This is a genomic window from Kitasatospora sp. NPDC096147 (assembly GCF_044763225.1).
Lineage (GTDB): Bacteria > Actinomycetota > Actinomycetes > Streptomycetales > Streptomycetaceae > Kitasatospora.
This window is the reverse complement of sequence record NZ_JBIWFX010000002.1, coordinates 976,999-1,082,841: the sequence shown is the minus strand read 5'-3', so window position 1 is coordinate 1,082,841 and position 105,843 is coordinate 976,999. Positions and strand designations below refer to the sequence as shown.

110 protein-coding genes, 4 tRNA genes and 1 pseudogene (1 of these 115 only partly in view) are annotated in these 105,843 nt (G+C 71.2%); 21 read left to right on the top strand and 94 right to left on the bottom strand.

What is annotated here, in order from left to right:
- A pseudogene (locus tag ACIRBX_RS10530) lies at positions 1–354 on the bottom strand (glutamine--fructose-6-phosphate aminotransferase); the annotation flags it as partial.
- Between the two features lie 88 nt (positions 355–442).
- Here ACIRBX_RS10530 and coaA point away from each other — a divergent pair.
- Positions 443–1,435, top strand: a complete 993-nt coding sequence (gene coaA / locus ACIRBX_RS10525) for a type I pantothenate kinase (RefSeq protein WP_402295244.1) — start codon at positions 443–445, stop codon at positions 1,433–1,435.
- A gap of 57 nt (positions 1,436–1,492) precedes the next feature.
- On the opposite strand, the gene glmM is transcribed toward coaA, so the two are convergent.
- The 37 genes from glmM to ACIRBX_RS10340 form a co-directional block, all read right to left on the bottom strand.
- Complete coding sequence (gene glmM / locus ACIRBX_RS10520) at positions 1,493–2,860, bottom strand: phosphoglucosamine mutase (RefSeq protein WP_402295242.1); 1,368 nt, start codon at positions 2,858–2,860, stop codon at positions 1,493–1,495.
- Positions 2,861–3,046: 186 nt separating this feature from the next.
- The gene (gene rpsI / locus ACIRBX_RS10515) at positions 3,047–3,553 is read right to left on the bottom strand and encodes a 30S ribosomal protein S9 (protein WP_402295240.1); all 507 of its coding nucleotides are present in this window, start codon (positions 3,551–3,553) and stop codon (positions 3,047–3,049) included.
- A 43-nt stretch (positions 3,554–3,596) separates the two neighbouring features.
- Positions 3,597–4,040 carry a 50S ribosomal protein L13 gene (gene rplM / locus ACIRBX_RS10510; RefSeq protein ID WP_396296768.1) on the bottom strand — a complete coding sequence of 148 codons (444 nt, stop codon included), beginning with the start codon at positions 4,038–4,040 and terminating at the stop codon, positions 3,597–3,599.
- A 211-nt stretch (positions 4,041–4,251) separates the two neighbouring features.
- The gene (locus tag ACIRBX_RS10505) at positions 4,252–5,916 is read right to left on the bottom strand and encodes an ABC-F family ATP-binding cassette domain-containing protein (protein WP_402295238.1); all 1,665 of its coding nucleotides are present in this window, start codon (positions 5,914–5,916) and stop codon (positions 4,252–4,254) included.
- Between the two features lie 199 nt (positions 5,917–6,115).
- Positions 6,116–7,012, bottom strand: a complete 897-nt coding sequence (gene truA, locus ACIRBX_RS10500) for a tRNA pseudouridine(38-40) synthase TruA (RefSeq protein WP_402295236.1) — start codon at positions 7,010–7,012, stop codon at positions 6,116–6,118.
- Between the two features lie 76 nt (positions 7,013–7,088).
- Complete coding sequence (rplQ, locus tag ACIRBX_RS10495) at positions 7,089–7,577, bottom strand: 50S ribosomal protein L17 (RefSeq protein WP_402295234.1); 489 nt, start codon at positions 7,575–7,577, stop codon at positions 7,089–7,091.
- Between the two features lie 123 nt (positions 7,578–7,700).
- Positions 7,701–8,723: a DNA-directed RNA polymerase subunit alpha gene (locus ACIRBX_RS10490; protein ID WP_030232516.1), complete on the bottom strand. Its 1,023-nt coding sequence runs from the start codon at positions 8,721–8,723 to the stop codon at positions 7,701–7,703.
- 127 nt (positions 8,724–8,850) lie between these two features.
- Positions 8,851–9,258 carry a 30S ribosomal protein S11 gene (rpsK, locus tag ACIRBX_RS10485; RefSeq protein WP_345697565.1) on the bottom strand — a complete coding sequence of 136 codons (408 nt, stop codon included), beginning with the start codon at positions 9,256–9,258 and terminating at the stop codon, positions 8,851–8,853.
- A 73-nt stretch (positions 9,259–9,331) separates the two neighbouring features.
- Complete coding sequence (gene rpsM, locus ACIRBX_RS10480; RefSeq protein WP_345286202.1) at positions 9,332–9,712, bottom strand: 30S ribosomal protein S13; 381 nt, start codon at positions 9,710–9,712, stop codon at positions 9,332–9,334.
- Between the two features lie 195 nt (positions 9,713–9,907).
- Complete coding sequence (rpmJ, locus tag ACIRBX_RS10475; RefSeq protein WP_003956441.1) at positions 9,908–10,021, bottom strand: 50S ribosomal protein L36; 114 nt, start codon at positions 10,019–10,021, stop codon at positions 9,908–9,910.
- A gap of 38 nt (positions 10,022–10,059) precedes the next feature.
- Positions 10,060–10,281: a translation initiation factor IF-1 gene (gene infA / locus ACIRBX_RS10470; protein WP_003956442.1), complete on the bottom strand. Its 222-nt coding sequence runs from the start codon at positions 10,279–10,281 to the stop codon at positions 10,060–10,062.
- Between the two features lie 173 nt (positions 10,282–10,454).
- Positions 10,455–10,877, bottom strand: a complete 423-nt coding sequence (gene mscL / locus ACIRBX_RS10465; RefSeq protein WP_402295232.1) for a large conductance mechanosensitive channel protein MscL — start codon at positions 10,875–10,877, stop codon at positions 10,455–10,457.
- Between the two features lie 124 nt (positions 10,878–11,001).
- Positions 11,002–11,838 (bottom strand): type I methionyl aminopeptidase, encoded by an 837-nt coding sequence (gene map, locus ACIRBX_RS10460; RefSeq protein WP_402295230.1) that lies wholly within the window; start codon positions 11,836–11,838, stop codon positions 11,002–11,004.
- Between the two features lie 105 nt (positions 11,839–11,943).
- Complete coding sequence (locus ACIRBX_RS10455) at positions 11,944–12,597, bottom strand: adenylate kinase (protein WP_402295228.1); 654 nt, start codon at positions 12,595–12,597, stop codon at positions 11,944–11,946.
- A complete protein-coding gene (gene secY, locus ACIRBX_RS10450) occupies positions 12,597–13,907 on the bottom strand; it encodes a preprotein translocase subunit SecY (protein WP_402295226.1) in 1,311 nt (436 codons plus the stop codon). Before secY ends, ACIRBX_RS10455 begins: the two co-directional genes overlap by 1 nt.
- Before the next feature lie 308 nt (positions 13,908–14,215).
- A complete protein-coding gene (gene rplO / locus ACIRBX_RS10445; RefSeq protein ID WP_402295224.1) occupies positions 14,216–14,671 on the bottom strand; it encodes a 50S ribosomal protein L15 in 456 nt (151 codons plus the stop codon).
- A 1-nt stretch (position 14,672) separates the two neighbouring features.
- Positions 14,673–14,855 (bottom strand): 50S ribosomal protein L30, encoded by a 183-nt coding sequence (gene rpmD / locus ACIRBX_RS10440; protein ID WP_014136270.1) that lies wholly within the window; start codon positions 14,853–14,855, stop codon positions 14,673–14,675.
- Positions 14,855–15,487 (bottom strand): 30S ribosomal protein S5, encoded by a 633-nt coding sequence (gene rpsE, locus ACIRBX_RS10435; RefSeq protein ID WP_402295222.1) that lies wholly within the window; start codon positions 15,485–15,487, stop codon positions 14,855–14,857. The genes rpmD and rpsE overlap by 1 nt, the downstream gene beginning before the upstream one ends.
- 48 nt (positions 15,488–15,535) lie before the next feature.
- Positions 15,536–15,919: a 50S ribosomal protein L18 gene (rplR, locus tag ACIRBX_RS10430; RefSeq protein WP_345286219.1), complete on the bottom strand. Its 384-nt coding sequence runs from the start codon at positions 15,917–15,919 to the stop codon at positions 15,536–15,538.
- A gap of 3 nt (positions 15,920–15,922) precedes the next feature.
- On the bottom strand, positions 15,923–16,462 hold the full coding sequence (gene rplF, locus ACIRBX_RS10425) for a 50S ribosomal protein L6 (RefSeq protein WP_402295220.1): 540 nt from the start codon (positions 16,460–16,462) through the stop codon (positions 15,923–15,925).
- Positions 16,463–16,484: 22 nt separating this feature from the next.
- A complete protein-coding gene (rpsH, locus tag ACIRBX_RS10420; RefSeq protein ID WP_402295218.1) occupies positions 16,485–16,892 on the bottom strand; it encodes a 30S ribosomal protein S8 in 408 nt (135 codons plus the stop codon).
- 268 nt (positions 16,893–17,160) lie between these two features.
- Complete coding sequence (locus tag ACIRBX_RS10415) at positions 17,161–17,346, bottom strand: type Z 30S ribosomal protein S14 (RefSeq protein WP_030055830.1); 186 nt, start codon at positions 17,344–17,346, stop codon at positions 17,161–17,163.
- A 4-nt stretch (positions 17,347–17,350) separates the two neighbouring features.
- Complete coding sequence (gene rplE, locus ACIRBX_RS10410; protein ID WP_396296779.1) at positions 17,351–17,920, bottom strand: 50S ribosomal protein L5; 570 nt, start codon at positions 17,918–17,920, stop codon at positions 17,351–17,353.
- Positions 17,920–18,231, bottom strand: coding sequence for a 50S ribosomal protein L24 (gene rplX / locus ACIRBX_RS10405; RefSeq protein ID WP_345286354.1), 312 nt, complete (start codon positions 18,229–18,231; stop codon positions 17,920–17,922). Before rplX ends, rplE begins: the two co-directional genes overlap by 1 nt.
- A 15-nt stretch (positions 18,232–18,246) precedes the next feature.
- Entirely contained in the window at positions 18,247–18,618 is a 372-nt protein-coding gene (gene rplN, locus ACIRBX_RS10400) for a 50S ribosomal protein L14 (RefSeq protein ID WP_030300391.1), read from the bottom strand.
- A 99-nt stretch (positions 18,619–18,717) separates the two neighbouring features.
- The gene (rpsQ, locus tag ACIRBX_RS10395) at positions 18,718–18,990 is read right to left on the bottom strand and encodes a 30S ribosomal protein S17 (protein WP_037605711.1); all 273 of its coding nucleotides are present in this window, start codon (positions 18,988–18,990) and stop codon (positions 18,718–18,720) included.
- Positions 18,990–19,214 (bottom strand): 50S ribosomal protein L29, encoded by a 225-nt coding sequence (rpmC, locus tag ACIRBX_RS10390; RefSeq protein ID WP_345286356.1) that lies wholly within the window; start codon positions 19,212–19,214, stop codon positions 18,990–18,992. The genes rpsQ and rpmC overlap by 1 nt, the downstream gene beginning before the upstream one ends.
- Positions 19,211–19,630 (bottom strand): 50S ribosomal protein L16, encoded by a 420-nt coding sequence (gene rplP / locus ACIRBX_RS10385; protein WP_030232476.1) that lies wholly within the window; start codon positions 19,628–19,630, stop codon positions 19,211–19,213. The genes rpmC and rplP overlap by 4 nt, the downstream gene beginning before the upstream one ends.
- A gap of 5 nt (positions 19,631–19,635) precedes the next feature.
- Positions 19,636–20,469, bottom strand: a complete 834-nt coding sequence (gene rpsC / locus ACIRBX_RS10380) for a 30S ribosomal protein S3 (protein WP_402295216.1) — start codon at positions 20,467–20,469, stop codon at positions 19,636–19,638.
- Positions 20,469–20,816, bottom strand: a complete 348-nt coding sequence (gene rplV, locus ACIRBX_RS10375) for a 50S ribosomal protein L22 (protein ID WP_057231334.1) — start codon at positions 20,814–20,816, stop codon at positions 20,469–20,471. The genes rpsC and rplV overlap by 1 nt, the downstream gene beginning before the upstream one ends.
- A gap of 61 nt (positions 20,817–20,877) precedes the next feature.
- Positions 20,878–21,159: a 30S ribosomal protein S19 gene (gene rpsS, locus ACIRBX_RS10370; protein WP_345286236.1), complete on the bottom strand. Its 282-nt coding sequence runs from the start codon at positions 21,157–21,159 to the stop codon at positions 20,878–20,880.
- An 11-nt stretch (positions 21,160–21,170) separates the two neighbouring features.
- Positions 21,171–22,007 (bottom strand): 50S ribosomal protein L2, encoded by an 837-nt coding sequence (rplB, locus tag ACIRBX_RS10365; protein ID WP_402295214.1) that lies wholly within the window; start codon positions 22,005–22,007, stop codon positions 21,171–21,173.
- 37 nt (positions 22,008–22,044) lie between these two features.
- Entirely contained in the window at positions 22,045–22,365 is a 321-nt protein-coding gene (rplW, locus tag ACIRBX_RS10360) for a 50S ribosomal protein L23 (protein WP_380149358.1), read from the bottom strand.
- Positions 22,365–23,042: a 50S ribosomal protein L4 gene (gene rplD / locus ACIRBX_RS10355; protein WP_402295212.1), complete on the bottom strand. Its 678-nt coding sequence runs from the start codon at positions 23,040–23,042 to the stop codon at positions 22,365–22,367. The genes rplW and rplD overlap by 1 nt, the downstream gene beginning before the upstream one ends.
- 1 nt (position 23,043) lies before the next feature.
- Positions 23,044–23,688 (bottom strand): 50S ribosomal protein L3, encoded by a 645-nt coding sequence (rplC, locus tag ACIRBX_RS10350; protein ID WP_345286242.1) that lies wholly within the window; start codon positions 23,686–23,688, stop codon positions 23,044–23,046.
- 14 nt (positions 23,689–23,702) lie between these two features.
- Positions 23,703–24,011: a 30S ribosomal protein S10 gene (rpsJ, locus tag ACIRBX_RS10345; protein WP_012785157.1), complete on the bottom strand. Its 309-nt coding sequence runs from the start codon at positions 24,009–24,011 to the stop codon at positions 23,703–23,705.
- A 494-nt stretch (positions 24,012–24,505) separates the two neighbouring features.
- Positions 24,506–26,215, bottom strand: a complete 1,710-nt coding sequence (locus ACIRBX_RS10340) for a hypothetical protein (protein WP_402295210.1) — start codon at positions 26,213–26,215, stop codon at positions 24,506–24,508.
- 268 nt (positions 26,216–26,483) lie between these two features.
- Here ACIRBX_RS10340 and ACIRBX_RS10335 point away from each other — a divergent pair, with 268 nt between their 5' ends.
- Positions 26,484–27,815 carry an acyltransferase family protein gene (locus ACIRBX_RS10335; protein WP_402295208.1) on the top strand — a complete coding sequence of 444 codons (1,332 nt, stop codon included), beginning with the start codon at positions 26,484–26,486 and terminating at the stop codon, positions 27,813–27,815.
- 48 nt (positions 27,816–27,863) lie between these two features.
- On the opposite strand, the gene ACIRBX_RS10330 is transcribed toward ACIRBX_RS10335, so the two are convergent.
- The 6 genes from ACIRBX_RS10330 to rfbB all read right to left on the bottom strand — a co-directional run bounded on the left by ACIRBX_RS10330 (position 27,864) and on the right by rfbB (position 33,330).
- Positions 27,864–29,168, bottom strand: a complete 1,305-nt coding sequence (locus ACIRBX_RS10330) for a lipopolysaccharide biosynthesis protein (RefSeq protein ID WP_402295206.1) — start codon at positions 29,166–29,168, stop codon at positions 27,864–27,866.
- A 25-nt stretch (positions 29,169–29,193) separates the two neighbouring features.
- Positions 29,194–30,078 (bottom strand): glycosyltransferase family 2 protein, encoded by an 885-nt coding sequence (locus tag ACIRBX_RS10325; protein WP_402295204.1) that lies wholly within the window; start codon positions 30,076–30,078, stop codon positions 29,194–29,196.
- A 14-nt stretch (positions 30,079–30,092) separates the two neighbouring features.
- Entirely contained in the window at positions 30,093–30,899 is an 807-nt protein-coding gene (locus ACIRBX_RS10320) for a glycosyltransferase family 2 protein (protein ID WP_402295202.1), read from the bottom strand.
- Positions 30,896–31,300 carry a DUF2304 domain-containing protein gene (locus ACIRBX_RS10315; RefSeq protein ID WP_402295200.1) on the bottom strand — a complete coding sequence of 135 codons (405 nt, stop codon included), beginning with the start codon at positions 31,298–31,300 and terminating at the stop codon, positions 30,896–30,898. Before ACIRBX_RS10315 ends, ACIRBX_RS10320 begins: the two co-directional genes overlap by 4 nt.
- 159 nt (positions 31,301–31,459) lie before the next feature.
- Positions 31,460–32,356, bottom strand: coding sequence for a dTDP-4-dehydrorhamnose reductase (rfbD, locus tag ACIRBX_RS10310; protein ID WP_402295198.1), 897 nt, complete (start codon positions 32,354–32,356; stop codon positions 31,460–31,462).
- Positions 32,353–33,330 (bottom strand): dTDP-glucose 4,6-dehydratase, encoded by a 978-nt coding sequence (gene rfbB / locus ACIRBX_RS10305; protein WP_402295197.1) that lies wholly within the window; start codon positions 33,328–33,330, stop codon positions 32,353–32,355. The genes rfbD and rfbB overlap by 4 nt, the downstream gene beginning before the upstream one ends.
- A gap of 84 nt (positions 33,331–33,414) precedes the next feature.
- Here rfbB and rfbA point away from each other — a divergent pair, with 84 nt between their 5' ends.
- Both rfbA and rfbC read left to right on the top strand, forming a co-directional pair.
- The gene (rfbA, locus tag ACIRBX_RS10300; protein WP_402295196.1) at positions 33,415–34,290 is read left to right on the top strand and encodes a glucose-1-phosphate thymidylyltransferase RfbA; all 876 of its coding nucleotides are present in this window, start codon (positions 33,415–33,417) and stop codon (positions 34,288–34,290) included.
- Positions 34,287–34,889 carry a dTDP-4-dehydrorhamnose 3,5-epimerase gene (rfbC, locus tag ACIRBX_RS10295; protein ID WP_402295195.1) on the top strand — a complete coding sequence of 201 codons (603 nt, stop codon included), beginning with the start codon at positions 34,287–34,289 and terminating at the stop codon, positions 34,887–34,889. The genes rfbA and rfbC overlap by 4 nt, the downstream gene beginning before the upstream one ends.
- Positions 34,890–35,044: 155 nt before the next feature.
- Here the strand turns inward: rfbC and tuf are convergent, their stop codons facing one another.
- The 5 genes from tuf to ACIRBX_RS10270 form a co-directional block, all read right to left on the bottom strand.
- Positions 35,045–36,238 carry an elongation factor Tu gene (tuf, locus tag ACIRBX_RS10290; RefSeq protein ID WP_402295193.1) on the bottom strand — a complete coding sequence of 398 codons (1,194 nt, stop codon included), beginning with the start codon at positions 36,236–36,238 and terminating at the stop codon, positions 35,045–35,047.
- A gap of 185 nt (positions 36,239–36,423) precedes the next feature.
- Positions 36,424–38,529, bottom strand: coding sequence for an elongation factor G (gene fusA, locus ACIRBX_RS10285; RefSeq protein WP_402295192.1), 2,106 nt, complete (start codon positions 38,527–38,529; stop codon positions 36,424–36,426).
- Positions 38,530–38,568: 39 nt separating this feature from the next.
- Positions 38,569–39,039: a 30S ribosomal protein S7 gene (rpsG, locus tag ACIRBX_RS10280; RefSeq protein WP_030457432.1), complete on the bottom strand. Its 471-nt coding sequence runs from the start codon at positions 39,037–39,039 to the stop codon at positions 38,569–38,571.
- 2 nt (positions 39,040–39,041) lie between these two features.
- Complete coding sequence (gene rpsL / locus ACIRBX_RS10275) at positions 39,042–39,413, bottom strand: 30S ribosomal protein S12 (RefSeq protein WP_014144289.1); 372 nt, start codon at positions 39,411–39,413, stop codon at positions 39,042–39,044.
- A gap of 312 nt (positions 39,414–39,725) precedes the next feature.
- Positions 39,726–40,259, bottom strand: coding sequence for a DUF1707 and DUF4190 domain-containing protein (locus ACIRBX_RS10270; RefSeq protein ID WP_402295190.1), 534 nt, complete (start codon positions 40,257–40,259; stop codon positions 39,726–39,728).
- A 162-nt stretch (positions 40,260–40,421) separates the two neighbouring features.
- On the opposite strand from ACIRBX_RS10270, the gene ACIRBX_RS10265 reads away from it, so the two are divergent.
- The 4 genes from ACIRBX_RS10265 to ACIRBX_RS10250 all read left to right on the top strand — a co-directional run bounded on the left by ACIRBX_RS10265 (position 40,422) and on the right by ACIRBX_RS10250 (position 45,190).
- Positions 40,422–41,183 (top strand): ABC transporter ATP-binding protein, encoded by a 762-nt coding sequence (locus tag ACIRBX_RS10265; RefSeq protein WP_402295188.1) that lies wholly within the window; start codon positions 40,422–40,424, stop codon positions 41,181–41,183.
- Positions 41,180–42,769: a transporter gene (locus tag ACIRBX_RS10260; RefSeq protein ID WP_402295186.1), complete on the top strand. Its 1,590-nt coding sequence runs from the start codon at positions 41,180–41,182 to the stop codon at positions 42,767–42,769. Before ACIRBX_RS10265 ends, ACIRBX_RS10260 begins: the two co-directional genes overlap by 4 nt.
- A gap of 217 nt (positions 42,770–42,986) precedes the next feature.
- Complete coding sequence (locus ACIRBX_RS10255; protein WP_402295296.1) at positions 42,987–44,231, top strand: DUF2786 domain-containing protein; 1,245 nt, start codon at positions 42,987–42,989, stop codon at positions 44,229–44,231.
- 536 nt (positions 44,232–44,767) lie between these two features.
- Positions 44,768–45,190: a DUF1801 domain-containing protein gene (locus ACIRBX_RS10250; protein ID WP_402295184.1), complete on the top strand. Its 423-nt coding sequence runs from the start codon at positions 44,768–44,770 to the stop codon at positions 45,188–45,190.
- Position 45,191: 1 nt separating this feature from the next.
- On the opposite strand, the gene ACIRBX_RS10245 is transcribed toward ACIRBX_RS10250, so the two are convergent.
- From ACIRBX_RS10245 to ACIRBX_RS10230, 4 genes are all read right to left on the bottom strand, one after another.
- Positions 45,192–46,079: a prohibitin family protein gene (locus ACIRBX_RS10245; protein WP_402295182.1), complete on the bottom strand. Its 888-nt coding sequence runs from the start codon at positions 46,077–46,079 to the stop codon at positions 45,192–45,194.
- Between the two features lie 73 nt (positions 46,080–46,152).
- Positions 46,153–47,133, bottom strand: coding sequence for an ADP-ribosylglycohydrolase family protein (locus tag ACIRBX_RS10240; protein WP_402295294.1), 981 nt, complete (start codon positions 47,131–47,133; stop codon positions 46,153–46,155).
- Between the two features lie 34 nt (positions 47,134–47,167).
- On the bottom strand, positions 47,168–48,391 hold the full coding sequence (locus tag ACIRBX_RS10235) for a cytochrome P450 (RefSeq protein ID WP_402295180.1): 1,224 nt from the start codon (positions 48,389–48,391) through the stop codon (positions 47,168–47,170).
- A 60-nt stretch (positions 48,392–48,451) separates the two neighbouring features.
- The gene (locus tag ACIRBX_RS10230) at positions 48,452–49,186 is read right to left on the bottom strand and encodes an SIR2 family NAD-dependent protein deacylase (protein WP_402295178.1); all 735 of its coding nucleotides are present in this window, start codon (positions 49,184–49,186) and stop codon (positions 48,452–48,454) included.
- A gap of 66 nt (positions 49,187–49,252) precedes the next feature.
- Between ACIRBX_RS10230 and ACIRBX_RS10225 the strand changes: the two genes are divergently transcribed.
- The gene (locus tag ACIRBX_RS10225) at positions 49,253–51,787 is read left to right on the top strand and encodes a helicase-associated domain-containing protein (RefSeq protein ID WP_402295175.1); all 2,535 of its coding nucleotides are present in this window, start codon (positions 49,253–49,255) and stop codon (positions 51,785–51,787) included.
- Here ACIRBX_RS10225 and ACIRBX_RS10220 read toward each other — a convergent pair.
- The 16 genes from ACIRBX_RS10220 to ACIRBX_RS10145 all read right to left on the bottom strand — a co-directional run bounded on the left by ACIRBX_RS10220 (position 51,771) and on the right by ACIRBX_RS10145 (position 71,350).
- Entirely contained in the window at positions 51,771–53,207 is a 1,437-nt protein-coding gene (locus ACIRBX_RS10220; protein ID WP_402295173.1) for a WGR domain-containing protein, read from the bottom strand. The genes ACIRBX_RS10225 and ACIRBX_RS10220 overlap by 17 nt on opposite strands.
- Before the next feature lie 48 nt (positions 53,208–53,255).
- Positions 53,256–53,807, bottom strand: a complete 552-nt coding sequence (locus tag ACIRBX_RS10215; protein WP_402295171.1) for a hypothetical protein — start codon at positions 53,805–53,807, stop codon at positions 53,256–53,258.
- Between the two features lie 230 nt (positions 53,808–54,037).
- On the bottom strand, positions 54,038–54,712 hold the full coding sequence (locus tag ACIRBX_RS10210; protein WP_402295169.1) for a response regulator: 675 nt from the start codon (positions 54,710–54,712) through the stop codon (positions 54,038–54,040).
- A gap of 10 nt (positions 54,713–54,722) precedes the next feature.
- A complete protein-coding gene (locus ACIRBX_RS10205; RefSeq protein ID WP_402295168.1) occupies positions 54,723–55,913 on the bottom strand; it encodes a sensor histidine kinase in 1,191 nt (396 codons plus the stop codon).
- A 46-nt stretch (positions 55,914–55,959) separates the two neighbouring features.
- Positions 55,960–56,631 (bottom strand): DUF4097 family beta strand repeat-containing protein, encoded by a 672-nt coding sequence (locus ACIRBX_RS10200; RefSeq protein WP_402295166.1) that lies wholly within the window; start codon positions 56,629–56,631, stop codon positions 55,960–55,962.
- A gap of 172 nt (positions 56,632–56,803) precedes the next feature.
- Positions 56,804–60,694, bottom strand: coding sequence for a DNA-directed RNA polymerase subunit beta' (locus ACIRBX_RS10195; protein WP_402295164.1), 3,891 nt, complete (start codon positions 60,692–60,694; stop codon positions 56,804–56,806).
- Positions 60,695–60,795: 101 nt separating this feature from the next.
- Positions 60,796–64,272, bottom strand: a complete 3,477-nt coding sequence (rpoB, locus tag ACIRBX_RS10190; RefSeq protein WP_402295162.1) for a DNA-directed RNA polymerase subunit beta — start codon at positions 64,270–64,272, stop codon at positions 60,796–60,798.
- A gap of 601 nt (positions 64,273–64,873) precedes the next feature.
- Entirely contained in the window at positions 64,874–65,257 is a 384-nt protein-coding gene (gene rplL, locus ACIRBX_RS10185; RefSeq protein WP_402295161.1) for a 50S ribosomal protein L7/L12, read from the bottom strand.
- A gap of 91 nt (positions 65,258–65,348) precedes the next feature.
- Positions 65,349–65,912 carry a 50S ribosomal protein L10 gene (gene rplJ, locus ACIRBX_RS10180; RefSeq protein WP_396296802.1) on the bottom strand — a complete coding sequence of 188 codons (564 nt, stop codon included), beginning with the start codon at positions 65,910–65,912 and terminating at the stop codon, positions 65,349–65,351.
- Between the two features lie 291 nt (positions 65,913–66,203).
- Positions 66,204–67,028 carry a hypothetical protein gene (locus tag ACIRBX_RS10175; RefSeq protein ID WP_402295160.1) on the bottom strand — a complete coding sequence of 275 codons (825 nt, stop codon included), beginning with the start codon at positions 67,026–67,028 and terminating at the stop codon, positions 66,204–66,206.
- A 52-nt stretch (positions 67,029–67,080) separates the two neighbouring features.
- Entirely contained in the window at positions 67,081–68,106 is a 1,026-nt protein-coding gene (locus ACIRBX_RS10170) for a hypothetical protein (RefSeq protein ID WP_402295159.1), read from the bottom strand.
- Between the two features lie 130 nt (positions 68,107–68,236).
- Complete coding sequence (gene rplA / locus ACIRBX_RS10165; protein WP_402295157.1) at positions 68,237–68,959, bottom strand: 50S ribosomal protein L1; 723 nt, start codon at positions 68,957–68,959, stop codon at positions 68,237–68,239.
- Between the two features lie 76 nt (positions 68,960–69,035).
- Positions 69,036–69,470 (bottom strand): 50S ribosomal protein L11, encoded by a 435-nt coding sequence (gene rplK, locus ACIRBX_RS10160; protein ID WP_402295156.1) that lies wholly within the window; start codon positions 69,468–69,470, stop codon positions 69,036–69,038.
- Between the two features lie 162 nt (positions 69,471–69,632).
- Complete coding sequence (nusG, locus tag ACIRBX_RS10155) at positions 69,633–70,589, bottom strand: transcription termination/antitermination protein NusG (RefSeq protein ID WP_402295154.1); 957 nt, start codon at positions 70,587–70,589, stop codon at positions 69,633–69,635.
- 198 nt (positions 70,590–70,787) lie between these two features.
- Complete coding sequence (gene secE / locus ACIRBX_RS10150; RefSeq protein ID WP_402295152.1) at positions 70,788–71,135, bottom strand: preprotein translocase subunit SecE; 348 nt, start codon at positions 71,133–71,135, stop codon at positions 70,788–70,790.
- A 142-nt stretch (positions 71,136–71,277) separates the two neighbouring features.
- A tRNA-Trp gene (locus ACIRBX_RS10145) sits at positions 71,278–71,350 on the bottom strand.
- A 239-nt stretch (positions 71,351–71,589) separates the two neighbouring features.
- On the opposite strand from ACIRBX_RS10145, the gene ACIRBX_RS10140 reads away from it, so the two are divergent.
- Positions 71,590–72,825, top strand: coding sequence for a pyridoxal phosphate-dependent aminotransferase (locus ACIRBX_RS10140; RefSeq protein WP_402295151.1), 1,236 nt, complete (start codon positions 71,590–71,592; stop codon positions 72,823–72,825).
- A 98-nt stretch (positions 72,826–72,923) separates the two neighbouring features.
- Positions 72,924–73,955 (top strand): adenosine deaminase, encoded by a 1,032-nt coding sequence (locus ACIRBX_RS10135; protein ID WP_402295150.1) that lies wholly within the window; start codon positions 72,924–72,926, stop codon positions 73,953–73,955.
- On the opposite strand, the gene ACIRBX_RS10130 is transcribed toward ACIRBX_RS10135, so the two are convergent.
- From ACIRBX_RS10130 to ACIRBX_RS10105, 6 genes are all read right to left on the bottom strand, one after another.
- The gene (locus ACIRBX_RS10130) at positions 73,945–74,985 is read right to left on the bottom strand and encodes a UDP-N-acetylmuramate dehydrogenase (protein WP_402295148.1); all 1,041 of its coding nucleotides are present in this window, start codon (positions 74,983–74,985) and stop codon (positions 73,945–73,947) included. The two genes, ACIRBX_RS10135 and ACIRBX_RS10130, sit on opposite strands and share 11 nt — an antisense overlap.
- 99 nt (positions 74,986–75,084) lie before the next feature.
- The gene (locus ACIRBX_RS10125; RefSeq protein ID WP_402295146.1) at positions 75,085–75,507 is read right to left on the bottom strand and encodes a MaoC family dehydratase; all 423 of its coding nucleotides are present in this window, start codon (positions 75,505–75,507) and stop codon (positions 75,085–75,087) included.
- Between the two features lie 5 nt (positions 75,508–75,512).
- Positions 75,513–76,013 (bottom strand): MaoC family dehydratase N-terminal domain-containing protein, encoded by a 501-nt coding sequence (locus ACIRBX_RS10120; protein WP_402295144.1) that lies wholly within the window; start codon positions 76,011–76,013, stop codon positions 75,513–75,515.
- Positions 76,014–76,152: 139 nt separating this feature from the next.
- Entirely contained in the window at positions 76,153–76,317 is a 165-nt protein-coding gene (gene rpmG, locus ACIRBX_RS10115; RefSeq protein ID WP_006604855.1) for a 50S ribosomal protein L33, read from the bottom strand.
- An 82-nt stretch (positions 76,318–76,399) separates the two neighbouring features.
- Positions 76,400–76,472 (bottom strand) — tRNA-Met (locus ACIRBX_RS10110).
- 46 nt (positions 76,473–76,518) lie between these two features.
- Positions 76,519–76,591 (bottom strand) — tRNA-Thr (locus tag ACIRBX_RS10105).
- A 288-nt stretch (positions 76,592–76,879) separates the two neighbouring features.
- Here ACIRBX_RS10105 and ACIRBX_RS10100 point away from each other — a divergent pair.
- Positions 76,880–78,154: a hydrolase gene (locus ACIRBX_RS10100; RefSeq protein WP_402295142.1), complete on the top strand. Its 1,275-nt coding sequence runs from the start codon at positions 76,880–76,882 to the stop codon at positions 78,152–78,154.
- 23 nt (positions 78,155–78,177) lie between these two features.
- Here ACIRBX_RS10100 and ACIRBX_RS10095 read toward each other — a convergent pair whose 3' ends face one another.
- A complete protein-coding gene (locus ACIRBX_RS10095) occupies positions 78,178–80,136 on the bottom strand; it encodes an APC family permease (protein WP_402295292.1) in 1,959 nt (652 codons plus the stop codon).
- A 373-nt stretch (positions 80,137–80,509) separates the two neighbouring features.
- Between ACIRBX_RS10095 and ACIRBX_RS10090 the strand changes: the two genes are divergently transcribed.
- Positions 80,510–81,112 carry a superoxide dismutase gene (locus ACIRBX_RS10090; RefSeq protein WP_402295141.1) on the top strand — a complete coding sequence of 201 codons (603 nt, stop codon included), beginning with the start codon at positions 80,510–80,512 and terminating at the stop codon, positions 81,110–81,112.
- Positions 81,113–81,402: 290 nt separating this feature from the next.
- Here the strand turns inward: ACIRBX_RS10090 and ACIRBX_RS10085 are convergent.
- A tRNA-Tyr gene (locus tag ACIRBX_RS10085) sits at positions 81,403–81,483 on the bottom strand.
- A gap of 218 nt (positions 81,484–81,701) precedes the next feature.
- Here ACIRBX_RS10085 and ACIRBX_RS10080 point away from each other — a divergent pair.
- Positions 81,702–82,190 carry a YajQ family cyclic di-GMP-binding protein gene (locus tag ACIRBX_RS10080; protein WP_402295139.1) on the top strand — a complete coding sequence of 163 codons (489 nt, stop codon included), beginning with the start codon at positions 81,702–81,704 and terminating at the stop codon, positions 82,188–82,190.
- Between the two features lie 400 nt (positions 82,191–82,590).
- On the opposite strand, the gene ACIRBX_RS10075 is transcribed toward ACIRBX_RS10080, so the two are convergent.
- The gene (locus ACIRBX_RS10075; protein ID WP_402295137.1) at positions 82,591–83,448 is read right to left on the bottom strand and encodes a hypothetical protein; all 858 of its coding nucleotides are present in this window, start codon (positions 83,446–83,448) and stop codon (positions 82,591–82,593) included.
- Positions 83,449–83,818: 370 nt separating this feature from the next.
- On the bottom strand, positions 83,819–84,292 hold the full coding sequence (locus ACIRBX_RS10070) for a hypothetical protein (RefSeq protein ID WP_402295135.1): 474 nt from the start codon (positions 84,290–84,292) through the stop codon (positions 83,819–83,821).
- A gap of 118 nt (positions 84,293–84,410) precedes the next feature.
- Here ACIRBX_RS10070 and mug point away from each other — a divergent pair, with 118 nt between their 5' ends.
- Positions 84,411–84,974: a G/U mismatch-specific DNA glycosylase gene (gene mug / locus ACIRBX_RS10065; protein WP_402295134.1), complete on the top strand. Its 564-nt coding sequence runs from the start codon at positions 84,411–84,413 to the stop codon at positions 84,972–84,974.
- Positions 84,975–84,981: 7 nt separating this feature from the next.
- On the opposite strand, the gene ACIRBX_RS10060 is transcribed toward mug, so the two are convergent.
- A complete protein-coding gene (locus ACIRBX_RS10060) occupies positions 84,982–85,941 on the bottom strand; it encodes a LysR family transcriptional regulator (RefSeq protein ID WP_402295132.1) in 960 nt (319 codons plus the stop codon).
- Positions 85,942–86,074: 133 nt separating this feature from the next.
- On the opposite strand from ACIRBX_RS10060, the gene ACIRBX_RS10055 reads away from it, so the two are divergent.
- A complete protein-coding gene (locus ACIRBX_RS10055) occupies positions 86,075–87,157 on the top strand; it encodes an NADP-dependent oxidoreductase (RefSeq protein ID WP_402295131.1) in 1,083 nt (360 codons plus the stop codon).
- A 69-nt stretch (positions 87,158–87,226) separates the two neighbouring features.
- Here ACIRBX_RS10055 and ACIRBX_RS10050 read toward each other — a convergent pair whose 3' ends face one another.
- Both ACIRBX_RS10050 and ACIRBX_RS10045 read right to left on the bottom strand, forming a co-directional pair.
- Positions 87,227–87,868, bottom strand: coding sequence for a response regulator (locus ACIRBX_RS10050; RefSeq protein WP_402295290.1), 642 nt, complete (start codon positions 87,866–87,868; stop codon positions 87,227–87,229).
- A gap of 128 nt (positions 87,869–87,996) precedes the next feature.
- A complete protein-coding gene (locus ACIRBX_RS10045; protein ID WP_402295129.1) occupies positions 87,997–89,400 on the bottom strand; it encodes a sensor histidine kinase in 1,404 nt (467 codons plus the stop codon).
- Positions 89,401–89,521: 121 nt separating this feature from the next.
- Here ACIRBX_RS10045 and ACIRBX_RS10040 point away from each other — a divergent pair, with 121 nt between their 5' ends.
- Together ACIRBX_RS10040 and ACIRBX_RS10035 are read left to right on the top strand one after the other, a co-directional pair.
- Complete coding sequence (locus ACIRBX_RS10040; protein WP_402295128.1) at positions 89,522–91,393, top strand: FtsX-like permease family protein; 1,872 nt, start codon at positions 89,522–89,524, stop codon at positions 91,391–91,393.
- 284 nt (positions 91,394–91,677) lie between these two features.
- On the top strand, positions 91,678–92,334 hold the full coding sequence (locus ACIRBX_RS10035) for a DUF4232 domain-containing protein (protein ID WP_402295127.1): 657 nt from the start codon (positions 91,678–91,680) through the stop codon (positions 92,332–92,334).
- A 44-nt stretch (positions 92,335–92,378) separates the two neighbouring features.
- Here the strand turns inward: ACIRBX_RS10035 and ACIRBX_RS10030 are convergent, their stop codons facing one another.
- From ACIRBX_RS10030 to ACIRBX_RS09990, 9 genes are all read right to left on the bottom strand, one after another.
- Positions 92,379–92,963 carry a GNAT family N-acetyltransferase gene (locus ACIRBX_RS10030; RefSeq protein ID WP_402295125.1) on the bottom strand — a complete coding sequence of 195 codons (585 nt, stop codon included), beginning with the start codon at positions 92,961–92,963 and terminating at the stop codon, positions 92,379–92,381.
- Between the two features lie 43 nt (positions 92,964–93,006).
- Positions 93,007–93,957 (bottom strand): formylglycine-generating enzyme family protein, encoded by a 951-nt coding sequence (locus ACIRBX_RS10025; protein ID WP_402295123.1) that lies wholly within the window; start codon positions 93,955–93,957, stop codon positions 93,007–93,009.
- Between the two features lie 111 nt (positions 93,958–94,068).
- On the bottom strand, positions 94,069–95,472 hold the full coding sequence (locus ACIRBX_RS10020) for a sulfatase (protein WP_402295121.1): 1,404 nt from the start codon (positions 95,470–95,472) through the stop codon (positions 94,069–94,071).
- Between the two features lie 299 nt (positions 95,473–95,771).
- Positions 95,772–96,539: an ABC transporter ATP-binding protein gene (locus ACIRBX_RS10015; protein WP_402295119.1), complete on the bottom strand. Its 768-nt coding sequence runs from the start codon at positions 96,537–96,539 to the stop codon at positions 95,772–95,774.
- 67 nt (positions 96,540–96,606) lie between these two features.
- Positions 96,607–97,395 (bottom strand): ABC transporter ATP-binding protein, encoded by a 789-nt coding sequence (locus tag ACIRBX_RS10010; RefSeq protein WP_402295117.1) that lies wholly within the window; start codon positions 97,393–97,395, stop codon positions 96,607–96,609.
- A complete protein-coding gene (locus tag ACIRBX_RS10005; RefSeq protein ID WP_402295115.1) occupies positions 97,392–98,675 on the bottom strand; it encodes a branched-chain amino acid ABC transporter permease in 1,284 nt (427 codons plus the stop codon). The genes ACIRBX_RS10010 and ACIRBX_RS10005 overlap by 4 nt, the downstream gene beginning before the upstream one ends.
- Positions 98,672–99,592, bottom strand: coding sequence for a branched-chain amino acid ABC transporter permease (locus ACIRBX_RS10000; RefSeq protein WP_402295113.1), 921 nt, complete (start codon positions 99,590–99,592; stop codon positions 98,672–98,674). The genes ACIRBX_RS10005 and ACIRBX_RS10000 overlap by 4 nt, the downstream gene beginning before the upstream one ends.
- 19 nt (positions 99,593–99,611) lie before the next feature.
- Positions 99,612–100,781 carry a branched-chain amino acid ABC transporter substrate-binding protein gene (locus ACIRBX_RS09995; RefSeq protein ID WP_402295112.1) on the bottom strand — a complete coding sequence of 390 codons (1,170 nt, stop codon included), beginning with the start codon at positions 100,779–100,781 and terminating at the stop codon, positions 99,612–99,614.
- 111 nt (positions 100,782–100,892) lie between these two features.
- The gene (locus ACIRBX_RS09990) at positions 100,893–101,897 is read right to left on the bottom strand and encodes an NAD(P)-dependent alcohol dehydrogenase (protein WP_402295110.1); all 1,005 of its coding nucleotides are present in this window, start codon (positions 101,895–101,897) and stop codon (positions 100,893–100,895) included.
- A 128-nt stretch (positions 101,898–102,025) separates the two neighbouring features.
- Between ACIRBX_RS09990 and ACIRBX_RS09985 the strand changes: the two genes are divergently transcribed.
- A complete protein-coding gene (locus ACIRBX_RS09985) occupies positions 102,026–102,832 on the top strand; it encodes a helix-turn-helix domain-containing protein (protein WP_402295288.1) in 807 nt (268 codons plus the stop codon).
- Between the two features lie 52 nt (positions 102,833–102,884).
- Here ACIRBX_RS09985 and ACIRBX_RS09980 read toward each other — a convergent pair whose 3' ends face one another.
- Entirely contained in the window at positions 102,885–103,286 is a 402-nt protein-coding gene (locus ACIRBX_RS09980) for a YccF domain-containing protein (protein ID WP_402295109.1), read from the bottom strand.
- 112 nt (positions 103,287–103,398) lie between these two features.
- Here ACIRBX_RS09980 and ACIRBX_RS09975 point away from each other — a divergent pair, with 112 nt between their 5' ends.
- Entirely contained in the window at positions 103,399–103,941 is a 543-nt protein-coding gene (locus ACIRBX_RS09975) for a hypothetical protein (protein WP_402295108.1), read from the top strand.
- Between the two features lie 7 nt (positions 103,942–103,948).
- On the opposite strand, the gene ACIRBX_RS09970 is transcribed toward ACIRBX_RS09975, so the two are convergent.
- The gene (locus ACIRBX_RS09970) at positions 103,949–104,422 is read right to left on the bottom strand and encodes a carboxymuconolactone decarboxylase family protein (RefSeq protein ID WP_402295106.1); all 474 of its coding nucleotides are present in this window, start codon (positions 104,420–104,422) and stop codon (positions 103,949–103,951) included.
- A 101-nt stretch (positions 104,423–104,523) separates the two neighbouring features.
- On the bottom strand, positions 104,524–105,153 hold the full coding sequence (locus ACIRBX_RS09965; protein ID WP_402295104.1) for a hypothetical protein: 630 nt from the start codon (positions 105,151–105,153) through the stop codon (positions 104,524–104,526).
- A 204-nt stretch (positions 105,154–105,357) separates the two neighbouring features.
- Here ACIRBX_RS09965 and ACIRBX_RS09960 point away from each other — a divergent pair, with 204 nt between their 5' ends.
- A protein-coding gene (locus ACIRBX_RS09960; RefSeq protein WP_402295103.1) for an alkaline phosphatase crosses the window boundary here: on the top strand, positions 105,358–105,843 show its 5' portion. It continues 1,059 nt past the right edge of the window; only the first 486 of its 1,545 coding nucleotides appear in the window; its start codon is at positions 105,358–105,360; its stop codon lies beyond the right edge, outside the window.

Sequence of the window (105,843 nt, the reverse complement as noted above, 5' to 3'; positions counted from 1 at the left end):
CTCCGCCCGCAACACCGCGAAGTTCTCGATGATCCCGTTGTGCACCACCGCCACCCGACCACCGTCATCCAGATGCGGATGCGCATTCGCATCCGTCGGCCCCCCATGCGTCGCCCACCGCGTATGCCCGATCCCGGTGGTGCCGGCCGGCAACGGTTGCTCCGCCAGGGCCTTCTCCAGGTTCACCAGCTTCCCGGCCCGCTTCTCGCTCGCCAGCTCCGACCGTCCGTCAGGTCCGGGTGTCTGAATCGCCACACCGGCCGAGTCGTAACCCCGGTACTCCAGTCGCCGTAGCCCTTCGACGACCACGTCCATGGCTCCCTGAGAGCCCACATAAGCCACAATTCCGCACATAAGGTCAGCATATGCGTGGCCCACGTCACGGGCTCGGTGCACCTCGTGACCGACACCACAGCACCCGCCCGCCCCGGAACGGCCCACAATGGAGCACGTGCTGACCGAACTCTGTACGAGGGGCGCGACCGCGACGCCCACCCCCTCCCCGTACGTGGATCTGGACCGGGCCGAGTGGAGCGCCCTGCGCGAGCGCACCCCGATGCCGCTGACCGCCGACGAGGTCGAGCAGCTGCGAGGCCTGGGCACGGCACTCGACCTGGACGAGGTCCGGGACGTCTACCTGCCGCTCTCCCGGCTGCTGAACCTCTACATCCACGCCACCCACGAGCTGCGCGGCACCCTCGGGACCTTCCTGGACACCCCGGACACCGAGCGCACCCGCACCCCCTTCGTGATCGGGGTGGCCGGCTCCGTCGCGGTCGGCAAGTCCACCACCGCCCGCCTGCTCCAGGCCCTGCTGGCCCGCTGGCCCGAGCACCCCCGGGTCGAGCTGGTCACCACCGACGGCTTCCTGCTCCCCAACGAGGAGCTCCGCCGCCGCGGCCTGATGGCCCGCAAGGGCTTCCCCGAGTCCTACGACCGCCGGGCGCTGACCCGCTTCGTGGCGGACGTGAAGGCCGGCAAGGACCGGGTGACCGCCCCGGTCTACTCGCACCTGGTCTACGACATCGTCCCGGACCAGCGCCTCACCGTGGAGCGCCCCGACATCCTGATCGTCGAGGGGCTGAACGTGCTCCAGCCGGCCCTGCCCGGCACCGACGGCCGCACCCGCCTCGCGGTGGCCGACTACTTCGACTTCTCCATCTACGTGGACGCCCGCACCGACGACATCGAGCGCTGGTACCTGTCCCGCTTCAAGAAGCTCCGGGACACCGCCTTCCAGGACCCGAACTCCTACTTCCGCCGCTTCACCGAGGTGCCGGAGGAGGAGGCGATGGAGTACGGCCGCCAGGTCTGGCGCACCATCAACAAGCCCAACCTGCTGGAGAACGTCCTCCCCACCCGGGGCCGGGCCACCCTGGTGCTCCAGAAGGGCGCCGACCACAAGGTCCGCCGCGCCCTGCTCCGCAAGCTCTGAGACGCACTCAGGCCCCCACCGGAGGTGGGGGCCTGAGTGGCAGTCAGCAGAAAGGCGTCAGCCGAGGTGGGTGCGCACGGCCTCCGCCAGCCGCTCGGCGACGGCCTTGGCCTGCACCTCGTCGGCCGCCTCCACCATCACCCGCACCAGCGGCTCGGTGCCGGAGGGGCGCAGCAGCACCCGCCCGGTGGCCCCCAGCTCGGCCTCGGCGGCCGTGACGGCGGCGGTCAGCTCGACCGAGCTGCCGACCCGGGTCCGGTCCACGCCCTTGACGTTGATCAGGACCTGCGGCAGCCGGGTCATCACGGCGGCCAGGTCGGCCAGCGGCTGCTTGGTGGCGGCCAGCCGGGCGCCGAGCATCAGACCGGTCAGGGTGCCGTCGCCGGTGGTCGCGTGGTCCAGCAGGATCACGTGGCCGGACTGCTCGCCACCGAGCGCGAAGCCGTGCTGCTTCATCTCCTCCAGCACGTAGCGGTCGCCGACGGCGGTCTGCACCAGGTCGACGCCCTCGCGCTCCATGGCCAGCTTGAAGCCGAGGTTGGACATCACGGTGGCCACCGCGGTGTTCCCGCGCAGCGTGCCGGCCTCCTTCATGGCGACCGCGAGGATGGCGATGATCTGGTCGCCGTCCACCTCGTTGCCGTCCGCGTCGGCGGCCAGGCAGCGGTCGGCGTCGCCGTCCAGGGCGATGCCCAGGTCGGCCTTGTGCTCCCGCATCGCGGTGCGCAGCTTGTCCAGGTGGGTGGAGCCGACGCCGTCGTTGATGTTCAGCCCGTCGGGCTCGGCGCCCAGCGTGTAGACCACCTCGGCGCCGGCCCGGGCGAACGCCTCGGGGGCGACCCGGGCGGCCGCGCCGTGCGCGCCGTCGATGACCACCTTCACGCCGTCCAGCCGGTTCGGCAGCACCGCGATCAGGTGGGCGACGTAGCGGTCGAAGCCCTCGGTGTACTGGCGGACCCGGCCGACGGCCGCGCCGGTCGGACGCTGCCAGTTCTCGTCGGTGCCGACGCCGTACCGGTGGTAGTGCGCCTCGATGGCGTCCTCGATGCCGTCGTCCAGCTTGTGGCCGCCCCGGGCCAGGAACTTGATGCCGTTGTCCGGCATCGCGTTGTGGCTGGCCGAGAGCATCACGCCGAAGTCGGCGCCCAGCACACCGGTGAGGTACGCCACGGCCGGGGTCGGCAGCACGCCGACCCGGAGCACGTCCACACCGGCGCTGGCCAGTCCGGCGATCACCGCCGCCTCCAGGAACTCCCCGGACGCCCTCGGGTCACGGCCGACCACCGCCACCGGCCGGTGGCCGGCGAAGGCCCCCGCGTCACCGAGCACGTGCGCGGCGGCCACCGACAGGCCGAGCGCCAGTTCGGCGGTCAGGCCCTCGTTGGCCACGCCGCGCACACCATCCGTACCGAAAAGTCGTCCCACGTCTTCCGTCCTCCGTCACCGTTTCACCAGCATTCTGACAGGCAGAATCCTGCGCGCCGACGAGCCCCCGCACAGGCGCTCGAACGCGAAAAGCACGACGCCCCGGAGCACACGGAGTGCTCCGGGGCGTACAGGCACACCCTGGGGTGCGGACCATCGAAACGGTACGCCCCCCGGCGGGGATGCTTAGCGCTTGCTGTACTGCGGCGCCTTGCGGGCCTTCTTGAGACCGGCCTTCTTGCGCTCGACGGCACGCGCGTCACGCATCAGGAAACCGGCCTTCTTGAGCGCGGCGCGGTTGTTGTCCACGTCCGCCTCGTTCAGCGCACGGGCGACGCCGAGGCGCAGCGCGTAGGCCTGACCGGAGACGCCGCCACCCGAGATGCGGGCCACGACGTCGTAACGGCCGTCCAGCTCGAGGAGCTTGAAGGGCTCGTTCACGGTCTGCTGGTGCACCTTGTTGGGGAAGTAGTTCTCCAGGGTGCGACCGTTGATCTTCCACTTGCCGGTGCCCGGAACGATCCGGACGCGGGCGATGGCCTCCTTGCGACGGCCGAGGCCGGCGCCGGGGACGGCCTCGCCGAAGCGGCCGGCCAGGGACTCGGAGGTGTAGGTCTCCTCCGAGGTGAAGTCGCCCTCGACGTTCTCGTCGAACTCGACCTCAAGGGTGCTCTCGATGGCAGTCTCGGCCACGATGTTCCTCAGCTTTTCAGTGATGGGGGCTTGGTGGCCGGAATTACTGCGCGACCTGGGTGATCTCGAACGGCACCGGCTGCTGGGCAGCGTGCGGGTGCTGGTCGCCCGAGTAGACCTTCAGCTTGGAGAGCATCTGGCGGCCCAGGCTGTTCTTGGGGATCATGCCCTTGATGGCCTTCTCGACGGCCTTCTCCGGGTTGTTCGCCAGGAGGTCGTCGTAGCGGACCGAGCGGAGACCGCCCGGGAAGCCGCTGTGGCGGTACGCCATCTTCTGGGTCTTCTTGTTACCCGACAGGTGCACCTTGTCCGCGTTGATGATGATGACGAAGTCACCGGTGTCAACGTGCGGCGCGTAGATCGCCTTGTGCTTGCCCCGGAGGAGGTTGGCGGCCTGGGAGGCCAGGCGGCCGAGCACGACGTCTTGCGCGTCGATGACGTGCCACTGACGCTGGACGTCGCCGGGCTTGGGGCTGTACGTACGCACGGTCGTAGCCTTCGCTTTTCAGTGAGTGAGTCCTGACAGGAGCACCCGGGCGGGGGATCAGCCTGGCTCCACTTGGACGCAATTCAAGGGGAAGCCGCTGGTCATCGGCCTTGGTGTCTCCGGCGTACCGACCTCTCACGTGAGATGGAGCGAGCCAATACGCACAACAAGGGCCCAGCCTACCGGGCGGGTCCGTACGGGTCAAAAACGCTCAGCGGTCCCGCTGGACCCGGGTCTCGTCCCAGACCGGCTCCTTGGACTCGTAGACCCGGCCGTCCGAGCCGAAGACCAGGAAGCGGTCGAAGGTCTTGGCGAACCAGCGGTCGTGGGTCACGCACAGCACGGTGCCCTCGAACGCCTCCAGGCCCTGCTGCAGCGCCTCCGCGCTCTCCAGGTCCAGGTTGTCCGTCGGCTCGTCCAGCAGCAGCGCGGTGACGCCGTCCAGCTCCAGCTTGAGGATCATCAGCCGGGCCTGCTGACCGCCGGACAGCGACTCGAACTTCTGCTCCTCCTGCCGGTCCAGCTCGTACCGGCGCAGCGCGCCCATCGCCGCACCCCGGCTGAGCGCGTGCTCCTCCTCGATGATCGACCTGACGGTCCGTCCGAGCAGCTCCGGGTGGGCGTGGGTCTGCCGGAAGTGGCCGGGCACCACCCGGGCGCCGAGCCGGAACGAACCGGAGTGCTTCACCGACTCGTCGCCGGCCAGCAGGCGCAGGAAGTGCGACTTGCCCGAGCCGTTGGAGCCCAGCACGCCGACCCGCTCGCCGTAGAAGACCTCCAGGTCGAAGGGCTTCATCAGGCCGGTGAGCTCCAGCTGCTCGATGGTGAGCGAGCGCACACCGGTCCGGCCGCCCTTGAGCCGCATGGTGATGTTCTGCTCGCGCGGCGGCTCCTCCGGCCGGCCGGCCTCCTCGAACTTCTTCAGCCGGGTCTGCGCGGCGGCGTACCGGGTGGCCAGCGCGTGGCTGACGGAGGCGGCCTGACGGAGGTTCACCACCAGCTTCTTGAGCTTGGCGTGCTCCTCGTCCCAGCGCCGGCCCAGCTCCTCGAAGCGCTCGAAGCGCTCCTTACGGGCCTCGTGGAAGGAGTCGAAGCCGCCGCCGTGCACCCAGACCGAGCTGCCGCCGCCACCGAAGCCGGTCTCGACGCTGATGATCTTGTCGGCGGAGCGGGAGAGCAGCTCGCGGTCGTGCGAGATGAAGAGCACGGTCTTCGGGGTGGCCTTGATGGCCTCCTCCAGCCAGCGCTTGCCGGGCACGTCGAGGTAGTTGTCCGGCTCGTCGAGGAGCAGCACCTCCTCGGGGCCGCGCAGCAGCGCCTCCAGCACCAGGCGCTTCTGCTCGCCGCCGGAGAGGGTGTTCAGCCCGCGGAACTGGGCCCGGTCGAACGGCATGCCCAGCGCGGCGGTGGTGCAGACGTCCCAGACCGTCTCGTAGTCGTAGCCGTCGGCGTCGGCCCAGTCCGAGAGCGCCTGGGCGTACGCCATCTGCGACTTCTCGTCGTCCTGCGCCATCATCGCCAGCTCGGCGGCGTCCACCGCCTTGGCCGCGGCGGCGATCCGCGGCGGCGCCACCGAGACCAGCAGGTCACGGACCGAGGCGTCGGCGGGCAGCGCGCCCGGCGTCTCCCGCTGGTCCTCCCGGCCGGTGGTCCCGACGAACTGGCGCATCACACCCAGCCCGCCGCTGACCGTCACGGTGCCGCCGTGCGGCTGGGTGTCCCCCGCGATCATGCGCAGCAGGGTGGTCTTGCCGGCCCCGTTGGCCCCGACCAGCGCGACGGCGGAGCCCTCGCCGACCCGGAAGGACGCGTCGTCGAACAGCACCCGCCCGTCCGGCAGGTAGTACTCCAGGTGCGAAATCTCGACGTGTCCCATGGCAGGGATTGTGCCGCCTTCCGCCCATACGGCCCAAACCGTTTTGGCCTCACCCCGGGGTGCTGAGGAAATCGGTCACGCCGGGGGCGCGGGGAACCGCGCGCAGGGGAAGGGCAGCAGGTGCGACCGGCTCGCCTGCCCCGACCTCACGCCGGTCCGCCTTCCGTACTCGCGCAGGTCCCCGCGCCCCTGCGGGGCGTCAGGTGCCGGGGAGGGTCCGCATCCTGCGGGCCAACCGGTTCCGCTCCGCGAGCTGGTCGTCGGCCGGGTAGCCGACCTCCTCCAGCGTCAGCCCGTACGGCCGGACCACGTTGACCGCCGAGTTCCGCACCCGCCCCGCGAGCACCTCGCCGGGGAACCCCACCGGCCGGTGCCCGTCGCCGACCAGCAGCATCGCCCCGACCAGCGAGCGCACCATGTTGTGGCAGAACGCGTCCGCCCGCACGGTGGCCACCGCCAGCGAGCCCTCCTGCGCGGCGTAGGAGTCCACCGGCACCCGGTCCCAGTGCAGCTCCAGCAGCGTCCGGATGGTGGTGGCGCCCTCCCGCTTCTTGCAGTACGCGGCGAAGTCGTGCTCCCCCAGCAGCAGCCGGGCCGCCTCGTTCATCTTCTCCACGTCCAGCGGCCGGTCGTGCCAGAGCACGTGCCCCCGCAGCAGCGGGTCCACCCCGCCCGGGTGGTCGGCCACCCGGTACGCGTACCGCCGCCAGACCGCGGCGAACCGCGCGTCGAAGCCGCTCGGCGCCTCCGAGACCCGGTAGATCCGGACGTCGGCCGGCAGCCGCCCGGCCAGCCGCCGCAGCAGCTTGTCGCCGTGCTCGGCCCACAGCTCCACCGGCAGGTCGACGTGCGCGACCTGGCCACGGGCGTGCACCCCGGCGTCGGTCCGCCCGGCCACCGTGAGCGGGAAGGGCTCCTGACTGCGCGTCACGATCTGCAGCGCGCTCTCGATCTCCTCCTGCACGGTGCGCCGCCCCCGCTGGCGGGCCCAGCCGGAGAACTCGGCACCCTGGTAGGCGAGGTCCAGCCGGATCCGCACGGACCCGTCCGCCGGGCCGTCCTTGACCGGGGGCTGCTCGGCGCAGTCGTTCACCACGTACGTACTCCTAGGAAAAGGGAACGGGCCCGCTCCCCGGTGAAGGGAGCGGGCCCGGACGTCACCTGAGAAGGTGTCAGGCCTTGTCGGCCTCGACCTCGGTGGCCTCGGTCTCCTCGACCGCGGTCTCCTCGGCCTTGGCGTCGGCCTCCTTGACGGCACGCTTGGTGGCCGCCTCGGCCTCGCCGACGGCGTTCTGCGCGACGGTGAGGGCCTCGACCAGCTCGATCACGGCCATCGGGGCGTTGTCGCCACGACGGGTGCCGATCTTGGTGATGCGGGTGTAACCGCCGGGGCGGTTCTCGTACCGCGGGGCGATCTCGGTGAAGAGGGTGTGCAGCACCGACACGTCGGTGATCGTCTTGCGGACGATGCGACGGTTGTGGATGTCGCCCTTCTTCGCCTTGGTGATCAGCTTCTCCGCCAGCGGGCGCATCCGACGGGCCTTGGCCTCGGTCGTGGTGATGCGGCCGTACTGGAACAGCTCCCGGCACAGACCGGCGAGCAGCAGCGGCTCGTGGTGCGGGCCGCCGCCGAGGCGGGCACCCTTCGTGGGACGCGGCATGCGTGACTCCTTGAATCTCCGACGCCGGCCGTATCAGGTACCGGTGCGGGCGTACGGGCACTGTTGCCCGCACGACTTGCATGAAGCGAGGCGGCCCGAGCGGGCCGCCCCACCACAAATCTCTTAGTACTGCTCGGTCTCCGCGTAACCCGCGTCGTCCAGGTCGTCGGCGCCGAAGGCGTCGGCGGCGGCGGTCGGGTCGAACCCGGGCGGGCTGTCCTTGAGCGCCAGGCCCATGCCGGCCAGCTTCGCCTTGACCTCGTCGATCGACTTCGCACCGAAGTTGCGGATGTCGAGCAGGTCGGCCTCGGAGCGGGCGACGAGCTCACCCACGGTGTGGATGCCCTCGCGCTTGAGGCAGTTGTACGACCGAACGGTGAGCTCCAGCTCCTCGATCGGCAGCGCCAGGTCGGCGGCCAGGGCGGCGTCCGTCGGGGACGGGCCCATGTCGATGCCCTCGGCGTCGATGTTCAGCTCGCGGGCGAGACCGAACAGCTCCACCAGGGTCTTGCCGGCCGAGGCCATGGCGTCACGGGGGCGCATGGCGGGCTTGGTCTCGACGTCGACGATCAGCTTGTCGAAGTCGGTCCGCTGCTCGACACGGGTGGCCTCGACCTTGTAGGTGACCTTCAGCACGGGGCTGTAGATCGAGTCGACCGGGATGCGGCCGATCTCCTGGCCGGAGGCCTTGTTCTGCACGGCGGAGACGTAGCCGCGACCGCGCTCGACGGTCAGCTCCATCTCCAGCTTGCCCTTGCCGTTCAGCGTGGCGAGGACCAGCTCGGGGTTGTGCACCTCGACACCGGCCGGGGGCGCGATGTCGGCGGCGGTGACCACACCCGGACCCTGCTTGCGCAGGTACATCACGACCGGCTCGTCGTGCTCCGAGGAGACGACCAGCTGCTTGATGTTGAGGATGAGGTCGGTGACGTCCTCCTTGACGCCCGGCACGGTGGTGAACTCGTGCAGGACACCGTCGACCCGGATGCTGGTGACGGCGGCACCGGGGATCGAGGAGAGGAGCGTGCGGCGGAGCGAGTTGCCGAGGGTGTAACCGAAGCCCGGCTCCAGCGGCTCGATCACGAACCGCGAGCGGAACTCGTCGACGACCTCTTCGGTCAGCGAGGGACGCTGAGCGATCAGCATGTTTTCAGATCCTCCTGTTGGACTCGGCACCCACTATTTGATGCCGAACAGAACCAGCGTACGGGGTCCGGCACGAAGCCGGACCCCGTACGAGGTTTGAAAACCCAGACTGCCCGAAGGCGCTGCGTCAGACGCGGCGGCGCTTCGGCGGACGGCAGCCGTTGTGCGGGGTGGGGGTGACGTCCTGGATCGAGCCGACCTCGATGCCGGTGGCGGACAGCGAACGGATCGCGGTCTCGCGGCCGGAGCCCGGGCCCTTCACGAAGACGTCGACCTTGCGCATGCCGTGCTCCATCGCGCGACGGGCAGCGGCCTCGGCGGCCATCTGCGCGGCGAACGGGGTGGACTTGCGCGAGCCCTTGAAGCCGACGTGGCCGGCGGAGGCCCAGGAGATCACGTTGCCCTGCGGGTCGGTGATCGAAACGATGGTGTTGTTGAACGTGCTCTTGATGTGCGCGTGGCCGTGAGCGACGTTCTTCTTTTCCTTGCGGCGGATCTTCTTCGCGCCGGCAGCCTGACGACCCTTGGGGGGCATAAGTCTGTATCTCCTACTGAGGTGGTCGGTCCGCTAACCCGCGGGCCGGAGGGATGTCCGGTTGACGGGCGGACTACTTCTTGCCCGGCTTCTTCTTGCCGGCAATCGCGCGACGCGGGCCCTTGCGGGTACGCGCGTTGGTGTGGGTGCGCTGACCGCGGACCGGCAGGCCACGGCGGTGACGCAGACCCTCGTAGCAACCGATCTCGACCTTGCGGCGGATGTCGGCGGCAACGGCGCGGCGGAGGTCACCCTCGACCTCGAAGTTCGCGTCGATGTACTGGCTCAGCTTGACCAGGTCGTCCTCGGTGATGTCGCGAACGCGGACATCCGGGTTGACGCCGGTCTCCGCGAGCGCGAGCTGCGCGCGGGTGCGGCCGATGCCGTAGACGTAGGTCAGAGCGATCTCGATCCGCTTCTCACGGGGGAGATCAACGCCTGCGAGGCGTGCCATTCATGGCTCCTGTGGTTCTTTCAGAGGTCTGACGTGCCACCTACTCCGACACCTCTCGGTGTGGGAGCCCCGGCCTCTGCACCGGGGGCGGCAGTCCCTCCCTCACGGGAAGGATCGGGTGGCCCGTTCGTGACGTTGTTCGCGTCGCGCGAAGCTGTGTCCACGCAAAGACGTACGAGAAATGCGGAGGCTGGATCAGCCCTGGCGCTGCTTGTGGCGCAGGTTGTCGCAGATCACCATGACCCGGCCGTGACGGCGGATCACCTTGCACTTGTCGCAGATCTTCTTGACGCTCGGCTTGACCTTCATGGTTCAGGTTCTCCGGGTCTAGATCTGACAGATGCTTCTTACTTGTACCGGTAGACGATCCGGCCTCGAGTCAGGTCATAAGGGCTGAGCTCCACGACAACCCGGTCGTCCGGGAGGATGCGGATGTAGTGCATCCGCATCTTGCCGCTGATGTGCGCGAGGACCTTGTGACCGTTCTGCAGCTCCACCTTGAACATGGCGTTCGGCAGGGACTCGATCACGGTGCCCTCGATCTCAATGGCGCCTTGCTTCTTTGCCATGAACTACGAGATCCACCTTCCGGGGAACGGCTACCGTATGCGGCACGCTCGTGCGAACCTGGGTTCACCCCCGCCCGAGTGGGTAGAGGGCGTGCAGAAGCACGCTACGAGTGAGCCGACGGTCCATCGTACGCCACGGGCCCAGCCACGCCAAAACCGGCCGGGCCGCGCCCTCAGAGGCTGGTGACCACGACCGGCTCGACGTGCGCGGTGCAGTGCGCGCACCGGCGGGCGGCTTCCGGGATCTCGCTCAGGCACTCCGGGCACGGGCGCTTGGCGGCCTTCGGCTTCTTCGGCAGGTAGCGGGCGGTCGCCTTGGTGACCGGCAGCACCACGCAGAAGTACAGCACCGCGGCGGTCAGCAGGAACGCGATCAGCACGTTCAGGAACTGCCCGTACGGGAAGGTGACGTCGAGCAGCGTGAAGCTGTACTGCCGGAAGTCGCCGGCCGCACCGACCACCACGCCGACCAGCGGGGTGAGGAAGGCGGCCACGAAGCCGGTCACCACCGCGGTGAAGGCCGAGCCGATGACCACACCGACGGCCATGTCGATCACGTTGCCGCGCATCATGAAGTCGCGGAATCCCTTGAGCACTTGCTCGTCCCCTTCTCAGCGGTTGTCAGCTGCTAAAAATAGGACAAACGGCCTGCAGGACGAAACCTGCAGGCCGTGGGTGTGCGGGACGCCTCAGCGCGGGCCGGTCAGCCCAGCGGGTCGGTCAGCCCAGCGGGTCGGGCGCGGCCACCACGCCGAGCTTCGCCAGCTCGGCCTTGCCGCCGTCGAAGGCGGTCAGCACCAGCGGGCCCTGCTCGGTGACGGCCACCGAGTGCTCCCAGTGCGAGGCCCAGGTGCCGTCGGTGGTCACCACGGTCCACTCGTCGTCCAGGATCGCGGTGTGCGGGGTGCCCAGCGAGACCATCGGCTCGATCGCCAGCACGGTGCCCGGGATCAGCTTGGGGCCCTTGCCCCGGCCGGCCACGTAGTTCAGCACGTGCGGCTCCATGTGCATCGCGGTGCCGATGCCGTGGCCGCCGTACCCCTCGGTGATGCCCCACTTGCCCTTGGGCGGCAGCGGCTGGCGGCGGACGAAGCCCTCGATCGCCCGGGACACGTCGACCAGGCGGTTGCCCTTCTTCATCTGGGCGATGCCGGCCCACATCGAGCCCTCGGTCACCCGGGAGAGCAGCTCGTTCTGCGGGGCGGTCTCCCCCACCGCGACGGTGATCGCCGCGTCGCCGTGCCAGCCGTCCACGATCGCGCCGCAGTCGATCGAGATGATGTCGCCCTCCTGGAGCACCCGCTCACCGGGGATGCCGTGCACGACCTCCTCGTTGACGGAGGCGCAGATCACGCCCGGGAACCACAGGCCCCCGTGGTGCGCGCGGAAGTTGGAGGTGGCACCGTGCCCGGTGATCACCTTGTCCGCGATGTCGTTCAGCTCCTGGGTGGTGATCCCCGGGGCCACCGCCTCCCGGCACGCCTTCAGCGCCTCGGCCACGACCAACCCGGCCACCCGCATCTTGGCGATCTGCTCGGGGGTCTTGATCTCCACCATCAGGGTTCCACGCCTTCCGTCCGTCCTGCTGCTTCACGTCTACGGTACGACGCGACGACGGCCGGGAAGCCCACGAGGGGCTTCCCGGCCGTCGTCAGCGAACCGTCAGGCGTCCTTCTTCAGCGCGCCGACGGCGCGCTCGGTGACCTCGTCGACCTTGCCCAGCGCCGAGATGGTGACCAGCAGGCCCTGCTGCTCGTAGTAGGCGATGATCGGCTCGGTCTCCGTGTGGTAGACCTCCAGCCGGGTCCGCACCTTCTCCTCGGTGTCGTCCGAGCGCTGGTACAGCTCGCCGCCGCACTCGTCGCAGACGCCCTCGGTCTTCGGCGGGTTGTAGACCACGTGGTAGACGTGGCCGCCGTCGTTGCGGCACAGCCGGCGGCCGGCGATCCGCTTGACGACCTCGTCCTCGGGGACCTCCAGGTCCAGCACGCCGTCGAGGGCGATGCCGAACTCGACCAGGATCTCGTCCAGGGCCTTGGCCTGGCCGAGGTTCCGGGGGAAGCCGTCCAGCAGGAAGCCGTCGGCCGCGTCGGGCTGCGACATGCGGTCCTTGGCCATCCCGATGGTGACCTCATCCGGCACCAGGCGACCCGCGTCCATGTACGCCTTGGCCTCGAGCCCCAGCGGGGTGCCCTGGCTGATGTTGGCGCGGAACAGGTCTCCGGTGGAGATGTGGGGAATGGACAGGGTCTTGGCCAGGACGTGCGCCTGAGTACCCTTCCCGGCCCCGGGAGGTCCGACGAGGACGATACGCATCAGCGGAGGAACCCTTCGTAATTACGCTGCTGGAGCTGGCTCTCGATCTGCTTCACAGTTTCGAGTCCGACACCGACGACGATGAGCACACTGGTGCCACCGAACGGGAAGTTTTGGTTCGCGTTGAAGGCGACCAGGGCGATCATCGGGATCAACGCGATCAGGCCCAGGTAGAGCGACCCCGGCCACGTGATACGGGTCAGCACGTAGTTAAGGTACTCGGCCGTCGGTCGGCCGGCCCGGATGCCCGGGATGAACCCACCATACTTCTTCATGTTGTCGGCAACTTCTTCGGGGTTGAAGGAGATGGCGACGTAGAAGAACGCGAAGAACACGATCAGCACGAAGTAGGTGGCCATGTAGATCGGGTGGTCACCGCGGACGAAGTTGGTGTTGATCCACTGGGCCCAGCCGGCCTGGCTGTTCGTCAACTGCGCCACCAGCGCCGGGATGTACAGCAGCGAGGAGGCGAAGATGACCGGGATGACACCGGCCTGGTTGACCTTCAGCGGGATGTAGGTCGAGGTGCCGCCGAAGGCGCGGCGGCCGATCATGCGCTTGGCGTACTGGACCGGGATCCGGCGCTGCGCCTGCTCGACGAAGATGACCAGGATCACGACGACGACGCCGATCGCGATCACGCTGAAGAACTCGACCCAGCCGCCGCCGATCTTGCCGGAGAGCTTGATCGCCCACATCGAGCCCGGGAAGCCGGACGCGATCGAGGTGAAGATCAGGATCGACATGCCGTTGCCGATGCCGCGGTCGGTGATCAGCTCACCGAGCCACATGACCACGGTGGTGCCCGCGGTCATGGTGATCACCATGGTGGCGATCCGGAACACCGACTGGTCCGGCACCACCTGGGTGGCGAGCGAGCAGCCCGAGAACAGGGCGCCGCTGGAGGCCGTCGCGACGATGCCGGTGCCCTGGAGCACCGCGAGCGCGATGGTCAGGTAGCGGGTGTACTGGGTGATCTTCGCGGTGCCGGCCTGGCCCTCCTTCTTCAGCGCCTCGAGTCGCGGGATCACGACGGTGAGGAGCTGGAGGATGATGCTGGCAGTGATGTACGGCATGATGCCGAGCGCGAAGATGGTCAGCTGGAGCAGTGCTCCACCGCTGAACAGGTTGACCAGACCGAACAGGCCGCTCTGGGACTGGTCCTTCAAGCACTGGTTCACCGCGACGAAGTCGACGCCCGGTACCGGAACGTGGGCTCCCAGCCGGAACAGCACCATGATGCCCAGCGTGAACAGCAGCTTCTTGCGCAGGTCGGGCGTCTGGAACGCCCGCGCGAACGCACTGAGCACGGTGCCTCCTGCGCCTCCCGCACGTCGTCGGCGGAAGGGTCGGTCCTGATGGGTGTGGGGTATTCGGTCCCCTTCGGGCTCCGGTCCTACCGGGTGGCGCGGGGCAAGCCCGGCCGCAGCCTACAAGGGAACTCCACGGACTCTAACAGTGCGCGGCCACCCGAAAGAAGCGCGTACCACCCCTCCCCCACGCACGGGGGACGGGATGCCCGTTTTGACACACAAAAGTCAGCAGAAAATCAGCCGGGAAAGCGCGGAACCCCGCACCTCCCGGAGGAGGTGCGGGGTTCCGCGTACGTTCAACGGGCTCAGAGGAGCTCGGTGACCGAACCGCCGGCGGCGGTGATCTTCTCGGCGGCGGAGCCGGAGACGGCGTCCACCGTCACCTGCAGCGCGACCGCGATGTCGCCCTGGCCGAGGACCTTGACGAGCTCGTTCTTGCGAACGGCGCCCTTCGCGATCAGGTCGGCCACGGTGACCTCGCCACCGTTCGGGTAGAGCTCGGCCAGCTTCTCCAGGTTCACGACCTGGAACTGCTTGTGCGCCGGGTTCTTGAAGCCCTTCAGCTTCGGCAGGCGCATGTGGAGGGGCATCTGCCCACCCTCGAAGCGCTGCGGAACCTGGTAGCGGGCCTTGGTGCCCTTGGTACCACGACCTGCGGTCTTACCCTTGGAACCCTCACCACGACCGACGCGGATCTTGTCGGTCTTGGCACCGGGGGCCGGGCGCAGGTTGTGGATCTTGATCGGCGAGTTGTCTGCCATTTCAGTCCACCTCCTCGACCGTGACGAGGTGACGAACGGTGTGGACCATGCCGCGGATCTCCGGGCGGTCCTCCTTCACCACGGTGTCGTTCAGCCGCTTGAGGCCGAGCGAACGCAGGGTGTCACGGTGGTTCTGCTTGCTGCCGATGTACGACTTGGTCTGCGTGACCTTCAGGCGAGCCATCAGGCGCTCACCGCCGCAGCGGTACCGGCGGCACGGGCGCGCAGCAGCGCGGCCGGGGCGACGTCCTCGAGCGGCAGGCCACGACGGGCCGCGATCTCCTCGGGGCGCACGAGGCCCTTCAGAGCGGCAACGGTGGCGTGCACGATGTTGATCGCGTTGTCCGAGCCGAGCGACTTCGACAGGATGTCGTGGACGCCGGCGCACTCCAGGACGGCACGCACCGGGCCACCGGCGATGACGCCGGTACCGGGGGACGCCGGCTTCAGGAGCACGACGCCGGCGGCCTTCTCACCCTGGATCGGGTGCGGGATGGTGCCCTGGATACGGGGGACCTTGAAGAAGTTCTTCTTGGCCTCCTCAACACCCTTGGCGATGGCGGCCGGAACCTCCTTCGCCTTCCCGTAACCGACACCCACGGTGCCGTCACCGTCGCCCACCACGACCAGCGCGGTGAAGCTGAAACGACGACCACCCTTGACAACCTTGGCGACACGGTTGATCGCGACCACGCGCTCGACGTAAGCGGTCTTCTCGACAACCGGGGCGCCGCCCCGCTCGTCACGCTTACGGTCGCGCCGCTCGCCACCGGTGCCGCGACCGGCGCCGCCTTCGCGGCGCTGGGGTCCAGCCATTGGTATTACCTCTCTCGTTTACGTCCGTCGACAGAGTCGACGAGCGGCTTAGAAGTCGAGCCCGGCCTCGCGGGCCGCGTCCGCCAGGGCGGCGATGCGGCCGGCGTACCGGTTGCCCGCGCGGTCGAAGACGACCGACTCGATGCCGGCGGCCTTGGCGCGCTCGGCGACCAGGCTCCCGACCTTCTTGGCCAGCTCGGTCTTGTCGCCCTCGTTGCCCTTGATGGACACGTCGAGGGTGGACGCCGACGCCAGGGTGTGACCCTTGGCGTCGTCGATGACCTGGGCGACCATGTGGCGGTTCGAGCGCGTCACAACGAGGCGCGGACGCACCTCGGTGCCGACGACGCGCTTGCGAACGCGGATCGCGCGGCGCTTGCGGGCGGCGTTCTTGTAGCCGTTGCCCTTGCCGATCTTGACAGAGACGGTCATGGCTTACTTACCACTCTTTCCGACCTTGCGGCGGATGACCTCGCCCGCGTACTTGACACCCTTGGCCTTGTACGGGTCGGGCTTCCGCAGCTTGCGGATCTTCGCGGCGACCTCGCCGACCTTCTGCTTGTCGGTGCCGTCCACGTGGAACTTGGTGGGCGACTCGACGACGAAGGAGATGCCCTCCGGCGCCTGGACCAGGATCGGGTGGCTGTAGCCGAGCTGGAACTCCATGTCGGAGCCCTTCGCCGCGACACGGTAACCAACACCGCTGATCTCGAGCGACTTGCGGTAGCCCGCGGTCACGCCGGTGATCATGTTCGCCACCAGCGTGCGGGAAAGGCCGTGGAGGGCCTTCGACTGACGCTCGTCGTTGGGGCGGGTGACGAGCAGCGTGCCGTCCTCGCCCTTGCCGATCTCGATCGGCGCGGCGACGACGTGGGTGAGGGAGCCCTTCGGGCCCTTCACCGAGACCGCCTGGCCATCGATGGTGACGTCCACGCCGGCGGGAACCGGGATGGGCAGCCGTCCAATGCGAGACATTGCTGTACCTCCGTTTCCCGAATTACCAGACGTAGGCGAGAACTTCTCCGCCTACGCCCTTCTTGGCGGCCTGCTTGTCCGTGAGGAGACCCGAGGACGTGGAGATGATCGCCACGCCCAGGCCGCCGAGGACCTTCGGCAGGTTGGTGGACTTTGCGTAAACGCGCAGACCCGGCTTGCTGATGCGCTTGATGCCGGCGATGGAGCGCTCACGGTTGGGGCCGAACTTGAGCTCGATGGTCAGCTTCTTGCCGACCTCGCCCTCAACCGGCTCGTCAACCTTGTAGGAGGAGATGTACCCCTCCTGCTGCAGGATCTCGGCGACGTGCGCCTTGAGCTTGCTGGCCGGCATCGCCACGGTGTCGTGGTACGCCGAGTTCGCGTTACGCAGACGCGTGAGCATGTCTGCGATGGGGTCGGTCATGGTCATGATGGCCTCAGGCCTCTCTCGCCGTGGTTTCTCCGCGCCAGGTCCCCCGGGCGCACTCGAGGAGTGCGCACGGGGCACAGACGCAGGGGACCTGCGACGTTAGTAAGACTGGGTGCGAGCCCTCTCAGATGAGGGTCACGGACAGCACAGAACTGCCGCGACAGGGGGCCCGACCCCACTACCTTACGGGATCCCGTACGGCTCCCCCAAAACGGGGGGACGTGGGGTCGGGCACACCTGCTGATTCGCAGGAAACCTAGAGCCTGGGTTACCAGGAGCTCTTGGTCACGCCCGGCAGCTCGCCGCGGTGCGCCATCTCACGGAGGCACACACGGCACAGGCCGAACTTGCGGTACACCGAGTGCGGACGGCCGCAGCGCTGGCAGCGGGTGTACGCACGCACGCCGAACTTCGGCTTGCGCTCGGACTTCGCGATGAGGGACTTCTTCGCCATTGGCTCACGCCTCCTTGAACGGGAAGCCCAGAGCGCGCAGGAGCGCCCGGCCCTCGTCGTCGTTCTGAGCGGTGGTCACGACGGTGATGTCCATACCGCGCTGACGGTCGACCTTGTCCTGGTCGATCTCGTGGAACATGACCTGCTCGGTCAGACCGAAGGTGTAGTTGCCACGGCCGTCGAACTGCTTGGGCGAGAGGCCGCGGAAGTCACGGATACGCGGCAGCGCCAGCGACACCAGACGGTCCACGAACTCCCACATGCGGTCACCGCGGAGGGTGACGTGGGTGCCGATCGGCTGGCCCTCGCGCAGCTTGAACTGCGCGATGGACTTACGGGCCTTCGTCACCGCCGGCTTCTGGCCGGTGATGGCGGTGAGGTCGCGGATCGCGCCCTCGATCAGCTTGCTGTCACGGGCAGCCTCGCCGACACCCATGTTGACCACGACCTTGACCAGGCCGGGGATCAGCATGACGTTCTCGTACTTGAACTGCTCCTGCAGCTGGCCCTTGATCTCGGAGTTGTAACGCTCCTTGAGGCGGGGGGCCACCTTCTCAACAGTCGTCTCAGACATCAGATGTCCTCACCGGTTCGCTTGGCAACGCGGATCTTGTTGCCCTCGTCGTCGAAGCGGTAACCAACGCGGGTGACGACCTTCTTGCCGTCCTTCTCCACGACCAGCTGGACGTTGGAGACGTGAACGGGAGCCTCGACGGTGACAATGCCACCCTGGGTGCCCGGACCCGGCTTGGTGTGCTTCTTGACCCGGTTCACACCCTCGACCAGGACCTTGTTCTCGGCGGGGATGGCCTGGATGACCTTGCCCTGCTTGCCCTTGTCCTTGCCGGTGATGACCTGAACCAGGTCACCCTTCTTGATCTTCATGCTGTTCGCCATGGGTTAGAGCACCTCCGGCGCCAGCGAGATGATCTTCATGAACTTCTTGTCACGCAGCTCGCGGCCCACCGGGCCGAAGATGCGGGTGCCACGGGGGTCACCATCGGTGTTCTTCAGAACGACCGCGGCGTTCTCGTCGAAGCGGATGTACGAGCCATCCGGACGACGACGCTCCTTGACGGTGCGGACGACGACGCACTTGACGACGTCACCCTTCTTCACCGAACCACCGGGGATCGCGTCCTTGACGGTGGCGACGATGACGTCCCCGATACCGGCGTAGCGGCGACCGGAGCCACCGAGAACACGGATGCAAAGGATCTCCTTGGCACCGGTGTTGTCGGCGACGCGCAGTCGCGACTCCTGCTGGATCACAGCTTTCTCCTGATCGTCAACGAAGGTCGACGGGCCGGCCGCTGCTCACCCGGTCGTCTCGCGACACCGGGCACATACGGCCGTACCACATCGGCTTCGTTACTTGGCCTTCTCGAGGATCTCGACGACGCGCCAGCGCTTCGTCGCGGACAGCGGGCGGGTCTCCATGAGGAGGACCCGGTCGCCGATGCCGCAGGCGTTCGCCTCGTCGTGCGCCTTCAGCTTGTTCGTACGGCGGATGACCTTGCCGTACAGCGCGTGCTTGACACGGTCCTCGACGGCGACGACGACGGTCTTGTCCATCTTGTCGCTGACGACGAGACCCTCACGGGTCTTGCGGAAGCCGCGCGTCTCGTTGGTGTTCTCAGTCATCAGGCGTTCTCCACCGTCTCGATGCCCAGCTCGCGCTCGCGCATCAGGGTGTAGATCCGCGCGATGTCCTTACGGACGAGCTTGAGCCGTCCGTGGTTGTCGAGCTGCCCGGTCGCCGCCTGGAAGCGGAGGTTGAACAGCTCCTCCTTCGCCTCACGGAGCTTGGCGACGAGAGCCTCGTTGTCCAGCTCGCGAAGCTCTGCAGCCTTCGTGGCCGACATCAGCTCTCACCGTCCTCGCGCCGGACGATCCGGCACTTCATCGGCAGCTTGTGCGCGGCGCGGGTGAGCGCCTCGCGAGCCACCTTCTCGTTCGGGTACGACAGCTCGAACATGACCCGACCCGGGTGCACGTTCGCGATCCACCACTCCGGCGAACCCTTACCGGAACCCATGCGGGTCTCGGCCGGCTTCTTGGTCAGCGGACGGTCCGGGTAGATGTTGATCCAGACCTTGCCGCCACGGCGGATGTGACGGGTGATCGCGATACGAGCGGACTCGATCTGACGGTTCGTCACGTAGGCCGGGGTCACGGCCTGGATGCCGAACTGGCCGAACGCCAGCTCGGTGCCACCCTTGGCAGCGCCACGGCGCTTCGGGTGGTGCTGCTTGCGGTGCTTGACCCGACGGGGGATCAGCATGTCGGTCAGGCCTCCGTTCCGGTGCTCTCGACAGCCGGCGCCTCGGCGGTCACCGCGGCCGGAGCCTCGGTGTTCGCGGGACGACGGCCACCACGGGCGCCACCGCGCTCGCCGCCACGGCCACCGCGCTCGCCGCCACGCGCGGGGCGGGCGTCGTTGCGGGCCGGACGGTTGCCCGAGCGGGCAGCAGCGTTCTCAGCGCGGACCTCGGCGATGTTCTTGACGTCGCCCTTGTAGATCCAGACCTTCACGCCGATGCGGCCGAAGGTGGTCTTGGCCTCGAAGAAGCCGTAGTCGACGTTCGCACGCAGGGTGTGCAGCGGCACGCGACCCTCGCGGTAGAACTCCGAACGGCTCATCTCGGCGCCGCCGAGACGACCGGAGCACTGGACCTTGATGCCCTTGGCGCCGGACTTCATGGTGCCCTGCATCGACTTGCGCATGGCACGGCGGAACGACACGCGGGAGGACAGCTGCTCCGCGACGCCCTGAGCCACGAGCTGGGCGTCCAGCTCGGGGTTCTTGACCTCGAGGATGTTCAGCTGGACCTGCTTGCCGGTCAGCTTCTCGAGGTCGCCGCGGATGCGGTCGGCCTCGGTGCCACGGCGGCCGATGACGATGCCGGGGCGAGCGGTGTGGATGTCGACGCGGACGCGGTCGCGGGTGCGCTCGATCTCGACCTTGGAGATGCCGGCGCGCTCCATGCCCTTCGTCATCATGCGACGAATGGCAACGTCTTCCTTGACGTAGTCCTTGTACAGCTTGTCGGCGTACCAGCGGGACTTGAAGTCCGTGCTGATGCCGAGGCGGAACCCGTGCGGGTTAACCTTCTGGCCCATTACCGGGTCCCTTCCTTGCTGCTGACGACCACGGTGATGTGGCTGGTCCGCTTGCGGATCCGGTAGGCACGGCCCTGGGCACGCGGACGGAACCGCTTCAGGGTCGGGCCCTCGTCAACGTACGCCTCGCTGATGACGAGGTCGTCCACGTTGGAGTGGTTGTAGTTGTGCGCGGCGTTGGCGATGGCGCTGTTGAGCACCTTGCCGACCGGCACGGTGGCTGCCTGCGGAGCGAAACGCAGGACGGCCTGGGCCTCCGTGGCACTCATGCCACGGATGAGGTCCACCACGCGGCGGGCCTTCATGGGCGTGACGCGGATGTACCGCGCCTGGGCCCTGGCTTCCATGGTTGTCCCCTTAATGGAGTAAGTCACTTGAGTCGTGCTGGCGCTGAAGCTCGCGGAGCGACTAGCGGCGCTTCGACTTGCGGTCGTCCTTGACGTGGCCCTTGAAGGTGCGCGTCGGGGCGAACTCGCCGAGCTTGTGGCCGACCATCGACTCGGTGACGAACACCGGGACGTGCTTGCGGCCGTCGTGCACCGCGATCGTGTGACCGAGCATGCTCGGGGCGATCACGGAGCGGCGGGACCAGGTCTTGATGACGTTCTGGGTGCCCGCCTCGTTCTGCGCGTCCACCTTCTTGAGAAGGTGGCCGTCGATGAAGGGGCCCTTCTTGAGACTGCGCGGCATCTGACCTGCTCCTAGCGCTTCTTGTTGGTCTTGCGGCGGCGCACGATGAGCTTGTCCGACGCCTTGTTCGGGCGACGGGTACGGCCCTCGGGCTTACCCCACGGCGAGACCGGGTGGCGACCACCGGAGGTCTTACCCTCACCACCACCGTGCGGGTGGTCGATCGGGTTCATGGCGACACCACGCACGGTCGGGCGGACGCCCTTCCAGCGCATACGGCCGGCCTTGCCCCAGTTGATGTTCGACTGCTCGGCGTTGCCGACCTCGCCGACGGTGGCGCGGCAGCGCGCGTCGACCAGGCGGATCTCACCGGAGGGCATGCGCAGGTGCGCCATCTTGCCCTCACGCGCCAGCAGCTGGATGCCGGAGCCGGCCGAGCGGGCCAGCTTGGCACCGCCGCCGGGACGCAGCTCCACCGCGTGGATGGTGGTACCGACCGGGATGTTGCGCAGCGGCAGGTTGTTGCCCGGCTTGATGTCGGCCGTCGGGCCGTTCTCGATCCGGTCACCCTGGGCGATGCCGCGCGGGGCGATGATGTAGCGCTTCTCGCCGTCCGCGTAGTGCAGGAGCGCGATGCGCGCGGTGCGGTTGGGGTCGTACTCGATGTGAGCGACCTTGGCCGGCACGCCGTCCTTGTCGTGACGACGGAAGTCGATCACGCGGTAGGCGCGCTTGTGACCGCCACCCTGGTGGCGAGCGGTGACACGACCGGCGTTGTTACGGCCGCCCTTGCTGTGCAGCGGGCGAACCAGCGACTTCTCCGGCGTGGACCGCGTGATCTCGACGAAGTCGGCCACGCTGGAGCCACGACGGCCCGGCGTAGTCGGCTTGTACTTGCGGATACCCATTTTCGTCCTCGTCCTTAACGACGATCCGAGTCCTCCGTCAGGAGGTCGGACCACCGAAGATGTCGATGCGGTTGCCCTCGGCCAGCGTCACGATGGCGCGCTTGGTGTCCTTGCGCTTGCCGAAACCGGTCTTGGAGCGCTTGCGCTTGCCCTGACGGTTGATCGTGTTGACAGCCTCGACCTTGACCGAGAAGACCGCCTCGACGGCCTGCTTGATCTGGGTCTTGTTGGACCCCGGCGACACGATGAACGTGTACTTGTTCTCGTCGAGGAGCGAGTAGCTCTTCTCCGAGATGACCGGCTTCACCAGGACGTCACGGGGGTCCGTGAACGTCTTGCTCGTGATCTCTGCAGCCATCAGGCGGCGCTCCCTTCGAGCTCGCCCTCAGCAGCCACGGCCTTGGCGGACGCGGCCGGACCGGCCACGAAACGCTCGAAGGCGGCCTGGGTGAAGACCACGTCGTCGGAGACGAGCACGTCGTAGGTGTTCAGCTGACCCGCGTCCAGGATGTGCACGTTCGGCAGGTTGCGAGCGGACTTGATGCCCAGCTCGTCCTCGCGCTCGACGACCAGGAGGACGTTCTTGCGCTCGGAGATCTTGCCGAACAGGCCCTTGGCGGCCTTGGTCGACGGCGCCTCGGCCGCGACCACGTCGGTGATGACGTGGATGCGGTTGTGGCGGGCCCGGTCGGTGAGCGCGCCACGCAGGGCGGCGGCGATCATCTTCTTCGGGGTCCGCTGCGAGTAGTCGCGCGGCACGGGACCGTGCACGACGCCACCGCCGGCGAACTGCGGCGCACGGGTCGAGCCCTGACGGGCGCGGCCGGTGCCCTTCTGGCGGTACGGCTTCTTGCCGCCGCCACGGACCTCGCCGCGGGTCTTGGTCTTGTGGGTGCCCTGACGGGCGGCAGCGAGCTGCGCCACGACGACCTGGTGCATCAGCGGGATGCTGACCTTGGCGTCGAAGATCTCGGCGGGCAGCTCGAGGCTGCCGGCCTTGTCGCCAGCCGGCGACAGGATGTCAATGGTGCTCATTTCACAGCCCCTTCGCCGCGGTGCGGACGAGGACGAGGCCGCCGTTCGGGCCCGGGACCGCACCCTTGATGAGGAGCAGGCCCTTCTCCGCGTCGACCGCGTGCACGGTCAGGTTCTGGGTGGTCACGCGCTCGTGGCCCATCCGACCCGCCATGCGCATGCCCTTGAACACGCGACCCGGGGTGGCGCAGCCACCGATCGAGCCGGGCGAACGGTGCTTGCGCTGGGTGCCGTGACCGGCGCCGAGGCCCTTGAAGTTGTGACGCTTCATGACACCGGCGAAGCCCTTGCCCTTGGAGGTGCCGGTCACGTCGACCTTGACACCCGCCTCGAACAGCTCAGCGGTGATCTCCTGGCCGAGGGTGTACTCGGAAGCATCCGCGGTGCGGAGCTCGACCAGGAAGCGGCGCGGGGTGACACCGGCCTTGGCGAAGTGACCCGCGAGGGGCTTGTTCACCTTGCGGGGGTCGATCTCGCCGAAGCCGATCTGCACGGCGTCGTAGCCGATGCCATCGGCGGTGTGGACCTGGGTCACGACATTGGGCCCGGCCTTGACGACGGTCACCGGAACGATCCGGTTGTTCTCGTCCCAGACCTGGGTCATGCCGAGCTTCTCGCCCAGGATGCCCTTAATCTGCTTTGCCATCTTCGTCGCGCCTCTCAGAGCTTGATCTCGATGTCGACGCCGGCCGGAAGGTCGAGGCGCATCAGCGAGTCAACGGTCTTCGGGGTCGGGTCGAGGATGTCGATCAGACGCTTGTGAGTGCGCATCTCGAAGTGCTCGCGCGAGTCCTTGTACTTGTGCGGCGAGCGGATGACGCAGTAAACGTTCTTCTCAGTGGGCAGCGGCACCGGGCCCGCGACCTGCGCACCAGTGCGAATGACGGTCTCGACGATCTTCTTCGCCGAGGAGTCAATCACCTCGTGGTCGTAGGCCTTGAGCCGGATGCGGATCTTCTGTCCCGCCATGGCTACTCAGTAGTCCTTTGTGTCGTCTGTCGCTTCCACAGCCGGAAACAGTCGGGTGACTGGTCCGGTGGCTCCCCCGGGTGGTTACCCTCTCCGACCCCCGCGCTCGGGCGTGTCGCCCTGTCGCCTACAAGGAACCGGGAAGGACGAACCTTCTCGGCCAGTGCATCGGGTCGGCGAGGTCTTGCACCCGCCGGGTGCCGGATCGAGGCCCTGCACGCGCTTCCCGGAAGATTCCCGTACGTCCGCCCCGCAGCTGCCGCGGTGTCGACTACACACCACTACGCCCACACACAGCACGTGGGAATATGAACGGCCATCACGGGAACGACGAGTACCTGGGACTCGCTTCCGGTCCTCCCGAAGGGAGGCGCGCAGCATCGGCAACTCAACCGAGCAACCTGGACATCCTGTCACAACTCGCAGGCCGAACGCCAATCGGGGCCGGTATGGCGGAAGCCACACCGACCCCGGTCGGTTCCGGTCCGGACCGATCAGCCGCGGCGCCAGATGACGTAGTTGTCCTCGCGCACGTCCCGGTCGATGTACCAGCCGGCCGGCGCGTTCCGCCAGCTGGCCGTGGCCGGCTCCACGGTGTTGTACAGCGCGAGCACCGCGACGTTCGCCTCCGCCGGCGGCACGTCGTCCTGGATCAACTTCCGGACCCAGACCCGGCCGTCGAGCTGCTCGTAGGCCATCGTCGTGCGGGTCTCCCAGCGGACCTCGTTGTCCAGCACGACCCGGTCACCCGGCTTGATCCCGGACGTCTTCAGGAAGCCGGTCGCGTCGTCGTACCGCCCGGAGGTGTTCGGCTTGGTGACGCGGTCGGTGATCTCCACCGTGGAGAAGGCGGCGAAGCCGGCCAGGGCCACCACGGCGGCGCTGACCGAGAGCACCACCCGGCGGCCGCCGACCAGCCGGATCAGCACCACCACGGCGAACGCCACCAGCGCCACCGCGGTGGTCTGCAGCAGGTGGAAGGAGTTCCACCTGTCCGTCACGAGGCTGGACAGGAAGGTGGCGTCCGGCAGGCCCCAGAGGATGAACCAGGACTTCTTCCACTGGCCCTCGGCCATCTGCTGGACCACGAGGGTCAGGGCCAGCACCAGCCCGGCCGCGAGACCGGTCACGAGCAGCAGCTGCTTCCACGAACGGACCCGGTACAGCACCGCGACGCCGACCACGAAGTAGACCGGCACCAGCAGCGAGAGGTAGCGCGCGTACACGATGGTGTCGATCCGGCCGTCGTCCGGCAGGCCGGCCGCCGCCGCGAGGGCGATGCCGCACATCAACGAGACCATCAGGAAGGCGACGGTCCGGTCGGCCCGGGAGAACCGGGAGCGGAGCACCACGAAGGCGCAGACCACGATGACCATCGCGGCCAGGCCCCAGGTCGAGGTGACGAAGTACCAGATGTGCCCGGCCATCCGCATCAGCGTCCGGTCCAGCAGGTCGGGGTTGCTCAGCGAGTCGAAGACCGCGTTGCCCACCTGGCTCGGGTGCGCGCCGTCGATGTGGCTCAGCAGCCAGCTGGTCATCACCTTCTTGCCGAGCACCATCACCGCGAGCGCCGCCAGGCCGACGGCGGTGGCGATCCGCGGTGCCCAGCCGAGGACGAGCGTCACCAGCAGGACCAGTGCGGTCAGCGCGACGATCACGCCGCCGCGGTCATGGGTCAGCAGGCAGTACCCGGCGGACCCGCCGGCCAACAGGCCGAACCAGATCCGGCGCCGGGTGGTCCCGTCCGAGAGCAGGCCGTGGACGCCGATCAGCCAGGCCAGCACCAGCACCGGCAGCGCCGTGTCGGACATCGCGTACTGCGAGTAGAAGACCACCGGGGCCAGCATCACGGTGGCCGTGGCGGCCAGGTAGGAGAGCAGCCGGGGCACGTCCAGGCGGCGCAGCGCCACGTAGGCGAGCGGCAGCACCAGGCAGCTGATCAGGGCGTTGATGCCCATGATCAGGTGGTACGCGAACACCGGGTCCTGGGTGATCCGCAGGGCGGGCGAGATCAGCAGCGAGTACCCGCCGGGGATCACCTCGTTGCCCGGGATCTCGGTGGTCGGCCGGCCCGCCAACGTCCGGGCGATCACCAGGTACATCTGCTCGTCGGGGCTGACCACCGGGTAGTCCTGCTTGCTGACCAACGACAGCCGGAACAGGACCTGGGCGACGTACCCGGCCAGGAGCGCCAGCGGAACCACCCAGCGGGGGTTCCAACGCCCGCTCCCGCCGGAGCCCGAATCTTCCGCAGCGGACCCCGTGGTCTCCGGGTCGTATCCCAACCCGGGGGCCAGTTTTGTCATGACTTGTCGCTTCCGTAAGGGTTTCGACGCTGAACCGTGAGCGGCTCCGGTGCTGGAGCCCACTTCTCAGCACATTAGTCTGCTGATCACATATAAATATGGCTGGCGGGGTCGTACCGACGGCGACCGGCGTCGGTGTTACGACCCCACCCCGGAGGAGCTCCTCATGTCTCGCAGACGAGGCACGCGCCCGTCCATGTTCGCAGCCCCCCGGCTGGAAGACGTTCTCGGACGTGAGAACGGATTCGGAATTCTACGGCTGACCATGGCGCTGGCGGTCATCTGTGCCCATTCCATGCCGCTCGGACTCGGCCTTCCGGATCTCGGGCACGACGAGAGCCGGGGCCAGACCAACGTCGGTGGGATCGCCGTCTGCGGGTTCTTCGTCATCTCCGGCCTACTGATCACCCGCAGTGGAATGCGCCTGACCCCGGCCAGGTACGGCTGGAACCGGGCGATCCGGATCTTCCCCGCCTTCTGGGTCTGCCTGGCCCTCACCGCCTTCGTGATGGCCCCGCTGGTGGCCTACCACCAGGGCCGGCTCGACTCCTTCTGGTCGCACCCGGCCGGCCCGTGGGAGTACCTGGAGGCCAACTGGACGCTCGCCACCAGCCAGCTGGGCATCTCCGGCCTCCTCGACCACAACCCCCACCCGGGAGTCTTCAACGGCGCGCTCTGGTCACTGCCCTACGAGGTCGCCTGCTACATCGCGGTGGCCGTGCTGGCCGGCCTCGGCATCCTGCAGCGGGCACGCTGGCTGGTCTTCCTCGCGATGGTCGCCGCGTACGCCTGGCTGGTCTCGATCGCCGTGGACTTCCCAGGCCTGCGCGCTCCGCAGTACGCCTCGGGCGGCCTGGGCAACTGGAACCTGCCGATGCTCGGCCTGGTCAACGCCGACATGTTCCTGATCCTCGCGTTCATGTTCGGCCTCGGCGCGCTCGCTGAGCTCTACCGCCACCGGGTCCGGATGAACGGCCTGCTCGCGCTGCTCGCCCTGGTGGTCTTCGTCGCCACCTTCCACTACGGCGGCCTGACCGTCTTCGGGCTGCCCGCCTTCGCCTACCTGGTGGTCTACCTCGCCGCGCGCATGCCCTGGCCACTGACCAGGGTCGGCTCCAAGGTCGACCTCTCCTATGGCGTCTACATCTACGGCTTCCCCGCGCAGCAGGGTCTGGCCCTGCTCAAGGTGGGTCAGCACGGCTACGCGGTGTTCACCGCGCTCTCGCTCGCCCTGGCGGTGGTCGCCGCGTTCTTCTCCTGGCACCTGATCGAGAAGCCCGCCCTCAAGCTCAAGAACCTGAGCTACCCCCACCTGCCCTGGCGGACCAAGGCCACCGGGCCGGAGGGCCCGGTGCTCGTCACCAGTCGTCAGGCCCCGCTGCCGGACCCGGGGTTCTCGTTCTGGGTACGGCCGGCCAAGCGCCCGCAGCCGACCTGGCCCGGGGACGACTGGCCGCAGCAGGCCACCGCCGACCAGTGGCAGGACACCCGCCAGTAGGCCGAGCCCCGGGGCCCGGTCCGGAGCCGGGGCCCGGTCCGGGACCGGTCAGCGACGGTGGGCCGTCTGGAGCGGGGGCTCGTCCGGCACCGGGGTGGATGCCGGGACGGCCTTGCGCAGGGTGAAGGCCATCGTCGCCGCCGTCACCAGCGAGCCGACCGCGTAGGCCAGGCCGACCCGGAGGGCGATCCCGCCGGGGAGCAGGGTGACGCCGATCAGGGCCGCGGTGCCGATGGTCCAGCAGAGCAGCTGGGCGCGGTGCCGGTGCAGGACCATCTGGGCCTGGCCGAGGACCATCGCCAGCATGTAGCAGGTGGTGCCCACCGAGTACCAGAGGAAGTCGAGGTGGCCGAGCTGGCCGGGGGTGGCGCCGAACAGGAACTCGATCAGCCAGGGGCCGAGCAGGACGGCCGGGACGCCGCCGGCCACGCCGAGGGCGAGCACCACCAGGCAGGTCTTGCGGAGCATCCGGACGAAGCCCCGGTGGTCCCCGGCGGTGACGGCGGTGGCGAGGCCGGAGAGCAGGGAGGCCTGCAGGGAGCCGAAGACGAAGAGCGGCACCCGGGCCAGCACCAGGGCGCTGAGCAGGGCGGCGATCAGGTCGGTCCGGGTGGGCTCGAGCAGCTGGGTGCTGAGCACGGCGGCGTTGACCACCACCTGGGCGAGCGAGGTGGAGGCGATCAGCATGCCGAGGCCGCCGACGATCTCGCGGTAGCGGATCGGGGTGCCCGGAGTGGCCGCCCGCAGGGTGACCGGGAGGGTGACGACCAGCGCCACCAGCGGCGCCACCGCGAGGATCAGGCTGAACGCGAGGGCGGAGTGCAGCCCGGCGGCGGCGCAGCCGAAGGCCAGCAGGATCCGCAGGCCGCCGTCGATGGCGAGCTGGGTGCCGTAGGCGTTGAAGTGGCCGGTGCCGGCCAGGATGCCGCGGGTGACGTAGCAGAGCGCCATGCCGACGAAGGCCCCGCCGAGCGCGCCTACCAGCTGCAGGTCGCCCTGGAACAGCTGGTCCGCGATCGGGCGGGCGAAGCCGGCCAGCAGGCCGAGCACCACGGCCAGGATGCCCACGGTGAGCACGGCGGCCCGGCGGAGCACCGGCAGCACGCCCTCGCCGCGGACGACCCGCGCCGCGACGATCCGGGTCAACTCCTGCTCGATCGGGAAGAACAGCCCGATGCCGACCGACATCACCAGGGTCCAGAGGACCGACACGCCGGCCATGTCCTCCTTGGACAGGCTGTGCCCGGCCACCGCGAGGTGGATGTAGGAGGCCGCTCCGAGCACCACCGTGCCCCCCGCGACCAGTTGGGTCCCGGGGGGCAGGGCCTTGAGCAGTTTTGCTATCGGGTTCATCCGGGAACTTTCGATGACCGCCGGCTCAGCGAGTGGCGTGGCGGAGCATGGCGCTGACGCCGGTGCTGCCGGCGTGCTTGACCGCACCCGGCAGCAGGGTCAACGCGTGCAGGCGGGAGGAGAGGTGCAGGCGGGAGACCTTGGCGGCGTTCGGCCAGCCGTGCTCGTCGAGGCGGTCGGCGGTCTCCCGGAAGAAGCGCTTGGCCTCTTCGAAGCGCTGGCCGGTGTACGCCTTCGCCGAGGACTCGCTCTCGGCGTGCCGGCGGTAGCTGAAGCAGACCTCCGGCGTGGTGGCCAGGGTCTCCCCCGCCACCAGCAGGTCGATCACCAGGGCCAGGTCCTGGATCACTCCCAGGTCGGCGCGGAAGCCGAAGCGCTTGACGGCCTCGGTGCGCCAGCAGATCGACGGGAAGTACAGCCAGTTGCCGCGCAGCAGGCTGGCCGCCAGCTCCTCCCCGCCGAGCAGGGCCTGGCCCGGCCCCTTGGGCGCGTACAGCTTGCGCTTGGTCCGGTCGACCAAGGTGTCGTACGGCTGCCCGTCGGTGCCGATCACCAGCACGCCGGGCTGGATCATCGCCGCACCGGGCTCCCGGTCGGCGGTGGCCCGGACCACCTGGAGGTAGTTCGGGTGCATCAGGTCGTCGCAGCCCATGAGCACCAGGTACTCGTACTCCGCGAGCTCGACGCACCGGTTGAAGTTCCCGGTGATGCCGAGGTTCTTCTCGTTGCGGAAGTACCGGACCCGGGCGTCGGCCAGCCCCTCGAACCACTCCGGGACGCCGGGCTCGCGCCCGTCGTCCACCACGGTGAGCCGCCAGTCGTCGCCGCCCTGGGCCAGCACGCTGCGGACAGCGGCCTGCATCAGGGCGACGTCGCCGTAGTACGGAAGCAGGATCTCGAAACGCGACATGCTCTCTCTTCCCGCTACGCCTTGGTCAGCTCACGCCGGCGCTGCTCGGCGGCGCGCTGGGTGAAGGCCGCGTAGCTGCGGGAGCCCGGGGCGAACTCCTTGAGCTCCTTCGGCATGCGGCGGATCATCGCGAGCAGCAGCACCAGGCCGGCCCGCGAGAGGTAGACCATCGCGCGGAACGGCGAGGCGCTGGGAGTGCCGGTGGTCCGGGCCCGCATGGAGACCGGGACCTGACGGACCGTGAAGCCGGAGCGGGCCGCGCCGACCATGCTCTCGATGGTGTCGCCGAGGTACTCGACGGGGTACCAGCGGGCGAAGAACTCGATCAGCGGCCGGTTGCAGGCGCGGAAGCCCGAGGTGGTGTCGGTGAGCTTGGTCTTGGTGATCCGGGAGAGGACCACCGAGAGCAGCTTCATCGCCCACTTGCGCGGGCCGCCCACCTTGTAGTTGCCGTCGCCGGCGAAGCGGGCGCCGATCACCAGGTCGGCCTCGCCGGTGGCGAGGCGCTCCAGCAGGGCCGGGACGTACGCCGGGTCGTGCTGGCCGTCGGCGTCGACCTGGATGGCCACGTCGTAGCCGTGCTGCTGCGCGTACCGGTAGCCGAGGCGCATCGCGCCGCCGACCCCGAGGTTGAAGGGCAGCTGGGCGACGGCGGAGCCGGCCGCCCGGGCGACCGCGGCGGTGCTGTCGGCGGAGCCGTCGTCGACCACCAGGGTGTCGACGTACGGCAGCTGCTCCTGGATCTCGCGCAGGACGGAGGGAAGGCCGTCCTCCTCGTTCCAGGCCGGAAGAATGATCAGAACGCGCCGCTCGCCGCTCATGAGGTCACCTGTGCCTTGTCGGCGTCGGCGCGGGCCTCGGCCGAGCTGTCCGCCATGGGGTAGTCGCCGTGCTGGACGAGGTGCGCACGGATCAGTGCGACGTCCTCGGCGAGGGTCCTGGTCTCCGCCTCCAGTCGGCTGGTCTCCCAGCTCAGGTGCAGGCTCACCAGGAGGATCAGCACGAAGCCGGCGAACAGCACCAGGCTGGCGCCCGAGGCCACCCCCAACCGCCGTGCCGTGGAGTCGAGGATGTCGGGGACGAACCCGATCGGGGCGACCAACAGGCCGATGGCGAGCCAGATCGCAGCGTACTTCTCCCGGAGCTGCTGCCTGCGGAGCAGCTCGAGGATGTACCCCAGCACCAGCAGACCGGTGATGGAGGTCAGGATGGAGAGTTGCACAGCGCGGAGCGCCTTTCGCGCGCGGGGACCAGCGTCATTGGGGGACAGCATATGGCACCCCGCGACACCGGCGTGTCACGGGTGATCATCGACGGAAAAGACCGGATGATGTTCGGTTGACGTCATCCGGCCGTTCCCTCGTTGGCCCCTGACTCCGCGTCAGCCCGATGCGGGCCCGGTGAGCAGCGACGCGAACGCCGGGCGGCGGACCGCCTCGGCGAGCTGGTCGCGCCACTCGGCGAGCGGGGGCAGCCCCGCCTCGGCCCAGCGGTCGTGACCGAGGACACTGAACGCGGGCCGGACGGCCGGGCGGGTGAACGCGGCCGAGGTGGTCGGACGGATCCGCTCGGGGTCCAGCCCGGTGAGCCGGTACGCCTCCCGGGCCAGCCCGAACCAGGTGGTCCGGCCGCTCGCGGTGCCGTGGTAGACGCCGGCCGGCGCGGACTCGGCCAGGCCGAGGGCGAGCAGCCGCTCGGCCAGCGCGTAGGACCAGGTGGGCTGCCCGTGCTGGTCGTCGACCACGTCCAGGGTGTCCCGCTGGGCGGCCAGCTTGAGCATGGTGGCGACGAAGTTCCCGCCGTGCTCGCCGTACAGCCAGGCGGTCCGGACCACGTACCCGGACTCGGGCAGCAGCTCCAGCACGGCCTGCTCGCCCACCAGCTTGGAGCGCCCGTAGGCGTTCACCGGGCCGGTCGGCGCGGACTCGGCGTACGGCTCGGCCGCGTCGCCGGGCAGCACGTAGTCGGTGGAGACGTGCAGCAGGCGGGCGCCGGCCGCGGCGCAGGCGGCCGCGAGGTTGCGGACGCCGGTGCCGTTGACCGCCGTGGCGGCCTCCTCGGCGGTCTCGGCGCCGTCCACGTCGGTCCAGGCGGCGCAGTTGACCACCACGGCGTGGCCGGCGACGGCGGCCGCCACGGCCTCGGCGTCGGTCACGTCCAGGTCGGCGCGGCCGAGGCCGACGGCCTTGACGCCGGCGGCGTCGAGCACGGCCAGCAGGTCCTGGCCCAGCATCCCGGCGGCGCCGGTGACCAGCCAGGTCGCGGTGGGGGCGGTCACTTCTGCAGCTCCGCCTTCGTCTTCAGCGGCTCCCACCAGGCGCGGTTCTCGCGGTACCAGGCGATGGTCGCGGCGAGGCCGTCCTCGAAGCGCACCTGCGGCTCGTAGCCGAGCTCGTTGCGGATCTTGGAGATGTCCAGCGAGTAGCGGAGGTCGTGGCCCTTGCGGTCCTCGACGTACTCGACCATGTCCCAGCCGGCGCCGGCCGCGTCCAGCAGCAGGCCGGTGAGCTCCTTGTTGGTGACCTCGGTGCCGCCGCCGATGTTGTAGACCTCGCCGGCCCGGCCGCCGCGCATGACCAGGTCGATGCCACGGCAGTGGTCGGCGACGTGCAGCCAGTCGCGGATGTTGCCGCCGTTCCCGTACAGCGGCACCTTCTTGCCGTCGATCAGGTTGGTGGTGAACAGCGGGATGACCTTCTCCGGGAACTGGTAGTGCCCGTAGTTGTTGGAGCAGCGGGTGACCACCACGTCCATCTTGTGGGTGCGGTGGTACGAGAGGGCCAGCAGGTCGGAGCCGGCCTTCGAGGAGGAGTACGGGCTGTTCGGCGCGAGCGGCCACTCCTCGGTCCAGGAGCCCTCGCTGATCGAGCCGTAGACCTCGTCGGTGGAGACGTGCACGAAACGGCCGACGCCGTGCTTGCGGGCGGCGTCGAGCAGCACCTGGGTGCCGACCACGTTGGTCATCACGAACGGACCGGCGCCGGCGATCGAGCGGTCGACGTGCGACTCGGCGGCGAAGTGCACCACCACGTCGTGACCGGCCATCACCCGGTCGACGGCCTCGACGTCGCAGATGTCGCCCTTGACGAAGGCGTAACCCGCGTGCGAGGCCACCGGGGCGAGGTTCTCCTCGACGCCGGAGTAGGTGAGCTTGTCGAAGACGGTCACGGTCGCGGCCGGGTCGGAGCCCAACAGCTGACGGACGAACTCCGAACCGATGAAGCCGGCCCCGCCGGTCACAAGAATGCGCATAGTGCGCGCAGTCTACCTGCGCCCCGGCGGCAGCTCCCAACCCGCTCGGCGCTGGGGCGCCGCGCTCTCGCATAGGGTGCTCCCATGCGTGGAATCCTCCTGGCGGGCGGCACCGGATCACGACTCTGGCCGCTGACCCGAGCAGTCTCGAAGCAACTCCTGCCGGTCTTCGACAAGCCGATGATCTACTACCCCCTCTCCACCCTGGTGATGGCCGGGATCAACGAGATCCTGATCATCACCACCCCGGCCGACCGGGACCAGTTCGAGCGGCTGCTCGGCGACGGTTCGCAGTGGGGCCTGCGGCTGGAGTACGCCGTCCAGGAGCGCCCGGAAGGCATCGCCCAGGCCTTCGTGCTGGGCGCCGACTTCATCGGCGACGAGTCGGTGGCCCTGATCCTCGGGGACAACATCTTCCACGGCAGCGGCCTGGGCACCAGGCTGGCCGAGCACACCGGCAAGCCGGGCGGCCGGGTCTTCGCGTACCCCGTGGCGGACCCGACCGCGTACGGCGTGGTGGAGTTCGACGAGCAGGGCCAGGCCATCTCGATCGAGGAGAAGCCGGAGAAGCCGAAGTCCCGGTACGCCGTCCCGGGCCTGTACTTCTACGACAACCAGGTGGTCGAGATCGCCCGCGGGCTGAAGCCCAGCGCCCGCGGCGAGCTGGAGATCACCGCGGTGAACGACGCCTACCTGCGCAAGGGGGAGCTGAACGTCACCATCCTGGACCGCGGCACCGCCTGGCTGGACACCGGCACCTTCGTCTCGATGGTCCAGGCCTCGGAGTTCGTCCGGGTGATCGAGGAGCGCCAGGGCTTCAAGATCGGCTGCATCGAGGAGGCCGCCTGGCGGGCCGGCCTGATCGACTCCGCCGCACTGCGCGAGCTCGCCGAGCCGCTCTGCAAGAGCGGCTACGGCCAGTACCTGCTGGGCCTGCTGGACGAGGAGAAGACGAAGTGAAGTTCCGCGAGCTCGGCATCGAGGGCGTCTTCGAGGTCTCCCCGCAGCTGCACGGCGACCCGCGCGGCCTGTTCACCGAGTGGTACCGCTTCGACAAGCTGGCCCAGGTGGTCGGCCACCCGCTGCGGCTGGCCCAGGCCAACCTCTCGGTCTCCTCCCGCGGCGTGGTGCGCGGCATCCACTTCGCCGACGTGCCGCCCGGCCAGGCCAAGTACGTGACCTGCGTCCGCGGCGCGGTGCTGGACGTGATCGTGGACCTGCGGGTCGGCTCGCCGACCTTCGGCCGCTGGGAGGGCGTCCGGCTGGACGACGTGGACCGCCGCGGCGTGTACATCCCCGAGGGCATGGGCCACGGCTTCTGCGCGCTGACCGACGACGCCACCCTGTCGTACCTGTGCTCGGAGACCTACAGCCCCACCGGCGAGCACGGCGTCCACCCGATGGACCCGGACCTCGGCATCGAGTGGCCGGCCGACACGCCGCTGCTGTCCGCCAAGGACACCGCCGCGCCGAGCCTGGCCGAGGCGATCTCGACCGGTCTGCTGCCGGACTACGAGACCTGCCGGACGTTCACCGAGGGCCTGCGCAGCACCGGCTGACGCACCCTCAGCCCCGGAGGGGGCGGTGTCCGCACGCGGACGCCGCCCCCTCCGTCGTGTCCGTACCCGCGCACGACGAAGGGGCCCCGCCACACCTCGCGGTGCGGCGGAGCCCCTGCGTCTCGCCTGTGGTGCAGGCAGGTCTAGCGCAGCAATTACTTGCTGATCTTGGTGACCTGGCCGGCGCCGACGGTGCGGCCACCCTCACGGATGGCGAACTTCAGGCCCTCCTCCATGGCGATCGGCTGGATCAGCACGACCGACATGGCGGTGTTGTCGCCCGGCATGACCATCTCGGTGCCCTCGGGGAGGGTCACGACGCCGGTCACGTCCGTGGTACGGAAGTAGAACTGCGGGCGGTAGTTGTTGAAGAAGGGGGTGTGACGACCACCCTCGTCCTTCGACAGGATGTAGGCCTGGGCCTCGAACTCGGTGTGCGGGGTGACCGAACCGGGCTTGATGATGACCTGGCCGCGCTCGACGTCCTCGCGCTTGATGCCACGGAGGAGCAGACCGACGTTCTCGCCCGCCTGGCCCTCGTCGAGCAGCTTGCGGAACATCTCGATGCCGGTGACCGTGGTGGTGGTCTTGGTCTCCTTGATGCCGATGATGTCGACAGTCTCGTTGACCTTGAGGACACCGCGCTCGATGCGGCCGGTGACGACGGTGCCACGACCGGTGATCGTGAAGACGTCCTCGATCGGCATCAGGAACGGCTGGTCCACGGCGCGGGCCGGGGTCGGGATGGCCTCGTCGACCGCGTGCATCAGGCCGAGGAGCTTCTCGCCCCACTCGGCGTCGCCCTCGAGGGCCTTCAGCGCGGAGACGCGGACGACCGGCAGGTCGTCGCCCGGGAAGTCGTACTCGGAGAGCAGCTCACGGACCTCGAGCTCGACGAGCTCCAGGATCTCCTCGTCGTCCACCATGTCGGACTTGTTCAGCGCGACGACGATGTAGGGGACGCCGACCTGGCGGGCCAGGAGGACGTGCTCCTTGGTCTGCGGCATCGGGCCGTCGGTGGCGGCGACGACGAGGATCGCACCGTCCATCTGGGCCGCACCGGTGATCATGTTCTTGATGTAGTCCGCGTGACCCGGGCAGTCGACGTGGGCGTAGTGACGCGCCTCGGTCTGGTACTCGACGTGCGCGATCGAGATGGTGATACCGCGCTGCCGCTCCTCCGGCGCCTTGTCGATCTGGTCGAACGGCGTGAAGGGGTTGATGTCCGGGTACGCGTCGTGCAGCACCTTGGTGATCGCCGCGGTAAGAGTGGTCTTACCGTGGTCGATGTGACCGATGGTGCCGATGTTGACGTGGGGCTTCGTCCGCTCGAACTTCGCCTTCGCCACTGCAGTCCTCCTGAGGACAGTTCTGTACGCCGTGCTGACGTCAGTTGGTCTTTGATCGGGTTTGGTCCGAGGGCCGGACCGTCCCGCGGGTGGGGGCCGGAGGGAGCCCGGGGGAATCGAGTCGATTCCCCCGGGTTCGCCTCCTAATAGCCTAAGGGGTTACGAACATCCCGAATGTCGGGACGTCACTCACCCTTGGCCTTGGCGATGATGTCGTCCGCCACGTTCCGCGGAACCTCGGCGTACGAGTCGAACTGCATCGAGTAGCTCGCGCGACCAGAGGTCTTGCTGCGCAGGTCACCGACGTAGCCGAACATCTCGGAGAGCGGCACCAGCGCCGAAACGACGCGGGCACCGTGACGCTCGTCCATGGACCGGATCTGGCCACGGCGAGAGTTGATGTCGCCGATCACATCGCCCATGTAGTCCTCGGGCGTGGTGACCTCGACGGCCATCATCGGCTCCAGCAGGGCCGGGCCGGCCTTGCGAGCACCCTCCTTGAACGCCATGGAACCGGCGATCTTGAAGGCGAGCTCGGAGGAGTCGACGTCGTGCGAGGCACCGTCGAGCAGGGTCACGCGGACACCCTGGAGCGGGTAGCCGGCGAGGACACCGAACTCCATGGCCTCCTGGCAACCGGCGTCGACCGAGGGGATGTACTCCTTCGGAACGCGGCCACCGGTGACCTTGTTCACGAACTCGTAGCCCTCGCCGGACTCGATCGGCTCGATCGCGATCTGGATCTTCGCGAACTGACCCGAACCACCGGTCTGCTTCTTGTGCGTGTAGTCGATGCGCTCGACGGCCTTGCGGATCGTCTCGCGGTACGCGACCTGCGGCTTGCCGACGTTGGCCTCGACCTTGAACTCACGGCGCATACGGTCGACGAGCACCTCGAGGTGCAGCTCGCCCATACCCGCGATGATGGTCTGGCCGGTCTCCTCGTCCGTGTTGACCTGGAAGGACGGGTCCTCCTCGGCGAGACGCTGGATGGCGACACCCAGCTTCTCCTGGTCACCCTTGGACTTGGGCTCGATCGCGACGCGGATGACCGGGGCCGGGAAGTCCATGGACTCCAGGATGACCGGGTTCTTCTCGTCGGACAGCGTCTCACCGGTGGTGGTCTGCTTGAGGCCCATGACGGCGATGATGTCGCCGGCGCCCACCGAGTCGATCTCCTCACGCTTGTTCGCGTGCATGCGGTAGATCTTGCCGATGCGCTCCTTCTTGCCCTTGACGGAGTTCAGCACCGAGGTGCCGGACTCCAGGCGGCCGGAGTACACGCGGACGAAGGTGAGCTTGCCCAGGTGCGGGTCAGACATGATCTTGAACGCGAGCGCGGCGAGCGGCTCGTCGTCCGAGGCCTGACGGACGATCTTCTCGTCGGGGTTGTTCGGCTTGGTGCCCTCGATGCCCTCGATGTCGAGGGGCGACGGCAGGTACTTCACAACCGCGTCGAGCAGGGGCTGGACGCCCTTGTTCTTGAACGCCGAGCCGCAGAAGATCGGGGTGAAGTCCGAGTTCAGCGTGCCCTTGCGGATCGCCGCGACCAGGATCTCCTCGGGGATGTCCTCGCCCTCGAGGGCGAGCTCCATGACCTCGTCGGAGACGTTGGACACGGTGTCGAGGAGCGCCTCGCGGTACTCCGCGGCCTTGTCCGCCAGGTCGGCCGGGATGTCGACGGTGTCGTACATCTCGCCCTTGGGGGCGTCCGCGGACCAGACCAGGGCCTTCATCTTCACCAGGTCGACGACACCGGTGAAGTCACCCTCGGCGCCGATCGGGAGCTGCATGACCAGCGGGGTGGCGCCGAGGCGGTCCACGATGGTCTTGACGCAGAAGTAGAAGTCGGCGCCGGTGCGGTCCAGCTTGTTGATGAAGCAGATGCGCGGGACGCCGTAGCGGTCGGCCTGACGCCACACCGTCTCGGACTGGGGCTCGACGCCGGCAACGCCGTCGAACACCGTCACGCCGCCGTCGAGGACGCGGAGCGAACGCTCCACCTCGACGGTGAAGTCGACGTGACCCGGGGTGTCGATGATGTTGATGGTGTTGTCGACACCGTCGAGGGTCCAGTGACAGGTCGTCGCGGCCGACGTGATCGTGATGCCGCGCTCCTGCTCCTGCTCCATCCAGTCCATGGTGGCAGCGCCATCGTGGACCTCACCGATCTTGTACGACACACCGGTGTAGAACAGGATCCGCTCGGTGGTGGTGGTCTTGCCCGCGTCGATGTGGGCCATGATCCCGATGTTCCGGGTCTTGGCCAGGTCAAGGGAGGTTGCAGCCATGGTGGCTCGTTCTCTCTCTGTCTAGTGACGGGGTTCGGACTACCAGCGGTAGTGCGCGAAGGCCTTGTTGGACTCGGCCATCTTGTGGGTGTCCTCGCGACGCTTCACGGAAGCACCGAGGCCGTTGGAGGCGTCGAGGATCTCGTTGAGCAGACGCTCGGTCATGGTCTTCTCACGACGGGCGCGGGAGTACCCGACCAGCCAGCGAAGGGCCAGGGTGTTGGCGCGGCCCGGACGGACCTCGACCGGCACCTGGTAGGTGGCGCCACCGACGCGGCGGGACTTCACCTCAAGGGTGGGCTTGACGTTCTCGAGCGCGCGCTTGAGGGCGACCACGGGGTCGGCACCGGTCTTCTCACGGACGCCCTCGAGGGCGCCGTAGACGATCCGCTCGGCGGTGGAGCGCTTGCCGTGCAGCAGGATCTTGTTGACCAGCGAGGTCACGAGCGGCGAGCCGTAGACCGGGTCGATGATGACCGGGCGCTTCGGGGCAGGACCCTTACGAGGCATTCTTACTTCTCCTTCTTGGCGCCGTAGCGGCTACGAGCCTGCTTGCGGTTCTTGACACCCTGGGTGTCGAGCGAGCCGCGGATGATCTTGTAGCGGACACCAGGAAGGTCCTTCACACGGCCACCGCGAACCAGCACGATGGAGTGCTCCTGCAGGTTGTGGCCCTCGCCCGGAATGTAGGCGGTGACCTCGATCCCGCTGGTGAGGCGCACACGGGCCACCTTGCGAAGCGCGGAGTTCGGCTTCTTCGGGGTGGTGGTGTACACACGCGTGCAAACACCGCGGCGCTGGGGGGAACCCTTCAGCGCGGGCGTCTTGTTCTTCTCGACCTTGTCCTGCCGGCCCTTTCGGACCAGCTGCTGGATCGTAGGCACCGTTTCTCCGTTTTCTGTGTGCCAAGGCTGCGTAAAACTAACCTGCGATGTCCTCAACTCTCCGACCCACGCGGTCGGGTGTGTTGAGCCTCGTTCGAGGAACGGAATCCATGGATGTGCAGTGACGGCGCTCACGGAGCGGAGAACGCTCCGGCGCGGCGGCCGGTCTGCTGGCACGCACAAGGACCCGGGGACACCCCAGGCACAAGGTCAGAGCGTACCTAGCGCATCCGCGCCGGTCAAAACAAATGCAACGCCGCAGCTCGGCCCCGGCGGCGGCCCGTGCCCGGGCCGCCGCCGGGGCCGGACGGCTCAGGCCGAGGCGATCATGCCCATCAGCACCAGCACCCAGAGGCCCACCGAGAGCCAGCCGAGCACCAGCCCGGCGTTGGCCATCGAATCGCCCTCCTCTCGGGTCTGCCGGATCTGACCCTTCGCCAGATGGCCCGTCAGCACGGCCGGGACGCCCAGCAGCCCGCCGCTCGGCAGGCACAGCACCCCGAGGATCAGCGAGGTCACGGCCAGCGGGTTGGTCCGCGCCCGGGGTGGCGGGAAGTACGGCGGCGGCACCGGGACGGCGGCCACCATCGGCGTCAGCATCGGCGTCGGGGCCGGCCCGACCGGCAGGTCCGAGACCAGGTAGGCGAGTTGGCCGTAGGTCTGGGCGCGCTGCACCGCCTCGAAGCGCTGGCCGTACTCGTCGGCGGACAGCCGCCCCTCCGCGTAGGCGGCCTTGAGCACGTCGACCGCGCGCTCACGGTCGGTGTGGCCGGCCCGCATCGCCATCTGGGCGTCCTGCGGGCGCTGCGGCTGCGGATACTGCTGACCCCACGGCTGCACGTTCATCCGGGCCTCCTCCTGTCCCCCAGACAGCATGACGAACGACACTGCCCGGCAGTTGCAACTTCACCCGTACGGCCCATGATCATTCCCCGTCGTCCGATGGGTGCCGCCGGGAGGGGTTCCTCTGAAAAGCTGACCGCAGACCCGTACCTAGGAGTGCGAACCATGACACCTGCCGTCAGCATCCACGACCTGTGGAAGCGCTTCGGTGACCACGCCGCCGTGGCCGGCCTCACCCTGGACCTGCCCGCCGGCTCCTTCATCGGACTGGTCGGCCCCAACGGGGCCGGCAAGACCACCACCCTCTCGATGGTGACCGGCCTGCTCCGGCCCGACCGGGGCACCGTGCTGGTGCACGGCGCCGACGTCTGGGCCGACCCGGTCACCGTGAAGGCCCGGATCGGCATCCTGCCGGAGGGCCTGCGGATGTTCGAGCGGCTCAGCGGCCGCGAGCTCCTCCAGTACAACGGGCGGCTGCGGGGGCTGCCCGGTGCCGAGGTGGACCGCCGCGCCGAGGAACTGCTCACCGTGCTGGACCTGCTGGCCGCCGCCGACAAGCTGGTGGCCGACTACTCCACCGGCATGCGGAAGAAGATCGGGCTGGCCGCCGCGCTGCTGCACAACCCGGACGTGCTCTTCCTGGACGAGCCCTTCGAGGGCGTCGACCCGGTCTCCGCGCAGACCATCCGGGGCGTGCTCAAGCGGTACGCCGCCAGCGGCTCCACGGTGGTCTTCTCCAGCCACGTGATGGAGCTGGTGGAGCAACTCTGCGACTGGGTCGCGGTGGTGAACGCGGGTCAGGTGATCGCCCAGGGCCCGCTGGACGCCGTCCGGGGCGAGCGCTCGCTGCACACCGCGTTCCTCGACCTGATCGGCGTCCGCGAGGACGAGGGCCAGGGCCTGGACTGGCTGGGCGAGGCGAAGTGAGCGCCGAGGTCACCCCGGACGCGGTGGTCGTCCGCACCCTGGTCCGGCTGAAGCTGCGGCTGCTCGCCAACGGGCTGCGGCGCAGCCGGGGGCGGAAGGTGCTCTATGTCCTCGGCTCGCTGCTCGGGCTGGGGATCACCGCGCTGGTCGCCACCGGCTTCTCCTTCCTGCACGGCCACGCCGGGGCCGGCGACGCCGCCGTGATGCTCACCACCTCACTGGCGATCGGCTGGGGCGCGCTGCCCCTCTTCCTGTTCAGCAGCGACGAGGCGGCCGACCCGACCCGGCTGACCATGCTGCCGCTGCGGCCGGCCGCGATGCTGCGCGGCACCCTGCTGGGTGCGCTGATCGGGCCCGGCCCGCTGATCGCGCTGGTACTGCTGACCGGCGCTGCGGTGGCCGGGGCGGCGGGCGCGGTCTCGGTGCCGTTCGCGGTGCTCGGCGTGCCGCTCGCGGTGCTCACCCTGGTGACGCTGTCGCGGGCGGTGGCGGCGGGCAACGCCAAGCTGCTCTCCAGCCGCCGGGGCAAGGACTTCGCCATCTTCGGCGGTCTGCTGTTCGCCCTGCTGGTCCAGGTCGGGAACCTGGTCTCGCAGTCGGTGCTCGGCAAGGCCGGCGAGCACGGCCTGGACCTCTCCCCGCTGGCACCGTTCGCCGCCGTGCTGCGCTGGATCCCGCCGGTGAGCGCCCTGGACGCGGGCCGGACGGCCGGCGAGTCGGTGCCGCTGGCGCTGCTCCAGCTGGCGGCCACCGGCGCCCTGCTGGCGGTGCTGCTGCGCTGGTGGCGGCGGAGCCTGCAGGAGCTGATGGTCACCGCCGACTCCTCCACCCTGATCACCACCCGTCAGGTCGGCCGCGCCACCCGGGACTTCTTCCCCGAGGGCCGGGTCGGCGCGGTGATGCAGCGTCACCTCCGCTACGCCTGGCGCGAGCCGAGGGCCAAGGCGGCGGTCTTCACCAGCATCGGCATGACGCTGGTGATGTGCGTGCTCTCGATGGTGCAGGGCTGGGCCAGCGTGTACCTGGTCTCCTTCACCGGGTTGATGCTCGGGCTGCAGATGGTCAACCTGTTCGGCATGGACGGCTCGGCGTTCTGGATGGTCTCGGCCACCCTGGCCACCCAGGACGACGCCCGGGACGAGCTGCGCGGTCGCGCGTACGCGGTGCTCTCCTACGCGGTGCCGATCACCCTGGTGCTCTCGGTGGTGCTGGCCGCGGCCACCGGGAAGTGGTCCGAGTGGCTGCCCGCGCTCGGCCTGGCCTTCGCCGGGCTCGGCGCGGCGGCCGGCGCCGGGGCGCTGCTCAGCGTGCTGGCCCCGTTCGCGCTGCCGGCCGACTCCAACCCGATGCGCAACGCCGCTCCGGGCCAGGGCGGGCTGGTGATGCTGAACACCTTCGGCTCGATGCTGCTGGCGGCGCTGATCGCCTCGCCGGTCGCCCTGCTGATGCTGGTGCTGCCGGACTGGACGCTGCTGCCCGGCGGGCTGCTGTACGGCGCACTGTTCGCCTGGCTCGGCATCCGGCTGGCGGCCGCCCGGCTGCTGGAGCGGCTGCCGGAGATCCTGGCGACGGCGATCGAGCGGTGACCGGACGGTGGGACCGGTGACGGTGCCCGTGCCGGTGTGCCGGTGCCCGTGCCGTGTGACGGTGTGACGGCGCGGACGTGACGGCACCGACGTGATGGTGCCGAAGTGACGATGCCGGGGCGGCCCTGCCGCTCCGGCATCATTGCTGTGATCCCCTCTTCTCCCCTACTCGTGTGCGAGGCAGTTCACCGTGGCCCAGCAGTCCACCGCCGAAGCCCTGGTCGCCCAGGCCGTCGCCCAGGTGACGGGTGCCGCGCCGGAGCGGCTCGACCTCGCCCTCGACACCGGGGCCTCGCTGCTCGCCGCCGCCGACTGGACCGAGGTCAGCCGGGCCCTGCTGGCCCAGGCCGAGCGGACCGTCGGGCGGGCCTGGACGGTGGGCTGGCGCCCGGCGGACCTGACCCGGATGGTCCGCCGCGAGCTCGCCCCCGTGCACCAGCCGCTGGCCGTCGACCTGATCGCCGCCGAGCAGCGCCGCCACCCCGCCGCCGCGCTGGACCGGCGCTGGCACGAGCAGCTGCGCGAGCTGGCCACCGAGGTGTGGTGGGACGGCGACGGCGGCTACCTGGCCGCGTACGCCGCCAAGCACCGGCTGGACCGCTTCGCGCTGGCCACCACCGTGCTGGAGCTGCTCCGGCTCTGGTCGCTGCTGCCCCCGCTCCAGCCGGTCGGGCCCGCGCCGGGCGCCGCCGGCCCGGGCCGACCGGTCGAGCACCGGGCGGTCGGGCCGGTGCCGGGCGAGCCCCGGATGCTGTCGCGGATCCGGGCGCTGCTGGCCAAGGCCGAGTCCACGGAGTACCCGGAGGAGGCGGAGGCGCTCACCGCGAAGGCGCAGCAGCTGATCGCCCAGCACAGCATCGACGAAGCGCTGCTGACGGCCGGTCAGTCCTCGTCGACCGTCCCGGGCGCACTGCGGATCGGGGTGGACAACCCGTACGAGAGCCCCAAGGCGATGCTGCTGGACGCGGTGGCGACCGCGAACCGGTGCCGGATCGTCTGGGCCAAGGAGTTCGGCTTCTGCACGGTGATCGGCTTCGACTCCGACCTGGACGCGGTGGAGCTGCTCTACACCTCGCTGCTGGTGCAGGCCACCGCCGCGATGCAGCGGGCCGGCAGCCGGCACCACAAGGAGGGCGCGGCCCGCACCAAGTCCTTCCGGCAATCCTTCCTGATCGCCTACGCCGCGCGGATCCGCGAGCGGCTCACCACCGCGACGGCGGAGGCGGTGGCCGGGCACCGGGTCGGCGAGGACGGCACCGTGACGCAGGCCCAGGCGCCGGACGAGCGGCTGCTGCCGGCGCTGGCAGCCCGCGAGGAGGCGGTCGACCAGACGGTGGACCGGATGTTCCCCCGGCTCACCTCGCAGCGGGTCCGGGTCTCCAACGCGGACGGCTGGTACGAGGGCCGGGCCGCCGCCGACCGGGCAGCACTGGGCGGGGGCTCGGGCTCCATCGAACGCTGACGCCCGGTCACGCCACCCGGGGCGGGCGGTCCGGTCGCGGCGCCCCGGGGGCAAGCGGTTCAGTCGCGGCACCCAGGGGCAGGCGGTCCAGTCGCGGCGCCCAGGGGCAGGCGGTCCAGTTGCAGCGCCCAGGGGCGCGAGGAACTGCGCGAGTCGGAAGGCGGCCCACCGGCAACTGACCCACCGTCAGCCAGTTGCACGTGCTGCCGTTCCCCCGCGCGCAGTTCCTCGCGCCCCTGAGCGCATGCCCTGCCGGACCTCGCGCGTTCCCCGCGCCCCTGAGCGCATGCCCTGCCGGACCTCGCGCGTTCCCCGCGCCCCTGAGCGCATGCCCTGCCGGACCTCGCGCATTCGCCGCGCCCCTGAGCGCATGCCCTGCCGGACCTCGCGCATTCGCCGCGCCCCGAGCACATGCCCTGCCGGACCTCGCACGTTCCCCGCGCCCCGAGCACATGCCCTACCGGACCTCGCACGTCCCCCGCACCTCTGCCGGCCGCCGCGCTGCCCCGGTGCGACGGTGCTCGTACGCTGGCGTCATGGCCGAGCCGAAGACCCTGCCGACCGACGAGGACCCCGCCGCGTTCCTGGCCGCCGTGCCGGACGGGCGGCGGCGGGCGGACGCGGTGGCGCTGTGCGCGCTGGTGACCGAGGTGACGGGGGCCGAGCCGGTGATGTGGGGGCCGTCGATCGTCGGGTTCGGCCGGTACGAGTACCGGTACGCGAGCGGGCGGACGGGCAGCTGGCCGGCGGTCGGGCTGTCGCCGCGGAAGCAGGCGCTGACGCTCTACGTCGCCGAGGGCTTCGAGCGGCACGGCGAGCTGCTGGCCCGGCTCGGGCCGGTGACCACCGGGAAGGGCTGCCTCTACGTGAAGCGGCTGGACGCCGTGGACGGCGAGGCGCTGCGCGAGCTGGTCGGCAGCGCCTTCGCCGCGTTCGACGGACGGGTCGTCACCCCGTGAGTCAGCGCTTGGTGGAGTCGACGATCACCGGGTTGCCGGTGCCGCCGCAGGGGCTGGCGTAGACCGGGTTCTTCTCGGCGGCGGCCTTGAAGGCCTCGATGCACTGGCTGAGCAGGATCTTGTCGGTCAGCGAGTTGGCGAGCAGCTGGTTGGCGTTGGCCTGGGCCTCGGCCTCGATCCTCTTCTTCTCGGCCTCGGCCTTGGCGGTGGCGACGGAGGCCTGGGCCTGGGCGGTGGCCTGGTCCTGCTGGATCTTGGCCTCGATGGCCTTCTGCAGGGAGTCGCTGGGCTTGACGTTGCGCAGGTTGACGCCGTTGACCACGATGCCGCGCGGGGTGAGGCGCTCGACCACCAGCTTGTCGATCTCGGAGCTGATGGCCTCGCGCTTGGAGCTGTAGCCCTCGACGTTGGTGTAGCGGGCGAAGACGTTGCGGACGATCTCGCGGCTGTCGGAGTAGACCAGCCGCTGCTGCACGGAGTCCTCGCTGCCGGCCAGCTTGTAGAGGTCGACGGCGTGCTTGGGGTCGATCGACCACTTCAGGGTGACGTCGGCGTACAGCACGCCGCCCTCGGAGGAGCGGACCTCGACGGTGCTGTCGCCGGTGAGGTTGAGGTCCACCGGGCGGGTGGAGAAGGTGGTGACGTCGGTGAGCGGGGACTTCAGGTGGAGGCCGGGCTGCCAGGCGGAGCCGACCTTGCCCAGGGTGGTGGGGACGCCGACCTCGGTCGGCTCCACCACGTGGACGAAGGTGGTCAGGCCGAGGCCGAGGCCGAGCAGCAGGGAGGCCAGCCCGCCGAAGATCGAGGCCCGGCCGTCGAACACCCCACGCCAGCGGAGCACGATCAGCACCACACCGACGACCAGCAGGATGACGGATATCAGCAACATGCGCGCAGCCTAGGGCTGCGGTGATCATCCTGACCGGGCGTCACCCAGTGTTCGCCGAGATGTGGTCGGCCGTTCAGTCCCAGAGCGCGCCGAAGGCGAGCAACTCCTCGCGGTACTCGATCCGTTGGACCCAGTCGGCGGGCCAGGCGGCCAGGCCGTGCCGGGCTCCGGCGAAGGCGCCGGCCAGGCAGGCGATCGAGTCGGAGTCGCCGCCCGAGAAGGCGCCGCGCCGGACCGCCGCCACCGGGTCGTCCGGGAAGAGCAGGAAGCAGAGCAGGGCGGTGCCGAAGGCCTCCTCGGCGATCCAGCCCTCGCCGGTGACGGCGCACGGGTCGCCCTCCGGCTCGGGCCGGGCCAGCGCGGCGTCCAGCCGGTCCAGCTCGAACAGGCACTCCTCCCAGCCGCGCCGGGCGAAGTGCTCCGGGGACGGGTCCTGGGCGTGCTCGTGCAGGTCGCCCAGCCACAGCTGGTCGTAGCCGCGCTCCCGGGCGGCCAGCGCGTACTCCCGGAGCAGGCCCGGGAGTTCGGCCGGCTCGGCGCCGTTCACCAGCAGGTGGACGGTGTGCGCGGTGAGGTCGCTGGCGGCCAGTGCCGTGGGGTGGCCGTGGGTCAGGCCGGACTGCAGCTGGGCGGCGCCGGAGCGCTGGCGGTCCGTCAGGCCGGGCACCAGGCCGACCGGGGCGACCCGCATGTTGGCGCCGCAGCCCTTGGAGCCGGTGTCGCTGGCCTGCTGCCAGGTGTTCGCCGGCTTCTCCAGCCGGAAGCAGGACTTCAGGCAGGTCGCGCCGGGCGCCCGGTTGTTGTTCGGGTCGCGGTACCAGTGCAGGTACTCCTCGCGGAGCCGGTTGGCGAGCCGGAGCGGGGCGAGCGGGCCGGCCGCCAGCGCGGCCCGCAGGCCGGCCGCCACCGCCAGCGTCATCTGGGTGTCGTCCGTCACCAACGCGCGCTTGGGCAGCTGGAGTTCACGCCACTGCGCATCCCACCGCACCAGCTGCTCGTAGTCCTGGAACTCGGTGTCCTTGCCGAGGGCGTCGCCGATCGCCAGGCCCACCATCGCACCGCTCGCCCGCTGCACGGCCACTCCCCCGTCAGATCTCCACCAGCAGCTCTTCGAGCCCCCGGATCACGTACCCCGGCCGCCACTGCGGCTCGCGGACCAGCCGCATCCCGGGCGCCCGCCGCAGCAGCGCCCCGTACGACTCGGTCAGCTCCAGTCTGGCCAACGGGGCGCCCAGACAGAAGTGGATTCCGGCGCCGAAGGTGACGTGCGGGTTGTCGGCCCGGCCCAGGTCGAGCCGGTCCGGGTCGGGGAAGCGCTCCGGGTCACGGTTGGCGGAGCCGAACAGCAGGGCGATCTCGGCGCCGCGCGGGATGGTCACGCCGGCGACCTCGACCTCGTCCAGCACCCAGCGCTCGAACATCTGCAGCGGGGTGTCCCAGCGCATCAACTCCTCGACGGCGGTGGGCAGCAGGGCGTCCGGCTCGGCGCGGAGCCGGGCCAGCTCGGCCTCGTTGCGGTAGAGCGCCCACCAGCCGTTCCCGGTGGTGTTGACGGTGGCCTCGTGGCCGGCGTTGAGCAGCAGCACGCAGGTGGAGACCATCTCCTGCTCGGTCAGCGCGTCGGCGCCGTCGGCGGCCGCGACCAGGGCGCTGATCAGGTCCTCGCCGGGCTCGGCCCGGCGGGCCCGGATCAGGCCGCGCAGGTAGTCCGAGAACTCGGTGCTGGCGGTGACCGCCCGGCGGGCGGTCTCGTCCGAGGGGTTCAGCTCGAACATCGCGGTGATGTCGGCCGACCAGGGGCGCAGCAGTTGCCGGTCCTCGGCCGGGAAGCCGAGCATCTCGGCGATCACCGCGACCGGCAGCGGCTCGGCCACCTCCGCGATCAGGTCACCGCCGCCGTTCCGCAGCAGGCCGTCGACCAGCTCGCCGGCCAGCTTCTCCACCGTCGGCCGCAGGCCGGCCACCATCCGCGGGGTGAACGCCTTGGAGACCAGCCGGCGGATCCGGGTGTGGTCGGCGCCCTCCAGGTCGAGCAGGCCGTGCTCGTTGAGCGTGTGGAACGCCTCGTGCGCCGGGTCCGGCTCAGGGCGGCCGAACTCGGCGTGGCTGAAGCGGTGGGTGTAGGTGCGGCCGAGCCGGCGGTCCCGCAGCAGCGCGTTGACGTCGGCATAGCGGGAGACCAGCCACTGCCCGCTGGGCTCGTGGAAGACCACCGGCGCCTCGGTGCGCAGCCGCGCGTACGCCTCGTAGGGGTGCGCGACGAACTCCGGCGACCACGGGTCGTACGCGGCGCTGACGTGCTGCTCGGCCATGCTGATGCCCTCCCAGACTGTGCGGGGAGGGCCATCGTACGCAGGCGGTGCAACGGACCGTCAGGCGGCCAGCAGACGGGTCACCAGGGCGGGCAGCGCGGTGGAGATCGGCTCGCGGATCACCTCGTGGGCCATCCCGTCGTACGGGGTGGGCTCGCCGTTCACCACGATCAGCCGGGCGCCGTTCTGCACCGCGACCTCGGCCAGCCCGGCCGCCGGATGCACCTGGAGGCTGCTGCCGACCGCGACGAACACCTCGCAGGCGATCGACACCGTCTCGGCCTGGTCCAGCACCGTGACGTCCAGGCTCTCGCCGAACATCACCGTGCAGGGCCGCAGGATGCCGCCGCAGACCAGGCAGGCCGGGTCCGGCTCGCCGGCCTCGACCCGGGCCAGCGCCCCGGTCATCGGCCCCCGGTCCCCGCAGGAGGCGCAGCGCACGTCCCGGGCGGTGCCGTGCAGTTCGAGCACCTTGCGCGGGGTCTGCCCGGCGGCCTGGTGCAGGCCGTCGACGTTCTGGGTGAGCACCCGCATCGGCACTCCGGCGCGCTCCAGCTCGACCAGCGCGCGGTGGCCCGCGTTCGGCTCGGCGTGCAGCGCCCCGGCGTCCCGGCGCATCAGCCACGCCTGCCGGCGGATCTCGGTGTCGGCCAGGTAGGGGCCGATGGTGACCAGCTGCTGAGCGCTCGGGTCGCGCTGCCAGAGGCCCTTGGGGCCCCGGTAGTCGGGGATGCCGGAGTCGGTGGAGATCCCGGCTCCGGTGAGGACGGCGGTGAGCGGACGCTTGATGGTCATGCCCCGGCACGTTACGGCCCGTCAGACTCCGGCCGCGACCGGGTTTTCCCCCGCTACGGTGGTGCGGTGAACAGCACGACGGCCTTGGCGAAGTGGTTGACCCGGCGCACCCCCGAGCAGCTGACGGCGCTGCTGGAGCAGCGTGGCCTGCCGCACGGCCGCCCGGGCGCGGCGGACGCCCGGCAGGTAGCCGGGCAGCTGCTGGCCGCCCCGTCGGTGCGGCTGGCCCTGACCGGCCTGGACCGGGCCGAGCTCCAGGTGCTGACCGCCGTGGTCGTGCTGGCCGAGCGGCGGCACGGGCCGGTGCCCGACGCGGCCGGCCGGGCGCTGAGCGGCTTCGCCGGCCACCGGTCGGGCGGGTGGGGCGGGGCGGCCGAGGAGCTGGAGCCGTCCGAGCGCGCGGTCGAGCGGAGCGAACTGCTGGCCGCGCTCGGGCCGCGCGCCCTGCCGCTGCTCGGCCCGCTGGCCGACCGCGCCCTGCTGCTGCCGCCGCACCGCACGCTGCTCACCGTCCCGGCCGCGCTGCACCGGCCCTCCGGCGGCCTGCTCGGCTACGGCCGACCGGCCGACGCGCTGTACACCGATGCCTACCTGGCGGCCGAGGTCCGGCGGGTGGAGGACACCCTGGGCCTGACACCGGCCCGCAGCCGGGACGAGGCCCAGCGGGCCGTGACCGCCCTGCTCCGGGACCCGGCCGCCGTCCGGGCGCTGGTCGCCGGAGCCCCGCCGGAGGCGGCCCGGCTGCTGACCGGGCTGGCGCACGGCTCGCCCCGGCTGGGCACCGGGTACTTCCGGACGAAGTACCCGTCGGACGAGCCCGGCCCGTTCACCAAGTACCTGTTCCCGCCGGACGGTTCGGGCGATCCGGCGGTGGCCTGGGCCGCCGCCCGGGGGCTGCTGGCCCCGGCCGGGCCGGGGGTGGTCGAGCTGCCGTACGAGGTGGGGCTGGCCCTGCGGGACCCGGCACGGCCGCTGCTCTTCGACCCCGAGCCGCCGGCCGTGGGCGGCGGGTGGGTGGTCGCGGCGGGCGGCGCGCGCGGTGTGGCGGGCGGCGCGACCGGTGCGGGCGGCGCGGCGGCCTCGGCCGAGGCCCAGGCCGCCGCGACGGCCTCGGCCTCGCAGGCGGAGGTGCTGCTCCGGGCGCTCGCCGCACGGCCGTTGGCGCTGCGGAAGGCGGGCGGGATCGCCGTCCGGGACACCGCACGGCTGGCCAAGCAGACCGGGGCCGACGAGGCACGGACCCGGCTCTGGCTCGACCTGGCCGCCAACGCGGGCCTGCTCGCACCGCACCTGGAGCAGCCCCCGACCCCGACCCGGGGCCGCCGGGCGGCGCCCGCTCCGGCGGCGCAGCTGCTGCCCACGGACCGCTACGACGAGTGGCTCGGGGCCTCCCCCGCCGAACGGCTGCTGCCGCTGGTGGCGGCCTGGGCGGTGACGCCCGAGGTGTTCAGCCGCGACCACGGCGGCCCCGCAGTCGCCCTGACCACCCCTCAGGACCGGACGGCCGTGCCGCTGCGCCGCGCCCTGCTCGCCGCCCTGGCGGGTGACCGACCCGCCGGGCACCCAGCCACCACCGGGGACGGCGACGACGCGTGGCGGAGCGGTGCTGCCGAGGAGCGCGGCGGTGCCGGGGTGACCTCCGGTCCGCGCGCAGCCACCGGCCCCGGCGAAACGACCAGTCCGGACACAGCCACCGGCCCGGGAGGGGCTGCCGCGCTCGACGAGTGGCTGACCGCCGCCACCTGGTACGCGCCGCTGGAGGTCGAACTCTCCACCGCCACCAGGGATTCGGCCCGGGCCACGCTCGCCGAGGCGGAGCTGCTCGGGGTGGTGGGGCACGGCGTGCTCACCCCCGTGGGGCACGCCGTACTGGCGCTGCTGCGAGCCGGGGCGGCCCGGTGCTTCCCGGCCGTCCCGGGGGCCGGGCCCGTGCTCGACGGGCGTCCGGCGCTGGCCTCGGCCGTGGCGGAGCTCCGCGCCGCGCTGCTGGCGCTGATCCCGGAGCCGTCCCGGGCCGCCCGGTTCCAGGCCGATCTGACGGCGGTGGTGACCGGACCGGCCGCTCCGGAGCTGGCCGAGCTGCTGGCGGGCTCCGCCGAGCGGGAGTCCGAGGGGCACGCCACCGTCTGGCGGTTCGGCCCGGCCTCGGTCCGGCGGGCGCTGGACGCCGGCCACGACGCCGCCGAACTCCTGCTCCGCCTCCAGGAGTTCAGCATCGACGGCGCACCGCTCCCGCAGCCGCTGGAGTACCTGATCCGGGACACCGCCCGGACCCACGGCCGGATCCGGGTGGCCGCCGCCGGCAGCTGCCTGCGCTCGGACGACGAGGCGCTCGTACTGGAGCTGGCCCACAGCCGTCCACTGGCCCGGCTCGGCCTGCGCCGGATCGCGCCCACCGTGCTGATCTGCCCGGCCGCCCCGGACGCCACCCTGGTGGCGCTCCGCGAGGCGGGCTACGCCCCGGTGCTGGAGGCCGGCACCGGTGTCACCGTGGTGGAGCGCGCCCCGGCCCTCCGGGCCGACCGGCCGATGCCCGAACTCCCCACCGGGGCAGCCGAACTGGCAGAAGCGATCACCGGCGGGGTCAGAGCACCCGCTTGATCTCGCCCCGGGCCCGGTAGAAGCCGCCCCGGCCGGACTCCAGCACCTCGGCCACCCAGTACCGGGCACCCGGCACCCGGACCTCCTTGGGGAACTGCACCCGCCAGTCCGCCCGGAAGCCGGGCGTCACCACCCGCACCCGGGTCCGGGCGCCGTCCTGCACGCACTCCACCTCGACACCGCCGGTCTGGACCCCGACCACCACCTCGACCTCGGCGCTCGGCACCACCCGCTCCCAGCCGGACGCCTTCACATCGGTGGTCTGCGGCAGCTGCCCGTCCTCGGCGGCCCGCACGGCCTGCTCGCTCGCGTCCAGGCAGGCCAGCGACCCGTCCGTGGTCACCAGGTAGAGCCGCCCGTCCCGGTACTGCATGCTGTACGCCGAGCCGCAGCCGGTGCCGAGCTTCCAGAGCCGGGTGCCGTCGGCGGCGAAGCAGTAGACCGAGGAGTGGTTGTCCCCGGCGAAGACGTACTGTCCGTCCGGCGAGGCCGCGCAGGAGAAGACCGCGGCGTCGCACCGGTAGAGGCCGGTCTGCGTCCCGTCCGACTTGCGCAGCCGGTGCACCACGCCGCGCGAGGTGCCCGCGAAGACCTCGTCCCGCTCCTGCCAGCCGAACAGCACCGCGCCGGTGGTCGGGGTGTGCCACTCCTGCTCGCCGCCGGCCGCGTAGCGCGTCACGCCCCGGTCGTAGCCGTGGTAGACCGCGTCCCCGTCGCAGCGGACCATCCACCCGGCGCTGCCGCCCCGGGTGGCCCGGCGCCACTGGAACTCGTCCTCGTGGTCGACGGTGGTGATCCCGCCGACCGCGTCGGCCACGCCGAGCAGGCCGTCGTGGATGTCCAGCCAGTAGATGTCGACGTCGGCGGCGATCTCGTACGCCACCCGGGGCACCTTGCCGCCCAGGTCGTAGACCTTGCCGTCGTCGCAGCCGGCGTAGATCCAGTGCTCGTCCGCGACGATGCACTTCACGCCGTCGGGGAGGCCGTAACGGCCCGTCACCTCGCCGTCGTGGGTGAGGGTGTAGACGTCGCCCTGCTCGTTGCCCACCCAGGCGTGCTCCTGGCCGACGAAGACCCCGAACGCCGGGGCGCCGGAGCGGAACCGCCAGAGCAGCGGGGCCTGGTGCGCGGTGGAGCGGGAGCTGACGATCTGCCGGCGGGTCACCGCGCGGCGCTGCCGCACGCCCCGGACGGCCGGGGCGTAGCCCTTGCGGACCTTCTCGCCGATCTTCTTGGCCGCCGCCGCGGCCGCCTTCTCCGGCGTCGGGTAGCGGGTGGCCTTGACCTGCCCGGACTCACCGATCCGCCCGTAGGTGACGGTCAGCTCGTCGCCCAGGAGGCGGACCTCGTAGAACTTGTGGGCGCTCCCGGCGTCCTCGGAGAGCTCCAGGTAGGTGACCTGCTCGGTGGCGACGGACATGGTTGGGGAGCCCTCTCGGGACGGTGCGGCGGGGTGACACCGATGAATCTAGGCCGCCGCACCGACAACGGCCGGCCGCCGGCCCAGCGGGGCGAGGGCCAGTGCCCAGAGCAGCGCGGCCACCGGCAGCAGGTCCAGGTCGGCCGCCGCCAGCACCACCCCGGCCGCACCGGCCACCGGGCTCCACGAGGTGTCCCGGCGGGCCGCCGCGCAGAGCAGCGCCACCAGCCCGGCGTGGAACAGCGGCGGGCCGACCTGGTAGAGCGCCGGGAGCACCCCCGGCACCTCCTGCACCCGCCCGAACATCACCCGCATCGCCCCCTTGTCCTCGGCGACCAGACCGACCCAGAGGTCCACCAGCACCTGCCCGACCGAGGCGGCCAGCCCGAGCTGCGCCACCGAGCGCAACGGGCGGCCGAACCGCCTGGCCCGGCGGCCGAGTTCGGCCAGCACCGGGACGAACAGCACCAGCCCGGCCAGCAGCAGTGCGTGTCCGATCAGCCAGCTCGGCCCCGGCTCCCGCGCTTCCGGCAGCAGCCGGACCGTTCCGTAGAGGCCGAACAGCAGCGGCGCGACCAGCGCCGGACGGTCCCAGATCATCCCGAACTCCCTTGGTGGTGACGCCTCTTCGACTCCCACCAGCCTGCCGCCCGAGCCCCGTCCGGGGATCGCCCGCACCGGTGAACCGGCGAGCTCCCCCGTGCGGGGGAGTCCGGGCCGGGGCCTGCCGCACGAGCCGGGCCGCACCACCGGCCGGGCCGGGCCACGAGCCGCACCACCGGCCGGGCCACGAGCCGCACCACCGACCGGGCCGCACCGCCCGGCCGGCCTCACTCCTCGCCGGCCACCACCGCGCCGGACTCGTACGCGAAGACCACCGCGTGCACCCGGTCCCGGAGCTGCAGCTTGGCCAGCACGTTGGAGACGTGGGTCTTCACGGTGTGCTCGCTCACCACCAAGGCCCCGGCGATCTCGGCGTTGGAGAGCCCCCGGGCGAGCAGCCGCAGCGTCTCCGCCTCACGGGCCGTCAGCTGCTCCAGCAACCGGGACGGCGGGCGCTGCGGGCCGGGGCCCGGGCTCCGGCGGGCAGCGAACTCGGAGATCAGCCGCCGGGTCACCGAGGGAGCCAGCAGGGCCTCGCCGGAGGCCACCATCCGCACCCCGTGGGCCAGGTCGTCCCGGCGCACGTCCTTGAGCAGGAAGCCGCTGGCCCCCGCGTACAGCGCGTCGTAGACGTAGTCGTCCACGTCGAAGGTGGTCAGCATGATCACCTTGGTGCCCGGATGCTCCGCGCAGACCCGGCGGGCCGCCTCCAGCCCGTCCATCACCGGCATCCGCACGTCCAAAAGCAGCACGTCGGGCGCGAGTTCGCGTACGCGCTCGACCGCCTCGGCGCCGTTGGCCGCCTCCGCCACCACCTCGATGTCCGGCTGCGCGTCCAGGATCATCCCGAACCCCGCCCGGACCAGCTCCTGGTCGTCCGCGACCACCACCCGGATCGTCATGCTCTCCCTCTCAACTCACCAACGGCAGACGGGCGCTGACCACGAAGCCGACCCCCTCGGGGCCGGGCCCCGCCTCCGCCCGGCCGCCCACCGCAGCCGCCCGCTCCCGGATGCCGACCAGCCCCCGGCCGCCCGACCACTCCCCCGACCAGTCCCCCGCCCGCTCCCGGGCCCGTACGGCGCCGAGCCCGCGCCCGTCGTCCGCCACCCGGACCAGCAGCTCCCGGCCCGCCGGTGCCACGCTGACCTCGGCCCGGGTGGCACCGGCGTGCTTCACCGTATTGGTCAGCGCCTCCTGCACGATCCGGTAGGCCGCCGCCTGCACCTCCGGGGGGCCGGCCTCCGCGCAGTCCAGCTCCACACGCAGGCCCGACTCCCGGACCCGCTCCACCACGGCCGGCAGCTCCGCCAGGGTCGGCTGCGGGGCCAGCTCCGGGCCGACCCCCTGCTCCTTCAACACGCCGAGCACCCGCCGGAGTTGGACCATCGCGTCGCGGCCGGAATCGGCGATGGTGTCGAAGGTGCGGGCCGCCCGGTCCGGGTCCTTGTGCACCACCAGCGGCCCGGCCTCGGCCTGGATCACCATCAGCGAGACCGCGTGCGCCAGGATGTCGTGCATCTCCCGGGCGATCCGGGCCCGCTCCTCGGCCACCGCCCGGGCCGCGTCCGCCGCCGCCCGGCGGGCCAGCTCGCCGGCCCGGTCCGCCTCGGCCGCCACCTTGCGGCGCAATTCCCGTGCCAGCGAGCCGAAGACGAAGGCCCCGACCGAGGTGAGCACGCTGAACAACGCCCCGTTCAGCGAGCGGGTGCCGGCCACGTTCCCCCAGACCAGCCCGGTCAGCATCAGCCAGCGCTGCCAGTCCCGGCCCCGGTCCGCCACGGTGTAGACCGACACCACCGCCGCCAGCGGCACCTGCGGCATCGCCGTGTGCGCCAGCACGGTGACCGCGATCGAGGCCGCACTGCTCAGGCAGAAGACCGTGAACGGGGCGGACCGCCGCCACACCACCGGCAGCGCGGTGGCCACCGCCAGCGCGTACGCCCACCACGACCAGTCCGGCTCGTCGTGCCACACCGTCCAGACCGCGACGGCCGCCGAGGCGACCGCCAGCCCCACGTCCAGCACGTACGGATCCACTCCGGCCGACCGGGCCCGCCACCAGGCCCCGGCCCGCTCGGCGCGCGCCTGCCACCGCTCCATCCCGGCCTCACCCCCGTGGGGTCGATCATCCCGCACCGGGCCGGGCTCAGCCGACACCGACCGTCACGTCACCCGTGCCGGCCCGGGCCACCACCTTCCGCTCCGCCGCCGTGCGCTGCGGCACGTCGACCCGCACGGCCCCCGTGACGGCCTTGGCGTCCACCGCGTACTCCTCCCCCTTCGGCAGCTCCAGGCGCACGGTGCCGGTGCCCGCCGTCGCCTTCACCTCCTCGGGAGCCACCGCGAACGCGGCCGACACGTCACCCGTACCGGCCTTCAACTCCACCTTCTGGGCCCCGATCCGCTCCGCGCGGACCCCGCCCGTCGCGGCCTCCGCCCACAGCTGCCCGGTCAGCCCGGTCAGCGCCACGTCCCCGGTGCCCGCCTTCACCCGCACCTGCGTCCCGGCCGGCACCTTCACCTCGTACCCCACCGAGCAGTCCCCGTCCGGGCACCGGTAGGAGAGCGTCAGCTCGCCGTCCACCAGCTCGTGCCGGGCCTCCGGCTGCCTCCCCGACCACTCCTGACGCTCCGTCACGGCGACCGCCGTCCCCCCGCCGGTGACCCGCACGTCCCCCGTGCCGGAGTCCACTACCAGCACCCGCACCATCCCGCCGACCTCGTAGCCGACGTCCCTGCGCTCCTTGTCCACGCCGCACCCGCTCACCCCGGCCACCACGACCGCCGCCACCACCACGCCCAGCGCTACCCGCTTCACGACCGAACCCCTCCCGCAGACCGAACCGACCGCCCCAGTCTCCCGCCCGGCCGGGCCGGCCACCTCCCTCTTCGGAGCGGTCCCCTCCCCTCCCCCGGCGGGGGGAGTCCGGGAACGCCGCAGGGCGGCCACCCCGAGTGGGGTGACCGCCCTGCGATCGTGTGACTGACCGTCAGCCGGTGTACGGGCCGTAGTCGTAGTCGTCCAGCGGGACCGCCTGGCCGGAGCCGGCGCCGAAGGGCGACAGGTCGTAGTCGTCGTAGCCGACGGCCGAGTACATCGCGGCCTTGGCCTCCTCGGTCGGCTCGACCCGGATGTTGCGGTAGCGGGGCAGACCCGTACCGGCCGGGATGAGCTTACCGAGGATGACGTTCTCCTTGAGGCCCAGCAGCGGGTCCGACTTGGCGTGGATCGCCGCGTCGGTGAGCACCCGGGTGGTCTCCTGGAAGGAGGCCGCCGACAGCCAGGACTCGGTGGCCAGCGAGGCCTTGGTGATACCCATCAGCTGCGGACGGCCGGAGGCGGGGTGACCGCCCTCGGAGACCACGCGACGGTTCTCGGTCTCGAACCGGCCGCGCTCGACCAGCTCGCCCGGGAGCAGCTCGGCGTCGCCCGACTCGATGATCGTCACGCGGCGGAGCATCTGCCGGATGATGATCTCGATGTGCTTGTCGTGGATCGACACGCCCTGCGAGTTGTACACCTTCTGGACCTCGGCCACCAGGTGGACCTGGACGGCACGCTGGCCCATGATGCGCAGCACGTCGTGCGGGTTGGTCGCACCGACGGTCAGCTTCTGGCCGACCTCGACCGCCTCGCCCTCGGAGACCAGCAGCTTGACGCGCTTGGAGACCGGGTAGGCGATCTCGTCGCTGCCGTCGTCGGGGGTGACGACGAGCTTGCGGGTCTTCTCGGTGTCCTCGATCCGGACCCGGCCCTGGGCCTCCGAGATCGGGGCGACACCCTTGGGGGTGCGCGCCTCGAAGAGCTCGACGACACGGGGCAGACCCTGGGTGATGTCGTCACCGGCCACACCACCGGTGTGGAAGGTACGCATCGTCAGCTGGGTACCGGGCTCACCGATGGACTGGGCGGCGATGATGCCGACCGCCTCACCGATGTCGACCAGCTTGCCGGTGGCCAGCGAACGGCCGTAGCACATGGCGCAGGTGCCGACCGCCGACTCACAGGTGAGGATCGAGCGGGTCTTGACCTCACCGATGCCGTGCCGGATCAGCTCGTCGATCAGGACGTCGCCGAGGTCCGTGTTGGCGGTGGCCAGCAGCTTGCCGTCGACGGTGATGTCCTCGGCCAGCATGCGGGCGTAGACGCTGGTCTCGACGTCGTCCGTCTTGCGCAGGACGCCGTTCTCGACCAGGCCGATCGCCAGCTTGAGGCCGCGCTCGGTGCCGCAGTCCTCCTCGCGGATGATCACGTCCTGCGAGACGTCCACCAGACGACGGGTCAGGTAACCCGAGTCGGCGGTACGCAGGGCGGTGTCCGCCAGACCCTTACGGGCACCGTGGGTGGAGATGAAGTACTCCAGCACGGACAGGCCCTCACGGAACGAGGCCTTGATGGGACGCGGGATGGTCTCGTTCTTCGCGTTCGACACCAGACCACGCATACCGGCGATCTGACGCATCTGCATCATGTTTCCACGAGCACCCGAGTCCACCATCATGAAGATGGGGTTGGTCTTCGGGAAGTTCGCGTTCATGGCCTCGGCGACCTCGTTGGTCGCCTGGGTCCAGATGCTGATGAGCTCCTGCTTGCGCTCGTCGTTGGTGATCAGGCCGCGCTCGTACTGGCGCTGCACCTTCTCCGCCTTCGCCTCGAAGCCCTCCAGGATCTGGGGCTTGGTCGGCGGGACGACGACGTCGGAGATCGAGACGGTGACGCCGGACCGGGTCGACCAGTGGAAGCCGGCCGACTTGAGGTTGTCCAGGGTCGCCGCGACGACGACCTTGGGGTAGCGCTCCGCCAGGTCGTTGACGATCGCGGAGAGCTGCTTCTTGCCCACCTCGTAGTCGACGAACGGGTAGTCCTCGGGCAGCAGCTCGTTGAAGAGCGCGCGGCCCAGGGTGGTGCTCAGGCGGAAGGACTCGCCCTCGAACCAGGAGGTCTGACCCTCCTCGTCCACCGGCGGGGTCCAGCCGCGCGGCGGCACGGTGCCGACCGGCAGGCGCAGGTCGATCGGGGCCTGGACGTCCAGCTCGCGGGCGTCGAAGGCCATGATCGCCTCGGCGGTGGAGGAGAAGGAGCGGCCACCGCCCTTCACCTCCTCGCGGTCCGAGGTGAGGAAGAACAGACCGAGCACCATGTCCTGGGTCGGCATGGTGACGGGGCGACCGTCGGCCGGCTTCAGGATGTTGTTCGAGGACAGCATCAGGATGCGGGCCTCGGCCTGCGCCTCCGCGGAGAGCGGCAGGTGGACGGCCATCTGGTCACCGTCGAAGTCCGCGTTGAACGCGGTGCAGACGAGCGGGTGGATCTGGATGGCCTTGCCCTCGACCAGCTGGGGCTCGAAGGCCTGGATGCCGAGGCGGTGCAGGGTGGGCGCACGGTTCAGCAGCACCGGGTGCTCGGCGATGACCTCTTCGAGGACGTCCCACACCACCGGGCGCGCGCGCTCGACCATGCGCTTGGCCGACTTGATGTTCTGCGCGTGGTTCAGGTCCACCAGGCGCTTCATCACGAACGGCTTGAAGAGCTCCAGCGCCATGGCCTTGGGCAGACCGCACTGGTGCAGCTTGAGCTGCGGGCCGACGACGATGACCGAACGGGCCGAGTAGTCGACGCGCTTGCCGAGCAGGTTCTGGCGGAAACGACCCTGCTTGCCCTTGAGCATGTCGCTCAGGGACTTCAGCGGACGGTTGCCCGGGCCGGTGACCGGCCGGCCACGACGGCCGTTGTCGAAGAGGGCGTCGACCGCCTCCTGGAGCATGCGCTTCTCGTTGTTCACGATGATCTCGGGCGCGCCGAGGTCGAGAAGCCGCTTCAGGCGGTTGTTGCGGTTGATGACGCGGCGGTACAGGTCGTTCAGGTCCGAGGTGGCGAAGCGGCCACCGTCGAGCTGGACCATCGGACGCAGGTCCGGCGGGATCACCGGGACGCAGTCCAGCACCATGCCGTTGGGCTTGTTGGTGGTCTGCAGGAAGGCGGAGACGACCTTGAGGCGCTTGAGCGCACGGGTCTTCTTCTGGCCCTTGCCGGTCCGGATGATCTCGCGCAGGCGCTCGGACTCCTCGGCCAGGTCGAAGGTCTCGAGGCGGTCCTTGAGGGCCGCCGCGCCCATCGAGCCGGAGAAGTAGGTGCCGAAGCGGTCGCGCAGCTCGCGGTAGAGCAGCTCGTCGCCCTCGAGGTCCTGGACCTTGAGGTTCTTGAAGCGGGCCCAGACCTCGTCGAGGCGGTCGATCTCGCGCTGCGCGCGGTCGCGCAGCTGCTTCATCTCGCGCTCGGCACCCTCGCGCACCTTGCGGCGCACGTCGGCCTTGGCACCCTCGGCCTCCAGCTCGGCGAGGTCCGTCTCGGCCTTCTTGGCCCGGTTCTCCAGGTCGGAGTCCCGACGGTTCTCGATCTGCTGGCGCTCGACGGAGACGTGCGCCTCCAGCGAGGGCAGGTCGCGCTGACGACGCTCGTCGTCGACCCAGGTGATCATGTAGGCGGCGAAGTAGATGACCTTCTCGAGGTCCTTCGGCGCCAGGTCGAGCAGGTAGCCCAGGCGGGACGGGACACCCTTGAAGTACCAGATGTGGGTGACCGGAGCGGCCAGCTCGATGTGGCCCATCCGCTCGCGGCGCACCTTGGCGCGGGTCACCTCGACGCCGCAGCGCTCACAGATGATGCCCTTGAAGCGGACGCGCTTGTACTTGCCGCAGTAGCACTCCCAGTCCCGGGTGGGGCCGAAGATCTTCTCGCAGAAGAGCCCGTCCTTTTCCGGCTTCAGGGTGCGGTAGTTGATGGTCTCCGGCTTCTTGACCTCGCCGTGGGACCACTGGCGGATGTCGTCGGCGGTGGCCAGGCCGATGCGGAGCTCGTCGAAGAAGTTGACGTCAAGCACTGGTCGTCAAGCCCTCTTTCGTGAATCGAGGTTCTGTCTGTTGGTCTGAGGGGGGCCTGGGGGCGGGCCGGCCGATGCTGGATCGGCCGGCCCGGCCTCAATCAGACCTCTTCGACGCTGCTCGGCTCGCGCCGGGACAGGTCAATGCCGAGCTCCTCGGCGGCGCGGAACACGTCCTCGTCGGAGTCACGCATCTCGATGGACGAGCCGTCCGAGGACAGCACCTCCACGTTGAGGCAGAGCGACTGCATTTCCTTGATGAGGACCTTGAAGGACTCGGGAATGCCGGGCTCGGGGATGTTCTCGCCCTTGACGATCGCCTCGTAGACCTTCACGCGGCCCAGGACGTCGTCGGACTTGATGGTGAGCAGCTCCTGCAGTGCGTAGGCAGCGCCGTACGCCTCGAGGGCCCACACCTCCATCTCACCGAATCGCTGACCACCGAACTGCGCCTTACCACCGAGCGGCTGCTGGGTGATCATCGAGTACGGACCGGTCGAACGGGCGTGCAGCTTGTCGTCGACCAGGTGGTGCAGCTTCAGGATGTACATGTAGCCGACCGACACCGGCATCGGGAACGGCTCGCCGGAGCGGCCGTCGAAGAGCCGGGCCTTGCCGGTGGAGTTCACCAGGCGCTCACCGTCACGGGTGAGGGTGGTGTGGTCCAGCAGGCCGGTGATCTCGTCCTCGCGGGCGCCGTCGAAGACCGGGGTGGCGAGGTTGGTGCCGCCCTGGACGGTGTCGGCGCCGATCGCCTGCAGGCGCTGGGCCCACTCGTCGGCCAGGCCGGAGACGTCCCAGCCCTGCTTGGCGAGCCAGCCGAGGTGGATCTCCAGGACCTGTCCCGGGTTCATTCGGGACGGGACGCCCAGCGGGTTGAGGATGATGTCGACCGGGGTGCCGTCCTCCAGGAACGGCATGTCCTCGACCGGCAGGATCTTCGAGATGACACCCTTGTTGCCGTGACGGCCGGCGAGCTTGTCGCCGTGGGTGATCTTGCGCTTCTGGGCGACGTAGACGCGGACCAGCTGGTTCACGCCCGGGGGGAGCTCGTCCCCCTCCTCGCGGTCGAAGACGCGGACGCCGATGACCTTGCCGGACTCACCGTGCGGCACCTTCAGCGAGGTGTCGCGGACCTCACGGGCCTTCTCACCGAAGATCGCGCGGAGCAGGCGCTCCTCCGGGGTCAGCTCGGTCTCGCCCTTCGGGGTGACCTTGCCGACCAGGATGTCGCCGGTGACGACGTCCGCACCGATCCGGATGATGCCGCGCTCGTCGAGGTCGGCGAGGACCTCCTCGGAGACGTTCGGGATGTCCCGGGTGATCTCCTCGGGGCCCAGCTTGGTGTCACGGGCGTCGACCTCGTGCTCCTCGATGTGGATCGAGGAGAGGACGTCGTCCTGGACGAGGCGCTGCGACAGGATGATCGCGTCCTCGTAGTTGTGACCCTCCCAGGACATGAACGCCACGAGCAGGTTCTTGCCCAGCGCCATCTCACCCTGGTCGGTGCAGGGGCCGTCGGCCAGCACCTGGTTGACCTCGACGCGGGAGCCCTCGTCGACGAGCACCTTCTGGTTGAAGGAGGTGCCCTGGTTGGAGCGGGTGAACTTGGCGGCGCGGTACGTGTTATACGTGCCGTCGTCGTTGGCCACGGTGACGTAGTCGGCCGAGACCTCCTGGACGACACCGGCCTTCTCGGCCACGATCACGTCGGCGGCGTCGACCGCGCAGCGGTACTCCATGCCGGTGCCGACCACGGGTGCCTCGCTCTTCAGCAGCGGCACCGCCTGGCGCATCATGTTGGAGCCCATGAGCGCGCGGTTGGCGTCGTCGTGCTCGAGGAACGGGATCATGGCGGTCGCGACCGACACCATCTGGCGCGGCGAGACGTCCATGTAGTCGATCTCGGTGCCCGGGATGTAGTCGATCTCGCCGCCACGGCGGCGGACCAGGACGCGCGGCTCGGCGAAGTGCAGGTCGTCCGTCAGCGGGGCGTTGGCCTGCGCGATGACGAAGCGGTCCTCCTCGTCGGCGGTCAGGTAGTCCACGGCCTCGGTGACGACACCGTCGACGACCTTGCGGTACGGGGTCTCGATGAAGCCGAAGGCGTTGACCCGGCCGTAGGACGCGAGCGAGCCGATCAGACCGATGTTCGGGCCTTCGGGGGTCTCGATCGGACACATGCGGCCGTAGTGCGAGGGGTGCACGTCACGGACCTCGAAGCCGGCCCGCTCACGGGACAGACCACCGGGGCCGAGCGCGGACAGACGACGCTTGTGGGTCAGGCCCGACAGCGGGTTCGTCTGGTCCATGAACTGCGACAGCTGGCTGGTGCCGAAGAACTCCTTGATGGAGGCGACGACCGGCCGGATGTTGATCAGGGTCTGCGGCGTGATCGCCTCGACGTCCTGGGTGGTCATGCGCTCGCGCACGACGCGCTCCATGCGGGCGAGACCCGTACGGACCTGGTTCTGGATCAGCTCGCCGACGTTGCGCAGGCGGCGGTTGCCGAAGTGGTCGATGTCGTCGACCTCGACCACGATGTCGCGGCCCTCGTCGTCACGCCACTCGACCTCGCCGGCGTGCAGCTTCACCAGGTACTTGATCGCACCGATGATGTCGGGCTCGGTGAGGACGCCGGAGTCCAGGGACTCCGCGTTGCCCAGCTTGCGGTTCACCTTGTACCGGCCGACCTTCGCGAGGTCGTACCGCTTCGGGTTGAAGTACAGGTTCTCCAGCAGCGTCTGGGCGGCCTCGCGGGTCGGCGGCTCGCCGGGGCGCAGCTTGCGGTAGATGTCGAGGAGCGCGTCGTCCTGGCCCTGGGTGTGGTCCTTCTCCAGGGTGGCGCGCATCGACTCGTACTCGCCGAACTCCTCGAGGATCATCTCGTTGGTCCAGCCGAGCGCCTTGAGCAGCACGGTGACCGACTGCTTGCGCTTGCGGTCGATGCGGACACCGACCATGTCGCGCTTGTCGATCTCCATCTCCAGCCAGGCACCGCGGGAGGGGATGATCTTGCAGGAGAAGATGTCCTTGTCGGAGACCTTGTCCAGGCTGGAGTCGAAGTAGACGCCCGGCGAGCGCACCAGCTGCGAGACCACGACACGCTCGGTGCCGTTGATCACGAAGGTGCCCTTGTGGGTCATGAGCGGGAAGTCGCCCATGAAGACCGTCTGAGACTTGATCTCACCGGTCTCGTTGTTGGTGAACTCGGCAGTGACGAAGAGCGGGGCCGCGAACGTGAAGTCGCGGTCCTTGCACTCGTCAATGGAGTTCTTCGGCGGCTCGAAACGGTGGTCGCGGAAGGTCAGCGACATCGACCCGCTGAAGTCCTCGATCGGGGAGATCTCCTCGAAGATCTCCTCCAGACCGGACTTGGTGGGGACGTCCTGACCGTTCTCCAAAGCCTCCTCGACCCGTGACCTCCAGGCCGCGTTGCCGAGCAGCCAGTCAAAGCTCTCGGTCTGCAGGGCCAGGAGGTTGGGGACCTCGAGGGGCTCCTTGATCTTCGCGAACGAGACGCGGAGCGGGGCGGTGGATGCGGCGGAATTGTTCGAGGCGTTGCGCGGCGCGGCCAAGAGGGGGGTCCTTCCGAGGGCTCGGAGCTCACTACGCGCGTACCGGCCGGGCCTTGCCGAGGCGGAAAACCCCAGGTCAGGACAGGGGCCACTCCGGGCGACGAGTCACGGAGCAGCTAACAGGCAGCGCAAAGGGACAGTGTAGCCAAAAGGCACACTGCTGACAAGCTCTGATTCGGAGACCGAATCGGAGACCCCTCTCCTACCACTCACCAATGGCCCGGACGCCCCGGGCCACCGCACCTCACGATGAGTCAGTTCCCGTCGGAGCCACGGAATATGCATCCGGAACCGCTCCGACCGCTTGGACCCACCACGCGGGGCGCGCCTTGAGAATCGCGCGCCCGGTGCGGTTCGTCAAGGGCCGCACCGGAGTGCGGACCTCACGCCGTTCATCGTCCGAGCAGGCCACCGCGTTACAGCCCCGCCGACGGCCCTCCAGGGACGACAGCGATCACCATACCCGGCCCTGCCGACAGTGGCCGAGCCCACAGTGCGCCAGGACGGTGAACGTCAGGTCCCGGAGGACGAAAAAAGGCCGGGCCGACCACCCGCAGGGGTGATCGGCCCGGCCTCGCGCCCTCTCAGGGAGGGCACTGAGTCACTTGACGGTGACCTTGGCGCCGGCGCCCTCGAGCTGGGCCTTGGCCTTCTCGGCAACGTCCTTGGCGACCTTCTCGAGAACCTTCGCACCAGCGGTGTCGACGAGGTCCTTGGCCTCCTTCAGGCCGAGGGAGGTGAGGGCGCGCACCTCCTTGATGACCTGGATCTTCTTGTCGCCGGCACCGTCGAGGATGACGTCGAACTCGTCCTGCTCGTCAGCGACCTCGGCCGGGGCACCGGTGCCACCGACGGCGGCAACGGCGACCGGAGCGGCAGCGGTGACGTCGAACTTCTCCTCGAAGGCCTTCACGAAGGCAGCGAGCTCGATGAGGGTGAGCTCCTCGAACTGCGCGAGCAGCTCGTCCTGGGTCAGCTTCGCCATGATGGCGTCCTTCCACTAAATCGGCAGGTTAGGTGCCGGATGTACGGGGTGAAGCGGGCACTGGCCCGCAGCGAGGCGTGAGCCTGCCGAATTACTCGGCGGCCTCGTCCTCAGCGGCGGGAGCCGGCGCGCCGGCACCGCCCTGCTCGACCTTGTCGCGAAGCGCGTCCACGGTGCGGACGAGCTTCGACGGGAGGGCCTGGAAGAGCGCGGCAGCCTGGGACTGCTTGGCCTTCAGGGCACCCGCGAACTTGGCGAGCAGCACCTCGCGGGACTCGAGGTCCGCGAGCTTCTTGATGTCATCGGCGGACAGCGCCTTACCGTCAAGGACACCGCCCTTGATGATCAGAGCGGGGTTCTCCTTGGCGAAGTCACGCAGAGCCTTCGCCGACTCCACCGGGTCACCGGTGACGAAGGCGACAGCCGTCGGACCAGTGAACTGGTCGTCGAGCTCGGTGATCCCAGCCTCGTTGGCGGCGATCTTGGTCAGCGTGTTCTTCACCACGGCGTACTGGGCGTTCTCGCCCAGCGAGCGACGCAGGGTCTTGACCTGCTTCACCGAGAGACCGCGGTACTCGGTCAGCAGCGCGGCGCTGGAGGAGCGGAACTTGTCCGTCAGCTCAGCGACGTCAGCAGCCTTGTCGGGCCTGGCCATAGGCTTACGCCTCCTTCCGTGATGTCGAAGTCAGGCCGACCATGGATCAGTCGACCATCCAACGCCTCGAACCACGTGGTGACGAAAAAAGCCCCATGCGCAGGGGCATGGGGCTTGCAGACCTCGACGGCCCCGAAGGACCGGAAATCAGACGCACCAGACACACCTGCGCGGGCCGCCCGCTTTACGCGGGACCTTCGGTGCCGGCTCCCCCGGGAGGGAAACGGCGACAACCAGCGGTCTTTGGCAGGCCCCACCGTACCCCGGGCCGGGCTTTCGAACCAAATCCGGTCAGGACGCCAACGGAGGCAAGGCCGCCCCACCCATGTCCGCGGTGTCCGCCGCGTCCGGAGCCTGCACCGACAGCGCGCCGCCCCAGTCCTGGTACGTCACGGTGTCCTTGCCCTGACCGCCCGCCCGGACCAGCCGGACCAGCTGGTCCTTGTCGTCCAGCCAGAGGTCCAGGGTGACCTCCGCGCTGCCCAGCCCGGCCCGGAGCGCGTCCTGCCGGGCCGTCGGCAGCTGGGTCTGCGCGGCGGCGTACCGCTCGGAGCTCAGCGTCACCCGGTAGTGCTGGACGGTGACCTCCGCGATGGTCTCCTCGCCGATCAGCTGCGGGCGCTCGGCGGCCACCGCGGCGGTCAGCGCCACCATCGGGTTGAGCCGGTCCACCAGGGCTCCGTACGGGATGTCCCGGGCGCCGCCCTGGGCGGCGTACTTCTCCCAGTGCCGGCCGGCGTTCCGCTCGGCGGTGGCCGGGTCGCCGCCCCGGTAGGCGGTGGTGTCGAGTATCACCAGCTGCTCGGAGCTGCCCGGGCGCTTGAGCCTGAGCACCGTCTTGGGGGCCCAGAACAGCACCCCGGAGAAGGAGTCCTCGCCGAACCGGGCGGAGTACCCGGCCCGGCGGGCGGTGTCCATCGCCAGCTGGGCGGAGAGCAGCACCCCGTGCGGGGAGCGGTCGGTGGGGCTGGGCAGGCCGGTCGGGGTGCGGCTGGCCGAGGGGCTCGGGGTCGGGCTCGGGCCGGGGGGCTTCGCCCCGTCCGAGCCGCAACCGGCCGCACCGGCCAGCAGCAGGGCGGCCAGTGCCAGCACCGCCGTCCGCCGAGCCCTCGTCATGCCGTCATCCCGTCCTCGTGCCACCGCACCCCGCCAACCTCTCACGCCGGGGTCAGCCGCCGAAGCCCTTGAGCAGATCTGCGACCTCGAACACGTCGACCACCGGCGGCGCGGCCACCTGCGGGGCGCGGCCCAGCTCGGTGTAACGGACCGTCATGTCACCGGCCCGGGACGGGGTCAGGTCGGCGGTGCGGAGCTGGACCAGCTCGTTCCGGCCGTTGATCCAGAGGTCCAGCGCCCCGCCGGTGCGGCCCAACTCGGCCAGCGCCTGCTTCTTCTGGTCCTCCGTCAGGCCGTTCACCAGGGCGTCGGCCACGCCGGTGGCGCGGAAGTGGACCGCCTCCTGGCCGTCCACCGACTCCACCCCGACCTTGGCCAGGCCCGGGCTGCCCGCGCCGGCCGCCAGCGCCACCGCCGGGTCCAGCACCCGGGCCAGCGCGGCCAGCCCCCGGGCGTCCTCGCCGCCGGCCCCGGCCAGCACGGCGGCGGCGCCGGAGCCGTCGGTCTTGGCGTTCGGGTCGACCTTCATCCAGGGCTTGCCGCCGACCAGCGCCGCGGTCTGCTCGGGGGCACCCACCCAGGTGGAGCCGCCGGCCGCGCGGAGCCGGGCCTGCGCGCCGTCCGGCTGGGTCAGCACCAGGTCGATGCCGCCCGGCTGGGCCCAGGCGAACGAGCCGCCGCCGCCCTGCGCGACCGCGCCGGTGCCGACCGCCAGCCGGGCGTTACCGGCCTTGGCCATCACGCCGTTCGCCGCCAGCAGCACGTCCTTGGCCACTCCGGCCGGGGCCGGCAGCGTGCCGGGGGCGGTGCCGCCCCCGGTGCCGCCCGTCCCGCCGGCGGTCGCGGTCGCGCCGGCCGCCGGGCTCGCGGTGCCGGCCGGGTCGCTCGCGCCCGCGGACGGCGCGGCGGAGGGTGCGGCGGAGTCGGTAGCGGTCGCCGAAGCGCCCGCCGAGGCGGAGGCCGTGCCGGAGGGGGCGGCCGACGCGGCGGCCTTCCCGTCGCCCCCGGAGCTCGCCCCGCAGGCCGTCAGCCCGGCCACCAGCAGCGCGGCCAGGGCGGTCACCCGTATCGTGCGCATTCGTGAAACCCCCTACGTCCCGGATCTCGGTAGGCGGACTCTAGTCGACGCGGACATGCGAACGGGCCCGCACCCCCTGTGAAAGGGAGCACGGGCCCGTCGAACGCGGTTACCGCTGGAGCTCGGAGGCTCAGACGGCGGCCGGGTCCTCCTCGACGAGGAGGTTCCGGGTGCGGTTCGGGTCCACCTGGATGCCGGGGCCCATGGTGGTCGAGAACGCGGTCTTCTTGATGTAGCGGCCCTTGGCGGCGGCCGGCTTGGCCCGGAGGACCTCCTCGAGCGCGGCGGCGTAGTTCTCGACCAGCTGGTCATCGGAGAACGAGGTCTTGCCGATGATGAAGTGCAGGTTCGAGTGCTTGTCGACGCGGAACTCGATCTTGCCGCCCTTGATGTCGTTGACAGCCTTGGCGACATCGGGGGTGACGGTGCCGGTCTTCGGGTTCGGCATCAGGCCACGGGGACCGAGCACGCGGCCGAGGCGGCCGACCTTGCCCATGAGGTCCGGGGTGGCGACGACGGCGTCGAAGTCCAGCTTGCCCTTGGCGACCTCGTCGATGAGCTCGTCGGCACCGACGATGTCGGCGCCGGCAGCACGCGCGGCCTCGGCACGCTCGCCGGTCGCGAAGACCAGGACCCGAGCGGTCTTACCGGTGCCGTGCGGGAGGATCACGGTGCTGCGGACCATCTGGTCGGCCTTGCGCGGGTCGACACCCAGGCGCATGGCAACCTCGACGGTGCCGTCGAACTTGGTGACGGAGGTCGCCTTGGCGAGGCGGACGGCCTCGAGGGGGGCGTAGATCTTGGCGCGGTCGACCTGGGCGTCCGCGGCCTTGAGGGCCTTGCTGCGCTTCACTGCTTCTCCTGAAGATGATGGAGTCTGTGGCGTACCGGGCCGCGCAGGCCCTACCACGGGTGGACGAGAGGGGTGATCAGCCCTCGACGGTGATGCCCATCGACCGGGCGGTGCCGGCGATGATCTTCGACGCGGCGTCCAGGTCGTTGGCGTTCAGGTCGGGGAGCTTGACCGTGGCGATCTCGCGCACCTGAGCCGCGGTCAGCTTGGCGACCTTGGTCTTGTGCGGCTCGGCGGAGCCCTTGTCGACGCCCGCGGCCTTCAGGATCAGGCGAGCGGCCGGCGGCGTCTTCGTGATGAAGGTGAAGGAACGGTCGTCGTAGACCGTGATCTCCACCGGCACGATCATGCCGCGCTGCGACTCAGTGGCCGCGTTGTACGCCTTGCAGAACTCCATGATGTTCACGCCGTGCTGGCCCAGCGCGGGGCCGACCGGCGGGGCCGGGTTGGCCGCGCCGGCGTTGATCTGGAGCTTGATGAGCCCCGTGATCTTCTTCTTCTTGGGAGGCATGCTCTCCGGGTCCTTCCGAGAGTGGTTTGCTGGCGTGTCCGGTGGCCGGGGCGACACCCGTCCGGGTGGACACACATCGGACCAGGCTAACCGCTGACGCGGCCTGGACCAAAACGGGTTCGGGGCGGGGCCGAAGCCCCGCCCCGAACCCGAAGCTCAGTGCTAGTTCTTCTGGATCTGGTCGAAGGACAGCTCGACCGGGGTCTCGCGACCGAAGATCTCGACCAGGCCCTTGACCTTCTTCGAGTCCGGGTTGATCTCGTTGATGGTCGCCTGCAGGGTGGCGAACGGACCGTCGGTGACGGTGACCGAGTCGCCGACCTCGAAGTCGAGCACCTGGACCTCGACCGGGCGGACCGGGGACGCCTTGCCGGCGTCCTTCGCGGCCTGGCGCTCCACGTCGGGGGCGAGCATCTTGACGACCTCGTCCAGGGTCAGCGGGTACGGGTCGTAGGCGTTGCCGACGAAGCCGGTGACACCGGGGGTGTTGCGCACGACGCCCCAGGACTCCGGGGTGAGGTCCATCCGGACCAGCACGTAGCCGGGGAGCTTGTTCTGCCGGATGGTCTTGCGGTCGCCGTTCTTGATCTGGACGACCTCCTCCTGCGGCACCTGCGAGTCGAAGATGTAGTCCTCGACGTTGAGCGAGACGGCGCGCTGCTCGAGGTTCTGCTTCACCCGGTTCTCGTAGCCGGCGTAGGTGTGGATGACGTACCACTCGCCCGGCGCGGTGCGCAGCTCCTCGCGGAAGGCGGCGACCGGGTCGACCTCGACCTCGGGCTCCTCGACGGCGGCCTCGGCCTCGTCGTCCGCCCCGGCGGCCTCGTCCTCGGCGGCGTCCTCGTCCTCGGCGTCCGAGCCGACGGCCTGGAGGGCGGCGGCGAAGGCGTCGTCCTCGTCCAGCTCCTCCTCGTCCTCCTCGTGCACGGCGGCCTCCTCGGCGGGCTCGCCCGCCTCGGCCTCGTCCGCAGCCTCGACCTCGTCCTCGTCCGAGTCGACCGCGTCCACGATCTGCTCGGCGTCCTCGACGTCGGCAGCCTCGACGTCGGTGGCCTCGGCGGCGAGGTCATCCGCCTCGCGGACGGTCTCGTCGGCGTCGTACAGGGGGGAGTCAGACACGGTGGCTGCTTCTTTCCTGGAAGTGAGATGGAACGGCTCCGGGCCCTCCGGCCCCACGGGGGCGCGCTGCGGGAACGACTCGGACCTCCAACAGTACCGAGTCAACGGTACTGGGAACGCCCGGAGTGCGCCGACAGCTCGACCCGGACCGTCAGGACGGCCCGGGTCGGGGAGTGTGGAGCGGGAGGTGACGGCGGATCAGCCGAACACCCACAGGCTGAGCTTGGAGAAGCCGTAGTCGAGACCGGAGACGAGGCCCATCACCACGACCACGAAGACCACCACGACGATGGTGTACTGGGTCAGCTGGCTGCGGCTCGGCCAGACCACCTTGCGGAGCTCGGCGATGATCTGCCGGTAGAACAGCGCGGCCCGGGCGAAGAAGCCCTTCTTGGCACGCTTGCCGGCCTTCTTGTCGCCACCGTCGGCCTTCTTGGCACGCTTGCGGTCGCGGCGCGACAGCGCCTCGTCACCGCTCTCGGCCGCCGCGGCACCCTCGGGGTTGCCGCTCTCAGGCGTTGCGGTGGAGCCCGTGGTCTCCGTCACTCGTCCTCACCTGAATCCGGGTCCAGCCGAGCGTCGCGTCGCAGCTGCGGGCGATCCGGCGAATGCAGTGCTGAAAGGAGCCCTCTCCGCATCAAGCCCGCTCACTCCACTGGAGCGAACGGGCTGAGTACGGTTCAAGCAGCAGGGCAAGAGGGACTTGAACCCCCAACCGCCGGTTTTGGAGACCGGTGCTCTACCAATTGAGCTATTGCCCTTCGGAGCCTTGCGGGCTCCGGAGACGTCCCCCAACCTACCGCATCCCGGCCGCTGCGTTCACTACGCCTCGGTGGAGCTGCACTTCGGAAGCCGTCGAGCAGTGAGTGTACGTGTTCCGGCCCGTCAGGTCGAACCCCATTCACCGGGGCGGGGGGCAAGACGTGCGCAATGCGGACCGATCGGTCCGCCTGTCGAGGCGTCATGTCCGGTTCGCCCCGGCTCTGCGACCATGGCGGGCATGAGCGCTCCCACCTCCAGCCCCAGTCCCTCCGACCGCCGGGTCTCGGCCCGGATCGGCGCCATCGCCGAGTCGGCCACCCTCGCGGTGGACGCCAAGGCCAAGGCCCTGAAGGCGGCGGGCCGGCCCGTGATCGGCTTCGGTGCCGGCGAGCCGGACTTCCCGACCCCGGGTTACATCGTCGAGGCGGCGGTCGAGGCCTGCCGCGACCCGAAGAACCACCGCTACACGCCGGCCGCCGGGCTGCCGGAGCTCAAGGCGGCGATCGCCGCCAAGACGCTGCGGGACTCGGGCTACGAGGTGGACGCCTCCCAGGTGCTGGTCACCAACGGCGGCAAGCAGGCGATCTACGAGGCGTTCGCGGCGATCCTCGACCCGGGCGACGAGGTGATCATCCCGGCCCCGTACTGGACCACCTACCCGGAGGCCGTGAAGCTGGCCGGCGGCGTGCCGGTCGACGTGGTGGCCGACGAGACCACCGGCTACAAGGTCTCGGTGGAGCAGCTGGAGGCGGCCCGGACCGAGCGGACCAAGGTGGTGCTGTTCGTCTCGCCGTCCAACCCGACCGGTGCGGTCTACACCGAGGCGGAGGCCGAGGCGATCGGCCGCTGGGCGCTGGAGCACGGGCTCTGGGTGCTCACCGACGAGATCTACGAGCACCTGGTCTACGGCGACGCCGCGTTCACCTCGCTGCCGGCCCTGCTGCCCGAGCTGGCCGACCGGTGCATCGTGGTCAACGGGGTGGCCAAGACCTACGCGATGACCGGCTGGCGGGTGGGCTGGCTGATCGGCCCGAAGGACGTGGTGAGCGCCGCCGCCAACCTCCAGTCGCACGCCACCTCCAACGTCTCCAACGTGGCCCAGCGCGCCGCGCTGGCCGCCGTCTCGGGCGACCTGGCGGCGGTGGACGAGATGAAGGAGGCGTTCGACCGCCGCCGGAAGACCATCGTCCGGATGCTCAACGAGATCGACGGCGTGCTCTGCCCCGAGCCCGAGGGCGCGTTCTACGCCTACCCCTCGGTTAAGGGCCTGCTCGGCAAGGAGATCCGCGGCAAGCGCCCGGCCAGCTCCACCGAGCTGGCCGCGCTGATCCTGGACGAGGCCGAGGTCGCCGTCGTCCCGGGCGAGGCCTTCGGCACCCCCGGCTACCTGCGGCTCTCCTACGCGCTGGGCGACGCCGACCTGGTCGAGGGCATCAGCCGGATGCAGAAGCTGCTCGGCGAGGCCCGCGACTGACCCGCCGTCACCACTGCGGGATGCCGCCCCTTTCACTCCTTCGGAGGACGTGACGGGGGCGGTTCCCGTTCGGGGGTGTGATGCGGCAGGATCGGTGAATGGATCAGCCTCGCGACGTCCGGGCCCTGCCGAAGGCCCACCTGCACCTGCACTTCACCGGTTCGATGCGCCCCGCCACCCTGCTGGAGCTGGCCGAGAAGCACCGGGTCCGGCTGCCGGAGGCGCTCAGCTCCGGCGAGCCGCCCAGGCTGCGGGCCACCGACGAGCGCGGCTGGTTCCGCTTCCAGCGGCTGTACGACACCGCGCGCTCGGTGCTGCGGGACGAGGCGGACATCCGGCGGCTGGTGCGGGAGACCGCCGAGGACGAGGCGCGGGACGGCTCCCGCTGGCTGGAGATCCAGGTCGACCCGACCTCCTACGCGCCCCGGCTGGGCGGGCTGATCCCGGCCCTGGAGCTCATCCTGGACGCGACCCGGGAGGCCTCCGAGGCGACCGGCGTCGGCATCCGGGTGCTGGTCGCGGCCAACCGGATGAAGTCCCCGATGGACGCCCGCACGCTGGCCCGGCTCGCCGTCCGCTACGCCGACCGGGGCGTGGTCGGCTTCGGCCTCTCCAACGACGAACGCCGGGGCCTGGCACGGGACTTCGACCGGGCCTTCGCGATCGCCCGGAACGGCGGGCTGCTGGCCGCGCCGCACGGCGGCGAGCTGTCCGGGCCGGAGTCGGTCCGGGACTGCCTGGACGACCTCGGGGCCGGCCGGATCGGCCACGGGGTGCGGGCCGCCGAGGACCCCCGGCTGATGCAGCGGCTGGCGGACCGTCAGGTGACCTGCGAGGTCTGCCCGGCCTCCAACGTCTCGCTCGGGGTCTACGAGGAGCCCGCCCTGGTGCCGCTGCGCACCCTCTTCGAGGCCGGGGTGCCGCTCGCCCTGGGCGCGGACGACCCGCTGCTGTTCGGCTCCCGGCTGGCCGCCCAGTACGAGTCGGCCCGGACCGTGCACGGCTTCTCGGACGCCGAACTCGCCGAGCTGGCACGGCAGTCGATCAGGGGCTCGGTCGCGCCGGAGGACGTCCGCAAGGTGCTGCTGGCGGACGTGGACGCCTGGCTGGCCGCCGGGGCTACAGGCTGACGCCGACCATCACCGGCTCGTTCACCAGCTCCACCCCGAAGGCGGCCCGGACGCCGTCCCGGATCTCCCGGGCCAGGGCCAGCAGGTCCTCGGTGCGGGCCGCGCCCCGGTTGGTCAGGGCCAGGGTGTGCTTGGTGGAGAGGGTGGCCGGACCGGAGCCGTAGCCCTTGCCGAACCCGGCCCGGTCGATCAGCCAGGCGGCGGAGGTCTTGGTGCAGCCGTCCGGCGCCGGGTAGGCCGGGGCGGTGAGCTCCCCCAGCCGGCCCCGGAAGTCGGCGTACTGACCGGCCGTCAGGACCGGGTTGGTGAAGAACGAGCCCGCCGACCAGGTGTCGTGGTCCGCCGGGTCGAGCACCATGCCCTTGCCGGCCCGCAGGCCGAGCACGGTCTCGTAGGCCTTCCGCAGGCCGATCCGCTCGTCCTGGGCGACGCCGAGCGCCTTGGCCACCTCGGCGTAGCGGACGGGGGTGGAGAGCCCGTCGGCGTCCTCCAGCCGGAAGCGGACCCGGAGCACCACGTAACGGCTCGGGTCGGCCTTGAAGCGGCTGTGCCGGTAGGAGAACGCGCAGTCGGCGTTGGCCAGGGTGACCGTCCCGCCGGTGCGGCGGTCGTACGCGACCACCTCGGTGATGCCGGTGGACACCTCCTGGCCGTACGCGCCGACGTTCTGCACCGGGGTGGCCCCGGCCGAGCCGGGGATGCCGGCCAGGAACTCGATCCCGGCCAGGCCCGCGTCCACCGTACGGGCCACCGCGTCGGCCCAGACCTCGCCGGCCGCCAGCTCCAGCAGGGTGCCGTCGAGGTGGAAGCCGGTGGTGGCGATCCGCAGCACGGTGCCCTCGAAACCGGCGTCGCCGATCACCAGGTTGGAGCCGCCGCCGATCACCAGCAGCGGCTCCCCGGCGGCGTCCGCCTCCCGGACCGTCTCGATCACCTCGGCATCGGTGGTCGCGGTGACCAGCCGGCGGGCCGGGCCGCCGAGGCGCAGCGTGGTCAGCGGGGCGAGGGGGGCGTCCAGTTCAACGAGCACGCCCCCAGCCTAGCCGTGGCCGGCGCCGCTCCCCCTCCGCCGCCGCTCCCCTCGGCCGCCGCACCTCAACGGCTCACCTCACCGGCTCACTTCACCGGGTCACTTCAGCCGGACGACCGCGCGGGACATGCCGAGCACCTTGTCGTCGCCGTTCTTGGCGAGCAGGTCGACCCGGACCTTGTTGTCGCCCAGCAGGACGGCGACCTTGGCGGAGACCTCGATGGTGGTGCCCACCCCGTCGTTCGGCACCGGCACCGGCTTCGTGAAGCGGACGCCGTACTCGACCACCGCACCCGGGTCGCCGACCCAGTCGGTGACCACCCGGATCGCCTCGGCCATGGTGAACATGCCGTGCGCGATGACGTCGGGCAGGCCGACCTCCAGGGCGAACTTCTCGTTCCAGTGGATCGGGTTGAAGTCGCCCGAGGCACCGGCGTACTGGACCAGCGTGGCGCGGGTCACCGGGAAGGACTGGGCGGGCAGTTCGGTGCCGACCTCGACCTCGGCGTACGTGATGCTCATCTCGTTCACTCCCCCTTCTCGGCGTCGGCGGCCTTCTCGGCGTCAGCGGTGGCGTCGGCCGGGTCGGCGGCCCGGGCCACCAGCGTCATGATCGCGGTGACCACGTGCTCGCCCGCCTCGTCGTGCACGGCGCCGCTGACGGTCAGCACGTCGTTGCCGGCCAGCGACTTGATGGCGTCGATCGCGATGCTGACGGCCAGTCGGTCACCCGCCTGCACCGGCCGGGAGTAGCGGAACTTCTGGTCCCCGTGCACCACCCGGCTGTAGTCCAGCCCCAGCTCCGGGTCCTCCACCACCTGGGCGGCGGCCCGGAAGGCGATCGCGAACGGGAAGGTCGGCGGCGCGATCACGTCCGGGTAGCCGAGCGCCTTGGCGGCCTCCACGTCGGTGTACGCCGGATTGGCGTCCCCGACCGCGAGCGCGAACTCGCGGATCTTCTCGCGGCCGACCTCGTAGGGCGCGGTGGGCGGGTAGGTCCGCCCGATGAACGAGGGGTCGAGAGCCATGGGCCACTCCTCTGACGGTGGGTCACACTGTGCGGCGGTACGGGGTGATACGGAAAAAGCTCCAGGCCGCACCCCCTGTCGGGGGCACGGCCTGGAGCCGAGAGCCTGATCACAGCAGGCCCGGTGACGCCCTACGGGGTCAGCGGGTCTCGCGGTGCGCGGTGTGCGAGTTGCAGCGGGGGCAGTGCTTCTTCATCTCAAGACGGTCCGGGTCGTTACGCCGGTTCTTCTTGGTGATGTAGTTCCGCTCCTTGCACTCCACGCAGGCCAGCGTGATCTTCGGGCGGACGTCGGTGGCAGCCACGGGAGTGCCTTCCTTGGACAACGATTGATGACACGACAAGAGTAGCCGATCGGGAGATTGTCCCCCCGATCGACTACGCGGGTAGCGGTGACCGGACTTGAACCGGTGACACAGCGATTATGAGCCGCTTGCTCTACCAACTGAGCTACACCGCTAAGGTGATCGCGCGTCAGATCCGGAGATCATCGGCCTTCACACCAGAGCCCCCATGCGGAATCGAACCGCAGACCTTCTCCTTACCATGGAGACGCTCTACCGACTGAGCTATAGGGGCGAACGAGGAAGAGATTACACGTTTCCCGGCCAGAGGTGAAATCCGTTCCCCGACCGGAAGATCGCAGGTGGACGGCTCGTACGGGCACTCCCCCGCAGGACCGGCGTTCGATCCGGCCGTCGAACCCACGGCCCGACCCGATACGACTTATGCCAGCCTCCGAGCTCCCCGCACCCCGGCCCCATAGGCTCGACCACCAGCGATCTCGCGGCTCCCGGGGCGGCCCGGCCGGGCCGTCGGACGACGAGGAGCCGGCCGACGGGCCGCACCAGCCCGAGGAGCCGGCCGATGACCGCGGACAGCGCGCCCGCCGACGGACCCCACCCCGGCGAGGAGCCCGCCCGCGGCGGGAACCCGCTCGGACACGGCCCCGTCCTCATGCTCACCAACGCCCGGCTCACCGACGGCCGGCTGGTGGACGTACGGATCAGCGGCGACCGCATCCAGGCCGTCGGCACCTGCGGCAGCCTCGGCCCCCTTCCCGCCCTGCCCGGCGCACCGACCAGCACCACCGGCGCCAAGATCGACCTCAGCGGTTACCTGCTACTGCCGGCCCCCGCCGAACCGCACGCCCACCACGACGCCGCCTTCGCCGCCGCCCTGGGCACCCCTCCCCCGGAGACCCCGGCCGAACTGGTCCGCCGGGTCACCGAGGCGGCGCTCACCACCCTCGGCTACGGGGCCACCGCACAGCGCACCCACGTCCGGATCGCCGACGTGCACGGGCTGCGTCGACTGGAGGCCGTACTGACGGCCCGCCAGGCACTGCGCGGGCTGGCCGAGCTCCAGGCGGTGGCCATGCCCCGGCTGCTCACCGGCCGGGCCGGGGCGGACGGCCGGGCCCAGCTGCGGGAGGCGCTCAAGCTCGGCGCCGACGCGGCCGGCGGCTGCCCCGACCTCGACCCGGACCCGGTCGGCTACGTGCAGGTGCTGTTGGAGGCCGCCCGGGAGGCCGACTGCCCCGTCGACCTGCACTCGGCCGCCGCCGATCCGGCCCAACTCGCCCGGATGGCTTCGGTGTTGGCGCCACTGCGGCCACGGGTGACGGTCGGGCCGCTGTCCGCACTGGCACCCGGCGGGGCCGGTGCACTGGCCGGAGCCGGGCTGCGGGTGGTCTGTCTGCCGCAGAACGGGCACTGCATCGGACTGGAAGGTCCTGCCACGACGCTCCGCCCTTCCCTGGTACGGGAGTTGACCGATGCCGGGGTGGTCCTGGCAGCCGGCGGCGGCGCCCTCCGGGACGCCGCCAACCCGGTCGGCCGGGCCGACCCGCTGGAGGCCGCCTACCTGCTCGCGGCCGGCGGCGGGCTCAGCCCCGAGGCCGCGTACGAGGCGGTGGCGAACCAGGCCCGGAACATCCTCGGACTGCCGCCGGTCCGGGTGGACGCGGGCTTCCCCGCCGAGCTGCTGGCGGTGCGGGGCGATTCGGTGGCCGGGGTGCTCTCCGGCGGGCACAGCCGACTGGTGATCCACAGCGGACGGGTGGTGTCGCGGACCAGCGCGGTCCGGGAGTTCGCCGACACCGTGGCCCTGGCGCTGCCCCGGCAGAACACGCCGGGCTAGGGGCCGCCCCCGACGGGGCCGGGTCAGCGCTTCCGTCGGAGCAGCGGCTCGCCGCGCCGGACCGCGCCGGGGGCGCGTGGGGTCGGCCGGTCGGCGTGCGCGGAGGAGTCGAGCTGCCAGGGGACGCTGATCACCATCACGCCGGGGGTGAAGAGCAGTCGGCTCTTCAGCCAGAGCGCGGACTGGTTGTGCAGCGCGTTCTCCCACCAGTGCCCGACCACGTACTCCGGGATGAAGACCGCGACGATGTCCTGTGGGCTCCCCCGCTTCACCGAGCGGACGTACCCGACCACCGGGCGGGTGATCTCCCGGTACGGCGAGTCCAGCACCTTCAGCGGCACCGGGATGTCGAACTCGCCCCACTGCTCCCGGAGTTCGGTGACCGCCTCGGGCTCCACCGCGACGGTGAGTGCCTCCAGGGTGTCCAGCCGGAAGGCCTCGGCGTAGTTCAGCGCCCGCAGGGTGGGCTTGTGCAGCCGGGAGACCAGCACGATGCCGTGCACCCGGGCCGGGCGGACCGCGAGGTCCTGCGGATCGTGGACCGCGAGCTCCTCGGCCGTCCGATCGTAGTGGCGGCGGATGCCGCGCATCAGCAGCCAGAGCCCGGTGGCGGCCAGCACGGCCAGCCAGGCGCCCTCGGTGAACTTGGTGACCAGCACGATCACCAGCACCAGGCCGGTGACCACCGCCCCCAGCCCGTTGATCACCCGGGCCCGGGTGGCGCCCCGGCTCCGGCCCTCCCGGATGGCGCGGTTCCAGTGCCGCACCATCGCGCTCTGGCTGAGGGTGAAGGAGGTGAAGACGCCGAGGATGTAGAGGTGGATCAGGCTGGTGACGTCGGCGTCGTAGAGCCAGAGCAGGCCGCCGGCCACCAGGGCGAGGGCGATGATGCCGTTGGAGAAGGCGAGGCGGTCGCCCCGGGTGTGCAGCTGCCGGGGCAGGTAGCGGTGCTCGGCCAGGATCGAGGCCAGCAGCGGGAAGCCGTTGAACGCGGTGTTCGCGGCGAGCACCAGCACCAGCGCGGTGACCGCCTGGACGGCGTAGAAGAGGAAGCTGTGGTCACCGCCGAAGACCGCCGCCGCCAGCTGGGCGATCACCGTCGGCTGGACGGCGGTGGCGCAGTCGCCGCCGGTGAAGCCGGTCAGCTGGCAGGCGTCCTCGGTGATGTGCACGTCCGCGACCAGCGCGAGCGCGGTGATCCCGGAGAACATCACCACCGCCGTCGCGCCCATCACCGCCATGGTGGTGGCGGCGTTGCGGGACTTCGGCGGCCGGAAGGCGGGCACGCCGTTGGAGATCGCCTCCACCCCGGTCAGCGCCGTGCAGCCGGAGGCGAAGGCCCGCAGCGCCAACATGACCAGGGCGAACCCGGCGATCACCTGGTGCCCCGGCTCCGGCTCGATCCCGTACCGCGCGCTCTCCGCGACCGGCGCGTCGCCCAGCAGGTAGCGCACCAGCCCGGTGCCGGCCATCACCAGCACCGCCGCGATGAAGAGGTAGGTCGGCGCGGCGAAGGCGTTCCCGGACTCCCGCACCCCGCGCAGGTTCACGGCGGTGAGCAGCACCACGAAGCCGACCGCCATCGGCACCCGGTACTCCGCGAGGGAGGGCAGGGCCGAGATGACGTTGGCCACGCCCGAGGCGACCGAGACGGCGACGGTCATCACGTAGTCGACCAGCAGCGAGGCGGCCACCACCAGTCCGGCGTTCGGCCCGAGGTTGCGGGTGACCACCTCGTAGGAGCCGCCGCCGCTCGGGTAGGCGTGCACCACCTGACGGTACGACAGCACCACGACCACCATCAGCGCCACCACCGCCGCCGCGATCCACGGGGTCAGGTAGAGGAACGCCGTGCCGCCGACGGTCAGCACCAGCAGGATCTCCTGCGTCGCGTACGCCACCGAGGAGAGCGGGTCCGAGGCGAAGATCGGCAACGCCAGCCGCTTCGGCAGCAGCGTCTCACCCAGCTCCTCGCTGCGCATGGCCTTGCCGATGACCAGCCGCTTCAACGCCTGGGGCAGATTGAACACGTTCGCGAGCGTAAGCCGACGGAGCGTCACTTCCCGGGGCGACGTGACGGGGTCGGGCCGGGATTCGCCCTCGTGGCTGCCCGCTCGCTCGGGGTGGGGGTGGTCGGCCCGACGTCCCGGCGGGCGCCGGTTGGGAAGACGATCAGCTCTGGCGGGAGGACCCCCGGCACGGCGGCCGGGACGCACTTCAGCAGGTGGCTGGCGGGCCCACCACCCCCACGACACACTCTCCTGGCTCTCAGATGTAATTGCAAGTCACACGCAATAAGGTGGCATCGGCACGCCGACACACCGTCAGCACAGCGAACTAGGAGCACTTTTACTCATGGGTCAGTACACGCTCCCCGACCTTCCGTACGACTACTCCGCCCTGGAGAAGGCGATGTCCGCCGAGATCCTGGAGCTGCACCACTCCAAGCACCACGCCGCCTACGTGGCCGGCGCCAACACCACCCTCGAACAGCTCGCCGAAGCCCGCGAGAAGGAGAACTTCGGCGGCCTCGTCGGCCTCCAGAAGACCCTCGGCTTCCACCTCTCCGGCCACGTCCTGCACTCCCTCTTCTGGGAGAACCTCTCCCCCGAGGGCGGCGGCGAAGCCGAAGGCGACCTCGCCGACGCCATCGGCGAACACTTCGGCTCCTTCCAGGCCTTCAAGAAGCAGCTCACCGCCGCCACCGTCGGCGTCCAGGGCTCCGGCTGGGGCATCCTCTCCTGGGAACCCCTCGGCCAGCGCCTCATCATCGAGCAGGTCTACGACCACCACGGCAACGTCGGCCAGGGCACCACCCCCCTCCTCGCCTTCGACGCCTGGGAGCACGCCTACTACCTCCAGTACCGCAACGTCCGCCCCGACTACGTCACCCGCCTCTGGGACGTCGTCAACTGGCAGGACGTCACCACCCGCTTCACCAACGCCAAGAACGCCTGACGATCCGGCCTTCCGAAGCACCGGAGCCCCGCCCAGGACCGAGGGCGGGGCTCCGCCCCGTTTCCCCGCTTCGTACACCTTCTTCGCGGCAGCTCGACCGCGTGGAGCAGGTCATCGACGAGGATCGTCGGCCCGGGGCTCCCCCCTCCCCGCACTCAGCCGATCACGGCCGCCGAAGGCCGAGCACCTCGCTCATCGGGATGTCCGCGCAGGCACTCCGAGAACCTCAGCCGACACAGCAGAGGGGCCCGGTCCGACGTTTCCGTCGGACCGGGCCCCTCTTTATCCTGTGGCTGGTGCAGGGTTCGAACCTGCGTAGCTTGCGCGGCAGATTTACAGTCTGCTCCCTTTGGCCGCTCGGGCAACCAGCCAGGATGTTTGCCTTCCGGGGCGCTGCCCCGTTCGACGTCGTAAACGATACCTGATGGATGGGGGTGCTCCGCCACTCGGTCGGTCACGTGATGATCAAGGCGGTGGGGCGTGGCTGCCGGGGGTGGGCCGGGGCGGGGGTCGATAGGCTGGGGCGGCGCCTGCTCCTCGGGGGGCGGGGGTGACCGTGCAGTCAGAGCATCAAGGAGACCAACACACCATGGCCGACTCCAGTTTCGACATCGTCTCGAAGGTCGAGTGGCAGGAGGTCGACAACGCGATCAACCAGACCTCCCGCGAGATCGCCACCCGGTTCGACTTCAAGAACGTCGGCGGGGAGATCAAGCGCTCGGGCGAGAAGATCGAGATGAAGGCCAACGGCGAGGAGCGCGCCAAGGCGATCCTGGACGTGCTGAAGGACAAGTTCATCAAGCGCGGCCTGTCGCTGAAGGCGCTGGACGCGGGTGAGCCGCAGCTGTCCGGCAAGGAGTACAAGATCTTCGCGGACATCAAGGAGGGCATCTCCCAGGATGACGCGAAGAAGGTCGCCAAGATCATCCGCGACGAGGGCCCCAAGGGCATCAAGGCGCAGGTGCAGGGCGACGAGCTCCGGGTCAGCTCCAAGAGCCGGGACGACCTCCAGACCGTGCAGGCCCTGCTCAAGGGCAAGGACCTGGACTTCGCGATCCAGTTCGTGAACTACCGCTGAGCCGGATGCCGGCCCAACGCGCCTAGGCGGGCGCGGCGGGGCGCGGTGCAGCGAGGGGCCTCCCTCGTGTGCCGCGTCGTGCCGCGCCCGCTGTCGCGTTTCCGGGGCGCGGAGTGGCGGGAGGCGGGTCGAATCGGCGGGCAGCGGCGGGGTGGGGGTTGGTAGCTTCCGCGGGTGGATGACCTGGGGATGGATCGTGGGAGCGTCGAGGGCTGTGCCCAACTGGCGGAGGTGGGGCGGCTGTTCGGCGGGTACGCGGGGTGGTGGTGGGTGGCCGGCGGGTGGGCCGTGGACCTGCGGGTGGGGAGGGTTCGAGGGAGACAGGCCCGGGTGGGACGGGCGTGCCGGTGCCCCGGGGCTGTGCGGCCCCGGGGCACCGGTGTGGGGTGCTGACGGCGGGTCAGCCGGTGGCCAGGGCGGTCGCGGTGGCGGCCGTCGCGGCGACGGTGTCGGTGGAGAGGCCGGGGATGGCTTCCTTGACGGCCGCCGGGTCGGGCTTGGCGGCGGTGGCCTTGGCGACCAGGTCGGTGAGGTCCTGTTGGACCTTGGCGAGCGCGTCGGCCGGGTTGAGCGGGAGCGGGGCCGCCGGGAGGGCGGGGGTGGAGGGGGTGCCGGGGACGGAGGGGACCGCCGGGACCGCCGGGGTGGCCGGGAGGTCGGGGGCCGGCGGGAGGGACGGGGCGAGGTCGGAGGGGACTGCGCGGGTCTGGTCCACCGGGAGGGTGGGCGTCGTCGCGGGCACCGGAGGTACGGGGAGCTTGCCGAGCAGGGCTTCGATGGCGGCCTTGAGGCCGTCGAGTTGCTTCTGCAGGGCAGCCGGGTCGGGGGCGCCGGAGGTGGCCGAGCCGACCAGGCCGGTGATCTTGCCGAGGACGTCGCCGAGCGAGCCGAGAATGGCGAGGTTGGCCCCCGGGTCGGGGACGGCCGGGAGTTCGGGAAGGGCCGGGGTATCGGGGAGGGCCGGGACGTCCACGGGGGGCTTCACCGGGAGGTCCGGGGCCGGGGGTTTCACGGGCAGATCCGGGGCCGGGGGTTTCACCGGGAGGTCGGGGACCGGGGGGATGATGCCGGCGAGCTCGGGGAGGGAGAGACCCGGGCGAGCCAGGTCGGGGAGCACGCGTTCCGGGTGGGCGGCGAGGAGACGGAGGCTGGTCGCGGAGGCGGAGTCGGCAGCGTTCGCGACGGTGACGGATGTGGTGATGACCGGAGCCAGGCCGAGGGTGGCGGTCAGCACGGCGGCCGTCCAGGTGGCACGCATTCTTGCGGGTCCTTTCGTGTGATGCAGGCGTTGTCGCCTTCACCACACGTTGGGCCACCCCGGTGGAGCGGGCCACTGCGCGTAGGCCGAACGGTTCGCCGCCCGGTCGTGGCGCGGGGAGGACGGCGTCCGGCGGCACAAGGCCGTGCTCCGGACGGGTAGGTGACGGTGCGCCAGACGGGCGGGTGGCGCGGTAGGCCGGACGGCGGGGTACGGAAGGGGGCGGCTGGGCCGGACGGTGGGCCGCGATCCGCCGGTCGGCGGGCAGCCGGTCAGCGGACGGCCGCCAGGGCAGCGCAGGGTAGGGCAGGCCAGACCCGGCAGGGCAGGACGGCAGAAGGGGCGGGCCAGACCGGGGCAGGGCCGAGGGTCAGTCGGCGGGCCAGTCGACCAGGCGGCTGTGCCGGGCCAGGCCGACTCCGTCGAACTCGTCCGCCTCGGCGGTGCGTTCGGCGCCGATCCGGCGCAGCGCCTGGGAGATGGGGCTGCCGTCCTCCGGGAAGGGCTGGCCGGAGGTGCAGGCGAGCGGGCCGAGGACGAGGCGGCCGTCCACCCAGACGGCGGCGCGCTGGGTGCCGGAGCCCTCGACGTAGTGGGCCTCCACGTAGCCGATCGGTGAGGACTGGGACCAGGCCACCAGGCGGCGGCCGAAGCCGCCCGGGAAGGCGGTGAAGCCGGGTTGCACGAGGCCGCCGTGCTCGGCGACGGTGTCGAACAGAAGGTCCGTCATCGGGATCAGGGCGAGTCCCTGCTCCAGTCTGGCGACCCGGGCGACCGGCACCTCGGCGGCCACTACCTTGAGCAGGTCCCAGGAGCCGATGAGTGCCTTGAGTTCGTAGGACATCTGGCCATTCTGCGCCCTCCAACGACGGCGTGACAGCGGAATATCGAACTCACTCTCCCTTCGTGGCATGGTCGTTGTGAATATGACACCGTGCGCCCCCACGCGGCAGACTGAGCGGATGGTCAGTCAGGCGCGGCCCACGGCCGAAGAGTTGGAGCAGGCCCGGGACCGGACGGTCCCCGACGTGGCGGCACCGGGGCTGCGGGTGCTGTTCTGCGGCATCAACCCCGGGCTCTGGTCGGGTGCGACCGGTCGGCATTTCGCCCGGCCGGGCAACCGGTTCTGGCCCGCGCTGCACCGCTCGGGCTTCACCCCGCGCCAGCTCCGGCCGGAGGAGCAGCGGGAGCTGCTCGGGTACGGCCTCGGCATCACCAACGTGGTGGCCCGGACCACCGCCAAGGCGGACGAGCTGACCGCCGAGGAGTACCGGCTCGGCGGGGAGGCACTGACCGCGCGGGTGGAGCGGCTGCGACCGCACGCTCTGGCGGTGCTGGGGATCGGGGCCTACCGGACGGCGTTCGGCCGGCGGAAGGCCGCGACGGGGCGGCAGGACGAGCGGATCGGCGGGGCCGAGGTATGGGTGCTGCCGAATCCGAGCGGGCTGAACGCGCACTACACCCTGGACGGGATCGCGGCGGAGTTCCGGGTGCTGCGGGAGTCACTGCCACCACAGGAGACCTGACGCTCCGTCAGTCCGGCCGGGGTGAGCGGGCGGTGCGGAGTTCGCGGATCAGCGCGCGGACGGCGGCGGTGCGGGCCAACGCGGGCGTGGTGACGTAACCGACGTGCCGGGTCGGCGGTTCCGGATCGAGCGGGGCGACGGTGACGCCGGCCGGGGCGGAGAGCAGGGTGAGGGCCGGCATGATCGACATGCCGAGGCCCTGGGCGACCATGGAGAGGGTCACCGTGTCGTCCTCGACCTTGACGGTGGCAGCCGGGATCCAGCTCTGCCGGCGCCACCAGTCGCGGGTGTAGGAGCCGCAGTTCTCGTCCCAGTCGACCAGCGGGAGGGTCCGCGGGTGAGGGTGGCCGGCCGGGTGCACCAGGGCGTACGGCTCGCTGAACAGGCGGCCCGCCACCAGGCCGGGGAGGGCGGGTGAGGGGACGCTGCCGGTGGCGGCGTCCAGGGTGGCGATGGCCAGGTCGGCGTGGCCGTCGGCCACTTCGCCAGCGGTGCCCCGGCCGAGGTCGCGGACGATCCGGACCTCGGGACGGAGCCCGGGGTGACGGGCGGTCAGCCGGGCCAGCACGGCGGGGAGCAGGTGGGCGGCGGCACTGCGGAAGGCGGCGATCCGGACCGGGCCGGTCGGCTCGGCCGGCTCGGGGGTGGCGGCGGCCCGGGTCTCGGCGGCCAGGGTGGAGAGCAGACGGAGGATCTGCCGGGCGTGCGCGGTGGCCTTCGCGCCCGCCGGGGTGGTGCGCGCCCCGTGGCGTCCCCGCTCGAACAGAACGGCGCCCAGCTTGCGTTCGCACCCGCGCACCGCGTGTGAGACGGCGGACTGCGAGAGGCCCAGCGCCACCCCGGCGGCGGTGAAGCTGCCCTCGCGGTCGACGGCGGCCAGCACCCGGAGCTCGGCAGGGGTGAGGTCGACGGAATCGACGGAATCGGCTGGAGCTGAGGAGCCGGAGGGGACGACGGGCCTGGTCACACCCGAAACCTACCTGGTGGGGGCGTATTCCATGAAGGAGCTGCATGGAACGGCGGGAAGCATCGACGCACGCCCCTGCCACGCCCGCACGCCGCTGCCTAGCGTTCCCTCCGTACCCGTCGAGGAGGAACCGATGACCCGCCGCACCGCCCACTACGTCCAGCAGACCGCCCGCCCGCAGGGCCGCCCCTCCCCCGCCGACTTCGCCTTCATGGAGCGCCCGTTGCCCGAGGTCCCGGCCGGTGGGGCCCTGGTGGAGAACCTCTACTTCTCGGTGGATCCGTACATGCGCGAGGTGATGGACTTCGGCGAGCTGGACGCCCCGATGGAGGGCCGCGCGCTCGGGCGGGTGGTGGCCTCGCGGTCGCCGCACCTGACAGAGGGCGACGTGGTGGCGCACCGTCAGGGCTGGCGCACCCACGCGGTGCTGGACGAGGCGCAGGTCCCGGCCCACGGCGCGCGGCCGGACCCGGGCGGGGTGCGGCTGCTCGGTGGTGAGGCGGTGCGCCCCGATCCGGGCGGAGTGCGGCTGATCCGCCCGGCGGACGGGGTGCCGCTGACCGCCTACCTGAGCGTGCTGGGCGGCACCGGCCTCACCGCCTACGTGGGTCTGACCCGGGTCGCCCGGCTCCAGCCCGGGGAGGACCTGTACGTCAGTGCGGCGGCCGGCGGGGTGGGCACGGCGGTCGGGCGGTTCGCCCGGCTGATGGGGGCCGGGCGGCTGATCGGAAGTGCCGGATCGGCGTCCAAGGTCCGGGAGTTGACCGGGCGGCTGGGCTTCGACGCGGCCTTCGACCACCATGACGGGCCGATCGGCGAACAGCTGCGGGCCGCCGCACCGGACGGGATCGACGTCTACTTCGACAACGTCGGCGGCGAGCACCTGGCCGGGGCGATCGACGTGCTGCGGCACGGCGGCCGGATCGCCTGGTGCGGCGCGGTGGCCCAGTACGACGCCCCGGCCGACCCGCCCGCCGCCCCGTACAACCTCTACGACGTGGTGGGGAAGAGCCTGCGGCTGGAAGGGTTCCTGGTGCGCGACCACCGCGACGCGCAGGCCGAGTTGGAGGAGTGGGCCGCCCCGCACCTGCGCTCGGGGGCGCTGGTGGCGGAGGAGACCGTGACGGCGGGGTTCGACCGCTCGGTGGAGGCGTTCCTCGGGATGCTGGACGGGCGGAACCTGGGCAAGGCGATCGTGCGGGTGGAGGGCGCCTGAGGCAGGTGTCCGAAGCCGGCGTCCGAAGCCGGTACCTGAAGCCGATCGGTCCGCGGGGGTCGGGGGTGGTCAGCCCCGGAGGAAGGTGAGGACGGCGAGGACGCGGCGGTGGGCGTCCTCGGCCGGGGGGAGGTCGAGCTTGGCCAGGATGTTGCCGATGTGCTTGCCCACGGCGGCCTCGGAGAGGACCAGGGCCCGGCAGATGGCGGCGTTGGAGCGGCCCTCGGCCATCAGGGCGAGCACCTCGCGCTCACGGGGTGTCAGCCGCTCCAGCGGGTCCCGGCGGCGGCCGATCAGCAGGCGCACCACCTCGGGGTCGACCACGGTGCCACCGTCGGCGACCGTCCGGACGGCGGCCAGGAAGTCCTCGATCTGACCGACCCGGTCCTTCAGCAGGTAGCCGACGGCCGAACCGTCCCCGGAGTCCAGCAGATCGGCGGCGTAGGAGCGTTGGACGTACTGACTGAGCACCAGGACGGGCAGGCCGGGGCGGGCGGTACGGAGTTCGACGGCCGCCCGCAGGCCCTCGTCGGTCTGGGCGGGCGGCATCCGGACGTCGGTGATCACCAGGTCCGGCGCCTGCTCGGCCACGGCGGTGCGGAGCGTCTGCGCCTCACCGACGGCGGCCACCACGTGGTGGCCGAAGCGGGTCAGCAGACCGGCCAGACCCTCGCGGAGCAGCACGCTGTCCTCGGCCAGCACGATGCGCAGCGGCCTCCCGGCCTCGGGGGCGGCGACCTCGGGGGCGGCGACCTCGCCAGGAGTCGGGGAGGGGACCGCGTCGGGCAGGTAGGCCGGGGCGGACGCGGGGGCCGGACCGGGCGCGGCGGCTGGGGAGGTCAGCGGGGCTGAGCGGGCGTCAGGGTGCACGGGATCTCCAGGCGCAGCAGGGTCGGGCCGCCGGGCGGGCTGCTCAGGGTCAGGGTGCCGTCGACCACGGCGAGGCGGTCGGCCAGACCGGTGAGGCCGGTGCCCCGGGACGGGTCGGCGCCGCCGTGGCCGTCGTCGGAGACCTCCACGGTGAGCCGCCCGTCAGCGTAGCGGCCGGTCAGGGAGGCCCGGCGGGCGCCGCTGTGACGGGCGAGGTTGGCGAGGGCCTCGGCCACCGCGAAGTAGCAGGCGGCCTCGACGGCGGAGGAGGGGCGGCCGGGGAGGTCGACGTCCACGCCGACCGGGACGGGGGTCCGGTCGGCCAGGTCGGCGACCGCTTCGGGCAGGCCCCGGTCGGTCAGCACCTGCGGGTGGATGCCGCTGATCAACTCGCGGATCTCGGTGAGCACGTGACCGACCTCCCGGTGCGCCTCGGCCAGCCGGGCGGCCAGCGGGCTGCCGACCGGGGCGTCGATCCGGGCCAGGCCGAGACTCATGGTGAGGGCCACCAGGCGCTGCTGCGCACCGTCGTGCAGATCGCGCTCGATCCGGCGCCGCTCGGCTTCGAAGGCGTCCACCAGCCGGGCCCGGGAGCGGACCAACTCGCCGATCCGGCGCTCCTGTTCCCGCTCCTGCTCACCCGGCGCGGCCAACTGCCGCACCAGCGCCGCCCGGGCGGCGGCCAGCACGGTGAGCGGGTGGGCGAGGGCGGCCAGCGCGAGCAGGCCGAGAGCGGCCAAGGCCAGGGCGGTGGGCTGGTCGTGGATCTGCCAGACCTTCAGCACGTTGACCTGCTCACCGTCCAGGGCCAGCAGGAGCGGGGACCCGAGCAGCCAGAGCGGGACGCCCACCGCGCAGGCCAGCACGGTGAGGTCGATCGGCCAGAGCAGCACCGCCGCCAGCGCCGTCAGCCCCAACTCCCGCCAGGTGGCGGGCTCGCGGTAGCGGGTGCGGAGCCACGCCTGCGGGCCGGGTGCCGACGGGTCGTGGTGCGGCGAGGGCGGGACGGCCTGGCCGAGCAGCCCGAGCAGGCGCCGCTCCAGCGCGGCGTACGGCAGCCCGGCGAGGGTGAGGGCGGCGAGCAGCGGGAGGCCGATCAGCAGGGCGGTGAGGGCCGCCGAGACCACCGTGCCGAGCAGCAGCAGGATGCAGAGCAGCAGGCCGGAGAGGCCGGTGGCCAGCAGGTACGCGGCGGCCCGCCAGGGGTGAGCGGTGCGGAGGAAGCCCGGCCGGATGACGGATCGCCACGTGGTGGGAGCGGCAGCCGACTTCGCAGTGGCGGCCGACTGCGAGGCGGCAAGCAGCTGCGGGACAGCGAGCGGCTGCGGCACGGTCGGCGGCTGGGGCGCGGCGGCCTGCGGGGCGGAGGGCATCCGGTCAGCTTAGGGAGCGCGGCGGGGCCCGGGAGTAGGGCTGGCCCTACCCCCGGGTGTGGGGAGCGGGCTGGTGTCCGGGCGGCGCGGCGGCGGTTGGCTGGACGGCATGGGAACGAGGATGACGGGGATCGCGATCAGGTCGTTGCGGGCACGCTGGGTCTCGCTGCTCGGGGCGTTCACGGCGCTCGCGCTCGGGGTGGCGCTGATGGCGGTGATGGTGCTGGGCCTGGCCGCCACCGCCGAACTGCCGTGGAGCGAGGCGGCGGTGGGGCTGTACGCCGGCTTCGGCACGGCGGGCGGGGTGAGCACCTTCGTGGCGGGCTTCGTGATCGCCTCCACCTTCGCGTACGTGGTGGCGCAGCGGAAGCGGGAGTTGGGGCTGCTGCGGCTGGCCGGGGCGGCGCGCGGGCAGGTGCGACGGGTGGTGCTGGCGGAGGCGCTGCTGCTCGGGGTGGTGGGCTCGGCGGCCGGGGTCGGTCTGGGGGTGGCCGGAGCGCCTTGGCTGGGGCGGGAGTTGGTGCGGCTGCAGGTGGCACCGGAGGGGTTCGCGCTGGTCGTGACGGCCTGGCCGCTGTGGGCCGCGTTCGGGACCGGGCTGCTGGTGGCGGTCGCCGGGGTGGCGGCAGCCGCGTACCGGGCCGGGCGGCTCGGGCCGTTGGACGCGCTGCGGGAGGCGGACCTCGACGTCGGGGTGATGACCGTCGGCCGGTGGCTGTGGGGGCTGGGCCTGCTGGCCACGGCGGTGGTGCTGGTCGGGACGGCGCTGGTCACCGAGCCGGGCTCGCTGCTGCGGCGGAAGAACTACACGGTGCAGCCGATGGCGCTGATCTCCGCGTGCGGGCTGCTGGCGCCGGTGTTGGTACGGCCGTTGCTGGCCGGCCTGGGGGCGCTGCCGGCCCGGCTGACCGCGTACGCCGGGCGGCTGGCGCGGGCCAACGCGCTGGGCGCGGTGCGGCGCAGCGGGGCGGTGGCGGCGCCGGTCCTGGTGGCGGTGGCGCTGACCGGCTCGCTGGTCGGGGCGCTCGGCACGGTGTCCGCCGGGCGGGCGGCGGAGGCCGCCGCGCGGACGGTGGCGGATGTCGTGGTGCTGCCCGCCCGCGGGTCGGACGGCCCCGGGTTGGTGGCGGCCCTGCGCGCGCTCCCCGGGGTGGTGGCCTCACCGAGTACGGCGGGGGCGGTCTCGGTGGTGGAGCCGGACGGGGTGGCGGCGCGGACCGAGGCGTGGGCCGTGGAGCCGGCGGCGTACCGGGACGTGGCCCGGCCTCCTTTCACCAGGGGCGGGTTGGCGGCTCTCGATGACGGTTCGGCGCTGCTGCCGGAGGAGTGGGAGGCGGGCGAGCGGGTGCTGTTGGAGCTCGCGGACGGGACCCGGCGGTCCTTGCGGGTGGCCGGCGTGCTGCGGGACGGGACGGGCAACGGCGGGGTGTACGTGACGGCGGCGAACCTGCCGGGTGGCCGACTGGACCGGGTGGAGCTGAAGTTGGCGGCGGGGGCGGACCCGGAGCGGGTGGCCGACGTCGCGCGGCGCCACGGGGCACGGGCCGTGAGCGGGGCGGAGTGGCTGGCCGGGGAGTACCCGACGCGGCCGGACCGGACGGCCTGGCTGCGGACGCGGTTGGTGCTGGGGCTGGCCGTGGTCTACACGGTGATCGGGCTGGCGAACGTGCTGGTGCTCGCGACGGCGGACCGCCGCCGGGAGTTGGGGCGGCTGAGGCTGGCCGGGGCCACCCGGGGGCAGGTGGTGCGGCTGGTGTCGGCGGAGGCACTGCTCACGGTGGCGGCGGGGGTCGTGCTGGGGCTGGGGGTGGCGGGGGTGAACCTGGGCGGGATGCAGCTCGCCCTGCGGCTGCTGGGGGTGGCGGCGCCGCTGGTGGTGCCCTGGGGTGTGGTGGGCGGGGTCGCCTCGGTGTGCGGCGCGGTGGCGGTGGCCGTCGCGGCGGGCGCGGCGGCGTGGGCCGTGCGGGGACGGGCGGTGGACGCCGTCGGGTGACGCGGCGTGAGGTGACCCGTCGTCAAGACCGGTCGGGTCACGGGCTCGTCCCGGCCACCAACCGTGCGTGGCGGCCGGGCGTGACGGCCGGGTGCGCGGACGTCCGGGCAGGTCGGCGGCGGTGTGCGCCCCGGGCACGGCTGCGGGCTTCCGGCCGGGCGTGTCACAGCACTGTCCTGGGGGCAGGCGGGGTGGAACGGTCCGTCCGGGCGGCGGGTCCTGCTCCTCGGAAGCCGTTCGCACCGCAGCACCGCAGTCCTGCCGCTCCACCGGAGGAGAACACCGTGCACGTCCGCAAGCTCGCCTTCACCGCCCTGGCCGTCGCCGCAGCCCTCTCGCTCACCGCCTGCCAGGACGGCGCGACGAGCACGGCCGACGCCTCCCCGACCAACGCCTCCCCCACCGGAGCTCCGACGACGGCCGCACCGTCCCCGACCAACGCCGCACCGACCACCCCGGCTCCGACCGGCTCGGCCGTGAGCAGCACGCCGCCCGCCGGCACCACCGCGACCCCCGGCAAGGCCGCCAAGTGCCTGACCACCGACCTCACCGTCACCGCGGCGGACCGCACCATCGACGGCGACGGCGACCGCACCGTGGTGGTCGAGCTGAAGAACCGCAGCGGCCGGGACTGCACGATCGCCGGGTACGCGGGCGTGGACCTGAAGACCTCGGCGGGCGCACTGTCCGCGAAGCGCTCCGGCGAGCCGGTGGTCGCGGGTGTGCTGGCGAGCGGCAAGTCGACGTACTTCGGCATCACGTACCCCGCCAACACCTCGGGCGGCTCCGGGGTCCGGATCACCGGTCTGGTGGTGACCCCGCCGGACGAGACCCACCCGGTCACCCTGGCCTGGCCGGGCGCGGGCTCGCTGCCCGTCACGGAGGACGGCGGCTCCCCGGTGAAGGTCGGCCCGGTCGGGAGCGCCGGCCAGGGCGGCTGACCACGGCGACGGGCCCCACGACCCACTGACGGCCCGACGGCTCGTCAGTCGGTGGCCAGGCGGGCGTGCAGGTGCTCGTCGTGGTGCAGGCCGTCGCCGAAGCGGTGGCTGGCCCGGAGGGTGCCCTCCAAGGGGTAGCCGGCCCGGGCGGCGACCCGGCAGGAGGCGGAGTTCCCGGTGGCGTGGCAGAGCTCGATGCGGCGGGCGTCGGCCTCGGCGAACGCCCAGGCGGTGACGGTCTGGGTGGCCAGGGTGGCCAGGCCCCGGCCCCGGGCGGCGGGGTCGAGCCAGTAGCCGATCATGGCGAGGCCGTCGGGGCGGTCGCTCCAGCGGATGGTGACGGCGCCGAAGAGGCGGTCCAGGTCCGGGTCGAGCAGGGCGAAGGAGCCGGCGATGCCCTGCTCCCAGGCCGCCGCCCGGCCGGTGATCCAGCGCTCGGCGTGGACGGGGGTCTCGGCGACCAGCGGGTTCCACAGGGCGATGTCCGGGTCGGCCGCGATCGCGCAGATCTCGCGGGCCCGGCGCTCGACCTCGCCGACCCGGCTCCAGGGCACCAGCCGGAAACCGTCACCGGACAGCTCGGTGGGCCGGAAGGTCGGTGCGTAGTCGTTCGGGTCCACGAGGTTCATGATCACCTGTGTACCCGAGCCCGGCCGCTCCCGCCAAGGGGTTTCACACGGCCCGGGCGGCCACCCGGAAGCCGATGTTGCCGGCCGAGCTGTCCGGGGTGTTGGAGCTGCGGGCGGCCACCCGGTAGCGGTTGCAGTAGGAGTCGTGGCACATGTGCGAACCGCCCCGCATCACCCGGGCGGTGCCGCTCGGCGGGCCGGCCGGGTCCTGTCGGGGGCCGGTGCGGTGGAAGTCGGGGCTGAACCAGTCGGCGCACCACTCCCAGACGTTGCCGGCCACGTTGTACAGGCCGTGGCCGTTCGGGCGGTAGGACTTCACCGGGACGGTGCCCCGGTGTCCGGTGTTGACGGTCGGGAAGACGCCCTGCCAGATGTTGCACGACTCCCGCCCGCCCGGGGCGAGTTCGTCGCCCCAGGGGTAGCGCCGCTGCTCCAGACCGCCGCGCGCGGCGTACTCCCACTCGGCCTCGGTGGGCAGCCGGGCGCCGGCCCAGTCGCAGTACGCCCGGGCGTCGTGCCAGGAGACGTGCACCACCGGGTGGTTCTGCCGCTCGCCGATCGAGGAGCCCGGGCCCTCCGGGCTGCGCCAGGACGCCCCGGCCACCGCGCGCCACCACGGCACGGCGGCGACGGCGGGCGAGGAGGCGGCCAACTCCCGTGCCAGGAAGCCTTCGAAGACGAAGCTGGAGCCGAAGCGCTCGGCTTCGGTGCGGTACCCGGTGGCCTTGACGAAGGCGGCGTACTGCGCGTTGGTGACGGCCGTCGGCGAGATCCGGAACGGAGCCACCGTCACCTCACGGACCGGCCCCTCACCGTCGGCGGGGTAGCCGAGGCCGTCGTCGGTGCCCATCAGGAAGCTGCCGCCCGGCAGCGCGAGCAGGCCCCGGGCGGTGCGGGCCGGCGGCGGGGCGAGCAGCGTCAGCGGGGCGGCGGCTCCGGTCCGGCCGGGCGTGCAGCAGGACTTGGGGGGCTCGACGGTCTCGCCGGCGTTCATGCTCGGTGGTTCCTCTCCGGAGAAGGTCGGACGGCCCGCCCCCGCGCGGGCGGGCCGTCCGGGTCCAAGGGCGACCGGCCGGGGCGACCGGCCAGGGCGGCCGGTCGGGGGTCAGCCGGTCCGGTCGGCGGCCAGCTTGGCGGCCAGGGCCGGGATGCCGAGCGCCTGTTCCTGGGCCGGGGTGGCCTGGTGGAGCAGGTTCTTCAGCTGGTACGGGTCGCTGACCAGGTCGTAGTACTCGCGGAACAGCACCTGGCCGGTGCCGCTCACCACCCCCGCCGCGTTGGTGTGCAGGGCGTAGTACTCGGTGTACTGCCGCTCCTTGTCGACGTACGAGGCCCAGGTGTTGGGCCCGCCCGCGGCGGTGCCCTGCTTCCACCACTCGACCAGCAGGTGGTCCCGGGAGTACCCGGTCAGCAGCGAGCGGCCGTCCTGCGGGGTGGTCGGGGTGATCCCCGCCGCGTCCAGGATGGTCGGGGCGATGTCGATGTTGGCGACCAGCCGGTTGTCGACGGTGCCCGAGCCCAGCCCGCCCGCCGGCCAGGAGAGGTAGAACGGCACCTGGTGGCTGGGCGAGTAGGGCACCGACTTCTTGAGCCAGCCGTGGTCGGCCCAGGTGTAGCCGTTGTCGCCGATGTAGACGACCAGGGTGTTGTCGAGCTGCCCGAGGTCCACGAGCTTGTCGTGGAACGCCTGCACCGCGTCGTCCACCGAGAGCAGGGTGCGGAGTTGACGCCTGCGCAGGTTCCGGGCGTCGTCCAGGGTGGCGGTCGCGTTCTGGATGTAGGCGGGCTTGTCGCTGCGGTCCTCCTCGGTCACCGAGGGCCGGCCGTTCCAGGGCGGTACGGGCGTGTCGGCGTACTTGGGGGCCGGGACGTTGGGCTCGTGCGAGGCGAAGGGGGTGACGTAGGCGAACCAAGGCCGGGTGTCGGTGGCGGCCCGGTCCAGGAAGTCCAGCGCGTGGTTCCTGATGACGTTGGTGGGGTAGCCGGTGATCTGGTGGACGGTGCCGTTGTCGTTGTAGGTGGCACTGTTGTTGTAGCTCGGCTGGAGCAGCAGCCAGTCCTCGAAGTGCGGCGGGTTGTCCGCCAGCGTCCAGGAGTTGAGGTACTTGCCGAACAGGCCGGTGCGGTAGCCCGCCTGCTGGAGGTAGCGCTGCACGGTGGTGTGCTGGTCCAGCGCGGCGGAGGCACCGTTGTTGCGCACGCCGTGGTTGTGGGCGTAGCGGCCGGAGAACACCGAGGAGCGGGACGGGGCGCAGAGCGGGGTGGCGACGTGACCGTTCGGATACTCCACACCGTGGCCGCCGAGCCAGGCGATGGTCTTCTGGATCGCCCAGTCGGTGTGCTTGGGCTGGTCGTCGGTGACGATCAGGAGGATGTTGGGGCGGGCCGCGGCCTGCGGCTCGGCCGCTGCGGCGGTCCGGCTGACGGCCAGCGGGACGGCGGTGGCGGCGGCCACCGCGGCGGCGCCGGTGAGGAAGCCCCGGCGGCTCGGGGAGGTGGGCTCGGGCATGGCTGTGCCTTCCGGTGTCTGGTGGACGGGGGCGGAGGGGTCAGCGCGGGAGACAGAGCCCGCAGGCCAGACGTCCGAAGTCGACGTGGCGGCGGGCAACGAGGAGGACGCCGGTTGCCATGTCCGCGACCCTAGGAGCGGCGCCCCGGGGCCGACAAGCCGGAGGTCGGGAAGTACGCGGGAACGACACAGCCGCGTGACGTGGCGACACATCACGCGGCTGCGGCGGCCGGTCGGGCCGACGGCGGGCGGGCCGGAGGTGGCCGGACCGGGGCGGACGGACCGGGGCGGACGGACCGTCAGGCCGCGCCCTCCCCGAGGTAGGCGGCCCGGATCCGGGGGTCGTGCAGCAGCTCGGCCGCCGGGCCGCCCATCCGGATCTCGCCGGTCTCCAGCACGTAGCCCCGGTCGGCGAGGCGGAGCGCCTGGGCCGCGTTCTGCTCGACCAGCAGCACGGTGGTGCCCTGCCCGTTGATCTCCCGGACGATCTCGAAGAGCCGCCCCACCACGATCGGGGCCAGGCCCATCGAGGGCTCGTCCAGCAGCAGCAGCTCGGGCCGGGCCATCAGGGCGCGGCCGATCACCAGCATCTGCTGCTCGCCGCCGGACAGGGTGCCGGCCGGCTGGCGGCGGCGCTCGGCCAGCCGGGGGAAGAGGCCGAACACCCGGTCCAGGTCGGCCGGATCGACCCGGCCGAAGCGGTAGGCACCGAGGTGCAGGTTCTCCAGCACCGTCATCCCGGCGAACACCCGGCGCCCCTCCGGGGAGTGGGCGATGCCGAGGCCGACCACCTCGTGCGAGGGCAGGCCGTCGATCCGCTCACCGTCGAACAGCACCTCCCCCGCCGAGGGGCGGAGCATCCCCGAGACCGCCCGCAGGGTGGTCGACTTGCCCGCGCCGTTGGCACCGAGCAGGGCCACCACCTCGCCCCGGCGGACCGTCAGGTCGATGCCGCGCAGCGCGGTCACCGCCCCGTAGTCCACCCGCAGCCCGGCCAGCTCCAGCAGCGCCGCCGGTCCGTCCCCGGCCGGGACGGCGTCCCGGACCGGCTCCACCACGCTCGTCATGCCGCCACCTCCACCGCTCCGGCCGCGCCCGCCAGGCGGGTCACCTCCACCGCTCCGGCCACGCCCGTCACGTCGCCGCCTCCGCTCCGAGGTACGCCTCGACCACCGCCGGGTCCCGCTGGACCTCGGCCGGGGTGCCCTCGGCGATCACCCGGCCGAAGTTGAGCACCATCACCCGGTCCGCCACCGCCATCACCAGCTTCATGTCGTGCTCGATCAGCAGCACGCCGATCTCCAGCTCCCGGTTGATCCGCCGGATCAGCGCGGTGAGTTCGAGCTTCTCGGTCGGGTTGGTCCCGGCCGCCGGCTCGTCCAGCAGCAGCACCCGGGGGTCGGTGGCCAGGGCCCGGGCGATCTCCAGCCGCCGCTGGTCCCCGTAGGCGAGCGCCCCGGCCGGCTCCGCCGCCCGGTCCGCCAGGCCGACGAACTCCAGCAGCCCGAGGGCCCGTTCGGCACTGCGCCGAGCCGCCCGGCGCGCGTGCGGCAGGCCGAGCGCGATGCCCAGCGGGCCGCTGCGCAGCCGGGTCTCGGCCGCCACCTGGACGTTCTCCAGCGCCGTCAGCGCACCGAACAGCCGGATGTTCTGGTACGTCCGGGCCACCCCGGCGCGATTCACCAGGTGCGGCTTGCGGCCCAGCAGTTCGTACGGCTCCCGGCCCTCCCGGTGGAAGGTGACCCGGCCCTGCTGGGGCCGGTAGACCCCGGTCAGCGAGTTGAACAGCGAGGTCTTGCCCGCGCCGTTCGGCCCGATCACCGCCAGCACCTCGCCGCGCTCCATCCGCAGCCCGACCTCCGCGAGCGAGACCAGCCCGCCGAAGCGCAGCGTCAGCCCCTCCGCCTCCAGTACCGCGCTCACCGGCCCGCACCCCCAACTCGCTTGGCACCGCCGGGGATCAGCCCCTGCGGGCGGTAGATCATCATGACCACCAGCAGCGCCCCGAGGTACATGAAGCGGTCCTTCTGGTCCACCACGTCCTTGAGCGCGTGCGGCAGCCAGGCCAGCAGCCCGGCGCCGAGCAGCACCCCGGGGATCGAGCCCATGCCGCCGAAGATGACGTAGGCCAGCACCAGCACCGAGTACAGCAACGGGAAGTTCTCCGGGTTCACGAAGCCGACCTTGCTCGCGTACACCACGCCGGCCGCACCGGAGGTGGCGGCGCCGATCGCGAAGGCCATCAGCTTGTACTTCACGGTGTCCACGCCGTGCGCGGCGGCGGCGATCTCGTCCTCCCGGATGGCGGCCCAGGTGCGGCCGACCTTGGAGTGCTGGAGGCGGCGGAGCACCAGCACGGCCAGCACGATCAGCGCCAGCAGCAGCCACCAGTAGTCGATCGGGTCCAGCTTCCAGCGGTAGGAGAGCGGGCCGAGCTCGATCGAGAAGTGCGGGATGCCGAACGCCCCGTTGGAGCCGTGGGTGAGGCCCTCGGCGTTCTTGGCCACCAGGTAGATGATCTCGTGGAAGCCGAGCGTGACGATCGCCAGGTAGTCACCGCGCAGCCGCAGGGTCGGGCCGCCGAGCAGCACCCCGGCGATCAGGCAGGTGAGCATGGCGACCGGGATCACCAGGAAGGGGTTGAGCTCGAACGGCGGCCGCACCGGCAGGTGGCCGGTCCAGAACGCGGCGCTGTACCCGCCGATCGCGAAGAAGGCGACGAAGCCGAGGTCGAGCAGCCCGGCCCAGCCGATCACCACGTTCAGCCCGAGGGCGAGCAGCACGTAGATGCCGACCCAGTCCACCAGCACCTGGTTGGTGGCCCGGCTGAGCCCGAGCGGGGCCAGCACCGCCACCGCCAGGCCGAGCAGCACCAGCACCGGCCGTGCGGTGCGCGGGAGCCGCGGTCGGGGCAGGCCGGCCAGCGAGCGCCGGGCGGCGGCCCGGGCCGGGGCGCCGAGCTCGGCCACCGCCCAGGCCAGCCCCCCGAGGCCGAGGCAGAGCCAGAGCCGGCCACCGGTCAGGGTGTCCCGCAGCGAGTACAGCGGATCGCGGCCGTTGCCCTGCTCGCCGGTCATCACGGCCAGCAGCAGGCCGACCCCGAGCAGCGCGCCGAGCCGCCGCCAGCGGGGCTGCCGGTACCACCGGGGCGTGCGGAGCCGGGCCAGCCGGTCGGAGCCCGGACGCCTGGTCAGGGTGCTCATGCGGTCCTCCCGATCCGGACCCCGAGGATGCCGGTCGGACGGAGCATCAGCACCCCGACCAGCACCACGAAGGCGGCCACGTAGCGCCACTCCTCGCCGAACAGCGGCACGTTGAAGGTCTCCACCAGGCCGAGCAGCAGCCCGCCGACCATCGCGCCCCGGATCGAGCCGACCCCGCCGAGCACGGCCGCCGCGAAGGCGGTGGTGCCGGGATTGAAGCCCATGGTGAAGGAGACCTGGGTGTTCAGGCCGAACAGGAAGCCGGCCACCCCGCCCATCAGCCCGCCGATCACGAAGGTCCGGGAGATCACCCGGTCGGTGTCCACGCCCATCAGCCCGGCCGTCTCCGGGTCCTGGGCCAGCGCCCGGATGCCGGCCCCCAGCCGGGTCCGGTTCACCAGCAGGTCGAGCGCCGCCATCATGGCCACCGCGCAGACCACCAGCAGGAGTTGGGTGATGGTGACCCGGGCGCCGAAGACCGTGAACAGCACCTCGTTCCGGTAGATCTCCGGCATCGGCAGCGGATCCCGGCCGAACAGCTTGCCGGCCAGGTTGTAGAGGAAGAAGGAGGCGCCGATCGCACTGATCAGGAAGATCAGCTTCGGGGCGCCGCGCCGCCGCAGCGGCCGGTAGGCCACCTTCTCCAGGCCGTACGCGGTGGCCCCGCCGACCAGCGCCGAGGCCAGCAGGCCGGCCGCCACCAGCAGCACCGAGGCGGTGGCCGAGGGGTGGGCCGGGGTGAGCTGCCGGAGCACGATCAGGCCGCCGAAGCCGCCCAGCATGAAGACCTCGCTGTGGGCGAAGTTGATCAGCTGGAGCACGCCGTAGACCAGCGTGTAGCCGATCGCGATCACCGAGTAGAGCGCACCCAGGGCGATGCCCGGGATCAGGTAGTCCCAGAACTCGTGGAGCGACATCGGAGGGTCCTCCCCTGGCTCAACTCGCGGCCAGCGTCTCGATGTTGCCCCGGTAGACCAGCTTGCCGCCGGTCACCTCGTAGAGGAACGCGGTCTTCCCCGGGTACTCGCCCTTGGCGTCGAAGCGGAACTCCTTGGTCAGGCCCTTGTAGTCGGCCTGCCGCACCTTCGCCAGCACCTGGTCCCGGGTGGCGTCCGGGCCGAGTGCCTTGAGCTGCTCGATCACCAGGTTGGCGGCGTCGAAGGACTCCGCCGAGTAGGTGCCGGGCGCGGTCCTGAACTCGGCCTGGTAGTCGGCGGCGAACTGCTTGATGCCCGCCTCCACCCCCGGGTCCACGCACGGACAGGTGACCAGCCAGCCCTCCGAGGCGGCCCCGGCCAGCTCGATGAACTTGGCGTCGTTCACCCCGTCCGAGCCGATCCTCGGCTTGTCGAAGCCCGCCTCCTTGAGCTTCTTGGCGAACGGCGCGGCGTCCGCGTAGAAGCCCGCGTAGATCAGCGCGTCCGCGTTCGAGTTCTTCGCGGCGGTGGCCACCGCGGTGTAGTCCGGGGTCTTCTGCGGCACGCTCTGGCGCACCACCTCCACCCCGGCCGCCTTGAGGTCGGCCTCCGCCACGGCGGACAGGCCGATGCCGTACTCGGTCTTGTCGTCCACCAGGAAGACCTTCTTCGCGGCCAGCTTCTTCGCGTAGTAGGCCGCCATCCCGCCGCCCTGGGCGTTGTCGTTCGGGATGCCGCGCAGGAAGGAGGTGAAGCCGAGGGTGGTCAGCGACGGGCTGCTCGCCGAGGGCGTCAGCGACAGCAGGCTCGCCTGGGAGTAGAGCTGGCCGGCCGCCTTGACCGGGCTGGAGAAGGCCGGGCCGATGGTGGCCAGCACCCTCTCGTCGTCGATCACCTTCTGCGCGGCGGCCGGGGACTGGTCCGCGCTGCCCGCGTCGTCGGCTCCCACGTAGACCAGCGAGAACGGCAGGTCGCCACGCGCGTTGGCCTGCTTCACCGCCAGCTTCACGCCGTTCTCCATGTGCACCCCGAGCGCGGAGTTGTCCCCGCTCAGCGGGCCCTGGTAGGCGATCTTCACGACCTTCTTGCCGTCGGCGCCGACCTCCTCGTCGCCCTTGGCGCAGGCGCTCAGCGCGAGCGCGCCCACGATCAGCGGCGCGGCGGTGGTCAGCAGTCTTCTGGGCAGCACGGATTCCCCTTGGAGGCACGGCAGTTCGGAATGGCCGTGACTCTATGCAGCCGCGAACGGCCGGAGGGAGCCCCGGGCGCTGGCTCTGTCACCTCGCGCCCGGCGGGGCGGTCAACCGTGGCTCACCACCACCCGGCCGAAGGCCCGCCCCGCCCCGAGGTGCTCCAGCGCCGCCGGCAGCTCGGCGAACGGGAACACCCGGTCCAGCACCGGCCGCACGCCGTGCACCGTCAACGCCCGGTTCAGCGCGGTGAACTGGGCCCGGCTGCCCACCGCGAGCGGCCGTACCGCCGCCCCGGCGCCGAACAGCAGCCGGGCGTCCACCGGCTGCGCGGCCGGGGCGTCGCCCACCCGGAAGCCGACGTAGGCCACCTCGCCGCCGAGCGCGGTCGCCCGCACCGAATCGGCCAGCTCCCCGGCCACGTGCACGGTCTTGTCCGCCCCGCGCCCGTCCGTCAACTCCCTTACCGCCACGTGCCATTCGGGGTGCTCGGTGCGGTCGATCACCTCGTGCGCGCCGAGCGCCTTCAGCCGGCCGGCCTTCTCCGGCCCCGAGGTGGTGGCGATCACCCGCGCTCCGGCCGACACGGCCAGCTGCACCGCCGCCAGGCTCACCGCTCCCGTCCCCAGGGTCAGCACCGTCTCACCGGGCAGCAGCGGCCGGCCGCCGGTCACCGCGTGCCAGGCCGTCAGGGTGGTGAGCGGCAGCGCGGCGGCCTCCTCGTACGAGAGGTGCTCCGGGATGCGGACCAGTCCGCGTTCGGCGGCCACCGCGTACTCGGTCAGCGTCCCGTCCAGCGCGGTGCCCAACTGCGCCGCCCGGTCGGCCCCGAACGGGCCGTCCACCCAGTCCGGGAACACCGTGAGCGCGACCCGGTCCCCCTCGGCGAAGCCGGTCACCCCCGCGCCGAGCGCGGCCACCTCCCCCACCCCCTCGCAGCCGGCCACCACGTCCGGGCGCACCGGCAGCGGGTAGTCCCCGGACAGCACCAGCAGATCGCGGAAGCTCAGCCCGGCGGCCCGCATCCGCACCAGCACCCGGCCGGGGCCGGGCTCGGGGACGGGGTGCTCACGGAGCGTCAGGCCACTCTCCCGGGTCACGTGGTAGCTCTGCACGGTCCTTCTCCCCCTCGGTCGTCGACCGCGCCCACCGTCGGGCGGGCCGGTACCGACGATCCTGCGGGGGCCGGCGGCGCCGGACAATTCCGCCGAGGGAATGGCCGGGCGGCACCGGGAGTGGTTGTATCGGCCGGGTGACCACCCTGAGTGAACCTGCGGGATTCCCGGCCGAGTTGCGGCGGCGCCGGACCGAACGGCGGATCAGCCAGCTCGACCTGGCCCTGCGGGCGGGCACCACCCAGCGGCACCTGAGCTTCATGGAGCGCGGGCGCTCCCGCCCCGGGCGGGCCATGGTGATCCGGATCGCCGAATCGCTGGAGCTCCCGCTACGGGACCGCAACTCCCTGCTGAACGCGGCCGGTTACGCCCCCGTCTACCCCGAGACCCGGTGGGAGACCGACCTGCTCGGCCCCGTCCGGGAGGCCCTGGACGTGATCCTCCGGGGCCATCTCCCCTACCCCGCCGTCGTGCTGCGCCCGTACGGCGAACTGGTCGCCGCCAACGAGGCGGTCGGCCTGCTCACCGAGGGCGTCCCGGCCGAGCTGCTCCGCCCGCCGGTCAACCTGATCCGCCTGCTGCTCCACCCCGACGGCCTGGCCCGCCGGGTCCGCAACCTCCCCGAGTGGGGCCGGCACGTCACCGGGAACCTGCGCCGCACCCTGGAGACCCGGCCCCAGGACACCCGCCTCGCCGCCTTCGTCGCCGAGCTGGAGACCTACCTGCCGCCCACCGCCCCCGGCCCCGACCACCTCGGCTTCGCCGTCCCGCTCCGGCTCACCGCCCCCGAGGGCGAGCTCCGCCTGATCACCACCATCACGTCCTTCGCCACCGCCCTCGACGTCACCCTCGCCGAACTCCACCTGGAGGCCTTCCTCCCGGCCGACGAGCCCACCGCCGAGATCCTCCGGGCCCGGGCCGCGGCGGCCCGCTGACCCGGCGGGCACGGACGGCCGGCCGGCACGGGCGACCAGCGGGCACGGACGATCAGCGGGCGCCGAACTTCTGGTCGGTGGTGACCACCTCGCGGCCCAGCGGCATCAGCGAGATCGGGATCATCTTGAGGTTCGCCCAGGCGAACGGGATGCCGATGATGGTGATGGCCAGCGCGATCGCGGTCGCGATGTGACCGATCGCCAGCCACCAGCCGGCGAAGACGATCCAGATCACGTTCCCGACGCAGGACGGCGCCCCCGCGTCCGGCTTCTCCACCGTGGTCCGCCCGAACGGCCAGAGCACGTACCCGGCGATCCGGAACGAGGCGATGCCGAACGGGATCGTGACGATGAGGATGCAGCAGATGATCCCCGCCACCGCGTAGCCGATCGCCATCCAGATCCCGCAGAGGATCAACCAGAGCACGTTCAGAACGAATTCGATCACCTTCATGCGATCACCCTCCCACGAGCAGCCCTGGAAAGGTCCTACCCGATCAGGCGAGTCCCGGACCGCCGCCGGGCCGATCGGGTAGATTGAACGCGTTCAAAGCGAAGGGGGCGCCATGAGCGGATCGGAACTGCTGGACCACTGGTGGACGTGGTGCGCGGTCGCGCCGTTCGTCCTGGTGGGCGCCGTGATCCGGCTGGCCTGGCGGTGGGGTACGACGGAGCGCCCGTCGGCGATGCTGCGGCTGCCCGGCACGGTGGGGCTGCTGGCGGCCTCGGTCGCGGGGTGCACCCACCTGCTGGGCGTGCTGGTCATGCCGTGGCTCGACCCCGGGGACGCCTGCCGACGCTTCGCGCCGGACCACCCCGAGCTCGTCCAGCACGACTTCCCGCTCTCCGCGAAGTGCGTGGCGCGCGGCGCCGCCGACGGCATCGAGCTGGTGCCGCCCTGGGTGCACCCGGTGGTGGTCGGCGGGCTGCTGGTCGCGGCGGTGGCGTTCGCGCTGGCCGCCGTCCGGTGCACCGTGCTGACGGTGCGGTACCTGCGGACCTGGCACCGGGACGTCGCCGAGCAGCGCTGGGCCGACGCCGAGGAGGCGCACTGGCAGGTGGTGGCCGGCGAACCGGAGCGAGGCCCCCGGACGCCGGCCGGCACCTGACGGGACCTCAGGCGAACTGGCCCGGGCGGTAGTCGCCGGCCGGGGTCCGCAGGATCACGTTGGCCCGGTTGAAGGCGTTGATGATGGCGATGGCCGCGACCAGGGCGCCGAGCTGGTCCTCGTCGTAGTGCTGGGCGGCCCGGCCCCAGACCTCGTCGCTGACGCCGCCGGCCGCGTCGGCGATCCGGGTGGCCTCCTCGGTGAGTTCGAGGGCGGCCCGCTCGGCCTCGGTGAAGACGGTGGCCTCGCGCCAGGCGGCGACCAGGTTGAGCCGCTCGGGGCTCTCGCCGTGGTGGACGGCGTCCTTGAAGTGCATGTCGGTGCAGAAGCCGCAGCCGTTGATCTGGCTGGCCCGGAGCTTCACGAACTCCTGGGTGGCGACCGGGAGGGTCGAGCCCTCCAGGACCTTGCCGGCCGCGATGATGTGCTTGAAGACCTTGCCCAGGACCGGGTTGGTGTAGGGGTTGAGGCGAATCTCCATGGTGTGCTCCCTGCTGGTTCGGCCTTGCCGAGTTGCTGTCACACCTACGACGGAACGGCCCGCCGGAATGTGACAGCACCACCACCGTGAGCCGGATCACATCAGAGCCGGGGCGCGTCCGGGTGGTAGGCGCGCTGCCGCTCCACCGGGGCGGCGGCGAAGTCGCCGCTGCCGTTGACCACCTCGCCGACCGCCAGCTCCAGGCCCCGGGCCAGGCCGGAGCCCTTGAGCACGGCGCCCCGCCCGTCCGGGTCCGGGTGGGTGTGGTCGCCGCCGCCGGCCAGCCGGGCCGACTGGACGGCGATCGCGCCGATCACCTGGCAGCCGTCGCCGATCGCCGAACGGCCGACGATCTCCGGCCCGTTGAGCAGCCGGGTACGGTCCCCGACCTCGACGGCCGCGGCGGCCCGGTTGGCCTTGAGCCGGGCGCCGCCCTCGCCGATCAGGTTCCGGTCGCCGATCCGGACCGAGCCGCCCGCCTCGGCCAGCACGGCGGCACCGGAGCGGAAGACGTTGCCGGAGCCGATGGTGCAGGTGCTCGCCCCGTCGCACTCCACCGTCACCCCCGGGTAGAAGACGTTCCCCTGACCGAGCGTCACCCGCCGCGAGATCAGCACCGAGAACGGGTCGTGGACCACGCTCCCGCCGTCCGCGAGGTCCAGCAGCTCGGTCACGGTGTACAGCCCCGCCGCCGTGCGTGCGGCATCCAGCCGGGCGAGCAGTTCCTCCACGAAATCCCCCTCGTGCGTTGTCCTTCGTGCCCGATCATGCCCCATCCCCGTATGGCCGGGGGAAGTTGTTCGGACAACGGACACCCGCCCCGGGTGGCGCGTTCACGCGCCGTCGCTACGGTCGCACCGCCCGGCCCTGCCCCGGGTGCGTGCGCGGTGGCCAGCCACCCGGGTGCGCCGAACCTGTCGAGGAGACGAACCCCTATGCAGCGCAAGGCCCTCAAGGCCGCGTTGGTGCTCGTGACCGCGAGCGCCCTGGTGGGCGGTGCGGCGGTCACCGCCAACTCGGAGCCCGCCGAGCAGTTCCGCAACGACCAGGGTCACGACAGCTGGTACGGCGGCGGCGGCGACATCCGCAACGTCATCTACATGGTGGGCGACGGCATGGGCCGCACCCACGTGACGGCCGGCCGGGACCGCTTCTACGGTGCCGCCGGGCGCCTGAACATGGAGCGCATGCCGTACGTCGGCCAGGTCGCCACCTACGCGGTGGAGAAGGGCAGCAACAAGCCCGCCCTGGTCACCGACTCGGCCTCCTCCGCCACCGCCTGGTCCTCCGGCGTGAAGACCTACAACGCGGCGCTCGGCGTGGACTCCTTCGAGAAGCGCGTCGTGACCCTGATGGAGCAGGCCAAGGCGGCCGGCTTCGCCACCGGCAACGTCTCCACCGCCGAGATCACCGACGCCACC

Coding starts and splice junctions, on each gene's coding strand:
- coaA (WP_402295244.1), top strand. CDS start 443: ATGGAGCACGTGCTGACCGAACTCTGTACGAGGGGCGCGACCGCGACG.
- ACIRBX_RS10505 (WP_402295238.1), bottom strand. CDS start 5,916: ATGGGACACGTCGAGATTTCGCACCTGGAGTACTACCTGCCGGACGGG.
- rplQ (WP_402295234.1), bottom strand. CDS start 7,577: ATGCCGCGTCCCACGAAGGGTGCCCGCCTCGGCGGCGGCCCGCACCAC.
- ACIRBX_RS10490 (WP_030232516.1), bottom strand. CDS start 8,723: ATGCTGATCGCTCAGCGTCCCTCGCTGACCGAAGAGGTCGTCGACGAG.
- rpsK (WP_345697565.1), bottom strand. CDS start 9,258: ATGCCCCCCAAGGGTCGTCAGGCTGCCGGCGCGAAGAAGATCCGCCGC.
- rpsM (WP_345286202.1), bottom strand. CDS start 9,712: ATGGCACGCCTCGCAGGCGTTGATCTCCCCCGTGAGAAGCGGATCGAG.
- rpmJ (WP_003956441.1), bottom strand. CDS start 10,021: ATGAAGGTCAAGCCGAGCGTCAAGAAGATCTGCGACAAGTGCAAGGTG.
- infA (WP_003956442.1), bottom strand. CDS start 10,281: ATGGCAAAGAAGCAAGGCGCCATTGAGATCGAGGGCACCGTGATCGAG.
- map (WP_402295230.1), bottom strand. CDS start 11,838: ATGGTGGAGATCAAGACCCCCGAGCAGATCGCCAAGATGCGGGTGGCC.
- ACIRBX_RS10455 (WP_402295228.1), bottom strand. CDS start 12,597: ATGCGTATCGTCCTCGTCGGACCTCCCGGGGCCGGGAAGGGTACTCAG.
- rplO (WP_402295224.1), bottom strand. CDS start 14,671: ATGGCAGACAACTCGCCGATCAAGATCCACAACCTGCGCCCGGCCCCC.
- rpmD (WP_014136270.1), bottom strand. CDS start 14,855: ATGGCTCGCCTGAAGGTCACGCAGACCAAGTCGTACATCGGCAGCAAG.
- rpsE (WP_402295222.1), bottom strand. CDS start 15,487: ATGGCTGGACCCCAGCGCCGCGAAGGCGGCGCCGGTCGCGGCACCGGT.
- rplR (WP_345286219.1), bottom strand. CDS start 15,919: ATGACCGTCTCTGTCAAGATCGGCAAGGGCAACGGCTACAAGAACGCC.
- rplF (WP_402295220.1), bottom strand. CDS start 16,462: ATGTCTCGCATTGGACGGCTGCCCATCCCGGTTCCCGCCGGCGTGGAC.
- rpsH (WP_402295218.1), bottom strand. CDS start 16,892: ATGACCATGACCGACCCCATCGCAGACATGCTCACGCGTCTGCGTAAC.
- ACIRBX_RS10415 (WP_030055830.1), bottom strand. CDS start 17,346: ATGGCGAAGAAGTCCCTCATCGCGAAGTCCGAGCGCAAGCCGAAGTTC.
- rplE (WP_396296779.1), bottom strand. CDS start 17,920: ATGTCTGAGACGACTGTTGAGAAGGTGGCCCCCCGCCTCAAGGAGCGT.
- rplX (WP_345286354.1), bottom strand. CDS start 18,231: ATGAAGATCAAGAAGGGTGACCTGGTTCAGGTCATCACCGGCAAGGAC.
- rpsQ (WP_037605711.1), bottom strand. CDS start 18,990: ATGACTGAGAACACCAACGAGACGCGCGGCTTCCGCAAGACCCGTGAG.
- rplP (WP_030232476.1), bottom strand. CDS start 19,630: ATGCTGATCCCCCGTCGGGTCAAGCACCGCAAGCAGCACCACCCGAAG.
- rpsC (WP_402295216.1), bottom strand. CDS start 20,469: ATGGGCCAGAAGGTTAACCCGCACGGGTTCCGCCTCGGCATCAGCACG.
- rplV (WP_057231334.1), bottom strand. CDS start 20,816: ATGGAAGCCAGGGCCCAGGCGCGGTACATCCGCGTCACGCCCATGAAG.
- rpsS (WP_345286236.1), bottom strand. CDS start 21,159: ATGCCGCGCAGTCTCAAGAAGGGCCCCTTCATCGACGGCCACCTTCTC.
- rplB (WP_402295214.1), bottom strand. CDS start 22,007: ATGGGTATCCGCAAGTACAAGCCGACTACGCCGGGCCGTCGTGGCTCC.
- rplW (WP_380149358.1), bottom strand. CDS start 22,365: ATGGCTGCAGAGATCACGAGCAAGACGTTCACGGACCCCCGTGACGTC.
- rplD (WP_402295212.1), bottom strand. CDS start 23,042: ATGAGCACCATTGACATCCTGTCGCCGGCTGGCGACAAGGCCGGCAGC.
- rplC (WP_345286242.1), bottom strand. CDS start 23,688: ATGGCAAAGCAGATTAAGGGCATCCTGGGCGAGAAGCTCGGCATGACC.
- rpsJ (WP_012785157.1), bottom strand. CDS start 24,011: ATGGCGGGACAGAAGATCCGCATCCGGCTCAAGGCCTACGACCACGAG.
- ACIRBX_RS10335 (WP_402295208.1), top strand. CDS start 26,484: ATGTCTCGCAGACGAGGCACGCGCCCGTCCATGTTCGCAGCCCCCCGG.
- ACIRBX_RS10330 (WP_402295206.1), bottom strand. CDS start 29,168: ATGAACCCGATAGCAAAACTGCTCAAGGCCCTGCCCCCCGGGACCCAA.
- ACIRBX_RS10325 (WP_402295204.1), bottom strand. CDS start 30,078: ATGTCGCGTTTCGAGATCCTGCTTCCGTACTACGGCGACGTCGCCCTG.
- ACIRBX_RS10320 (WP_402295202.1), bottom strand. CDS start 30,899: ATGAGCGGCGAGCGGCGCGTTCTGATCATTCTTCCGGCCTGGAACGAG.
- rfbB (WP_402295197.1), bottom strand. CDS start 33,330: ATGCGCATTCTTGTGACCGGCGGGGCCGGCTTCATCGGTTCGGAGTTC.
- rfbA (WP_402295196.1), top strand. CDS start 33,415: ATGCGTGGAATCCTCCTGGCGGGCGGCACCGGATCACGACTCTGGCCG.
- fusA (WP_402295192.1), bottom strand. CDS start 38,529: ATGGCTGCAACCTCCCTTGACCTGGCCAAGACCCGGAACATCGGGATC.
- rpsG (WP_030457432.1), bottom strand. CDS start 39,039: ATGCCTCGTAAGGGTCCTGCCCCGAAGCGCCCGGTCATCATCGACCCG.
- ACIRBX_RS10270 (WP_402295190.1), bottom strand. CDS start 40,259: ATGAACGTGCAGCCGTGGGGTCAGCAGTATCCGCAGCCGCAGCGCCCG.
- ACIRBX_RS10265 (WP_402295188.1), top strand. CDS start 40,422: ATGACACCTGCCGTCAGCATCCACGACCTGTGGAAGCGCTTCGGTGAC.
- ACIRBX_RS10250 (WP_402295184.1), top strand. CDS start 44,768: ATGGCCGAGCCGAAGACCCTGCCGACCGACGAGGACCCCGCCGCGTTC.
- ACIRBX_RS10245 (WP_402295182.1), bottom strand. CDS start 46,079: ATGTTGCTGATATCCGTCATCCTGCTGGTCGTCGGTGTGGTGCTGATC.
- ACIRBX_RS10240 (WP_402295294.1), bottom strand. CDS start 47,133: ATGGTGGGCCTGGCGATCGGCGACGCCCTCGGCAAGGACACCGAGTTC.
- ACIRBX_RS10235 (WP_402295180.1), bottom strand. CDS start 48,391: ATGGCCGAGCAGCACGTCAGCGCCGCGTACGACCCGTGGTCGCCGGAG.
- ACIRBX_RS10230 (WP_402295178.1), bottom strand. CDS start 49,186: ATGACCATCAAGCGTCCGCTCACCGCCGTCCTCACCGGAGCCGGGATC.
- ACIRBX_RS10220 (WP_402295173.1), bottom strand. CDS start 53,207: ATGTCCGTCGCCACCGAGCAGGTCACCTACCTGGAGCTCTCCGAGGAC.
- ACIRBX_RS10215 (WP_402295171.1), bottom strand. CDS start 53,807: ATGATCTGGGACCGTCCGGCGCTGGTCGCGCCGCTGCTGTTCGGCCTC.
- ACIRBX_RS10210 (WP_402295169.1), bottom strand. CDS start 54,712: ATGACGATCCGGGTGGTGGTCGCGGACGACCAGGAGCTGGTCCGGGCG.
- ACIRBX_RS10205 (WP_402295168.1), bottom strand. CDS start 55,913: ATGGAGCGGTGGCAGGCGCGCGCCGAGCGGGCCGGGGCCTGGTGGCGG.
- rplL (WP_402295161.1), bottom strand. CDS start 65,257: ATGGCGAAGCTGACCCAGGACGAGCTGCTCGCGCAGTTCGAGGAGCTC.
- rplJ (WP_396296802.1), bottom strand. CDS start 65,912: ATGGCCAGGCCCGACAAGGCTGCTGACGTCGCTGAGCTGACGGACAAG.
- ACIRBX_RS10175 (WP_402295160.1), bottom strand. CDS start 67,028: ATGACGAGGGCTCGGCGGACGGCGGTGCTGGCACTGGCCGCCCTGCTG.
- ACIRBX_RS10170 (WP_402295159.1), bottom strand. CDS start 68,106: ATGCGCACGATACGGGTGACCGCCCTGGCCGCGCTGCTGGTGGCCGGG.
- rplK (WP_402295156.1), bottom strand. CDS start 69,470: ATGCCTCCCAAGAAGAAGAAGATCACGGGGCTCATCAAGCTCCAGATC.
- ACIRBX_RS10140 (WP_402295151.1), top strand. CDS start 71,590: ATGAGCGCTCCCACCTCCAGCCCCAGTCCCTCCGACCGCCGGGTCTCG.
- ACIRBX_RS10135 (WP_402295150.1), top strand. CDS start 72,924: ATGGATCAGCCTCGCGACGTCCGGGCCCTGCCGAAGGCCCACCTGCAC.
- ACIRBX_RS10125 (WP_402295146.1), bottom strand. CDS start 75,507: ATGAGCATCACGTACGCCGAGGTCGAGGTCGGCACCGAACTGCCCGCC.
- ACIRBX_RS10120 (WP_402295144.1), bottom strand. CDS start 76,013: ATGGCTCTCGACCCCTCGTTCATCGGGCGGACCTACCCGCCCACCGCG.
- ACIRBX_RS10100 (WP_402295142.1), top strand. CDS start 76,880: ATGACCGCGGACAGCGCGCCCGCCGACGGACCCCACCCCGGCGAGGAG.
- ACIRBX_RS10095 (WP_402295292.1), bottom strand. CDS start 80,136: ATGCGCAGCGAGGAGCTGGGTGAGACGCTGCTGCCGAAGCGGCTGGCG.
- ACIRBX_RS10090 (WP_402295141.1), top strand. CDS start 80,510: ATGGGTCAGTACACGCTCCCCGACCTTCCGTACGACTACTCCGCCCTG.
- ACIRBX_RS10080 (WP_402295139.1), top strand. CDS start 81,702: ATGGCCGACTCCAGTTTCGACATCGTCTCGAAGGTCGAGTGGCAGGAG.
- ACIRBX_RS10075 (WP_402295137.1), bottom strand. CDS start 83,448: ATGCGTGCCACCTGGACGGCCGCCGTGCTGACCGCCACCCTCGGCCTG.
- ACIRBX_RS10070 (WP_402295135.1), bottom strand. CDS start 84,292: ATGTCCTACGAACTCAAGGCACTCATCGGCTCCTGGGACCTGCTCAAG.
- mug (WP_402295134.1), top strand. CDS start 84,411: ATGGTCAGTCAGGCGCGGCCCACGGCCGAAGAGTTGGAGCAGGCCCGG.
- ACIRBX_RS10055 (WP_402295131.1), top strand. CDS start 86,075: ATGACCCGCCGCACCGCCCACTACGTCCAGCAGACCGCCCGCCCGCAG.
- ACIRBX_RS10045 (WP_402295129.1), bottom strand. CDS start 89,400: ATGCCCTCCGCCCCGCAGGCCGCCGCGCCCCAGCCGCCGACCGTGCCG.
- ACIRBX_RS10040 (WP_402295128.1), top strand. CDS start 89,522: ATGACGGGGATCGCGATCAGGTCGTTGCGGGCACGCTGGGTCTCGCTG.
- ACIRBX_RS10030 (WP_402295125.1), bottom strand. CDS start 92,963: ATGAACCTCGTGGACCCGAACGACTACGCACCGACCTTCCGGCCCACC.
- ACIRBX_RS10025 (WP_402295123.1), bottom strand. CDS start 93,957: ATGAACGCCGGCGAGACCGTCGAGCCCCCCAAGTCCTGCTGCACGCCC.
- ACIRBX_RS10020 (WP_402295121.1), bottom strand. CDS start 95,472: ATGCCCGAGCCCACCTCCCCGAGCCGCCGGGGCTTCCTCACCGGCGCC.
- ACIRBX_RS10015 (WP_402295119.1), bottom strand. CDS start 96,539: ATGACGAGCGTGGTGGAGCCGGTCCGGGACGCCGTCCCGGCCGGGGAC.
- ACIRBX_RS10005 (WP_402295115.1), bottom strand. CDS start 98,675: ATGAGCACCCTGACCAGGCGTCCGGGCTCCGACCGGCTGGCCCGGCTC.
- ACIRBX_RS10000 (WP_402295113.1), bottom strand. CDS start 99,592: ATGTCGCTCCACGAGTTCTGGGACTACCTGATCCCGGGCATCGCCCTG.
- ACIRBX_RS09980 (WP_402295109.1), bottom strand. CDS start 103,286: ATGAAGGTGATCGAATTCGTTCTGAACGTGCTCTGGTTGATCCTCTGC.
- ACIRBX_RS09975 (WP_402295108.1), top strand. CDS start 103,399: ATGAGCGGATCGGAACTGCTGGACCACTGGTGGACGTGGTGCGCGGTC.
- ACIRBX_RS09970 (WP_402295106.1), bottom strand. CDS start 104,422: ATGGAGATTCGCCTCAACCCCTACACCAACCCGGTCCTGGGCAAGGTC.